The sequence below is a fragment of the Aquamicrobium segne genome, from assembly GCF_042656785.1.
Lineage (GTDB): Bacteria > Pseudomonadota > Alphaproteobacteria > Rhizobiales > Rhizobiaceae > Mesorhizobium > Mesorhizobium segne.
The window spans coordinates 1-112,128 of the sequence record NZ_JBHSLL010000056.1 but is presented as its reverse complement, the minus strand read 5'-3'; the positions used below and the strand labels follow the sequence as shown (position 1 = coordinate 112,128).

Annotated in this window: 113 protein-coding genes, 2 tRNA genes and 1 pseudogene (1 of these 116 only partly in view); 73 read left to right on the top strand and 43 right to left on the bottom strand. The window is 56.0% G+C overall.

From position 1 onward, the window contains the following. The 3 genes from ACFPLB_RS15175 to ACFPLB_RS15165 all read left to right on the top strand — a co-directional run. A protein-coding gene (locus ACFPLB_RS15175; protein WP_378231141.1) for an NAD-glutamate dehydrogenase crosses the window boundary here: on the top strand, positions 1-1,487 show its end. The gene continues 3,289 nt to the left of window position 1, outside the view; 1,487 of the gene's 4,776 nt are visible here — the last part of the coding sequence; its start codon lies beyond the left edge, outside the window; the stop codon is at positions 1,485-1,487. Between the two features lie 264 nt (positions 1,488-1,751). Beyond that, on the top strand, positions 1,752-2,402 hold the full coding sequence (locus ACFPLB_RS15170) for a TerC family protein (protein ID WP_378231139.1): 651 nt from the start codon (positions 1,752-1,754) through the stop codon (positions 2,400-2,402). Positions 2,403-2,514: 112 nt separating this feature from the next. Next, positions 2,515-3,891 carry an MFS transporter gene (locus ACFPLB_RS15165; RefSeq protein WP_378231137.1) on the top strand — a complete coding sequence of 459 codons (1,377 nt, stop codon included), beginning with the start codon at positions 2,515-2,517 and terminating at the stop codon, positions 3,889-3,891. 112 nt (positions 3,892-4,003) lie between these two features. Here ACFPLB_RS15165 and purH read toward each other — a convergent pair whose 3' ends face one another. The 4 genes from purH to htpX all read right to left on the bottom strand — a co-directional run bounded on the left by purH (position 4,004) and on the right by htpX (position 9,854). Continuing rightward, a complete protein-coding gene (gene purH, locus ACFPLB_RS15160; protein ID WP_378231135.1) occupies positions 4,004-5,620 on the bottom strand; it encodes a bifunctional phosphoribosylaminoimidazolecarboxamide formyltransferase/IMP cyclohydrolase in 1,617 nt (538 codons plus the stop codon). Positions 5,621-5,659: 39 nt separating this feature from the next. Further along, a complete protein-coding gene (locus ACFPLB_RS15155) occupies positions 5,660-7,384 on the bottom strand; it encodes a heparinase II/III family protein (protein ID WP_378231133.1) in 1,725 nt (574 codons plus the stop codon). A 137-nt stretch (positions 7,385-7,521) separates the two neighbouring features. After that, on the bottom strand, positions 7,522-8,910 hold the full coding sequence (locus ACFPLB_RS15150; RefSeq protein ID WP_378231130.1) for an RsmB/NOP family class I SAM-dependent RNA methyltransferase: 1,389 nt from the start codon (positions 8,908-8,910) through the stop codon (positions 7,522-7,524). Then, positions 8,907-9,854, bottom strand: a complete 948-nt coding sequence (gene htpX / locus ACFPLB_RS15145; RefSeq protein WP_378231128.1) for a zinc metalloprotease HtpX — start codon at positions 9,852-9,854, stop codon at positions 8,907-8,909. Before htpX ends, ACFPLB_RS15150 begins: the two co-directional genes overlap by 4 nt. Positions 9,855-9,974: 120 nt before the next feature. Between htpX and ACFPLB_RS15140 the strand changes: the two genes are divergently transcribed. After that, the gene (locus ACFPLB_RS15140; RefSeq protein ID WP_378231126.1) at positions 9,975-10,187 is read left to right on the top strand and encodes a DUF1674 domain-containing protein; all 213 of its coding nucleotides are present in this window, start codon (positions 9,975-9,977) and stop codon (positions 10,185-10,187) included. A 170-nt stretch (positions 10,188-10,357) separates the two neighbouring features. Here ACFPLB_RS15140 and acs read toward each other — a convergent pair whose 3' ends face one another. Continuing rightward, the gene (gene acs, locus ACFPLB_RS15135; protein ID WP_378231124.1) at positions 10,358-12,316 is read right to left on the bottom strand and encodes an acetate--CoA ligase; all 1,959 of its coding nucleotides are present in this window, start codon (positions 12,314-12,316) and stop codon (positions 10,358-10,360) included. Between the two features lie 305 nt (positions 12,317-12,621). On the opposite strand from acs, the gene ACFPLB_RS15130 reads away from it, so the two are divergent. Next, a complete protein-coding gene (locus ACFPLB_RS15130) occupies positions 12,622-13,728 on the top strand; it encodes a branched-chain amino acid ABC transporter substrate-binding protein (protein WP_378231122.1) in 1,107 nt (368 codons plus the stop codon). Positions 13,729-13,897: 169 nt separating this feature from the next. Here ACFPLB_RS15130 and ACFPLB_RS15125 read toward each other — a convergent pair whose 3' ends face one another. Continuing rightward, positions 13,898-14,560, bottom strand: a complete 663-nt coding sequence (locus ACFPLB_RS15125; protein ID WP_378231120.1) for a YggS family pyridoxal phosphate-dependent enzyme — start codon at positions 14,558-14,560, stop codon at positions 13,898-13,900. A 154-nt stretch (positions 14,561-14,714) separates the two neighbouring features. On the opposite strand from ACFPLB_RS15125, the gene leuS reads away from it, so the two are divergent. Beyond that, positions 14,715-17,342 (top strand): leucine--tRNA ligase, encoded by a 2,628-nt coding sequence (leuS, locus tag ACFPLB_RS15120; RefSeq protein ID WP_378231118.1) that lies wholly within the window; start codon positions 14,715-14,717, stop codon positions 17,340-17,342. Beyond that, complete coding sequence (locus ACFPLB_RS15115) at positions 17,329-17,925, top strand: LPS assembly lipoprotein LptE (protein WP_378231116.1); 597 nt, start codon at positions 17,329-17,331, stop codon at positions 17,923-17,925. Before leuS ends, ACFPLB_RS15115 begins: the two co-directional genes overlap by 14 nt. 68 nt (positions 17,926-17,993) lie before the next feature. Here the strand turns inward: ACFPLB_RS15115 and fsa are convergent, their stop codons facing one another. Then, entirely contained in the window at positions 17,994-18,647 is a 654-nt protein-coding gene (gene fsa / locus ACFPLB_RS15110; RefSeq protein WP_378231114.1) for a fructose-6-phosphate aldolase, read from the bottom strand. Between the two features lie 90 nt (positions 18,648-18,737). Between fsa and ACFPLB_RS15105 the strand changes: the two genes are divergently transcribed. The 7 genes from ACFPLB_RS15105 (at position 18,738) to ACFPLB_RS15075 (ending at position 26,826) form a co-directional block, all read left to right on the top strand. Beyond that, positions 18,738-20,921 (top strand): primosomal protein N', encoded by a 2,184-nt coding sequence (locus ACFPLB_RS15105; protein ID WP_378231112.1) that lies wholly within the window; start codon positions 18,738-18,740, stop codon positions 20,919-20,921. A gap of 31 nt (positions 20,922-20,952) precedes the next feature. Beyond that, positions 20,953-21,348: an AGROH133_08824 family phage infection protein gene (locus ACFPLB_RS15100; RefSeq protein ID WP_378231110.1), complete on the top strand. Its 396-nt coding sequence runs from the start codon at positions 20,953-20,955 to the stop codon at positions 21,346-21,348. 237 nt (positions 21,349-21,585) lie between these two features. Beyond that, positions 21,586-22,146: a F0F1 ATP synthase subunit delta gene (locus ACFPLB_RS15095; protein WP_378231108.1), complete on the top strand. Its 561-nt coding sequence runs from the start codon at positions 21,586-21,588 to the stop codon at positions 22,144-22,146. Next, on the top strand, positions 22,146-23,675 hold the full coding sequence (atpA, locus tag ACFPLB_RS15090) for a F0F1 ATP synthase subunit alpha (RefSeq protein WP_378231106.1): 1,530 nt from the start codon (positions 22,146-22,148) through the stop codon (positions 23,673-23,675). Before ACFPLB_RS15095 ends, atpA begins: the two co-directional genes overlap by 1 nt. A gap of 46 nt (positions 23,676-23,721) precedes the next feature. Beyond that, a complete protein-coding gene (locus tag ACFPLB_RS15085) occupies positions 23,722-24,600 on the top strand; it encodes a F0F1 ATP synthase subunit gamma (RefSeq protein ID WP_378231104.1) in 879 nt (292 codons plus the stop codon). A 75-nt stretch (positions 24,601-24,675) separates the two neighbouring features. Next, positions 24,676-26,229 carry a F0F1 ATP synthase subunit beta gene (gene atpD / locus ACFPLB_RS15080; RefSeq protein WP_378231102.1) on the top strand — a complete coding sequence of 518 codons (1,554 nt, stop codon included), beginning with the start codon at positions 24,676-24,678 and terminating at the stop codon, positions 26,227-26,229. A gap of 201 nt (positions 26,230-26,430) precedes the next feature. Further along, positions 26,431-26,826, top strand: a complete 396-nt coding sequence (locus tag ACFPLB_RS15075; RefSeq protein ID WP_378231100.1) for a F0F1 ATP synthase subunit epsilon — start codon at positions 26,431-26,433, stop codon at positions 26,824-26,826. 98 nt (positions 26,827-26,924) lie between these two features. On the opposite strand, the gene ACFPLB_RS15070 is transcribed toward ACFPLB_RS15075, so the two are convergent. Next, entirely contained in the window at positions 26,925-28,211 is a 1,287-nt protein-coding gene (locus ACFPLB_RS15070; protein ID WP_378231098.1) for an NAD(P)/FAD-dependent oxidoreductase, read from the bottom strand. A 26-nt stretch (positions 28,212-28,237) separates the two neighbouring features. After that, a complete protein-coding gene (locus ACFPLB_RS15065; protein WP_378231096.1) occupies positions 28,238-29,659 on the bottom strand; it encodes a glutamine synthetase family protein in 1,422 nt (473 codons plus the stop codon). A gap of 190 nt (positions 29,660-29,849) precedes the next feature. Here ACFPLB_RS15065 and ACFPLB_RS15060 point away from each other — a divergent pair, with 190 nt between their 5' ends. Then, positions 29,850-31,961 carry a hydantoinase/oxoprolinase N-terminal domain-containing protein gene (locus tag ACFPLB_RS15060; protein ID WP_378231094.1) on the top strand — a complete coding sequence of 704 codons (2,112 nt, stop codon included), beginning with the start codon at positions 29,850-29,852 and terminating at the stop codon, positions 31,959-31,961. Positions 31,962-32,069: 108 nt separating this feature from the next. On the opposite strand, the gene yacG is transcribed toward ACFPLB_RS15060, so the two are convergent. The 3 genes from yacG to infA are packed head-to-tail and all read right to left on the bottom strand — an operon-like array spanning position 32,070 to position 33,157. Further along, complete coding sequence (gene yacG / locus ACFPLB_RS15055) at positions 32,070-32,285, bottom strand: DNA gyrase inhibitor YacG (RefSeq protein ID WP_378231092.1); 216 nt, start codon at positions 32,283-32,285, stop codon at positions 32,070-32,072. Next, positions 32,282-32,917: a Maf-like protein gene (locus ACFPLB_RS15050; protein ID WP_378231090.1), complete on the bottom strand. Its 636-nt coding sequence runs from the start codon at positions 32,915-32,917 to the stop codon at positions 32,282-32,284. The genes yacG and ACFPLB_RS15050 overlap by 4 nt, the downstream gene beginning before the upstream one ends. Positions 32,918-32,938: 21 nt before the next feature. Continuing rightward, positions 32,939-33,157: a translation initiation factor IF-1 gene (infA, locus tag ACFPLB_RS15045; RefSeq protein ID WP_378231088.1), complete on the bottom strand. Its 219-nt coding sequence runs from the start codon at positions 33,155-33,157 to the stop codon at positions 32,939-32,941. A 553-nt stretch (positions 33,158-33,710) separates the two neighbouring features. On the opposite strand from infA, the gene ACFPLB_RS15040 reads away from it, so the two are divergent. After that, complete coding sequence (locus ACFPLB_RS15040) at positions 33,711-35,006, top strand: NCS2 family permease (RefSeq protein WP_378231085.1); 1,296 nt, start codon at positions 33,711-33,713, stop codon at positions 35,004-35,006. Positions 35,007-35,100: 94 nt separating this feature from the next. Here ACFPLB_RS15040 and ACFPLB_RS15035 read toward each other — a convergent pair whose 3' ends face one another. The 6 genes from ACFPLB_RS15035 to ACFPLB_RS15010 form a co-directional block, all read right to left on the bottom strand. Further along, on the bottom strand, positions 35,101-35,532 hold the full coding sequence (locus ACFPLB_RS15035; protein ID WP_378231417.1) for an arsenate-mycothiol transferase ArsC: 432 nt from the start codon (positions 35,530-35,532) through the stop codon (positions 35,101-35,103). A gap of 40 nt (positions 35,533-35,572) precedes the next feature. Continuing rightward, on the bottom strand, positions 35,573-36,058 hold the full coding sequence (locus ACFPLB_RS15030) for a UPF0262 family protein (RefSeq protein ID WP_378231083.1): 486 nt from the start codon (positions 36,056-36,058) through the stop codon (positions 35,573-35,575). Positions 36,059-36,062: 4 nt separating this feature from the next. Then, positions 36,063-37,355 carry a histidinol dehydrogenase gene (hisD, locus tag ACFPLB_RS15025; RefSeq protein ID WP_378231081.1) on the bottom strand — a complete coding sequence of 431 codons (1,293 nt, stop codon included), beginning with the start codon at positions 37,353-37,355 and terminating at the stop codon, positions 36,063-36,065. Positions 37,356-37,361: 6 nt separating this feature from the next. Then, positions 37,362-37,796, bottom strand: coding sequence for a DUF2948 family protein (locus ACFPLB_RS15020; RefSeq protein ID WP_378231079.1), 435 nt, complete (start codon positions 37,794-37,796; stop codon positions 37,362-37,364). A gap of 90 nt (positions 37,797-37,886) precedes the next feature. Beyond that, complete coding sequence (gene murA / locus ACFPLB_RS15015) at positions 37,887-39,176, bottom strand: UDP-N-acetylglucosamine 1-carboxyvinyltransferase (protein WP_378231077.1); 1,290 nt, start codon at positions 39,174-39,176, stop codon at positions 37,887-37,889. A gap of 151 nt (positions 39,177-39,327) precedes the next feature. Beyond that, positions 39,328-39,513: a hypothetical protein gene (locus ACFPLB_RS15010; RefSeq protein ID WP_378231075.1), complete on the bottom strand. Its 186-nt coding sequence runs from the start codon at positions 39,511-39,513 to the stop codon at positions 39,328-39,330. A gap of 131 nt (positions 39,514-39,644) precedes the next feature. Here ACFPLB_RS15010 and ACFPLB_RS15005 point away from each other — a divergent pair. The 13 genes and pseudogenes from ACFPLB_RS15005 to ACFPLB_RS14945 all read left to right on the top strand — a co-directional run bounded on the left by ACFPLB_RS15005 (position 39,645) and on the right by ACFPLB_RS14945 (position 51,349). Continuing rightward, positions 39,645-39,719, top strand: a tRNA-Thr gene (locus ACFPLB_RS15005). A 177-nt stretch (positions 39,720-39,896) separates the two neighbouring features. Beyond that, positions 39,897-40,808, top strand: coding sequence for a LysR family transcriptional regulator (locus ACFPLB_RS15000; protein ID WP_378231073.1), 912 nt, complete (start codon positions 39,897-39,899; stop codon positions 40,806-40,808). Between the two features lie 286 nt (positions 40,809-41,094). Continuing rightward, positions 41,095-41,535 (top strand): DoxX family protein, encoded by a 441-nt coding sequence (locus tag ACFPLB_RS14995; protein WP_378231070.1) that lies wholly within the window; start codon positions 41,095-41,097, stop codon positions 41,533-41,535. A gap of 170 nt (positions 41,536-41,705) precedes the next feature. Beyond that, positions 41,706-42,569 (top strand): VOC family protein, encoded by an 864-nt coding sequence (locus ACFPLB_RS14990; protein ID WP_378231068.1) that lies wholly within the window; start codon positions 41,706-41,708, stop codon positions 42,567-42,569. A gap of 171 nt (positions 42,570-42,740) precedes the next feature. Beyond that, positions 42,741-43,226: a hypothetical protein gene (locus tag ACFPLB_RS14985; protein ID WP_378231066.1), complete on the top strand. Its 486-nt coding sequence runs from the start codon at positions 42,741-42,743 to the stop codon at positions 43,224-43,226. Between the two features lie 224 nt (positions 43,227-43,450). Then, positions 43,451-43,693, top strand: coding sequence for a hypothetical protein (locus ACFPLB_RS14980; protein WP_378231064.1), 243 nt, complete (start codon positions 43,451-43,453; stop codon positions 43,691-43,693). Between the two features lie 143 nt (positions 43,694-43,836). Further along, a complete protein-coding gene (locus tag ACFPLB_RS14975; protein WP_378231061.1) occupies positions 43,837-44,874 on the top strand; it encodes a PstS family phosphate ABC transporter substrate-binding protein in 1,038 nt (345 codons plus the stop codon). Positions 44,875-45,088: 214 nt separating this feature from the next. Continuing rightward, positions 45,089-46,006: pseudogene (pstC, locus tag ACFPLB_RS14970) on the top strand (phosphate ABC transporter permease subunit PstC); the annotation flags it as partial. Further along, complete coding sequence (pstA, locus tag ACFPLB_RS14965) at positions 46,003-47,334, top strand: phosphate ABC transporter permease PstA (protein ID WP_378231059.1); 1,332 nt, start codon at positions 46,003-46,005, stop codon at positions 47,332-47,334. The pseudogene pstC and the gene pstA, both read left to right, overlap by 4 nt. Positions 47,335-47,349: 15 nt before the next feature. Continuing rightward, positions 47,350-48,174, top strand: a complete 825-nt coding sequence (gene pstB, locus ACFPLB_RS14960) for a phosphate ABC transporter ATP-binding protein PstB (RefSeq protein WP_378231057.1) — start codon at positions 47,350-47,352, stop codon at positions 48,172-48,174. 39 nt (positions 48,175-48,213) lie between these two features. After that, positions 48,214-48,921 carry a phosphate signaling complex protein PhoU gene (gene phoU / locus ACFPLB_RS14955; RefSeq protein WP_378231416.1) on the top strand — a complete coding sequence of 236 codons (708 nt, stop codon included), beginning with the start codon at positions 48,214-48,216 and terminating at the stop codon, positions 48,919-48,921. A gap of 23 nt (positions 48,922-48,944) precedes the next feature. After that, a complete protein-coding gene (phoB, locus tag ACFPLB_RS14950) occupies positions 48,945-49,631 on the top strand; it encodes a phosphate regulon transcriptional regulator PhoB (protein ID WP_378231414.1) in 687 nt (228 codons plus the stop codon). A gap of 107 nt (positions 49,632-49,738) precedes the next feature. Then, complete coding sequence (locus tag ACFPLB_RS14945; RefSeq protein ID WP_378231055.1) at positions 49,739-51,349, top strand: CHASE domain-containing protein; 1,611 nt, start codon at positions 49,739-49,741, stop codon at positions 51,347-51,349. Between the two features lie 90 nt (positions 51,350-51,439). Here ACFPLB_RS14945 and ACFPLB_RS14940 read toward each other — a convergent pair whose 3' ends face one another. From ACFPLB_RS14940 to ACFPLB_RS14925, 4 genes are all read right to left on the bottom strand, one after another. Further along, the gene (locus tag ACFPLB_RS14940) at positions 51,440-51,688 is read right to left on the bottom strand and encodes a hypothetical protein (RefSeq protein ID WP_378231053.1); all 249 of its coding nucleotides are present in this window, start codon (positions 51,686-51,688) and stop codon (positions 51,440-51,442) included. 179 nt (positions 51,689-51,867) lie between these two features. Next, the gene (locus ACFPLB_RS14935) at positions 51,868-52,923 is read right to left on the bottom strand and encodes a sensor histidine kinase (protein WP_378231051.1); all 1,056 of its coding nucleotides are present in this window, start codon (positions 52,921-52,923) and stop codon (positions 51,868-51,870) included. A gap of 139 nt (positions 52,924-53,062) precedes the next feature. Beyond that, positions 53,063-53,227 (bottom strand): DUF1328 domain-containing protein, encoded by a 165-nt coding sequence (locus tag ACFPLB_RS14930; protein ID WP_378231049.1) that lies wholly within the window; start codon positions 53,225-53,227, stop codon positions 53,063-53,065. A gap of 79 nt (positions 53,228-53,306) precedes the next feature. Next, on the bottom strand, positions 53,307-54,104 hold the full coding sequence (locus tag ACFPLB_RS14925) for a response regulator (protein WP_378231047.1): 798 nt from the start codon (positions 54,102-54,104) through the stop codon (positions 53,307-53,309). A 295-nt stretch (positions 54,105-54,399) separates the two neighbouring features. On the opposite strand from ACFPLB_RS14925, the gene ACFPLB_RS14920 reads away from it, so the two are divergent. From ACFPLB_RS14920 to ACFPLB_RS14895, 6 genes are all read left to right on the top strand, one after another. Continuing rightward, a complete protein-coding gene (locus tag ACFPLB_RS14920) occupies positions 54,400-54,615 on the top strand; it encodes a NepR family anti-sigma factor (protein ID WP_378231045.1) in 216 nt (71 codons plus the stop codon). Between the two features lie 3 nt (positions 54,616-54,618). Next, a complete protein-coding gene (locus tag ACFPLB_RS14915) occupies positions 54,619-55,167 on the top strand; it encodes a sigma-70 family RNA polymerase sigma factor (protein ID WP_378231042.1) in 549 nt (182 codons plus the stop codon). Between the two features lie 76 nt (positions 55,168-55,243). Next, positions 55,244-55,570, top strand: coding sequence for an ElaB/YgaM/YqjD family protein (locus ACFPLB_RS14910; RefSeq protein WP_378231413.1), 327 nt, complete (start codon positions 55,244-55,246; stop codon positions 55,568-55,570). Between the two features lie 33 nt (positions 55,571-55,603). Then, the gene (locus ACFPLB_RS14905) at positions 55,604-56,080 is read left to right on the top strand and encodes a hypothetical protein (protein ID WP_378231041.1); all 477 of its coding nucleotides are present in this window, start codon (positions 55,604-55,606) and stop codon (positions 56,078-56,080) included. Positions 56,081-56,091: 11 nt separating this feature from the next. After that, positions 56,092-56,391 (top strand): GNAT family N-acetyltransferase, encoded by a 300-nt coding sequence (locus ACFPLB_RS14900; RefSeq protein ID WP_378231039.1) that lies wholly within the window; start codon positions 56,092-56,094, stop codon positions 56,389-56,391. Between the two features lie 206 nt (positions 56,392-56,597). Then, the gene (locus ACFPLB_RS14895; RefSeq protein WP_378231037.1) at positions 56,598-57,884 is read left to right on the top strand and encodes a GNAT family N-acetyltransferase; all 1,287 of its coding nucleotides are present in this window, start codon (positions 56,598-56,600) and stop codon (positions 57,882-57,884) included. Between the two features lie 35 nt (positions 57,885-57,919). On the opposite strand, the gene ACFPLB_RS14890 is transcribed toward ACFPLB_RS14895, so the two are convergent. Further along, positions 57,920-58,002 (bottom strand) — tRNA-Leu (locus tag ACFPLB_RS14890). 160 nt (positions 58,003-58,162) lie between these two features. Here ACFPLB_RS14890 and ACFPLB_RS14885 point away from each other — a divergent pair. From ACFPLB_RS14885 to ACFPLB_RS14870, 4 genes are read left to right on the top strand one after another with little or no spacing between them, the layout of a single operon-like run. Further along, entirely contained in the window at positions 58,163-58,750 is a 588-nt protein-coding gene (locus tag ACFPLB_RS14885; RefSeq protein ID WP_378231035.1) for a YqaA family protein, read from the top strand. A gap of 19 nt (positions 58,751-58,769) precedes the next feature. Further along, complete coding sequence (locus tag ACFPLB_RS14880; RefSeq protein ID WP_378231033.1) at positions 58,770-59,285, top strand: disulfide bond formation protein B; 516 nt, start codon at positions 58,770-58,772, stop codon at positions 59,283-59,285. Between the two features lie 28 nt (positions 59,286-59,313). After that, positions 59,314-60,012, top strand: a complete 699-nt coding sequence (gene pyrF / locus ACFPLB_RS14875; protein WP_378231411.1) for an orotidine-5'-phosphate decarboxylase — start codon at positions 59,314-59,316, stop codon at positions 60,010-60,012. A gap of 31 nt (positions 60,013-60,043) precedes the next feature. Beyond that, complete coding sequence (locus ACFPLB_RS14870) at positions 60,044-60,331, top strand: DUF1330 domain-containing protein (protein WP_378231032.1); 288 nt, start codon at positions 60,044-60,046, stop codon at positions 60,329-60,331. A gap of 72 nt (positions 60,332-60,403) precedes the next feature. Here the strand turns inward: ACFPLB_RS14870 and hslU are convergent, their stop codons facing one another. The 3 genes from hslU to hslV all read right to left on the bottom strand — a co-directional run bounded on the left by hslU (position 60,404) and on the right by hslV (position 62,933). Then, positions 60,404-61,714 (bottom strand): ATP-dependent protease ATPase subunit HslU, encoded by a 1,311-nt coding sequence (hslU, locus tag ACFPLB_RS14865; protein ID WP_378231030.1) that lies wholly within the window; start codon positions 61,712-61,714, stop codon positions 60,404-60,406. 78 nt (positions 61,715-61,792) lie between these two features. After that, positions 61,793-62,380, bottom strand: a complete 588-nt coding sequence (locus ACFPLB_RS14860) for a DUF2585 domain-containing protein (protein ID WP_378231028.1) — start codon at positions 62,378-62,380, stop codon at positions 61,793-61,795. A 1-nt stretch (position 62,381) separates the two neighbouring features. Beyond that, on the bottom strand, positions 62,382-62,933 hold the full coding sequence (gene hslV / locus ACFPLB_RS14855; protein ID WP_378231026.1) for an ATP-dependent protease subunit HslV: 552 nt from the start codon (positions 62,931-62,933) through the stop codon (positions 62,382-62,384). A 185-nt stretch (positions 62,934-63,118) separates the two neighbouring features. Here hslV and hisB point away from each other — a divergent pair, with 185 nt between their 5' ends. The 7 genes from hisB to coaA are packed head-to-tail and all read left to right on the top strand — an operon-like array spanning position 63,119 to position 67,710. Next, positions 63,119-63,718, top strand: a complete 600-nt coding sequence (hisB, locus tag ACFPLB_RS14850) for an imidazoleglycerol-phosphate dehydratase HisB (protein WP_378231024.1) — start codon at positions 63,119-63,121, stop codon at positions 63,716-63,718. Between the two features lie 2 nt (positions 63,719-63,720). Beyond that, complete coding sequence (locus ACFPLB_RS14845) at positions 63,721-64,191, top strand: DUF2628 domain-containing protein (protein ID WP_378231022.1); 471 nt, start codon at positions 63,721-63,723, stop codon at positions 64,189-64,191. Position 64,192: 1 nt separating this feature from the next. Continuing rightward, positions 64,193-64,843 carry an imidazole glycerol phosphate synthase subunit HisH gene (gene hisH / locus ACFPLB_RS14840; RefSeq protein ID WP_378231019.1) on the top strand — a complete coding sequence of 217 codons (651 nt, stop codon included), beginning with the start codon at positions 64,193-64,195 and terminating at the stop codon, positions 64,841-64,843. Beyond that, positions 64,840-65,574 (top strand): 1-(5-phosphoribosyl)-5-[(5-phosphoribosylamino)methylideneamino]imidazole-4-carboxamide isomerase, encoded by a 735-nt coding sequence (hisA, locus tag ACFPLB_RS14835; protein WP_378231017.1) that lies wholly within the window; start codon positions 64,840-64,842, stop codon positions 65,572-65,574. The genes hisH and hisA overlap by 4 nt, the downstream gene beginning before the upstream one ends. Positions 65,575-65,603: 29 nt before the next feature. Further along, a complete protein-coding gene (gene hisF, locus ACFPLB_RS14830; protein WP_378231015.1) occupies positions 65,604-66,398 on the top strand; it encodes an imidazole glycerol phosphate synthase subunit HisF in 795 nt (264 codons plus the stop codon). Between the two features lie 8 nt (positions 66,399-66,406). Next, entirely contained in the window at positions 66,407-66,733 is a 327-nt protein-coding gene (locus ACFPLB_RS14825) for a phosphoribosyl-ATP diphosphatase (RefSeq protein WP_378231012.1), read from the top strand. Between the two features lie 17 nt (positions 66,734-66,750). Next, positions 66,751-67,710, top strand: a complete 960-nt coding sequence (gene coaA, locus ACFPLB_RS14820; protein WP_378231010.1) for a type I pantothenate kinase — start codon at positions 66,751-66,753, stop codon at positions 67,708-67,710. A 67-nt stretch (positions 67,711-67,777) separates the two neighbouring features. On the opposite strand, the gene lysM is transcribed toward coaA, so the two are convergent. The 3 genes from lysM to ACFPLB_RS14805 form a co-directional block, all read right to left on the bottom strand. After that, complete coding sequence (lysM, locus tag ACFPLB_RS14815; protein WP_378231008.1) at positions 67,778-68,227, bottom strand: peptidoglycan-binding protein LysM; 450 nt, start codon at positions 68,225-68,227, stop codon at positions 67,778-67,780. A gap of 72 nt (positions 68,228-68,299) precedes the next feature. Next, positions 68,300-68,737 carry an alternative ribosome rescue aminoacyl-tRNA hydrolase ArfB gene (arfB, locus tag ACFPLB_RS14810; RefSeq protein ID WP_378231006.1) on the bottom strand — a complete coding sequence of 146 codons (438 nt, stop codon included), beginning with the start codon at positions 68,735-68,737 and terminating at the stop codon, positions 68,300-68,302. Between the two features lie 68 nt (positions 68,738-68,805). Beyond that, positions 68,806-70,416, bottom strand: a complete 1,611-nt coding sequence (locus tag ACFPLB_RS14805) for a phosphoenolpyruvate carboxykinase (protein WP_378231004.1) — start codon at positions 70,414-70,416, stop codon at positions 68,806-68,808. A gap of 318 nt (positions 70,417-70,734) precedes the next feature. Here ACFPLB_RS14805 and ACFPLB_RS14800 point away from each other — a divergent pair, with 318 nt between their 5' ends. From ACFPLB_RS14800 to ACFPLB_RS14780, 5 genes are all read left to right on the top strand, one after another. Beyond that, positions 70,735-71,436 (top strand): response regulator transcription factor, encoded by a 702-nt coding sequence (locus ACFPLB_RS14800; RefSeq protein ID WP_378231408.1) that lies wholly within the window; start codon positions 70,735-70,737, stop codon positions 71,434-71,436. A gap of 225 nt (positions 71,437-71,661) precedes the next feature. Beyond that, complete coding sequence (locus ACFPLB_RS14795) at positions 71,662-73,440, top strand: stimulus-sensing domain-containing protein (RefSeq protein ID WP_378231002.1); 1,779 nt, start codon at positions 71,662-71,664, stop codon at positions 73,438-73,440. Then, entirely contained in the window at positions 73,437-73,901 is a 465-nt protein-coding gene (locus tag ACFPLB_RS14790; RefSeq protein ID WP_378230999.1) for an HPr kinase/phosphorylase, read from the top strand. The genes ACFPLB_RS14795 and ACFPLB_RS14790 overlap by 4 nt, the downstream gene beginning before the upstream one ends. Before the next feature lie 144 nt (positions 73,902-74,045). Continuing rightward, positions 74,046-74,447: a PTS sugar transporter subunit IIA gene (locus tag ACFPLB_RS14785; RefSeq protein WP_378230997.1), complete on the top strand. Its 402-nt coding sequence runs from the start codon at positions 74,046-74,048 to the stop codon at positions 74,445-74,447. Positions 74,448-74,464: 17 nt separating this feature from the next. Then, positions 74,465-74,740, top strand: a complete 276-nt coding sequence (locus ACFPLB_RS14780) for an HPr family phosphocarrier protein (RefSeq protein ID WP_378231406.1) — start codon at positions 74,465-74,467, stop codon at positions 74,738-74,740. Positions 74,741-74,760: 20 nt separating this feature from the next. Here ACFPLB_RS14780 and ACFPLB_RS14775 read toward each other — a convergent pair whose 3' ends face one another. The 7 genes from ACFPLB_RS14775 to ACFPLB_RS14745 all read right to left on the bottom strand — a co-directional run bounded on the left by ACFPLB_RS14775 (position 74,761) and on the right by ACFPLB_RS14745 (position 80,292). Next, positions 74,761-75,639 (bottom strand): 3-hydroxybutyryl-CoA dehydrogenase, encoded by an 879-nt coding sequence (locus tag ACFPLB_RS14775; RefSeq protein ID WP_378230995.1) that lies wholly within the window; start codon positions 75,637-75,639, stop codon positions 74,761-74,763. A gap of 99 nt (positions 75,640-75,738) precedes the next feature. Beyond that, positions 75,739-76,668, bottom strand: coding sequence for an electron transfer flavoprotein subunit alpha/FixB family protein (locus ACFPLB_RS14770; protein WP_378230994.1), 930 nt, complete (start codon positions 76,666-76,668; stop codon positions 75,739-75,741). Between the two features lie 168 nt (positions 76,669-76,836). Next, positions 76,837-77,586: an electron transfer flavoprotein subunit beta/FixA family protein gene (locus ACFPLB_RS14765; protein WP_378230992.1), complete on the bottom strand. Its 750-nt coding sequence runs from the start codon at positions 77,584-77,586 to the stop codon at positions 76,837-76,839. A 209-nt stretch (positions 77,587-77,795) separates the two neighbouring features. Beyond that, the gene (locus ACFPLB_RS14760) at positions 77,796-78,545 is read right to left on the bottom strand and encodes a rhomboid family intramembrane serine protease (RefSeq protein WP_378230990.1); all 750 of its coding nucleotides are present in this window, start codon (positions 78,543-78,545) and stop codon (positions 77,796-77,798) included. A 21-nt stretch (positions 78,546-78,566) separates the two neighbouring features. Next, on the bottom strand, positions 78,567-79,148 hold the full coding sequence (locus ACFPLB_RS14755) for a cob(I)yrinic acid a,c-diamide adenosyltransferase (protein ID WP_378230988.1): 582 nt from the start codon (positions 79,146-79,148) through the stop codon (positions 78,567-78,569). A 78-nt stretch (positions 79,149-79,226) separates the two neighbouring features. After that, the gene (locus ACFPLB_RS14750) at positions 79,227-79,418 is read right to left on the bottom strand and encodes a twin transmembrane helix small protein (RefSeq protein ID WP_378230986.1); all 192 of its coding nucleotides are present in this window, start codon (positions 79,416-79,418) and stop codon (positions 79,227-79,229) included. Positions 79,419-79,452: 34 nt separating this feature from the next. Then, positions 79,453-80,292, bottom strand: a complete 840-nt coding sequence (locus ACFPLB_RS14745; protein WP_378230984.1) for an SDR family oxidoreductase — start codon at positions 80,290-80,292, stop codon at positions 79,453-79,455. Between the two features lie 59 nt (positions 80,293-80,351). Between ACFPLB_RS14745 and ACFPLB_RS14740 the strand changes: the two genes are divergently transcribed. Next, entirely contained in the window at positions 80,352-81,221 is an 870-nt protein-coding gene (locus tag ACFPLB_RS14740) for a YihY/virulence factor BrkB family protein (protein ID WP_378230981.1), read from the top strand. On the opposite strand, the gene ACFPLB_RS14735 is transcribed toward ACFPLB_RS14740, so the two are convergent. Then, positions 81,181-82,083: a DMT family transporter gene (locus ACFPLB_RS14735; protein ID WP_378230979.1), complete on the bottom strand. Its 903-nt coding sequence runs from the start codon at positions 82,081-82,083 to the stop codon at positions 81,181-81,183. The two genes, ACFPLB_RS14740 and ACFPLB_RS14735, sit on opposite strands and share 41 nt — an antisense overlap. 119 nt (positions 82,084-82,202) lie before the next feature. Between ACFPLB_RS14735 and ACFPLB_RS14730 the strand changes: the two genes are divergently transcribed. Together ACFPLB_RS14730 and ACFPLB_RS14725 are read left to right on the top strand one after the other, a co-directional pair. Continuing rightward, complete coding sequence (locus ACFPLB_RS14730; protein WP_378230977.1) at positions 82,203-82,844, top strand: DNA-3-methyladenine glycosylase family protein; 642 nt, start codon at positions 82,203-82,205, stop codon at positions 82,842-82,844. 189 nt (positions 82,845-83,033) lie between these two features. After that, the gene (locus tag ACFPLB_RS14725) at positions 83,034-83,591 is read left to right on the top strand and encodes an HNH endonuclease (protein WP_378230974.1); all 558 of its coding nucleotides are present in this window, start codon (positions 83,034-83,036) and stop codon (positions 83,589-83,591) included. 158 nt (positions 83,592-83,749) lie between these two features. Here the strand turns inward: ACFPLB_RS14725 and secA are convergent, their stop codons facing one another. Next, a complete protein-coding gene (gene secA, locus ACFPLB_RS14720; protein WP_378230972.1) occupies positions 83,750-86,476 on the bottom strand; it encodes a preprotein translocase subunit SecA in 2,727 nt (908 codons plus the stop codon). Between the two features lie 105 nt (positions 86,477-86,581). After that, entirely contained in the window at positions 86,582-86,731 is a 150-nt protein-coding gene (locus ACFPLB_RS14715; protein WP_378230969.1) for a hypothetical protein, read from the bottom strand. Between ACFPLB_RS14715 and ACFPLB_RS14710 the strand changes: the two genes are divergently transcribed. The 6 genes from ACFPLB_RS14710 to ACFPLB_RS14685 all read left to right on the top strand — a co-directional run bounded on the left by ACFPLB_RS14710 (position 86,730) and on the right by ACFPLB_RS14685 (position 90,890). Then, on the top strand, positions 86,730-87,644 hold the full coding sequence (locus ACFPLB_RS14710; RefSeq protein ID WP_378230967.1) for a peptidylprolyl isomerase: 915 nt from the start codon (positions 86,730-86,732) through the stop codon (positions 87,642-87,644). The two genes, ACFPLB_RS14715 and ACFPLB_RS14710, sit on opposite strands and share 2 nt — an antisense overlap. 137 nt (positions 87,645-87,781) lie before the next feature. Continuing rightward, complete coding sequence (argJ, locus tag ACFPLB_RS14705; RefSeq protein WP_378230965.1) at positions 87,782-89,023, top strand: bifunctional glutamate N-acetyltransferase/amino-acid acetyltransferase ArgJ; 1,242 nt, start codon at positions 87,782-87,784, stop codon at positions 89,021-89,023. 2 nt (positions 89,024-89,025) lie between these two features. Continuing rightward, positions 89,026-89,805: a GNAT family N-acetyltransferase gene (locus tag ACFPLB_RS14700; protein ID WP_378230964.1), complete on the top strand. Its 780-nt coding sequence runs from the start codon at positions 89,026-89,028 to the stop codon at positions 89,803-89,805. Positions 89,806-89,808: 3 nt separating this feature from the next. After that, positions 89,809-90,216 (top strand): 8-oxo-dGTP diphosphatase MutT, encoded by a 408-nt coding sequence (gene mutT / locus ACFPLB_RS14695; protein ID WP_378230961.1) that lies wholly within the window; start codon positions 89,809-89,811, stop codon positions 90,214-90,216. Positions 90,217-90,316: 100 nt separating this feature from the next. Next, complete coding sequence (locus ACFPLB_RS14690) at positions 90,317-90,631, top strand: hypothetical protein (RefSeq protein ID WP_378230958.1); 315 nt, start codon at positions 90,317-90,319, stop codon at positions 90,629-90,631. Positions 90,632-90,713: 82 nt separating this feature from the next. After that, a complete protein-coding gene (locus ACFPLB_RS14685) occupies positions 90,714-90,890 on the top strand; it encodes a Flp family type IVb pilin (protein WP_378230955.1) in 177 nt (58 codons plus the stop codon). A 44-nt stretch (positions 90,891-90,934) separates the two neighbouring features. Here the strand turns inward: ACFPLB_RS14685 and yihA are convergent, their stop codons facing one another. Continuing rightward, positions 90,935-91,618 (bottom strand): ribosome biogenesis GTP-binding protein YihA/YsxC, encoded by a 684-nt coding sequence (gene yihA / locus ACFPLB_RS14680; protein ID WP_378230953.1) that lies wholly within the window; start codon positions 91,616-91,618, stop codon positions 90,935-90,937. A gap of 204 nt (positions 91,619-91,822) precedes the next feature. On the opposite strand from yihA, the gene ACFPLB_RS14675 reads away from it, so the two are divergent. Both ACFPLB_RS14675 and ACFPLB_RS14670 read left to right on the top strand, forming a co-directional pair. Then, the gene (locus tag ACFPLB_RS14675; protein ID WP_378230951.1) at positions 91,823-93,049 is read left to right on the top strand and encodes a polyhydroxyalkanoate depolymerase; all 1,227 of its coding nucleotides are present in this window, start codon (positions 91,823-91,825) and stop codon (positions 93,047-93,049) included. 226 nt (positions 93,050-93,275) lie between these two features. Beyond that, a complete protein-coding gene (locus ACFPLB_RS14670; protein WP_378230949.1) occupies positions 93,276-93,899 on the top strand; it encodes a transglutaminase-like cysteine peptidase in 624 nt (207 codons plus the stop codon). Positions 93,900-93,988: 89 nt separating this feature from the next. Here the strand turns inward: ACFPLB_RS14670 and ACFPLB_RS14665 are convergent, their stop codons facing one another. After that, complete coding sequence (locus tag ACFPLB_RS14665; RefSeq protein ID WP_378230948.1) at positions 93,989-94,873, bottom strand: class I SAM-dependent methyltransferase; 885 nt, start codon at positions 94,871-94,873, stop codon at positions 93,989-93,991. Positions 94,874-94,953: 80 nt separating this feature from the next. Here ACFPLB_RS14665 and ACFPLB_RS14660 point away from each other — a divergent pair, with 80 nt between their 5' ends. From ACFPLB_RS14660 to ACFPLB_RS14645, 4 genes are read left to right on the top strand one after another with little or no spacing between them, the layout of a single operon-like run. Beyond that, positions 94,954-95,709, top strand: a complete 756-nt coding sequence (locus ACFPLB_RS14660; RefSeq protein ID WP_378230945.1) for a double zinc ribbon domain-containing protein — start codon at positions 94,954-94,956, stop codon at positions 95,707-95,709. 30 nt (positions 95,710-95,739) lie between these two features. Further along, positions 95,740-96,003, top strand: a complete 264-nt coding sequence (grxC, locus tag ACFPLB_RS14655; protein WP_378230943.1) for a glutaredoxin 3 — start codon at positions 95,740-95,742, stop codon at positions 96,001-96,003. Positions 96,004-96,032: 29 nt separating this feature from the next. Further along, the gene (locus ACFPLB_RS14650) at positions 96,033-96,890 is read left to right on the top strand and encodes a carbon-nitrogen hydrolase family protein (RefSeq protein WP_378231404.1); all 858 of its coding nucleotides are present in this window, start codon (positions 96,033-96,035) and stop codon (positions 96,888-96,890) included. Beyond that, positions 96,887-97,312 (top strand): DUF1178 family protein, encoded by a 426-nt coding sequence (locus ACFPLB_RS14645; protein ID WP_378230941.1) that lies wholly within the window; start codon positions 96,887-96,889, stop codon positions 97,310-97,312. The genes ACFPLB_RS14650 and ACFPLB_RS14645 overlap by 4 nt, the downstream gene beginning before the upstream one ends. Positions 97,313-97,321: 9 nt before the next feature. Here ACFPLB_RS14645 and ubiG read toward each other — a convergent pair whose 3' ends face one another. Continuing rightward, the gene (ubiG, locus tag ACFPLB_RS14640) at positions 97,322-98,074 is read right to left on the bottom strand and encodes a bifunctional 2-polyprenyl-6-hydroxyphenol methylase/3-demethylubiquinol 3-O-methyltransferase UbiG (protein WP_378230939.1); all 753 of its coding nucleotides are present in this window, start codon (positions 98,072-98,074) and stop codon (positions 97,322-97,324) included. A gap of 202 nt (positions 98,075-98,276) precedes the next feature. Between ubiG and ACFPLB_RS14635 the strand changes: the two genes are divergently transcribed. From ACFPLB_RS14635 to ACFPLB_RS14605, 7 genes are all read left to right on the top strand, one after another. After that, on the top strand, positions 98,277-99,530 hold the full coding sequence (locus tag ACFPLB_RS14635; RefSeq protein WP_378230937.1) for an aspartate kinase: 1,254 nt from the start codon (positions 98,277-98,279) through the stop codon (positions 99,528-99,530). A gap of 75 nt (positions 99,531-99,605) precedes the next feature. Beyond that, entirely contained in the window at positions 99,606-101,876 is a 2,271-nt protein-coding gene (ptsP, locus tag ACFPLB_RS14630) for a phosphoenolpyruvate--protein phosphotransferase (RefSeq protein WP_378230935.1), read from the top strand. 15 nt (positions 101,877-101,891) lie between these two features. Then, a complete protein-coding gene (gene prfA, locus ACFPLB_RS14625) occupies positions 101,892-102,968 on the top strand; it encodes a peptide chain release factor 1 (protein ID WP_378230933.1) in 1,077 nt (358 codons plus the stop codon). Between the two features lie 8 nt (positions 102,969-102,976). Next, positions 102,977-103,852 (top strand): peptide chain release factor N(5)-glutamine methyltransferase, encoded by an 876-nt coding sequence (gene prmC, locus ACFPLB_RS14620; RefSeq protein ID WP_378230931.1) that lies wholly within the window; start codon positions 102,977-102,979, stop codon positions 103,850-103,852. 383 nt (positions 103,853-104,235) lie between these two features. Next, positions 104,236-105,072, top strand: coding sequence for a DUF4167 domain-containing protein (locus ACFPLB_RS14615; protein WP_378230929.1), 837 nt, complete (start codon positions 104,236-104,238; stop codon positions 105,070-105,072). Between the two features lie 177 nt (positions 105,073-105,249). Continuing rightward, a complete protein-coding gene (gene clpB, locus ACFPLB_RS14610) occupies positions 105,250-107,859 on the top strand; it encodes an ATP-dependent chaperone ClpB (RefSeq protein ID WP_378230927.1) in 2,610 nt (869 codons plus the stop codon). A gap of 162 nt (positions 107,860-108,021) precedes the next feature. Further along, positions 108,022-109,467: a L,D-transpeptidase family protein gene (locus ACFPLB_RS14605; protein ID WP_378230925.1), complete on the top strand. Its 1,446-nt coding sequence runs from the start codon at positions 108,022-108,024 to the stop codon at positions 109,465-109,467. Between the two features lie 44 nt (positions 109,468-109,511). On the opposite strand, the gene ACFPLB_RS14600 is transcribed toward ACFPLB_RS14605, so the two are convergent. Continuing rightward, positions 109,512-111,476 (bottom strand): M23 family metallopeptidase, encoded by a 1,965-nt coding sequence (locus ACFPLB_RS14600; RefSeq protein ID WP_378230923.1) that lies wholly within the window; start codon positions 111,474-111,476, stop codon positions 109,512-109,514. Positions 111,477-112,128: the final 652 nt, after the last annotated feature.

The window sequence follows — 112,128 nt, the reverse complement described above, 5'->3', positions numbered from 1 at the left end:
ATGATGCGATCCGCATCAATGGCGGTGAGGTGCGCGCCACGGTGATCGGCGAAGGCGCCAATCTTGGCATGACCCAGCGTGGCCGTATCGAATATGGCTTGCGTGGCGGGCGCAGCAATTCTGACGCCATTGACAATTCGGGCGGCGTCAATTGCTCTGACCTTGAGGTCAATATCAAGATTGCACTGGCTGACGCCATGCGCAAAGGCGTGCTGAAACGCCCGGATCGCAACATATTGCTGGCTGGTATGACCGATGATGTGGCAGCCTTGGTGCTTGCCAATAATTATCAGCAAACACTTGCCCTGTCGCTTGGCTATCGGGGAGGGCTGGCCCGGATGACACATCAGGCCCGATTCATGGCCGGGCTGGAAAGCCGGGGCCTGCTCGATCGGGCTGTTGAAAATCTGCCTTCGGCCACTGTTCTGGCGGAACGGAAAGCGCGTGGTGAGCCGCTGACACGGCCGGAGCTTGCTGTGTTGATGGCTTATGCCAAGATTGTCCTGTTTACGGATGTGATTGCCACTGATGCGCCTGATCATCCGCATTTTGAGCAGGATTTGATGAGCTATTTCCCCAAGGCGATGGTGGAAAAATTTGGCGAGGAAATTCGGAGCCATCGTTTGCGGCGCGAAATCATCACCCGGGTTCTGGTCAATGATCTGGTCAACCGTGGCGGCCCGACCTTTGCCAGCCAGTTGATGGAAAATACAGGCTGCAATGCAGGCGATATTTTCCTCACCTTTGCGCTCATTCGGGAAGGCTTTGAATTGCCAGTGCTTTATGCGGAAATCGATGCGCTCGACAACCGTATTTCTGGCGAGGTTCAGCTTGGCCTTTATCAGGCGCTCAGCGCGCTTATTCATGCCAATAGCGCCTGGTATCTGAAAGAGGCTGCCAATGGGGATTTGAGTGGTGATCTAGATGAACGGATCGCAAGCCTGAAACTGGCCAGAACAGAGCTTGAGCCACGATTGCCGGAATTGCTGCCAGCGGTGATGCGTGAGCGGGTTGCTCTGGTGCAGAAGAACTGGATTGCGCAAGGCGTGCCTGAAAAGCTGGCAAGCCGACTGGCGCTGGCGCAGTTTGCTGATCTGGTGCCGGAAATTGCGCTGACAGCGCGTTTGACGGGGGCTGATATGGTTTCAGCCGCCAGAGCATTCTTTGCGGCCAGCGAAATGTTGCGCATTGCGCGTATCGAAGAGGCCGCTTCCGCAATTGCGCCATCTGATTATTATGACCAGCTTGCCCTGTCGCGGGCAATCGCTGCCATTGATGGCGCCTTGCAAGGGGTGACGGTGGCTGCCCTGACCGAACACGCTTCGGAAAAAGAGCCGGTTTTAGCCTGGCTGGAAGCAGGTGGGGCGCGTGTTGCAGCAATCAGGGAGCGTCTTCAGCAATTGACAGAAGGCGATGATATTTCTGTTTCGCGCCTGTCGGTTGCGGCGGGCCTGATGAGTGATCTGTCGGAATCGCGCCCCGGTTGACATGAAAAAAATGGAAAAAGCCGCCAGCCTGTCAGCGCTGGCGGCTTTTTCTCTTGTTTTTTGAGACAGGCTGTCCTAGCTACACTCCACCAGGCCGGGCCCCTCTGGCAGTCTTGATGGCTGTGATGTCGGACTGGAATTTAAATCCGGTGGCCTGGCAAATGAACTCCATCTAAAATTGCAATTAATGCTGTGTTTTGGGCCATGTGCCTGACAGCAAAGTTTTGCGCGCCATGCTACCCCGACTGAAAACAAGGGTGCATCATGTTTGAATTCTTTACCCCCGAGGCGATGACGGCGTTTTTGCAGGTCATCATGATTGATCTGGTGCTGGCCGGTGACAATGCCATCGTCATTGGTCTGGTGGCGGCTGGTCTGCCCAAGGAGCAACGCGCCAAGGCGATCCTCATCGGGATTATTGCTGCAACTGTAATGCGGATCGGCTTTGCTGTTGCAACCACCCAACTGCTTCAGATTGTTGGCCTGTTGCTTGCGGGCGGTCTGCTGCTTTTGTGGGTGTGCTGGAAAATGTGGCAGGAATTGCGCCAGATGTCGGCCGGCCAGGCACAGGACGCGCACGCTTCTGCTGACACAGACAAGGATGGCGCAACCGAGGGTGCAGCACCGCGCAAGAGCCTTGCACGGGCGGCGTGGCAGATCATCATTGCCGATGTTTCCATGTCGCTTGATAATGTGCTGGCCGTGGCCGGTGCGGCGCGCGACCATCCGGGCGTTCTGGTCTTTGGTCTGGTGCTGTCCATTGTATTGATGGGGCTCGCGGCATCCTTCATTGCCCGTCTGCTGCAAAAACATCTCTGGATTGCCTATCTGGGCCTGCTGGTCATTCTCTATGTGGCCGGTGAGATGATCTATCGCGGCGGGCTAGAAATCCTGCCCTATATAATGGGCGCCTGATCTTGCGGGGCCGGGCGCAATCCCGGCCCTGTTTTCTCCTTGCCCGACCTGATATTTTGCACTGCGCCTCAAAACATGCAGACATGGGCATTTTGCAGCAAATGGAGACGGCATGAGCACAACCGGCTTTGAAACGCGCAAGGTATCGCGCGCCGGTATCTGGGGCTGGATGCTGTTTGACTGGGCAGCACAGCCCTTTTTTACTGTCGTCACCACCTTTATTTTTGGCCCTTATTTTGTGTCGCGTCTGGCCAGTGATCCGGCCTCCGGGCAGGCCGCGTGGGGCTATGGTGTGGCGGCCGCCGGCTTTGCCATTGCTGTGTTATCGCCGGTTCTGGGGGCCGTTGCCGACCAGACAGGTCCGCGTAAACCCTGGATCGGTTTTTTTGCAGTCATTAAAATTATCTGCCTGTGTCTGTTGTGGCTGGCGCTGCCTGGTTCTCAGCTATTTTGGGTGGTGGCAGTGTTCTCGCTGGCCTCGGTGGCTGCAGAATTTTCGACCGTCTTCAATGATTCCATGATGCCGCGCCTTATCCCCAGGGAGCAGATCGGCCATGTCTCCAATATGGCCTGGGGCCTTGGCTATCTGGGTGGCATGGTGGTGCTGGTCTTTGTCGTCGCCTGTCTTGCCGCTGTGCCTGAAACGGGGCTGACGATTATCGGTGTCAAGCCGTTGTTGGGGCTGGATTTTACATTGGGTGAGGATGCGCGCGCCACCGGGCCGATTGCGGCGCTATGGTATTTTGTCTTTATCCTGCCGATGTTTTTCTTCACCCCTGATGCGGTGAAAGGCATTGCGATGGGCCCTGCCATCAAGCAAGGGCTGGCGGAGCTGAAATCGACACTTGGCATGGTGCGTCAGCGCCCCGGAATTTTCCGCTTTCTGGTGGCGCGCATGATCTATCAGGATGGCATCAATGCGCTGATCGTGCTGGGTGGGGCTTTTGCAGCAGCCATGTTTGGCTGGTCAATCACCGAGATCGGTATTTTTGGTATTTTGCTGAATGTGGTCGCCATATTCGGGTGCTGGGTGGCAGCGCGGCTTGATAGCGCATTTGGTTCCAAAACTGTGGTGATGGCGGCGCTGGTCATGCTGTGCGTGGCAACCATCGGCATTGTTTCCACCGGGCCGGGCTATACGCTGTTTGGAGTTTTGCAATTGCCGCTTCATGATACAGACGGGCTGTTTGGGACAGCGGCAGAAAAAGCCTATATTTTATATGGATTGCTGATTGGTGCAGCCTTTGGACCGGCGCAGGCTTCATCGCGCTCTTATATGGCGCGCAGTGTTTCCGCCAAAGAGGCTGGCCGCTATTTTGGCATCTATGCGCTGGCTGGCCGGGTGACGAGTTTTGCAGCCCCCTTTACCGTCGCCACGATCACAGTGATGAGTGGTTCAGCCCGCCTTGGCATGGCGACGATTATCTTGTTCCTTGTTGCCGGGATGGTGTTGCTGGCCACAACGCCCTATCCGGCAGATCGCCGGTAGGCATATTGTTTTAGAGCGCCGTGCGTCCTGTCGGACGCACAAAGGACGCTCTAACTCTTTGAATGAGCATCGGAATTATCCAAAAACCGATTCCACTTTTTGGTCCGATGCTCTAATGCCGAAAATGGCGGGTGCCGGTAAACACCATGGCAAGGCCATGCGCATCAGCAGTCGCAATCACCTCATCATCGCGCATCGAGCCGCCGGGCTGGATCACAGCGGTTGCACCTGCTTCCACCGCCGCCAGCAACCCGTCGGCAAAGGGGAAGAACGCATCGGAGGCGACGACCGAGCCTTTGGTCAGGGGGTCTGCCCGGTTGGCGGCTTCTGCTGCATCCTGCGCTTTACGCGCCGCAATGCGCGAGGAATCGACACGGCTCATCTGACCAGCGCCGATGCCGACCGTGGCGCAGTCTTTTGCATAGATGATGGCGTTTGATTTCACATGTTTGGCAACACGAAAGGCAAAGCGCAGATCGGCCATTTCAGCTTCGCTCGGTGCACGCTTTGTTACCACCTTGAGGACAAGATCATCGACCACGGCAGTGTCACGACCTTGTACCAGAAGCCCGCCTGCAACGGATTTGACCATCATGCCGGTGGCACGTGGATCGGGCAGGCCGCCAGTCACCAGCAGGCGCAAATTCTTCTTTGCCGCAATAATGGCCTGGGCTTCCTCACTGGCTTGCGGTGCAATGATCACCTCGGTGAAGGTTTTCACGATTTCTTCTGCAGCTTGTGCATCAAGCAGGCCGTTGAGCGCCACAATACCGCCAAAGGCGGAAACCGGATCGCAGGCCAGCGCCTTCAGATACGCATCTTTCAAACTTGCCCCTTCCGCAACACCGCAAGGATTGGCATGTTTGATGATGGCGACGGCTGCCGTGCGGGCCGGGTCAAATTCGCCGACCAGTTCAAAAGCTGCATCCGTATCATTGATGTTGTTGTAGGAAAGCTGCTTGCCTTGCAATTGGTGTGCCGTTGCCACGCCGGGGCGCTTTTTGCCGGTGACGTAAAAACCCGCCTGCTGATGCGGATTTTCGCCATAGCGCATGACGTTTTCCAGCCTGCCGCCAAAAGCGCGCCATGTGGGATGCTCGATCTCCAGCGTCTGGGCAAACCAGCCTGAAATGGCTGCATCATAGCTGGCGGTGCGGGCAAAGGCCTTTGCCGCCAGATGCTGACGAAAATTTAAGGACAGCGCGCCATTGTTCATCTCCAGGGTGGTGAGCACGGACGCATAATCGTCCGGGTCGGTCACAATGGCGACATAGGCATGGTTCTTGGCGGAAGCCCGCACCATGGCCGGGCCGCCAATATCGATATTTTCAACAATGGAAGCATAGTCTGCGCCGGAGGCGCGCACATCCTCGAATGGATAAAGATTGACCACGACCAGATCGATCGGTTCGATGTCGTGGGTTTTCATGGCCTCGACATGTTCAGGGTCATCGCGAATGGCAAGCAGCGCGCCATGAATGGCAGGGTGCAGCGTCTTGACCCTGCCATCCATGATCTCGGGAAAGCTGGTAATTTCGGAAACATCGCGCACGGCAATGCCTGCTTGTGCAATGGCTTTTGCCGTGCCCCCGGTGGAAATCAGCTCGACACCGGCATGGGCCAGTGCGCGGGCGAAATCGACAAGGCCGGTCTTGTCTGAAACCGACAGCAGGGCACGGCGCACCGGCACCAGATCAGGAGCCGGAATTTTTTTGGAAGTGATAGCCATGCAAGCGGCCTTTCATAGGATCAGAAAATATGGGTTATTTTAGCCATGTATTGTGGCGCCTGCCAGTCGCACCCGCTTGAATTTCCAATGCACTTCAGAAAGAGCACCGGCATCAAAGGAGAGCACAAACTGGCGGCTGAGGCGCGGCCCGGCAATACCGGAAAAATAGATGGATTCCTCCACTTGCGGCGCAAGATCGGAACAGGAAAACATCCAGGCATCACCATTGTCGGCGCTCAGCACCAGATGGCCGCCGGAATCGGTAAACAGGCCGATATCCGGATGCAGATGAAAGCGGATGGTGACGTGGTTTTGTCGATCATTTGAGGCGGGACTGCCATTTTCATGTAAAAAACTGTCACGGCCAGCCAGTGTCTGGCCGCGATCCAGCAGGATCATCTCGCGTTCATGCAGCAGGCCGAAACGGGGAAGATAGCCATCATGGCGGGCCACAAAACCGTGACGGTCGGGGCCATCGCGGCGCTCGCAATAAACGTGGCGCGGGCCGCCGATCAGCGGTGTGCCGATGAGGTCCGACAGGCGTGTTGAATGGCTGAACCGGGCCGATGAAGTATCGTTGATGGTGGCGGTTGAATGGGCAGCGGTGGCGCGCGCCAATGGGCGCAATTCAGGATCGCCATAAGTATCAACACCGGCATTGACAATGAAATGACGGCGGCCGGACGATAGCTCAAAAGACAGGCACCCTGCATGAGCGCTGTTTGACAGGCCAAGTGGCGGGGCTGCGCCCGTATCGGCAATGACGGTGACATCGCCGATTGCAAGACGCTCATAGCCGGAGTGCGAGGCGTGCAGCAAGGGTGCGCCAGCCGTGTCGTCATGGCGCAAAATTGCGGCAATGCGGTCCGGTACCGTTGCCCCCATGCCGTTGAAGCAGGCAAGGCTGCCTTCCTGATGGCGAAAGAAACGCAAGGCCGGCAACATGCGTTCAACTGCACCCACCAGGGCTGCCGGGGGTTGCTCGGCCTGATTGGCATAGGTCTGGCGCAAGGGCAGAAGATCGGCCAGAAATTCCAGCACCATCAACGGATTGCGCGAAATATGCCCGCCATCGGGCAGGATCTGGCGGTCGAGTTCTGCGGCCAGATTATGGCTGGCACTGCGCAGGGCTGAAGGCGGAACCGGCAGGGAAAGCGCGGCAAAGGCAAGGGCGATGCGGGCGCGCAGCAGATTTTTGCCGCAGGGCATTTCGCGCGCTACCGAACGCAGATAGCGGATCTGTACGGCCAGCGATTTGAGAAAGGCGCGGTAGAAGAAAAAATCTGCATCCTTCAAGACCACTGAGGAATGCTGAAGCCAGGCAATGATGCGTTTGGCGGTAACACCCGGTTCCCATGCAACGCCTGCAATGTGGTTGCCATGATGGGTCAGCCAGTCTTTTACCAGCGCACGGGCATTGGCGCAGGCAAGGTCGGTTTCGGCAGCGCGCATATGGCGCAACCAGCGAAACCCGTGCAAGGAGCGCTGCCAGCCCTGATGTTGCACCTTGATCTTGAAAGGCGAGACGCCGCCCGTTTCAACCAGACGGCCAGAAAGCGGGAAGCGGCCATAATAGATTTCCATGGCGATCTGCGGGTCGGCCAGCCGCAAATCCGGCGGGGCGATGAGAACGCGCTCAGGCGTACGCCCGCAATAGCGCCAGCGATAGGCTGGTCCGGCACGCAGGCGCCGGCGTGTATCGCGCCAGAACTCCCTTGCGACCAGTGCCCAAAGGCGGGTCGTATCTGCGACTGTGGTCGCCAACGTTCTTTAAAACCTCGATTGCGCTACAGCTTATGTGATTGAATAGGTCATATGGAGATGAAATTAAACTGTCCTGTTAAGAACTGGCCGGGGATGTCCACATGCTTTCGTAAGTATGGAGTTACCTCGTGCAGGCGTCAGCCGCGTTTTCTGATCCGTGCAGCATAAAACCCGTCAAGGCCGGAAAGTGTGGGCGAACCCATATCAAGACCGGCAGGTGTGGTGCGAAGCGTGCCTTGCGGGGTGATGAAAGGCGCAATGCCGGGCGCTTCCTGTGGCTGGATCGGGTCGAGTTCGGCGTCGGGCGTTTCGTCAAGGAAGGCGGTGAGCAGGTCCTCGCCTTCCAATGGGTCGAGCGAACAATTGGAAAACAGCACAATTCCGCCGGGGCGGATCAGGGTAAAGGCCTTGTCGAGCAAACGACGCTGAAGGGAGGCGAGTTTGGCAATGTCATCGGGCGTTTTTGTCCAGGCCACATCGGGATGACGGCGTATTGTGCCGGTGGAAGAGCAGGGCGCATCAAGCAATACGGCATCAAACAGGTCTGGTGGTGTAAAATCCAGCAGGTCGCTGTGGATGATGTCGGCTTGAAAGTGCAGACGTTCCAGATTGCGGGCAAGGCGTTTTAACCGGCTTTGGGAGGCGTCAAGGGCGGTAACCTGTGCGCCGGCCAGAACAAGCTGGGCTGTCTTGCCGCCGGGGGCTGCGCATAAATCGGCAACCCTGCTTCCTGAAAAAGTGCCCATCAGACGGGCGGGCAGAGCAGCGGCGGCATCTTGCACCCACCATTCTCCCTCCTCAAAGCCTGGCAGTTCAGGCACCGCCTGCGTCAGCTTTTCCAGACGCACCGACCCTGTTGGCAAGACAATGCCGCCAAGTCGTTCAGCCCAGCCTTGCGGGTCGGATTTTACCGTCAGGTCAATGGGGGGCTCAAAGCGATGGGCTGCCAGAATGGCGCGGGCCTGTTCCTTACCATAGGCTTGGTTTAACCGGGTTAAAAACCATTGCGGGGCGTCATCGGTGGCTGCAAGGGCAGGCTCAAGCTCGGTTTCCCTCATGCGGACAAGGGCGCGTAAAACCGCATTGACCAACTTGTCAAAACGCCTGGTGCGTGGGTCGGATTTGGCATGGGTTACCGCCAGATCAACGGCTGCACTGTCAGGCACATCCAGAAACAGGATTTGTGCCGCCGCAATATGAAGAATGTGGGAAAGGGTGGTCGCGTTAGCTGGCAGCGGTTTTTCCAGCCGCTTTGCCAGTAGGGCGGCAATGGTCATGCGGTGGCGAAGGGCTGCTCCCAGCATGGCGCGCACCAGCGCACGGTCGCGCATATCAAGCGCCATATAGTTTGGATGGCCATGCTCATTGTCCGTCATCCCGTCCAGCGCAGTGCGGGTATCGATTACGGCCCCCAGCAGCCGTGCGGCGGTTTTGCGGGCGGCAAGGCCGGGTATGGAAGGAGAGGCATCACGGAATTTGTCTTTGCCGGAATGGTGCTTTTTGCGGGCCGGTTGTGCAGGCTTCATCCCCATGGCCCTTTTTGCGAGGTGGGCTTTTTGCCCGGTTTTTTGCCCCAGGGGCCGGTATCTTGTGGTGCGGGCTGGAATGTGTCGCCAGGTGAGGCGCTCCATTCGCTATTCATCGCCTGCAAGGCGGCGATACGGTTGCCCGTGTCGGGATGGGTGGAAAACAGATTGTCCATGCGCTCGCCGGAAAGCGGGTTGATGATGAAAAGATGCGCGGTTGCCGGATTGCGCTCGGCATCCGCATTGGGAATGCGTTCGGCGCTGCGGGCGATCTTGTCAAGGGCAGAAGCCAGCCAGAGCGGTCTGCCGCAGATTTCGGCGCCGCGCCGGTCGGCAGCATATTCGCGGGTTCGGCTCACCGCCATTTGTATGATCATGGCGGCAAAAGGCGCAACAATCATGGCCACCAGAACACCGATGAACCCAAGCGGATTGTTGTTATTGCGGTTTCCGCCAAAGAACAGGGCAAAATTGCCGAGCATGGAAATGGCGCCTGCCAGCGTGGCGACAATGGTCATGGTCAGCGTGTCGCGGTTTTGCACATGGGCAAGCTCATGCGCCATCACACCGGCCACTTCTTCAGGTGAAAGGCGCTGCAACAGGCCGGTGGTGGCAGCCACTGCCGCATTTTGCGGGTTGCGGCCCGTGGCAAAGGCATTGGGCTGTGCATTGTCAATCAGATAAACGCGCGGCATTGGCAGTTGTGCGCGGGCTGCCAGTTCGCGCACAATGGCATAATATTCGGGCGCATTCGTTTCATCGACCTCGACGGCGTGGTGCATGGATAGCACCATCTTGTCGGCGTTCCAGTAGCTGAACAGATTGGTGGCGGCAGCAATGACAAAGGCGATCATCATGCCACCGGTGCCGCCAATCATGAAGCCGACGCCCATGAATAGCGCGGTCATGACGGCCAGCAATGTAGCGGTACGCAATATGTTCATTGTTTCTTCCCTGTTGCTGTCAGGCCAAGGTTGCCCGGACTGTTTTATCCAGCCGCAAACTGTTCTAACTATAGAGTGGGAAGGCAAAAGCCAGCTTTCAATCCATTTGGCAGGATGAAAATGACAGATCGCAACAGTGATAAACCCATAATGCAGGTTGAGCCAAAAGTGTTGAGCCCTGCAGCAAAACGGGCATTGGCGGAAGCCGCCGAGCGGCGCAAGGTCTATGAGGCAGCCGAAGCCGCTCTTCCCATTGAGCGCGGCGGGCGTGGCGGCAAGGAACCGGGCCGCTATGGCGACTGGGAAGTAAAAGGCCTGACCAGCGATTTTTGATCTTTTTTATTTAGAGCGCCGTGCGTCCAATCGGACGCACAAAGGACGCTCTAACTCTTTGAATGGGCATCGGAATTATCCAAAAACCGATTCCACTTTTTGGTCCGATGCTCTAACAGGTCCTGATCCTACGGCATCGCAACGAGCGATGCCGTAGTCGTTTTGCGGCCTTACTGATCGTGTCTGTTTTGCCGGTTGGCAATCAGATCATCGACAACCGAAGGATCAGCAAGCGTTGACGTATCGCCAAGGGATGAAAAATCATCTTCGGCAATTTTGCGCAGGATACGGCGCATGATCTTGGCCGAGCGTGTCTTGGGCAGGGCGGGTGCAAACTGGATCTTGTCGGGAGCCGCAATCGGCCCGATCTCCTTGCGCACATGGGCAACCAGTTCCTTGCGCAACGCATCATCGCCGGTTTCGCCTTCATTGAGCGTCACATAGCAATAGATGCCCTGACCCTTGACGTCATGCGGATAGCCGACCACGGCGGCTTCCGAGACTTTTTCATGCGCCACAAGTGCGGATTCAATCTCGGCTGTGCCCATGCGGTGGCCCGAGACGTTGAGAACGTCATCGACCCGGCCGGTGATCCAGTAATAGCCGTCCGCATCGCGGCGGCAGCCGTCACCGGTGAAATAATTGCCCGGATATTGCGAGAAATAAGTCTCGATGAAGCGTGCATGGTCGCCATGGACGGTGCGCATCATGCCGGGCCAGGGTTGAGCAATACACAGATTGCCCGAGCCTTCGCCTTCAATGACATTGCCGTCATTATCGATGAGTTTGGGCACCACGCCAAAGAAGGGGCGGGTTGCCGAACCGGGTTTTAAATCGGTTGCGCCGGGCATGGGGGCAATCAAAATGCCGCCATTTTCGGTCTGCCACCATGTATCGATCACCGGGCAGCGGCCTTCGCCTACCACATTGTAATACCATTCCCAGGCTTCCGGGTTGATCGGCTCGCCGACGGAACCCAGAATGCGCAGGCTGGTGCGCTTGCTCTTCTTCACCCATTCGTCGCCAGCGCCCATCAAGGCGCGGATGGCGGTCGGGGCGGTGTAGAAAATATTGACCTTGTGCTTGTCCACCACCTGCCAGAAGCGCGAATTGTCCGGATAGTTGGGCACACCTTCAAACATCAGCGTTGTCGCGCCATTGGCCAGCGGCCCGTAAAGAATATAGCTGTGGCCCGTCACCCAGCCCACATCAGCCGTGCACCAGTAGATGTCGCCATCATGATAGTCGAAAATATGCTGGTGGCTTAAGGAGACATGCACCAGATAGCCGCCGGTGGTGTGCAAAACGCCTTTGGGCTTGCCGGTGGAGCCGGAGGTGTAGAGGATGAACAGCGGGTCTTCCGCATTCATCGGCTCGGCCGGGCAGTCGGGAGAGGCTGCCTTGGCTTCATCATTGAGCCACAGATCACGGCCGGGCACCCAGTCTACCGCGCCGCCGGTGTGGCGCACGACCAGAACCTTGCGCACACTCATGGACTGGCGTGCGGCAATGTCGATGGCCTTGTCGGTGTTGACCTTAAGCGGGACCTTGCGCCCGCCACGCAAGCCCTCATCGGCGGTGATGATAATTTCCGACTGGCAGTCAACGATGCGCCCGGCCAGAGCATCGGGCGAAAAGCCGCCAAATACTACCGAATGCACCGCACCAATGCGTGTGCAGGCCAGCATCGCATAGGCTGTTTCGACAATCATCGGCATATAGATGGTGATACGGTCGCCTTTTTTGGCGCCTTGCGCTTTCAGCACATTGGCATAGCGCGAGACCTGCTCATGCAGTTCACGATAGGTGATCTTGCGGTGGCTGGAAGGATCATCTCCTTCCCAGATGATGGCCACCTGATTGCCGCGCTTTTCAAGATGGCGGTCGATGCAATTATACGAGACGTTGAGTTCGCCATCCTCAAACCATTTGATCGATACATCACCCTCGAAAGAGGCGTTCTTGACCTTTGTGTAGGGCTTGAACCAGTCGAGCCGTTTTCCATGCTCGCCCCAGAAGCCATCAGGGTCCGAAATGCTGCGCTCATACCATGAGAGATAGGTCTCATTATCAATCGAGGCCTCACGCTTCCAGTCTGGCTGGACGCGGTAGATGTGAGTGTCGGACATGTTCAGGCTTCCTCCGCAAAATAAATATTCGTGCCCGGGTGCGATATGCGGGCGTTGGCCCGTAAAAATCCCTGTAAAAAATCCCTGTAAAAATTAAAGGGTATTATTAACATTGCAGCGATGAGGGCAATGTCAGAGACGCGCCTGACACTATTTAGCGTTGCCATGAATAGTGCACAGACAGGGTGATTGCCAAGTCGCAGCACAGTCGCTATGCCTGAATTCTGAATTTTTTCGGGCCGGATTGTGGGGGTGCAGGTCACCAAGCCGGGTTCGGGTGATTTGAGTCAACAGGGAGTACAGATATGAAAAACAAACTTTTGGCCGGTGTCGCATTGTTTGCCTCGCTGGCTTTTGCATCTGCTGCACAGGCCGATATCGTGATTGGCGTGGTTGCGCCGCTGACAGGCCCGGTCGCTGCCTATGGCGAGCAGGTCAAGAATGGCGCGGAAGCTGCGGCTGAAAAGATCAACAAGGAAGGCGGCATTTTAGGCGAGCAGATCGTCATCAGGCTGGCTGATGATGCGGGTGACCCCAAGCAGGGTGTTTCGGCTGCCAATCTTCTGGTTGGTGAAGGCGTGCATTATGTGGTCGGTCCGGTCACCTCGGGCGTTGCCATGGCTGCTTCCGATGTGTTTGCTGAAAACGGCATCTTGATGGTGACACCGACGGCGACCGCGCCGGACCTGACGGCACGTGGCCTTCACAATGTGCTGCGCACCTGCGGTCGTGACGACCAGCAGGCTGAAGTTGCCGCTTCCTATGTGGTGCAGCACCTCAAGGACAAGAAGGTCGCCATTGTCGATGACAAGGGCACATACGGCAAGGGTCTGGCCGATTCCTTCAAGGCTGGCATCAATGCCGGTGGCGTCACCGAAGTCAGCCAGACCTCGCTGAACCCGGGCGAGAAGGATCTTTCGGCGCTGGTGACACGTTTGAAGTCGGATGGCGCTGAAGTCATCTATTTTGGTGGCTATCACCCTGAAGGTGGTCTGCTTGCCCGCCAATTGGCTGATGCCGGTGTTGAAGCAACGATCATTGGCGGTGAAGGCCTGTCGAACACTGAATATTGGGCCATCGGCAATGAAGCTGCTGCCGGTACGCTGTTTACCAATGCGGCGGATGCGCTCAAGAACCCGGCCTCGGCTGCGGCTGTTGAAGTGTTGAAGGAAAAGGGCATTCCGCCGGAGGCCTTTACGCTGAACGCCTATGCTGCGGTTGAAGTGCTCAAGGCCGGTATTGAAAAGGCAGGCAGCGCAGATGACGCCATGGCTGTGGGCGCTGGTCTGAAGGATGGTTCCGAAATTGCCACCGCGATCGGTAATCTGACCTATGGTGACAATGGCGACCTGACCTCGCCAAGCTTCTCGCTGTTCAAGTGGGAAGACGGCAAGATCGTCGCCGCTGAATAGACCGTTTTTATAAACGCATGAAACAAGGGCCGGAGCGACAGTTTTCGGCCCTTTTTCATGGGATTAAAGCGCGTCGCGATCTTTTAGATTCACGCGACCCGCTTTAAATCTTTGTTTTTAGGCATGTCTTTATCTCGAAACTGGTTCCAGTTCGAGAGACAGGCTTTACTTATCGGGAGCCAAAAATGGCGGAGCCGACACGCACGGATGTTGCGCCAAAGGCAACGGCCAGTTCATAATCGCCTGACATGCCCATGGACAATTTTTCAACGCCAGCCTGACGGGCAAGCTTTTCCAGCAGGGCAAAATGCGGCCCCGGATTTTCATCGGCTGGCGGAATGCACATCAATCCTTCTATGGCAAGGCCGTGAACTTCGCGGCAGCGATTGACAAAGGCAATGGCCTCCTTTGGCTCGATGCCTGCTTTTTGCGGTTCCGAGCCGGTATTGACCTGAACATAAAGGCGCGGTGTGCGGCCCTGTTTGTTGATCTCTTTTGCCAGTTCGGAGGCAATTTTTTCGCGGTCAACGGTTTCGATAACGTCAAAAAGCGCGACCGCTTCCCTGGCCTTGTTGGATTGCAGCGGGCCGATCAGATGCAGTTCAATATCAGGAAATTTTGCCTTTAGTTCAGGCCATTTGCCTTGCGCTTCCTGCACCCGGTTTTCTCCAAAAATACGCTGACCGGCTGCGATGACCGGTAAAACAGCCTCATTGTCAAAGGTCTTGGAGACAGCCACCAGCGTGGCGGACCCTGCCGCCCGGTGGGCCTTGTGCTCGGCTGTGGTGATTTTGTCCTTCACCTGTGCAAGCTTTTCCACCGCATCACTCATGTTTTAACCCTGTCTGTTTTGAGAGTTGGTTTTTTCCGGTCTGCTGCGCCTTATGGTTGACGGGTTGCGCAAACCATGGTGAAGACCGCACTATGTTTTTGCTGTTGCCTGGCGGCAGCAGTTTCCTTGTATGCTTTTAGAAGAAAAACCGGCCATGGCAACCGAACGATATAATCCGCGCATCTCTGAACCCAGGTGGCAGAAGGCGTGGGATGCCAATAAACTGTTTGAGACGCCAAACGACGACCCGCGCCCCAAATATTATGTGCTGGAGATGTTTCCCTATCCGTCGGGGCGCATCCATATGGGCCATGTGCGCAATTATACAATGGGCGATGTGGTGGCCCGTTACAAGCGCGCCAAGGGGTTCAACGTTTTGCATCCGATGGGCTGGGATGCTTTTGGCCTGCCGGCCGAAAATGCGGCGCGCGACAACAAGGTCAGTCCGCGCAACTGGACCTATGCCAATATTGAAACCATGAAAGGCCAGCTCAAGACCATGGGCCTGTCGCTTGACTGGTCACGCGAACTGGCGACCTGCGATCCTTCCTATTATCGCCACCAGCAAAAAATGTTCCTCGATTTCTGGAAGTCGGGACTGGCCGAGCGCCGGGCGGCCAAGGTCAATTGGGACCCGGTTGACATGACGGTGCTGGCCAATGAACAGGTGATTGATGGCAGAGGCTGGCGTTCAGGGGCGCTTGTTGAACAGCGTGATCTGACCCAGTGGTTTTTCAAGATTACCTCCATGAATCAGGAATTGCTGGACGGGCTGGACACACTTGAGCGCTGGCCCGAAAAAGTCCGCATCATGCAGCAGAACTGGATTGGCCGCTCTGAAGGGCTGTTGCTGCGCTGGAAGCTCGATGAGGCCACCGCGCCTGCCGGTGAGAGCGAGCTGGAAGTCTATACCACCCGCCCCGACACGATTTTTGGCGCTTCCTTCATGGCTGTGTCTGCCGATCATCCGCTGGCGAAGAAAGCGGCTGAAAACAATTCGCAGATTGCCGCTTTCATCGAGGAGGTGCACCATATGGGCACCTCTGTTGCGGCGCTGGAAACAGCCGAGAAAAAGGGTTTTGATACCGGCATTCGGGTGGTCCATCCCTTTGATCCCGACTGGATGCTGCCGGTTTATGTGGCCAATTTCGTGCTGATGGATTACGGCACCGGTGCCGTGTTCGGCTGTCCGGCCCATGACCAGCGTGACCTTGATTTTGCCAATGCCTATGGCCTGCCGGTTACGCCGGTGGTGAAGCCGGAAACTGTGGATGGGGCGAGTTTCCAGATCAGGCAAGAAGCCTATACCGATGATGGCGTCATGATCAATTCGCGCTTTCTGGATGGCATGAGCCCGGAAGACGCCTTTGAAGAGGTCGCCAGGCGGCTGGAAGATACGCAACTGGATGACAGACCACAGGCAAGGCGCAAGGTGCAGTTTCGCCTGCGGGACTGGCTGATTTCTCGCCAGCGTTATTGGGGCTGCCCCATTCCGGTTGTTCATTGCGAGGCTTGCGGCGCAGTGCCGGTGCCGGAAGATCAGCTTCCGGTGGAATTGCCGCTTGATGTCAGCTTTGACAGGCCGGGCAATCCGCTTGACCATCACCCGACATGGAAACATACGGCCTGCCCGAAATGCGGCGGGAACGCGCGGCGCGATACCGACACGATGGACACATTTGTTGATTCATCGTGGTATTTTGCACGCTTTACGGACCCGAAGAACGAAAAGTCGCCAACCGATCTGGCCTATGTTGATGGTGCAAATGGCTGGCTTCCGGTGCATCAATATATTGGCGGCATTGAACATGCGATCCTGCATCTGCTTTATTCGCGTTTCTTCACCCGCGCCATGAAGGCGACCGGTCATGTCAATGTGGTGGAAGAGCCGTTTGAGGGGCTGTTTACACAAGGCATGGTGGTTCACGAAACCTATAAGGGGGCGCAGGGCTGGGTCTCACCGGCGGAACTGCGCATCGAGGAGATCGACGGCAAGCGCCGCGCAACCCTGCTTTCCGACGGCTCTCCCGTGACCATCGGCTCGATTGAGAAAATGTCGAAGTCGAAGAAGAATGTGGTCGATCCCGACGACATTATCGCCAGCTATGGTGCGGATACGGCGCGCTGGTTCATGCTTTCGGATTCACCGCCCGAGCGCGATGTGATCTGGACCGAGGCTGGTGTTGATGGCGCACATCGTTTTGTGCAGCGCATCTGGCGTCTGGTATCGGAAGCTGTCCCTGTGCTGGCAGATGTTGAACCAAAGGCTGGCTCTGAGGGTGAGGCGCTTTCCATATCGCGCGGGGTTCACAAAATCCTCAAGGCTGTCGGCGAAGATATTGAACGGCTGCATTTCAACCGCGCCGTGGCGCGTCTTTATGAACTGACCAATCTCTTGTCGCCACAGGTGGCGGCCATTGGCCGGGGCCAAAGCGAAATTGCGCCTGCCGTGCGTGAAGGGCTGGAGTTTCTGATTGCCATGCTGGCGCCGATGATGCCGCATCTGGCCGAGGAATGCTGGGCCTCGATTGGCGGAACAGATCTTGTCGCCGCCCGCCCATGGCCGCAATTTGACACAGATCTGCTGGTGGATAATGAGGTGACCCTGCCGGTTCAGATAAATGGAAAAAGGCGCGGGGATTTGACAATTGCCCGCGACGCAGATCAAGCTGCGATTGAACAGGCGGTCATGGCCCTCGACTTTGTGCAAAAAGCGCTGGAGGGCAAGACGCCGCGCAAGATCATTATTGTACCGCAAAGGATCGTCAATGTCGTTGCCTGACAGAACCAAGCGGACAATGAGTGGTCCTGAAAGCAGGGCGGGCTGGCGCACTGGCAGGATTGCGGCAGGGGTGGTTTTGCTGCTTTCAACAGGCTTTCTGGCAGCCTGCAGCGTGCAGCCGCTTTATTCCAATCAGCCAACCTCAATTGCCGGGCAAAAAGTCAGTGCGGAAGAACTGGCTTCGATCTCGATCAAGCCGGTCGAGACGCGCCCTGCCCAGCAGGTCCGCAACAATCTGATTTTCGGCCTGACCCGTGGCAAGGGCCAGCCTGCTGAGCCTGCCTATTTGCTGGAACTGAACGTGACGGAACAGGTCACCTCGGTGGCGTCCATTCAGGTGACGAAAGATCAGGATGAGCCCAGTGCCGGTGCCGTGACGCTGACGGCTAACTATCGCCTGACAGAAGTTTCAACCGGCAAGCTGGCCGGAACGGGCAGACGTTCGATTACTGCGTCCTTTGACCGGCCTAAACAGGAATTTGCGACCTATCGGGCGCAGATTGATGCACAAAATCGTGCAGCGCGTGAATTGGCTGGCGTGTTGCAACTGGCGCTGGCGCTGGATCTGTCCAAACAGAAATAAAGTACTTCCACGCCGCCGGAATTGATCCGGCGACGTGGAAAATGGAATGATAAATATAGATAAATATATCAGGCGATTTTCTGGCCGGTCTTGGCCCAGTCAGCAAGGAAGGCTTCCAGCCCCTTGTCGGTCAGCGGATGTTTGACCAGGGCGCGTAAAATAGCTGGCGGGACGGTGGCGACGTCTGCGCCAATCAGGGCTGCATCCTTGACATGGTTGACGCTGCGCACGGACGCGACAAGAATTTCAGTTTGAAAATCGTAATTGTCGTAGATCTGGCGGATTTCTGAAATCAGGTCCATGCCCTCGATGCCGATATCATCCAGACGGCCAACGAAAGGCGAAATGAAAGAGGCTCCGGCCTTGGCGGCAAGCAGCGCCTGATTGGCAGAAAAGCAGAGCGTGACATTGACCATGCGGCCCTCGGAACGGATTGCCTTGCAGGCTTTCAGCCCGTCGAGGGTCAAAGGCACCTTGATGGCGACATTGTCGGCAATTTTTGCCAAAACTTTAGCCTCGGCCATCATGCCTTTATAATCGGTGGCTGTGACTTCAGCCGAGACGGGGCCAGAAACGATGTCGCAGATTTCGCGTGTGACCTCGTCTATCTTGCCGCCTGATTTGAGAATCAGCGAGGGGTTGGTGGTGACGCCATCAACCAGCCCCATTTCGTTCAGTTCACGGATTTCCTTGATGTCGGCAGTATCGATGAAAAATTTCATGGCCATCTCCTTGAGGATTCCGGCGCACAAGAAGGGTGCACGCGCTATTGGCCTTTGCTCTAGACTAAAGAGGGGGCAAGGTCACGTGTGATGAGCAAGGATTCGCCTTTTTTAACGGCAGCACCCGTTCTGGTGCCGATGCCGGCAGAGCGTGCCTACACCTATGCTGTTCCACAAGGAATGTGTGTGGCGCCGGGGTCTGTCGTGCGTGTGCCGCTGGGGCCAAGGCTGGTGGCGGGTATCGTCTGGGATGGAGAGGCGGGATCGGTCGATGCGCGCAAGCTGCGGCCCATAGAGCAGGTGTTTGACTGTCCGCCGATCAATCACGACATGCGCCGCTTCATTGACTGGGTATCACAATATACGCTGTCACCCCCGGGTATGGTGGCGCGCATGGTGTTGCGTGCACCCGAAGCCTTCGATCCCGAACCATGGACGCCGGGTCTGCGGCTAAGTGGCGGGCAGCCCGACCGGATGACGGGGGCACGCGAACGGGTGCTGGCAATCGCTGCCGGGGGGCTGTCATGGACCCGCTCCGGCCTTGCCCATGCCGCCGGTGTATCCTCTTCGGTGATTGACGGGCTCAAGGCGCAAGGTGTTTTTGAGACGGTGATGATGCCGCCGCTTCCCGTGGTTGCGGCACCTGACACGACTTATGCTGTGGCTGAACTGACACCTGACCAGAGATTGGCGGCAGATGAATTGTGCGCCTGCGTCCGGGCAGGGGGTTTCAAGGTCAGCCTGCTCGATGGTGTGACCGGCTCGGGCAAGACGGAAGTCTATTTTGAGGCGGTGGCGGCAGCCCTTGAACAGGGGCGGCAGGTGTTGATCCTGCTACCGGAAATTGCGCTTACCCACGCTTTTCTTGAACGCTTTCAGAACCGGTTCGGGGTAAAGCCTGCCGAATGGCATTCCGACCTGCCGCCGCGCATGCGCGAGAGGGTGTGGCGACAGGTGGCGCAAGGTACGCTCAAGGTGGTGGCGGGAGCGCGCTCGGCCCTGTTTTTGCCGTTTGACAATCTGGGCCTGATTGTCGTCGATGAGGAGCATGATCCTGCCTATAAGCAGGAGGATCGCGTCTTTTACAACGCCCGGGACATGGCTGTGGTGCGCGCGCATATTGGCGGGTTCCCCGTGGTGCTGGCTTCAGCCACACCGTCCGTGGAAAGTCAGGTCAATGCGCAGCAGGGGCGCTATGGGCGAGTGGTTTTGTCGGCGCGTTTTGCCGATGCCGCCTTGCCAAATTTACGCACCATCGACATGCGTCGTGCCCCACCGGCAAAAGGCAGCTTTTTGTCGCCGCTTTTATTGCAGGAAATGGGGCGGGTGCTGGAAAGGGGCGAGCAATCGCTGCTGTTTCTCAACCGGCGTGGCTATGCGCCGCTGACGCTGTGCCGTTCCTGTGGTCATCGCTTCGGCTGCCCTGTCTGTTCGTCCTGGCTGGTTGAACACCGTTTTCGCGGTCAGCTTGTCTGTCACCATTGCGGCCATACAGAAAAAAAACCGGAAGCCTGCCCCGATTGCGGCACGCTTGATCATCTGGTTGCCTGCGGACCGGGGGTGGAGCGGATTGCCGAAGATGTGAAGGAGCATTTTCCAGATGCGCGCACCATTGTCCTGTCTTCGGATATTGCGGGCGGCGTACGGCGACTGCGTCTGGAACTGGAAGCCATTGCCAAGGGGGATGCCGACATCGTGATCGGCACGCAATTGGTGGCCAAAGGGCATAATTTCCCGAATATGACGCTGGTTGGTGTGGTGGATGCCGATCTTGGTCTTGCCAATGGCGACCCGCGCGCTGCCGAGCGCACTTTTCAGCTTCTCAGCCAGGTGACGGGGCGCGCTGGCCGCACTGGCAAGAAAAGCCTTGGGCTTTTGCAGACCTATCAGCCGGAGCATCCGGTGATGCAGGCCATTATCTCCGGCGATTCGGAGCTGTTTTATGCGCGCGAGATTGCCGAGCGCGAGCGCACGGGATTGCCGCCTTTCGGGCGGCTTGCAGGCATTATTGTCAGCGCGCCAATGCGAGCGGAAGCACAAGGCCATGCGCGCGCCTTGCGGCTGAATGCGCCCGAGGCTTCGGACATTTTTGTGCTGGGACCGGCAGAAGCGCCGCTTTCATTGCTCAATGGACGCCACCGTTTTCGCCTGCTGGTCCATGGCGAGCGTCGCTCTGATCTGCAAGGTTTTATCAAGGCCATGCTGGCGGCAGGGCCGAAGGTTCGCGGTCAGATCAGGGTGCAGGTTGATATTGATCCGCAAAGTTTTCTGTAACAAGAACGATTGAGACATTTGAGGAGCCGTGATGGATTTTTCGATTCCGTGGCCGATAAGTCAGGGCGAATGGCTGGCATGGACAAGCGCGGTCATAACCACAGCGCTGGGCTTGCTCCTGTTTCTGGCGCCAAGGATGGGTCTGAAATGGCTGCGCCTGCAGCCGCATCCTGAAAAGCCGGAAGCAATTGTCGAAGCGCGCAGCCGCCTTGCTGGATTTTATCTGGGACTTGGCCTGTGTGCGCTGCTTTTGGCGCAGCCATTTCTTTACATGGCGCTTGGGTTTTCATGGCTATTCACAGCTTTTGGGCGCGTGCTTGGCATTATGAGTGATGGCGCCAATACGCCTTACAATTGGGCGGTTCTTGGTTTAGAACTCCTGCTGACTGCCCTTCCGCTGGCTTTTGCCTTCGGTATCTGCCCTTGAGAGCACAGGATTGCATCTGTATTTTCTGTGTGGATGCGACAAAGTGCCGGGTAAGGCCTGCCTCCATGGATTGCGGTCTTGGGAGGCCTGTGCTAGAGGGCAACCGACTTTCAGCTAGGGGACGCGAAAGCCAATCCCTTGGTTTTGAGGAAATCTAAGCAAGGTCAAGGATTTAGCCGGATTTTTCTGCTGGCGCCAATAGATTCTTAACCTGTCAGACATGAGAAAAGACGGTCCGTGGCCCAAACGTCCTCGCCAATTTCTGTTGTTGCAGAGCGCTATGCCAGTTCGCTGTTTGAACTGGCGCTCGAAGCCAATTCTGTTGCCGCTGTCGAGGCTGACCTTGGCAGTTTTGGGCAGATGATGGAGGCAAGTGCTGATCTGCGTCGTCTGATTGACAGCCCGGTTTTTGCCGCTGACGAGCAGGAGCGCGCTGTTTCAGCCATTCTAGCCAAGGCCAAGATCGGTGGTCTTGCTGGCAATTTCTTGCGTGTTGTTGCCCGTAACCGTCGTCTGTTTGCCGTTCCCGGCATGATCGAGGCGTTTGCCCGGATCGCTGCCGAGCATCGCGGTGAAGTGTCTGCCCAAGTGACCGCAGCGCATGTGCTGACGGCTGCCCAGCAGAACGAACTCAAGGCGGCGCTGAAAAGCGTTGCCGGTAAGGATGTGATCATCAATGTGACTGTCGACCCGAGTCTGCTCGGTGGTCTGGTGGTCAAGATGGGGTCACGTCAGATCGATACGTCGCTTAAAACCAAACTCAATTCGCTCAAGCTTGCACTTAAAGAGGTCGGCTGATGGACATCCGCGCCGCGGAAATCTCCGCAATTTTAAAAGACCAGATCAAGAATTTCGGCAAGGAAGCCGAGGTTTCCGAAGTTGGCCAGGTTTTGTCAGTCGGTGACGGCATTGCCCGCGTCTTCGGCCTCGACAATGTTCAGGCCGGTGAGATGGTCGAGTTCCCCGGCGGCATTCGCGGCATGGCGCTCAACCTTGAGGCTGACAATGTCGGCGTCGTGATCTTCGGGTCGGACCGCGACATCAAGGAAGGCGATACGGTCAAGCGTACCGGCGCCATCGTTGACGTTCCGGTTGGTCCTGAACTGCTTGGCCGCGTGGTCGATGCGCTGGGCAATCCGATTGACGGCAAGGGTCCGATCAAGAGCAAGGAGCGTCGCCGCGTTGACGTCAAGGCTCCCGGTATCATTCCGCGCAAGTCGGTGCATGAGCCGATGTCGACCGGCCTGAAAGCAATTGACGCCCTGATCCCGGTTGGTCGTGGCCAGCGCGAACTGGTCATTGGCGACCGTCAGACCGGCAAGACCGCCATCATTCTTGACACTATTCTCAATCAGAAGGCCATTCATGATAGTGGTCCTGAGAAGGAAAAGCTCTATTGCGTTTATGTGGCTGTCGGCCAGAAGCGTTCGACCGTTGCGCAATTCGTGAAAGTTCTGGAAGAGCGTGGCGCGCTGGAATATTCCATCATCATTGCCGCGACTGCATCCGATCCGGCTCCGCTTCAGTATCTGGCGCCGTTTACCGGCTGCACCATGGGTGAATATTTCCGCGACAATGGCCAGCATGCGCTGATTGGCTATGACGATCTGTCCAAGCAGGCTGTCGCCTATCGCCAGATGTCGCTGCTGCTGCGTCGTCCGCCGGGACGTGAGGCCTATCCGGGCGATGTGTTCTATCTGCATTCACGTCTGCTGGAACGTGCCGCCAAGCTCAATGACGACAATGGCAATGGCTCGCTGACGGCTCTGCCGGTTATCGAGACGCAGGCGAACGACGTGTCGGCCTATATTCCCACCAACGTGATTTCGATCACCGACGGTCAGATCTTCCTTGAGACGGATCTGTTCTTCCAGGGTATCCGCCCGGCTGTGAACGTTGGTCTGTCGGTGTCGCGTGTTGGCTCTGCCGCACAGGACAAGGCGATGAAGCAGGTTGCCGGTTCGATCAAGGGCGAGCTTGCCCAGTATCGTGAAATGGCGGCCTTTGCCCAGTTCGGCTCGGACCTCGATGCCTCGACCCAGCGTTTGCTCAACCGTGGTGCGCGTCTGACAGAACTGCTCAAGCAGCCGCAATTCTCGCCGCTCAAGATGGAAGAGCAGGTTGCGGTGATCTTTGCCGGTGTTAATGGCTATCTCGACACTCTTGCCGTCACCAGTGTTGGCCGGTTTGAGCAGGGCCTGCTGTCGCATCTGCGTACAGTTGGCAAGGAAGTCCTTGAAGCCATCCGTCAGGAAAAGGCGCTGTCGGACGATCTGCGCACGAAGCTGAAGGCTGAAGTCGACGCATTTGCCAAGACTTTCGCCTGATTGACGAGCCGTTGAACCAGAGTTTGTTTGAAGCCCAGAGTTTGAAATGGCGTCACTGAAAGACCTTCGTAATCGCATCGCCTCGGTCAAGGCGACGCAGAAAATCACCCGGGCGATGCAGATGGTCGCTGCGGCGAAGCTGCGTCGTGCCCAGGAAGCAGCGGAGGCCGCACGCCCCTATTCTGAACGTATGGGAGCTGTTCTGGCCAATATCACGCAGGCTATCGGCGCGGGCGGTGAAGCACCTGCGCTGATGAGCGGTACGGGCAAGGATGAGGTGCATATGCTCGTCATCTGCACGGCCGAGCGTGGTCTGTGCGGTGGTTTCAACTCGCAGATTGCGCGCTTTGCCCGCGATCACATCCGCAAGCTGTTGTCGGATGGCAAGACGGTCAAGATTATCTGTGTTGGCAAGAAGGGCTATGATATTCTGCGCCGTGATTATGAGGGGCTGATTATCGACCGGGTTGACCTGCGTGAAGTCAAGACGATCGGTTTTGCCAATGCCGATGCGATCGCAAAGCAGGTGATCCAGCGCTTTGAAAAGGGCGAATTTGACGTTTGCACCTTGTTCTATTCCAATTTCAAATCGGTCATCAGCCAGGTTCCGACCGCGCAGCAGATCATTCCGGCTGCTGCTTCTGCCGGGGCTGAAGCTGTTGAGGAAAGCGCGATTTATGAATATGAGCCGGAGCCGGGCGAGATCCTTTCCGATCTGATCCCGCGCAATATCTCGGTTCAGATTTTTCGCGCGCTTCTGGAAAATGCCGCCGGTGAAATGGGCGCCAAGATGAGCGCCATGGACAATGCAACACGCAATGCCGGGGATATGATCAACAAGCTGTCGATCACCTATAACCGTCAGCGTCAGGCGCAGATCACCAAGGAACTTATCGAAATTATTTCGGGCGCTGAGGCGCTCTAGCATGCGGCGTTGAAGGTTTTAAGTACCTTCAACGCGGGCATGTAACAACAAACGGACGAAAAAGGGCTACAGACGATGGCGAAAGCAGCGACCCCGAAAACGGCGACCGCTAAGACTGCAGAAACGGCCGCTCCGGCTAAAAAGCCGGCTGCCACTGCAAAACCGGCTGCGACTGCAAAGGCGGCAGCTCCTGCAAAGACGGCGAAAGCGGCTGGCGCTGCTGGCAAGATCAAGCAGGTCATTGGTGCTGTTGTTGACGTTCAGTTTGAAGGCGCGCTGCCCGCCATTTTGAACGCGCTTGAGACCGATAATGTGGGTCAGCGTCTGGTGCTTGAAGTTGCCCAGCATCTGGGTGAAAACACGGTGCGCTGCATCGCCATGGACTCCACCGAGGGCTTGGTGCGTGGTCAGGCCGTGTCCGATACCGGCAGCCCGATCCTGGTTCCGGTCGGTCCGGGCATGCTTGGCCGTATCATCAATGTTATCGGCGAGCCGGTTGATGAGGCTGGTCCGATCGTTGCGACCGAGCATCGCGGCATTCACCAGCCTGCGCCTGAATATGTTGAGCAGTCAACGGAAGCCCAGATTCTGGTTACCGGCATCAAGGTGCTTGACCTTCTGGCTCCTTACGCACGTGGCGGCAAGATCGGCCTGTTCGGCGGCGCCGGTGTTGGCAAGACGGTTCTCATTCAGGAACTGATCAACAACGTGGCCAAGGCCCATGGTGGTTTTTCGGTGTTTGCCGGTGTGGGTGAGCGTACCCGCGAAGGTAACGACCTTTATCATGAGTTCATCGAATCGGGCGTCAACCAGCAGGGTGGGGGCGAAGGCTCCAAGGCCGCGCTTGTCTATGGCCAGATGAACGAACCGCCGGGAGCGCGCGCTCGTGTTGCCCTGACCGGTTTGACGGTTGCCGAGTATTTCCGCGATCAGGGACAGGACGTGCTGTTCTTCGTCGACAACATCTTCCGCTTTACCCAGGCTGGCTCGGAAGTGTCGGCGCTGCTTGGCCGTATTCCTTCGGCTGTGGGGTATCAGCCGACGCTGGCCACCGACATGGGCGCCCTGCAGGAACGCATCACCACCACCACGAAGGGGTCGATCACCTCGGTGCAGGCCATTTACGTGCCGGCTGACGATCTAACCGACCCGGCTCCGGCCACCTCCTTTGCTCACCTTGATGCAACCACGGTTCTGAACCGCGCCATTGCTGAAAAGGGTATTTATCCGGCTGTTGACCCGCTGGATTCCACCTCGCGCATGCTGGACCCGATGATTGTCGGTGAGGAACATTACGAGGTTGCTCGTCAGGTTCAGCAGACCTTGCAGCGCTACAAGTCCCTGCAGGACATTATTGCCATTCTGGGCATGGATGAATTGTCGGAAGAAGACAAGCTGACCGTGGCGCGCGCCCGCAAGATCGAGCGCTTCCTGTCACAGCCTTTCTTTGTGGCCGAAGTGTTTACCGGCGCACCGGGCAAGCTGGTGCCTCTGGAAGACACGATCAAGGGCTTCAAGGGTCTGTGCAACGGCGACTATGACCATCTTCCTGAAGCTGCCTTCTACATGGTTGGCGGCATCGAGGAAGCGATCGAAAAGGCGCAGAAGCTGGCCGCAGAAGCAGCCTAAAGCATTTTGTGAGTGCGGATGGAATCATCTGACGCGAGCACAAATGCGGCAAAAACAAAAACCTGGAGCATGGCCGGAGAAAGTCGTCCTGCTCCAGGAACGGTAAACGGCAACAGGGAGCAGGCAAGCGGCTGAAAACAGTATTGATGGGGGATCATCTGGTGATTTTCCGACTGACTATTTCCGGTTGCCTGAACGAAGATGGCGCAATCCTTCAAATTTGAACTGGTGTCTCCTGAACGTCTGCTCGTTTCCGAGGAGATTGAATCGGTGGTCATTCCGGCAACCGAAGGTGAAATGACGGTGATGGCCAATCATTCACCGGTCATGACGACGATCAAGCCGGGTGTGGTGACCATCACATCTGCTGGCGGACAGGAACGTTATGTGGTGTTTGGCGGCTTTGCTGACATTTTGCCCAGCGGTTGCACGCTGCTGGCTGAATCAGCGGTTGCGGTCAAAGACCTCGACCGTGAGGACATTGCCCAGCGCGTTCAAAACGCCAGGGAAGATGTTGCAGATGCCAGCGATGATGCCACGCGCAGCCGCGCCGAAGAGTATCTGGCGCAGCTTACCACGTTGCAGGGCGCGCTTTAAACCGCTTGATTGGTCTCAATACTATTTGAAAAAAGCCGGGGTTTTTGCCCCGGCTTTTTTGTTTTAGTCATGATCTTATACTGATGTGTAAAACTTTATCAGATCCGGTCGCGCAGCGCATACCAGTTGAGCGCCAGAAACAGCAGTGGAGCACGTAATTTGCGGCCACCCGGAAAGGCCGGTATTTTTAACTCTTCAAACAATTTGAGCTTGTTGCGATTGCCAAGAACCGTGTCGGCATAGAGCTTGCCGACGAAATTGGACAACATCACCCCATGGCCGGAATAGCCACCGGCAGAAATGACATTTGGCATGACTTCACGGACGAAAGGCTTACGCGGCAGCGTGATGCCGACATAGCCACCCCAGCCATGGGTGATTTCGACATTTTTCAATTCGGGATAGATTTCGACAATCTGTTTACGAATATGGACATGGATGTCGCCGGGATTGGTTGCAGCATAAATTTCACGCCCGCCAAACAGCAACCGCCCATCGGCTGATTTGCGGAAATAGCGCACGACAAAGCGCGAATCATCGACCGATTCCTTGCCGGGAAGCACCGGGCTGTCATCGCCTAAAGGTATGGTTGCGCCGATGAAGGAGCCGATGGGCATGATATGGGCAGCGCTGACCGGTTCCAGATTGCCGCCATAGGCATTGGTGGCGAGCAGGCATTTTTGGGCGCTGATCACTCCATAAGGCGTTGTTGCCTGCACCTTGCCGCCATTCGAGGCAATATGGGTTGCAGGTGTCTTTTCATAAAGATGGGCGCCTGATTCTGCCGCCACACGCGCTGTGCCGATGGTCAGCCGCAGCGGGTGAATATGGCCGGTTCCACTGTCGCGTACGCCGCCGAAAAAGCGTTGCGAGCCGATATGTTGCGCCGTGTCCTCTTTATCCAGAAATGAGATATGTGGATAATTGTAGCGGCTGGCCATGATTTCAGCATGGGCCTTGTAATGGTCAACATAGCGCTTTTTGTGCGCCACAGAAAGGTGGCCTGCCTGATACTGAATGTCGATATTATGGGCTTTGGTAAAATCAAACAGATGCGCCTTGGCGTCTTCGGCCAGATCAAACAGCGCCTTGGCTCGCGTCAGGCCATATTCAGCTTCCATTTCTTCGGGCCATGCACGCTGTCCGGTGTTGAGCTGCCCGCCATTGCGTCCTGAAGCGCCGTCACCAAAGCGATGGGCTTCAATCAGTGCGACATCGACCCCGGCCTTGGCCAGATGGGCTGCGGCTGACAGGCCGGTATAGCCGCCGCCTATGATGAGCACATCGCAGGATCGTTCTCCATCAAGATGCGGATATTGCGGACGCTCTCCGGCGCTGTCTTCATACCAGGAGTGGCCGGGAGATATGGGGGATTGATAGGCCATGATTGCTTCGCGTGAAGTTGAGTTTGTCAGACGTTCAAAAGCAGATATTCCCGTTCCCACGGGCTGATGACTTCCATGAAAGTTTCAAACTCGGTGCGCTTGATGGCGGCAAAGGTGGAGGTGAAAGCCTTGCCCAGAATGGTGGCCAGTTCCTCATCCTGTTCAAACAGGTCAACGGCTTCCAGCAGCCCGCGTGGCAGGTCGATCTCGGCCTGATTGGCAGCGGTGACGACAGGCGGCGTGGCTTCCAGTTTCCGGGTCAGTCCCAAAAGACCGCAGGCCAGCGAGGCGGCAAGCGCCAGATAGGGATTGGCGTCCGAGGAAGGAATCCGGTTTTCAACGCGCCGTGCAGCAGGGTCGGAGCGTGGAACACGAAAAGCCGTGGTGCGGTTGTCATAGCCCCATTTGTTGTTGACCGGGGCAGAAACGCCGGGGGTAAGGCGGCGGTAGGAATTCACATAAGGAGCCAGCATTGCCAGTGCGTTGGGCACATGCTGCTGCATGCCGCCGATAAAGTGGAAAAAGGCTTCGGTTTCCGAGCCATCCTCGGCTGTAAAGATGTTGTCGCCGGTTTTCTTGTCGATGATCGACTGATGAATATGCATGGCCGAGCCGGGCTGGCCTTGAATGGGCTTGGCCATGAAGGTGGCATAGATGTCGTGCTTGAGTGCAGCCTCACGGATTGTTCGCTTGAACATGAACACCTGGTCAGCCAGTTCGATCGGATCGCCATGGCGCAGGTTGATTTCAAGCTGGCCAGCCCCTTCCTCATGAATGAGGGTGTCGATTTCCAGTCCCTGACTTTCCGAGAAATGATAGATGTCGTCGATCAGCTCGTCGAATTCATTGACCCCGGCAATCGAATATCCGGCCCCGCCGCCAATGGCGCGGCCCGAACGGCCGACCGGCGGGGTCAGCGGATAATCAGGATCGGGGTTCTTGTGAACGAGATAGAACTCGATTTCAGGGGCGACAACCGGTTTCAGGCCAAGTTTGTCATAGGCGGCCACGACATTTTTGAGCACATTGCGCGGCGTGAATTCAACCGTGCGGCCATCCTGATGGACAAGGTCACAGATGACGGCGGCGGTCGGGTCATCTTCCCAGGGCACCACGGTCAGAGTTGAGAGGTCGGGCACCATTTTCAAATCGCCATCATCTTCGGGATAGACGAAGCCATTGCCATCTTCCGGGTATCTGCCGGAAATGGTGGTCATGAAAACAGCAGAAGGCAGCGCCAGCGAGGTGTTGGAGGTAAACTTGCTCGATGGCATCATCTTGCCACGTGCAACACCGGCCTGATCGGGCGTGATACACTCAATATCTTCGATGCCGCGCCACTCAAGCCAGGCGCTGACTTCTTTCCAGTTTTTTACGCCGCGCAGATTGTTGACGAAGGCTGGAGCGCGAACACGCTTTGAGCGAACGTCCTTTTTGACAGGAGGCATCAATCACCAAATAAAAGATTTCTGGATCAGTATGCCGTCCTGGTGCAAGGAATGGAAGGGGGGGTATTGTGCATTATTACCGGGGCCATACAGTGTTTTGCGACGGTCGTGTCGCGAACTGGAAGCCGGTTGTTGTGCATTTCATCCTATTTTCTATTCCGTTTAATGATATGTCAGTTGGGAGAACAGAATGAGCGCTTCGGATGATGATGTGCTTAGTCTGGGGATTGATACGGGCGGCACCTATACCGATGCTGTGCTGTGGTCACAAAAGCGCGGTATTGTCGCCAAGGCCAAGTCTTTAACCACACGTCATGATCTGGCTGAAGGCATTGCAGGCGCTGCCGATGCCGTGTTGCAGGAAGCGCAGGTTGAGCCTGCTTCCATCAAGCTTGTTTCCATGTCGACCACGCTTGCCACCAATGCGCTGGTGGAAGGCCAGGGCGGCCGTGTGGCGCTGGTGATGATCGGTTTTGAGAGGCCAGATCTTGCCCGCGACGGGCTGGCGGCAGCTTTGGGAACTGACCCGGTCGTTTTTTGTCCCGGTGGGCATGATGTTCATGGCAATGAAATGGAATTGGCGCTGGAGGGGCTGGAAACGGCCTTGCCGGAACTGGAAAAGACGGTCACAGGCGTGGCGGTGGCTGCCTATTTTGCCGTGCGCAATCCCGCCCATGAAATTGCCGCCCGTGATCTGATCCGCTCCCGTACGAGGCTGCCGGTTACCTGCTCCCATGAGTTGACATCAAAACTCGGTGGCCCGCGCCGGGCGCTGACCACATTGCTCAATGCCCGTCTTATTTCGATGATCGAGCGGCTGATTGATGCTACGCAAGGCTTTCTTGTGCGTCGCAAAATTGAAGCGCCGCTCATGGTGGTGCGTGGTGACGGGGCGCTGGTGACAGCCGAATTTGCCCGGATGCGACCGATTGAAACCATTTTGTCGGGTCCTGCCGCCAGTCTTGTCGGGGCACGTCATCTCACCGGTCTGGACAATGCCGTGGTTTCAGACATTGGCGGCACGACCACCGATATTGCCGTCCTTGATCAGGGCAGATTGCGGCTTGATCCCGAGGGCGCAATGGTGGGAGGGATGCGCACCATGGTCGAGGCGGTCGCCATGCGCACGTTCGGCCTTGGTGGCGATTCGGAAGTTGTGTTGCGCGATCATGTGCTGGAAACCCGCATCGAGCTTGGGCCGCGTCGTCTGGCGCCGCTTTCCATGGTTGGGGTGCACTATAAAGACATGATGGAAAAAGTGCTGTCTCGGCAGTTGACCAACCCCACATCCAGCCGTCTGGATGGTCGGTTTGTAATGCGCACCGGCATTCCTGAAAGTGCAGCTTATGGCCTTTCGCGTACCGAAACGCGGCTTTATGCTGAAATCGATGAGAGTCCGGCAGCCTTGGACCGCTTGCTGGTGTCGACATCCCAGATTGCCACGCTCAACCGCCTGGTTGCCCGCGGGCTGGTGCATATTGTCGGCTTTACCCCATCAGATGCCGCCCATGTGCTTGGAAAACAGGATAACTGGCATGCGCCAACGGCACGATTGGGGGCGCAGCTTATGGCGCGGCGGCGTAATGCAATGGGGGAGATGGCAGCCCCGACGGCTGAGGCTTTTAGTGAACTGGTGCTCTGTGCGGTTACACGCCGCTCAGCCGAGATGGTGTTTGACACTGCTTTTGCCGCTGACGGGCTGGATGAAGGTGTGGTCATGCATCCGCTGGTGCAAAAGGCTTTAGAGCGCCGTGCGTCCAATCGGACGCACAAAGGACGCTCTAACACTTTGAATGAGCATCGGAATAATCCGAAAACCGATTCCACTTTTCGGTCCGATGCTCTAGGCGGCAAGACCGGCATGGCGCAGCTTTCAATGTCGCTTGATCGGTCGGTTATCGGACTGGGGGCTTCCGCCCATCTTCATTATGCGAACCTGCCCGCCCTGATCGGCAATGCGTGCCTGATTGCGCCCGATGCCGATGTCGCCAATGCGCTGGGGGCTGTTGTGGGGCAGGTGAGCATGTCGGCGCAAGCGCGGGTCAGCCAGCCGGAAGTTGGCATTTATCGCCTTAATATCGCAGAGCGGCTGGAAGATTTTGAAACAGAAGAAGAGGCTATGGCGGTTGCTGAACAGGCGGCCCGGGCAATGGCTGCTGAACTGGCCGAACGCGCTGGTGCTGATCAGGCGCGCATTGAGGTGCATTTTGATATTCGCGATGCGGAGATCAGCGACGAGCGCACTCTGGTTGAGGCTTTTATCACGGCCACTGCAACGGGGCGCCCCCGTGTGGCCAGCTAGAGCGTGTCGCAATCTTTCAGATTCACGCGACCCGCTTTAAGACTTTGTTTCTACACATGTCTTTATCTCGAAACTGGTTCTCAAGTCTCGAGAGACAGGCTTTAAAAATCAGTCTTGTGGAAAATTGTCTGGAAGGCTTTCAGCCTCTTCCTCATCGTCACGCACCGGAATGGCATAAGCGCCCTTCAGCCAGCGGTTGAGGTCAATATCCTTGCAGCGTTTGGAGCAGAAAGGGTATGTCTCACGCAAGGCGGGTTTGCCGCATTCCGGGCAGGGCCGTTTGGGACGCAGTGGCACTATCTGAGCTTTATTGTCATTGCTCATGGCACACCTTGAGCCGACCATCCGGCCGTCGTGTCAAAACCCTCACCGGCAAGCAGGGCGACGGTTTCATAAAGCGGCAAGCCAACCACGCTGGTGTAGGAACCTGCTATCTTGACCACGAAAGCGCCCGCCAGCCCTTGTACGGCATAAGCGCCTGCCTTGCCGCGCCATTCGCCCGAAGCAATATAGCGATCAATGTCCTGCCGCGAGAGACGGCGAAAGCGCAGTCTTGTCTCAACCAGACGCTGACGAAGCTTGCCGGATGGTGTTACCAGACAGATGCCGGAATAGACACGGTGTGCGCGTCCTGACAGCAATTGCAGGCAATAGACCGCATCATCAATGGTTTCAGCCTTGGGCAGAATACGACGGCCAACGGCTACCACCGTGTCAGCAGCCAGCACGAAAGCAGGCTGTGCCTTTGCTTCCGATTTGAGTGTGACCAGCGCTTTTTCAGCCTTTTCCTTTGCCAGACGTTTGGCCAGGGAGCGTGGATGCTCGGCGCGCAGTGGCGTCTCGTCAATATCGGCGGGCAAAATGCGGGCAGGCTCAATGCCTGCCTGTTGCAAAAGCTGTATCCTGCGTGGTGAAGCCGAGGCCAGCACCAGCATTTGCGGTTTGCTTCCAGCCATGCCTGCCTGCCCGAATGACGCTTACTTGAAACGGTAGGTGATACGGCCCTTGGTCAGGTCGTAAGGGGTCATTTCGACCAGAACCTTGTCGCCAGTCAGCACGCGGATGCGGTTTTTGCGCATACGGCCAGCCGTATGAGCAATGATTTCATGATCATTTTCGAGTTTGATACGAAACATGGCGTTCGGAAGCAATTCCGATACCACGCCTGGAAACTCGAGGACTTCTTCCTTCGGCATAAGTTACCTTTATCTCGGGTGATAATCCGGAAAAATCCCGGATTTTGCGCGGAACCTATATGATAAAACCAATTTTGTGAACATGCTAATCATTTTCAAGGCTTTTCGACGCTGTTGCCGACCAAATGACCTCACACCATTCTGATTAAATGAACAGGTCCTGACCCTGATCCGCGCAGGCTGTAATTGCAAAATTATGGTGCGTTTGGTGCTTTATCCGGGCAGCAGATATTTGCATTAGAGCATTTCTTGTTTTCACGAAAACGGATGAAATGCTCTAAACTTTTGTTTTAGCCGCATTTGTGTGACGTCAGATGATCCCATCTGTACTCACAAAATGCTCTATAAAACGATTAACATCTTCCACTGCTATTGTTGTTATCACCTCTTGAACGAATGAGCCAACAGGTTGAAAGTGCGCGCTCTGGCAAGAGCTGTCAGCTTGTCGTAACCATGGATGAATAACGGGCAGGAGGGGTCCAGCCTGAACATTTGTGGTGAGGCGGCAAATCCGAATTTTGCCTTCATGACCATCAGGAGAGGGAGGGCCTCAGTGCTCGAATCATTTTTCAGGATCAAGGAAGAAGGGTCTTCGGTGCGCACGGAAGTGATCGCCGGTATCACCACCTTCCTGACCATGTCTTACATCATTTTCGTCAACCCGGATATTTTGTCGACAACCGGCATGGACCGCAACGCCGTGTTCGTGGCCACCTGTCTGGCGGCGGCGCTGGGTTCGGCCATCATGGCGCTGTTGCCGCGCTGGCCCATCGGCATGGCGCCGGGCATGGGGCTGAACGCCTTCTTCGCCTTCACCGTGGTTGGCGCCATGGGCTTTACCTGGCAGCAGGCGCTGGGTGCAGTCTTTATTTCAGGTGTTATCTTTTTGGTCCTGACACTGACGGGGGCGCGGGCCTGGATCATCTCAGGCATTCCAAAATCAATGCGCAGCGCCATTGCTGCCGGTATCGGTCTGTTTCTGGCCATTATCGCGCTTTCCAGTTCCCAGATCGTTGTCGCCAATCCGGCCACGCTGGTCAGCCTTGGCGATCTGACGCAGACCGGCCCGCTGCTGGCGATTGCCGGTTTCTTCATCATTGCTGCGCTGGATGCGCTAAAAGTTCGCGGGTCGATCCTTCTGGGTATCCTCATCATTACCGTGGTGTCGATGCTCCTTGGGGTCAGCCAGTTTAATGGCGTCGTATCGATGCCGCCTTCCATCGCCCCGACCTTCCTGCAACTCGACATTATGGGCGCGCTGCATTCAGGGCTGCTTTATGTCATCCTCGTGCTGGTTCTGGTTGAGGTGTTTGACGCAACCGGTACGCTGATCGGTGTGGCCAAACGCGCCGGGCTGATGCCTGACGATAAGCCGAACCGTCTTGGCAAGGCGCTGCTTGCCGACAGCACGGCCATTGTTGCCGGTTCGGTGCTGGGCACCTCCAGCACCACAGCCTATGTGGAAAGCGCGTCTGGCGTGCAGGCAGGCGGGCGCACCGGCTTGACGGCGCTGGTGGTGGCCTTGCTGTTTCTGGCAGCCCTGTTCTTTGCTCCGCTGGCTGGTTCCGTGCCGGTTTATGCAACGGCGCCGGCGCTGCTTTATGTTGCCTGCCTGATGATGCGGGAACTGCTGGATGTCGAATGGGAGGAAATCACCGAGGCAGCGCCTGCAGCGCTGACCGCGCTGATGATGCCATTTACCTATTCGATCGCCAATGGTCTGGCTTTTGGCTTCATCTCATATGCGCTGCTGAAAACGCTGACTGGCCGCTACCGGGATGTTCATCCGGCCACATGGCTGGTTGCCGGTCTGTTCATCATCCGTTTTGTGATGGTGGGCAGCGAGTAGGGGGGGATTACCAGAGCATTTCATCTGTTTTTCGTGAAAACAAAAAGTGCTCTAAAGATCAAAAGGCCCGGATTTCCGGGCCTTTTTTGATCTTTCAGGAATGGTTTTGTTCTTCTCTAGTACCTTGATCTGCATGGAGGAATCTTTTGAGGATGCGATTTTTGAGATGATCGCGCATTTCACGATAGGCGATCAGCCGTTGCTCACGGGTGCCGGTGACCAGGGTCGGATCAAAAGTCGGCCAGTATTCCACCTCCACCGCCATGGTGCGGGTAAACTCCATCGCCAGATGATGGGCACGCGGCGAAAGCGTGATGATAAGATCGAAATAGGCATCTTCAATATCGTCGACCGATCTTGGTTGACGCTCACCCAGTGACAGGCCCTCTTCCGCCAGAACAAAATCAACAAACGGGTTGCGTTCGCCTGCATGAACGCCTGCCGAGCCGATAAAAATATCATCGGGCAATATAGTGCGCGCCAGTTTCTCGGCGATTGGCGAGCGAACGGTGTTCATGTCGCACATGAACAGGATTGAGCGCGGATGGGTGGATTTTTTTTCCAGGTCAGCCTCGCCAGTGCAAAACACAAACAAGGGTAAAGAGGCGGCGCGCTGTTGCAAAATCAAGGTTGATCTTGTCTGCAAGGCGGTCTTTCAGGGTTTGCGACCCCTCATTGTGCAGGCCGCGTCTTCCCATGTCGATGGCCTCGATATGGGAGGGCGAAGCAGAGCGGATTGCCTCATAATAGCTTTCGCACACCATGTAATAATCCTTGACGATGCGCCGCAGCGGCGTCAGCGACAGGATATGGGTGGCGACCTGTGACCCGTCTTCGCGGGAAATGGCCAGAACCAGCCGGGCCTCTATGAGCGACAGCTTGAGCCTGTAGGGGCCCTTGCCCTCATCATTGACCGGCCGGAAACAGTTTTCTTCAATAAGATCAAAGATTGCAACGGCGCGTTCATGCTCGATGTCGGGTGTTGAGCGCCCGATGGTCTTGTCAAGTTCGACATCGATCAGCCGGTCATGTTGGGGATCGAGGTCGGCCATGGCGTTATATATTCAGCCGGATTGCGATGGAGCGGGCATGGGCGTCCAGCCCTTCAGCTTTTGCCAGGGCGATGGCGGCTGGCCCCAGTATGCGCAGCTGCTCCGTACCAAGTTTAAGGAGTGAGGTTCGCTTGACGAAATCAAGCACTGACAGGCCCGATGAGAAGCGGGCCGAGCGTGCCGTGGGCAGCACGTGGTTGCAGCCGCCAATATAGTCACCGATCACTTCAGGCGTGTGGCGGCCAATAAAAATGGACCCGGCATTGCGGATGCGCTCCGCCATGGCATCGGCATTATCGACTGCCAGTTCCAGATGTTCTGCGGCAATACGATCGATCAGCGGAATGGCTGCCTCAAAACTCTCGACAAGAATGACGGCGCCAAAATCACGCCAGCTTTGGGCGGCCGTGTCAGCGCGTGGCAAATGGCTTAGCTGGCGCTCTACCGCATCCTCCACCGCCTTGCCGAAATGCGCATCATCGGTCATCAGGATCGACTGGGCGGAAGCATCATGCTCGGCCTGCGCCAAAAGGTCGGCTGCTACCCATTCAGGATCATTGGAGCCGTCAGCGACAACCAGAACCTCGGAGGGCCCGGCGATCATGTCGATACCGACTGTCCCGAACACCTGTCGTTTGGCCGCCGCCACATAGGCATTGCCGGGGCCGACAATCTTGACGACCGGGCGGATGGTTTGTGTGCCATAGGCAAGGGCTGCAATGGCTTGTGCGCCACCAATGCGGTAGATTTCAGAAACACCGGCAAGATCTGCGGCCACCAGAACCAGTGGATTGATGATCCCGCCAGAGGCTGGAACAACCATGACGATGCGCTCCACACCGGCAACAGCGGCAGGCAGAGCGTTCATCAGCACCGAGCTTGGATAGCTGGCGGTGCCGCCAGGCACATAAAGGCCAACCGATTCCACCGCCGTCCAGCGTGAACCCAGTTCCACGCCAATGGCATCGCTATAGCGGTCATCTTGCGGCACCTGACGCTGGTGATGGGCGCGGATACGGTCGCGCGCCAGCTTCAGTGCCGCAATCGTGTCCGGGTCGGCCTGTTCATAGGCTGCGTCAATATCACTGCGGGAAACGGCAATGCCAAGCTCTTCCAGATCACAGCGGTCAAAGCGCCTGGTGTAGTCGATCAGGGCTGCGTCGCCCGCTTCACGGATACGGGCGATAATGGCGTGGACGACGGCATCGACATCGGCAGAAATTTCGCGCTTGGTGGACAAGAAGGCGCAAAAACGCTGTTCAAAATCCGCGTCAGACTGTCTGAGCGTTATGGCCATGTGCTGTTAAACCTTGTGTATGGGGCGAGATGAGGCCTGCCATGTGCTGCCCGTATCGGCAAGCCTTGCTTCAAGGCACTCGACTTCAAGTATGATGATTGCACCGCCGGAAAAGACCAGCTCAACAATACCGGCGGGTGCGTCGGTCGCCACATAGTTGACGGCCAGAAGGGATAGCACTTCATCGGGCTTGTCGCGCGGCACGCCAGTGGCGCGGGCTGCCAGAACCCGGTCGAAATGCAGCACGCTTTGCCGACGTTCATTGTTTTTGCGCAGAAAGCCGGGCTTGTTTTCCCAGGCAAATCTGTTCATGACCAGCGCAAAGCGCTGTGTGCCCGGCAGATATTGCAGGTCGCGCACCTTCATGAGTGCGTCCTGCACATGCGCGGAAATTACATTGAGATCCTGCTCGTCGAGCGCGAGGAGCCTGAGTTGGTCCATGCTGTTTCGCACCTGCGAAGAATTGCCGTAAACCCATTTGTTAGGCTGTCCGGGCTGTCTGTGCAACCGCGATGCGAGCCTGTGCGCGCTTTACTCTGAAATACGTTCGATGACGGCGCCGCAATTGGAAAGTTTTTCCTCCAGCCGTTCAAAGCCGCGATCAAGGTGATAAACACGGTTGACGATGGTTTCGCCCTCGGCTGCCAACCCGGCAATGACCAGTGAAACGGAAGCACGCAAATCGGTTGCCATGACGGGCGCGCCTTTCAGCTTTGTCACCCCTTCGACAATGGCGGTCTGGCCTGAAAGGCTGATATGCGCGCCAAGACGCGCCAGTTCCTGCACATGCATGAAACGGTTTTCAAAAATCGTCTCGGTAATATGGGAACGGCCTTTCGCCATGGTCATCAGGCCCATGAACTGAGCCTGAAGATCGGTTGGAAATCCCGGGTAAGGCCCGGTGGTGACATCCACCGGCTCAATGCCTGCACCATTGCGATAAACGCGAATGCCCTCATTGGTAACCGTGATTTCAGCCCCTGTCCGGGCGATTGTGTCGAGAGCATTTTCAAGAAGATCAGCGCGTGCGCCTTCCAAAAGCACGTCGCCACCGGTCATGGCAACCGCCATGGCATAGGTGCCGGTCTCGATACGGTCGGGGATGACGCGCACCTTGGCGCCATGCAGTTCATCAACGCCTTCAATGGTGATGGTTGGTGTGCCGGCACCGGAAATCTTTGCGCCCATGGCATTGAGGCATTCGGCAAGATTGACGATTTCCGGCTCGCAGGCGGCATTTTCAAGTACGGTTTCGCCACGGGCAAGAGTGGCCGCCATCATCAGCACATGTGTTGCGCCCACTGAGATTTTTGGAAAGCGATAGCGATTGCCGCGCAGGCCCTTGGTTGATTTGGCCAGCACATAACCCGCCTCGACATTGATATCGGCTCCCAGTGCCTGCAAGCCTTCAATAAACAGGTCAACAGGGCGTGTGCCGATGGCGCAGCCGCCGGGCAATGAGACTTTTGCCTCGCCCATGCGGGCCAGCAAGGGGCCGATAACCCAAAAAGAGGCCCGCATTTTTGAGACCAGATCATAAGGGGCGGTCGTGTCGACAATATTGGTGGCTGTAAAATTGACAGTGCGCGAATAGCTCTTGCCCTGGCTTGGGCGGCGGCCATTGACCGAATAATCGACGCCATGATTGCCCAGAATACGAATCAACTGCTCCACATCAGCCAGATGCGGCACATTTTCTAAAGACAATGTTTCGCGCGTCAGCAGCGAAGCGATCATCAAGGGCAGTGCGGCGTTCTTGGCACCGGAAATTGGAATAGTGCCCGAGAGCCTGTTGCCCCCGACGATCCTGATGCGATCCATGAAGATGCCTCTCCCCGGCATTTGCCGGTCTGGGATATGCCACGCCTTATCCAGTCAATCTTGTGGCGTGCTTCAAATCGGTTGAAACGGTCCCTCTAAACCATAGGTGGGGATTATTCAAGGAAATGCGCGGATGACGATCCGGCAAGATTTATAGGGAATCATCGTCGGGCGCAGGGCCTGCTGCGCTGATCCCTTGTGGACGCTGATCGGCCTTGCCGCCGCGTTTTGCATAGGTCTGGCCTTTGCGTTTCATGAGATTGGTTCGCAAGGCTTCGGCCAGACGTGCCTTGCGCCGGTCCTCATTTGTCATTGCGGCTTTTTCCTGGTCCTTCATGGCTGTTTTCCCGATCCCTGAATGCAGCCTTATGATTATGGCAAGGGTGAGTTTGAAACAACGTCTTTGACAGGGTGTTTATGGTCTTGCGCTTGTTCAAACGATGTGGCAGAAGTCCGCCGCATCCGGTTGCTGCCGTAGCTCAGTGGTAGAGCACTCCCTTGGTAAGGGAGAGGTCCAGAGTTCAAGTCTCTGCGGCAGCACCAGTAAAATCAAACACTTAGATACTCATATGATCCGTGGCTGATGTGCGATTAAGCGGCATCTGCACGGAACATAACGCAAATTGCGCGCTTGTTCCGTGCAGCCATGCTCTGCATATTCGATTCTGCTTTGATCATGATAGAAGCGTAAGGGTGATATTTCTGTCGGGAGAGACTTAAGTGGACAGGCTGGAATCTGACAGGATGTTTGCGGCCGTGATGGAAACGGGCAGTTTTACGGCTGCTGCCGAGCGGCTGGGCACCAGTTCGGGGCAGGCTTCCAAGCTGGTTTCACGGCTTGAAGGTGAATTGGGTGTGCGCCTTCTGGCGCGCACCACACGTGCTGTTTCTCCCACGGAAGCCGGGCAGGCCTATTTCGACCGGCTGCGCCCTTTGCTGGATGAGTATGACAATCTTGACGCGGCCGTGCGTGATGCCTCGCAGACACCGCGTGGCCGGTTGCGGGTGACCGCACCAATGAGTTTCGGCACAATGGAAATTGCACCGGCATTGAATGCCTTTGCTGTGCTCTTTCCTGAAATCGAGCTTGATGTCAGCTTTTCAGATCGTGTGGTCAACCTTGTTGATGAAGGCTATGACATGGGAATCCGTGTCGGCAGGCCCGATGATTCCAGCATGATTGCACGTAAACTTTGCGATGTTCGCATCGTGGTGATCGGCTCGCCGGACTATCTGGAGCGGCAGGGAGAGCCCAAAACCCCTGACGATCTGACACGCTGCGATTGCATCATTGACAGCAATTTCCGCGATCCGGGCCGCTGGCGGTTTCAAAATGCGGATGGCAGGGAGATTGTGGTGCCTGTGCGTGGCCGTATTCGCTATTCCAATGCCGAAGCCTGTCTCAAGGCTGCCGAACTGGGGCTGGGCTTTGCCTGCGTGCCAAGCTTCATTGCCGGTGATGCGATTCGCGCGGGCAGGATGCGGCAGGTCTTGCGTGAATTTGAAGCGCCGCCTTACACCATTCATGCGCTTTACCCGCATAGCCGCCATCTTGCGGCAAAGGTTCGTGCGCTGGTGGATTTTCTTGGGGCGCGCTATCGCGGCACACCTGTCTGGGAAGAAGGCTGGTAGATTGCTTCCGTATTGGAAGTAATCATCTTCTGATTAGCTGGATTATCATTTTTATCTGAAAAAGCCATCTTGTGTCTCGGAACATGACGCCATGAGCTTCAGCCGGGACGCCAAAAGGGGTGCTCCTTTGCAAGAGACATGGCGGCAGACATTGCCTGAATTTTAAGGCGCATAGCGATCTTTCCGATTGCTCCTTGCACCTTAAATGATTGTTTTAGCTGCATTTTTGCAACGCCCGATGGAGGCATCCGGCAGCAAAATGCTTCGATCTGAAAAGGACATGACCATGACTTCTGCATCTTTCTCCAATCCGGCTCACGCTTCTTCCGCTGCGGTTACGAATGCTGACCTTGCCGCCACCCTGTTGCGTGTCACCTCAGGTGTTTTCTTCCTTGCCCATGCCTGGCTCAAGCTGGTGATCTTTACCCCGGCAGGAACCGCAGGCTTTTTTGAAAGTCTCGGTTTTCCCGGCTTTCTTGCCTATCTTGTGATTGCCGCCGAACTGTTTGGTGGTCTGGCGCTGATTGCCGGTCTGTGGAGCCGCTGGGTTTCAATTGCCCTGATCCCCGTCTTGCTTGGTTCGATCTATGCGCCGCATGGGGCTGCCGGTTTCTTCTTCTCCAATGAAGGTGGCGGCTGGGAGTTTCCTGCAATGTGGATCGTGCTTCTCATTGCACAGGCGCTGCTGGGCGATGGCGCCTATGCCATCAAGCGCAACCGCGCCTGATTTTAGAGCATTTTGCAGTCAGATGGAATCATCTGACGTCGCACAAATGCGGCTAAAACAAGAGTTTAGAGCATTTCATCCGTTTTCGTGAAAACAAGAAATGCTCTAAACACATGGCCGCGGACTTTATTTGTAACCGCGGCCATAACTGGACTTCAGGAGAAAACACCATGACCAGTGCAGTCAATTTCTTTGATATGAATGCGGCCCCGATGCGGATTGGGACAGTCCGGTTGAAGGTGCGCGATCTTGAAACCGTTTCCGGTTTTTACCAGAAAACCCTGGGTCTAAGCGAAATCAGCAACAGCCCGCAGGAGGCTGTGCTTGGCGTGGGCGCCACACCGCTGCTCATTCTGGCGGCAGATCCTGCCCTGGCTCCCCGTGATCGGCGTCAGGCAGGGCTTTTCCATACAGCCTTTTTGATGCCGACGCGCGCTGATCTGGGCCGCTGGGTTGGTTATATTGCTGAAATGCGCCTGCGTATAGATGGCGCTTCGGATCATATTGTCAGTGAAGCGCTTTATCTGACCGATCCTGAAGGCAATGGTATTGAGGTCTATGCCGACCGCCCGGTTGCAGACTGGCTGGACAAGGCTGGCCGGGTGCAGATGAGCACCGATCCACTTGATCTGCGCGATTTGGCTATGGCGGCCGAAGGTCGTGTCTGGGCAGGTTTTCCTGACGGCGGCAGCATTGGCCATGTGCATTTGCAGGTGGGAGATACTGTGCTTGCCGATCGTTTTTACAATGATGTGCTGGGTTTTGATAAGGTGGTCGATTATCCCGGTGCAAGCTTTTATGGCAGTGGCGGCTATCACCATCAACTGGCCGGCAATATCTGGAACAGCCGCGGGGCTTCACGTCGACCTGAAAACATGGCCGGTCTTAATCAGGTTGAAATCATCATGCGTGATGCGGATGATCTTGCCACTATCATTGCCCGGGCTGAGGATGCGGGCATTGAAATTGCCCGTCATGATCAGGGCGCAACATTGCATGATCCATGGGGTACGGCCATTACGCTTAAATTTTAAAGCGTGTCGCAATCTTTCAGATTCACCAAGCCCGCTTTAAGTCTTTGTTTTTACACATGTCTTTATCCTGAAACTGGTTCCCAGTTCGGGAGACAGGCTTTAGGATCCTGCTGGCGTCTTTATCCCTGCTGCGTTACCAAACCGGCAGGGATTCGTTTGCATGGAGCCATTATGAGCAAGGCTATTACGTCTTTTCTGCTGGTTGCACTGTTGAGCGCCATGTTGATGGCGTTGTCTCTGGCTGTGGCGCGCTATGGCTATCCATTCGGCATGGTGGGGGTGCGGCGGCTGGAAAGCATCGTGTCGGCACAAAATTTCCTGCCCCTTGCCGGGCTGTATTTTTTCAGCGCCGCGTTGATGATGATCCTGCCCCTGAAGGCGGCAAGTTTTGTGTTGCTCAATGCGGCCGATGCGCTGATGTGGACAGTTTTGGCGCTGCTGGCGGCCCTTGTCGGCTGTGTGGCAGCACGCTGGGCCTTTGGTCAGACAAGTGCCCCTCGCAGCCTGCTGGACTGGCGCTTGTTGCTGCCGCTGGCGGTTGTCGGCTGCCATATCGGGCTGGATGTCTTGCGCCGGAATGTGCTTTTGCGCAGTCTGGCCTTTGCCGGATTTTTTCTCCTGACCCTTGCCTGCCTGTTCTGGAATTTCCGAATTTAGAGCATAAACCCAAAAGAAGTTGCGGGTTCTTTGGATAAGATCATGCGCATGGGTAAAGGTGCCGGCTTATCTATTCACATATCATTCTGACACGACCACCGGCATCGGTTGCGGGGCCGCAAGCAACGGTTTCAGAGGACCGGGCGGGTTGTGGTGAAACTGTGGGGCGTCGGGCTGTTGCGGTTCGGCTGGTCTGTCGTGTTTGCGATGAGACAATCGGAAAGATGTTTGAGCCGCTTTCCACTGGCGGGGTCTGTGTGCCGGAGGGCCCCCTGTCCCAGATGCGCCGTGCATCCACCTGTTTGGGAATGACGACGGTGCCGTCATCGGTGCGTGCACAACTGGCAGCGCCCAACAAAATGGTGCAAAATAAAACAGATTTGAAACGCATGAGCTTGACCATATCGCAAAAGAAATATCGTGCAGCGCTTGCGTTGACAATGTGCCTGCACAAACTTGCCGGATAAAAGCCTTTCGCGGCAAGCTTAACCGGAGTGACATCAAACTGTCATGTAACTGTAACAAACGGGGCCTATTGGCACGGCGAGCGTCATTCAAGGCGCTGTCAGAACACCTTATGAACAGGAACAGGAACAGGAACAGACTTTCCATGAAGAAATATGTCCTCACCGCATCGGTTGCCGCACTTGCCCTGACCGCAACAGTTGGCTTTGCAGCCGCTCGTGATCAGGTTCAGATTGCCGGTTCATCCACGGTTCTTCCCTATGCCCGCATCGTTGCTGAAAATTTTGCTGAAGTTTATCCCGACTTCAAAACCCCGGTAGTGGAATCGGGTGGCTCGTCGGGCGGCCTCAAGGAATTCTGCAAGGGCGTTGGTGAAAACACCATCGACATTGCCAACTCGTCACGTCCGATCAAGGAATCGGAAGTCAAGGCCTGCGCCGATGCTGGCGTAACTGCCATTCAGGAAGTGCGCATCGGTTATGACGGTATCGTCTTTGCAACTGACATTAACGGTCCCGACTGGGCCCTGACGGCGCAGGATGTCTATAAGGCGCTTGCTGCTCAGGTTGTTGTCGATGGCGCGCTGGTCGATAATCCGGTTACGAAGTGGAATGAAGTCAATTCCGCCCTGCCGGATTGGGATATTGCTGCCTATATTCCGGGCGAAAAGCACGGCACCCGCGAAGTTTTTGAAGAAAAGCTGATGACCGAGGGCTGCAAGGCCACAGGCGCACTGGAGGCCATCAAGGCCACGGGCGTTGATGACAAGGCTGCTTCTGCCGCCTGCGTCATGGTGCGCAAGGACGGCAAGGCTGTTGATATTGACGGAGATTACACTGAAACGCTGGCTCGTATCGACTCCAACAAGACCGGCGTTGGTGTGTTCGGCCTGGCTTTCTATGAAAACAATGCCGACAAGCTCAAGGTTGCCACTGTTGAAGGTATTGCTCCTTCGGTAGAGACCATTGCTGCGGGTGAATATCCGGTATCGCGTCCGCTGTTCTTCTATGTCAAGAACGCGCATCTGGATCTTGTTCCCGGTCTGAAGGACTATGTGACCTTCTTCCTTTCCGATGAAATGGTCGGCCCTGACAGCCCGCTTGCTGATTATGGTCTGGTTGCTGCTCCTGATGCAGAGCGCGATGAACAGCGCGCCGCATTTGAAGCTGGCAAGACCATGTAAGATTGAATACTCATGGTCCGGGGAGCATCTGCTTCCCGGACCATTTTATTGCCTGAAGCCATTCAGGTTGATTTTCAAGAAAACCAAGCCGAGCACTTCAGCCGAGCACTTCATGAGCGTTTCCTGGGTTTTTGCAGTCATCCTTGCCGTTGTTGTGGCAGCCTTCATGCTGGCGCGGCTTGTTCTGTCGGGCGCGATACGGCATCGCGGCATGCGCAATTTTGTTGAGCGAGCCATGCTGTGGACGCTGATTGCTGCTTCTGCCGTCGCCATACTGACGACGGTTGGCATTGTTTTGTCGATGCTGTTTCAGACCCTGAGTTTCTTCAAGTCCGTGCCTTTGTCCAATTTCTTTTTCGGTACTGTATGGGATCCGCGTTTTGCGGCTGCCGGTTCTGAAGACGCAACGGGCCAGTTTGGCCTGATCCCGCTTCTGGCCGGCACCTTGTATATTGCGCTGGTGGCCATGGTGTTTGCCGTGCCTGTGGGCCTTTATGCGGCAATTTACATGTCGGAATATGCCTCGCGAAAATTGCGCTCGGTGGTCAAGCCGGTGCTGGAGCTGCTGGCTGGTATTCCCACAATCGTCTATGGTATTTTTGCGCTGGTGACCGTCGGGCCGCTGCTGCGCGATCTTTCTGCCGCCCTTGCAGGCGGCCAGCCCTTCATCATGGCGCAAAGCGTGCTGACGGCCGGTCTGGTCATGGGCATCATGCTCATTCCCTTTGTCTCATCGCTTTCTGATGACATTATCAGCGCTGTGCCGCGGGCCTTGCATGATGGTTCGCTGGGACTGGGGGCGACACGTTCTGAAACAGTGCGCAATGTCATTCTTCCGGCAGCCCTGCCCGGCATTGTCGGCGCCTTGTTGCTGACGGCCTCACGCGCCATTGGTGAAACCATGATTGTTGTGCTGGCCGCCGGCGTTGCGGCCAGGTTGACCATCAATCCGGGTGAGACAATGACCACCATCACGGTCAAGATCGTCAATCAGTTGACCGGCGATCTTGAATTTACCTCGCCGCAAACGCTGGTTGCCTTTGCATTGGGTATTACCCTGTTTGTCATTACGCTCGCCATGAATGTGCTGGCGCTCTACATTGTGCGCAAATATCGGGAGCAGTATGAATGACCGACCTTTCGTTCGATCAGGCTCGCACTGCACCTGCCAGTCAGCCGCCACGCCGTGATATTGGCATCAAGCGCCGCTATCATGCCGAGCGCCGGTTCCGGCTTTACGGTCTTGTCGCCATCGCCATTGGCCTGTTTTTTCTGGGCGCATTGCTGTTTACGGTCATCCGCGGCGGCTACACCGCCTTCTGGCAGACCTCGATCAGCCTTGCCGTTGATTTTGATCCTCAAATCATTGACCCCAAGGGGCAGCGCGATAGCGATCCGGGCGTTCTGGTTCGGGCAAATTATCCGCTTCTGGTGCGAAATGCGCTTGCTGCAAAGCTTGGCATTGATGTTGACGATACAAAAAACAAAGCTGATTTGCGCCAGCTTTCCAACATGATCTCGCAAGGGGCGCGTGTGCAACTGCGCAGCATGGTGATGGAAAACCCTGCCATTTTGGGCACCACGCAAAATATCCGGGTGCTGGCCAGCGGCGATATCGATTCAGCCAATAAGGGCCAGATTGACCTGTCGGTTCCTGAAGCACGGCGCAAGGTCAAGGACCGTCAGCTTGAATGGATGAAGGTGCTGGACGAGCAAGGCGCCATGACCCAGAATTTTAACACCGGACTGTTCACCTTCGGCGCGTCCAGCCGTCCGGAAATGGCGGGCATGGGTGTGGCGCTGATCGGTTCGCTTTACATGATGCTGATCGTGCTGGTGCTGGCGCTGCCGATCGGGGTTGCCGCCTCCATTTATCTGGAAGAGTTTGCGCCCAAAAACCGCTGGACCGACCTGATCGAGGTCAATATCAACAATCTGGCGGCCGTGCCTTCCATCGTGTTCGGTCTGCTGGGGCTGGCGGTCTTTATCGGCTTTGCCGGTCTGCCGCGTTCAGCCTCGCTGGTTGGTGGTCTGGTGCTGACATTGATGACATTGCCCACCATCATCATCGCCACCCGTGCGGCGCTCAAGGCGGTGCCGCCGTCAATCCGCGCCGGTGCGCTGGGCATTGGCGCCTCTCCCATGCAAACCGTGTTTCATCATGTGCTGCCCCTGGCGGCTCCCGGTATCCTGACCGGCACCATTATCGGTCTGGCGCAGGCGCTGGGTGAGACTGCGCCGCTATTGCTGATTGGCATGGTTGCCTTTGTGGCCGACTATCCGACAACGCCGCTTGATCCGGCCACTGCCTTGCCGGTGCAGATCTATATGTGGGCCAATGAGGCCGAGCGCGCTTTTGTGGAGCGCACCTCAGGCGCCATCATCATTCTGTTGCTGTTTTTGGCGGCGATGAATTTGATAGCCATTTTGCTGCGTCGGCGTTTTGAGCGGCGCTGGTAGATCAAGGAAAAAACCATGAATATCATGGATGAAGCCATTCTGGAGAAGGCCATGAGCGCAGATGTGGCGCCCGCCACCAATGAGAACATCAAGATGCGCGGCGAGAAGGTGTGTGTCTTTTATGGCGACAAGCAGGCCCTGTTCGGGGTGGATCTTTTAATCCGTCAAAATCAGGTCACAGCCCTGATTGGCCCGTCCGGCTGCGGAAAATCGACCTTTTTGCGCTGTCTCAACCGGATGAATGACACGATTGATTCAGCCCGTGTCGAAGGAAAGATCACGCTGGATGGCGAAGATATTTATGATCGCAATATCGACGTGGTCGAGTTGCGCTCACGTGTCGGTATGGTGTTCCAGAAGCCGAACCCGTTTCCAAAATCGATCTATGAGAATGTGGCCTATGGCCCACGCATTCACGGTCTGGCGCGCAACAAGGCCGATATGGACGCCATTGTGGAAACCAGCCTGAAGCGGGCGGGCCTGTTCAATGAGGTGAAGGATCGCCTTAATGATCCGGGCACCGGCCTTTCAGGTGGCCAGCAGCAGCGCTTGTGTATTGCACGCGCCATTGCCGTTTCGCCTGAAGTCATCCTGATGGATGAGCCATGCTCGGCGCTCGATCCGATTGCCACCGCGCGTGTGGAGGAACTGATCGACGAGTTGCGGGAAAATTACACCATCGTCATCGTCACCCACTCCATGCAGCAGGCCGCGCGCGTTTCGCAGCGCACCGCCATGTTCCATCTTGGCAATCTGGCTGAGGAAGGGCCGACGGAGAAGATGTTCACCAATCCTGATGACAAGCGCACGCAAGATTACATCACCGGCCGCTTCGGTTGAGGATTTGCCGCTGTCATGGCAACAGATGAGGGACGCATGATGAGCACTCATACGGTAACCGCCTTTGATGAAGATCTCAAAGAGATCCAGCAATTGGTGCGCGATATGGTGAACCTGGCCAGCACGATGATTGATGAGGCCACGAAAAGCCTGATTTCTACTGACAGCGCATTGGCAAAGCGGGTTGTTTCAGAAGATCTCATCATGGATGATTATCAGCGGCGGCTGGATGATCGCGCCATTGTGCTGATTGGCAAGCGTCAGCCGATGGCGCAGGATCTGCGCGCCGTTGTGGGAGCGCTACGCATGGCCGGTGATCTGGAACGGATCGGCGATCTGGCCAAAAACATCGCCAAGCGTGTCGATGCGGTTGGCAAATCCTCCATGCCGCGCGAACTGGCCCGTTCGATTGAGGATATGACCGGGCTGGTTTTGGAACAGGTGCACGGCGTTATTGAAGAATATGAGGCGCGCAACCCGGAAGGACTGGTGCGGTTGCGTGACGAAGATGAACTGATCGACGTGCGCTATACCGCCGTTTTCCGTGAATTGCTGACCTATATGATGGAAGATGCACGCAATATCACGGCTTGTACGCATTTGCTGTTTTGCGCCAAGAATCTGGAGCGGATTGGTGACCACGTCACCAATATTGCAGAAAATGCCTATTATGTGCTGACTGGTGCGCAATTGCCTGTCGAGCGTCCCAAGCAGGACGAGACCGGCATGCCTGCGCCCGTAGCCTGAGCCGGTTTCAGGAGCAGGAAATGATTGCGCCACGTATCATGGTGGTTGAGGATGAGGAGCCACTGGGCATTCTCTTGCGCTACAATCTGGAAGCGGAAGGCTATCAGGTCGAGATCATCACCCGTGGTGATGAAGCAGAATTGCGCTTGCAGGAAAATGTGCCTGATCTTTTGATCCTCGACTGGATGGTGCCGGTCATTTCGGGCATTGAATTGTGCCGGCGGCTGCGGATGCGCGAGCAAAGTGCGCGCTTGCCGGTCATCATGCTGACGGCGCGTGGTGAAGAAAGCGACCGGGTGCGCGGCCTTTCCACCGGGGCTGATGATTATCTGGTCAAGCCTTTTTCCATGCCGGAACTGGTGGCGCGGGTCAAAGCCCTGCTGCGGCGCACCAAGCCCGAGGTTTTGTCGTCCGTGCTTACGGTTGGCGATATTGTGCTCGATCGCGAGCAGCACCGTGTCTATCGTCAGGAGCTTGAGATCAGGCTTGGTCCGACCGAGTTTCGGTTGCTGGAATTTTTCATGCAAAATCCTGGCCGGGTTTTTTCGCGCGGGCAATTGCTGGACAATGTGTGGGGCGAGACAATCTATATTGATGAGCGCACGGTCGATGTGCATGTGGGCCGATTGCGCAAGGCGCTCAATCATGGGGCTATGCCCGATATTATCCGCACGGTGCGTGGTTCAGGCTATGCGATCAGGCCGGAATAAGGGCATCTCTGTACTCACAAAAATGCTCTGGTGGTTGTCACCTCACGCTTGTCAAGATACACGGACTTGCTACTAATGCCTTATATATTGAGGGATTACGCAGCCTGTTGAAAAGACTCTTTCCGCTTCTTACCTTTTTGGCCATTGCCCTGATCAGTCTGGCAATGGCGGGATTTGCCTATTTTGGCAGTCAGGAAGCGGCACGTATCAAGTTTGAGGCCATTGTTGATGATGCGATCTCGCGGATTGAAACGCGGCTGGATCTGCATCTGACCCTGTTGAAAACCACACAGGCTTTTCTCGATACACATGAAAATCGGGTCAGTCAGCCGCAATTCCAGGCTTTTATTGCGGCGCTGGACATGAAGGTGAATTTCCCGGGCCTGCGTGGTCTGGGCACTTTGCGGCTGGCGCGCACAGGCGATGAGGAGCAGATCAGGAGCCTCATCCATCAGGAACAGGGGCTGGAGCGCGAAATCTATCCTGAAACGGATCAGCAATGGCGCGCACCTGTTGTGATTTTTGAGCCGCGCAAACCGTCCAGCGACATGTTGATTGGCTATGACATGTTTTCAGACCCGATCCGTCGTCAGGCGATGGAAATGGCGATGAGCGATGACGCTCTACATGCCACAGCACCGCTCATGCTGGGTGAAAATGCCGGAGTTGACCCATTTGCGGGCTTTGTTGTTTTTGTGCGGTTGAAGAATGCCCGGCCTTTTGCCGCAACTCAAACGCCGCCTCCGCTTACCGACGGCTTTCTTTATGCCGGGTTTCGTTCTGATGAGTTGTTCAATTCGGCGCTGCTGCGTATGCCCCTGCTTCCTGTCCATGTCACCATTTATGACAGCCAGACAGGAGAAGAAAAACCGATGTTCAATTCCGCAACGCCCGCCATCACGATGGGGAACCTTGTGGATACGCGCTATATGAATGTGGCTGACCGCCAGTGGGCTTTGAAATTTGAGCCAACGGTTGCGTTTTCGCCACCATCCTCGCCTGTGATCCCTGTCATGCTTGGCCTGTTTGGGTTGTTGTCGGCTGTCGCTATTGCGCTGGTGTCCCGCTACAGGGAACGCGCCTATGATGCTGCTGAAAAACTGCATGAAACAGCCGAAAAGAGCCTTTTGGAAAAGGATTTGATGCTTCAGGAGATGAAGCACCGGATCAAGAATCTCATTTCCCGCATATTGGCGATTTCCAGACAGACGGCCTCACGGGCCGCCGATGTGAATGAGTTTTCTGAATCCTTTACCGCCCGCTTGCAGGCGATGGCCGCTTCACAGGATATGCTGACGCGCTCGCGCTGGCAAAAGGTGGATCTTATGGAGTTGCTGCGCATTGAACTGGAGCAGGTGTTTGGCAACGATCTTCAGCCGGGGCTGTTGAATGGCCCGCAGGTTTTACTCGATGAGGCTGCCACACAGGCGCTGGGCCTGACTTTTCATGAACTGGCGACCAATGCCTTGAAATATGGAAAAGCAAGCAATTCGATTGATGCGCTCAAGGTTGACTGGCGGGTGGAAGGGCAGCACCGCAAGCGGATGTTGATCTTGAACTGGCGTGAATCGGAACAGGAAAATCTTCAGAAGCCTGAAAGCATCGGCTTTGGCACCAAACTGATTGATGTCAATATCACCCGTGAACTTGGCGGGTCTATCAGCCGACGTTTTTTGCCGAGCGGCCTTCAGGTGAAAATCCGCATTCCGCTGAAATAAGCAGGCTGGCCGCTGAAACAAGAAGGCCGGCAGAGCCGACCTTCTTCTTCCGCATGATCTTATCTTAAAAAGTCTGCAACTTTTCTAAGATCAGTTGCAGCGGGCGGTGTAGATGCGGCGGGTATCGGGATCGCGATATTCGCAATAGCCATTGCGCAAATTGCGGACCAGAAGGCCCGAGCCGGCACCGACTGCCGTGCCGATAAGCGCACCCTTGGTGCCGCCGGCAATGCCGCCAATAACCGCACCGGCAGCCGCGCCAACGCCAACATCGCGTTCAGTGGTGGTGCAGCCGCTCATGGCAGCAATTGCTGCCAGCACTATGATGGTTTTATACATGGAATAGTTCCTCTCGCTTTAAAACCCTCGCCTTGTGGTGATTCACTTGCCCAATAAAATGAAACCGTCAAGGTTCTGGTGGATTGCCTTACAGGGAAAATATATTTTAGAGCCTTTTGCAGTCGGATGGAATCATGTGACAGCAAAAGGCTTTAAACGTGGTGCAAGGTGATTTTGGCTCAGGTCTCATTTTCTCCTCCTGTTGATGTTTCAAAATTGCTGGCTGGAATGACCAGCCTGTATTCCAGTTCCCCATTGTTAAGTGTTAAGAAAGCCTGACCGTTCAGGGCGGTTGGAACCACACGTTCCAGTGTGACACGCCTGAAATCTTGCGGAGATGGCAATGTGCTGCGGCATTCAAGCTGCTCATTCCACTGCAAGGTGAGGGAGATTGCCTCTGTTTTATCTTCCAGTCTGTCGATATGGGCGCGCACATGAATATGATTGCCCGATTGTGACAAGGCCCCGCGTGAAAGCGAGTTGACAACCAGTTCATGCACGGCAAGTCCGATATGAAGGGCTGCGTTGGGGCTTAGATAAGGATTGGCCCCCTCAAAATGAAATATATCGTCATTATTGGTGGGGGTATAGCCAAGCTGGCCTTTGATGAGTTCTTTCAGGCCCGCACCGCGCCAGTTTGAGGATGTGACAATATCCTGTGAGGCGGAAAGCGATTGCAGCCGCCCCTGAAAACTGGTCAGAAACCCCGATATGGTGCTGGCATGGCGTCCGGTCTGGCTGGCGATGCTTTGAATGATGGCCAGAAGATTTTTGGACCGGTGGCTGACTTCGCGCAGCAGGGCGCGCAGGCTTTGCTCACGGCGTTTGCGCTCTGTTATTTCAATCTTGGTGGTGATCACCCCCCGCACAGTGCCATTTTCATGGCGGTCCGGGTCGATCCAGATTTCAAACCAGCGCAATTCATCCTGGTCGGGCGCATTGATCTCAAAGCGATGGTGGCTGCCATTGGCGATGGCGTCTTCGCGGGCTGCGATGATGCGCGACGTCTGTGAGGGGGGCAGGATGGTGTTGTCGGCATGGCCCTGCATCCAGGGGGCGGCCATGTTGCGGGCCCATACTGTTCGCAGGTTTTTATCCTGATACAGAACCGACACACCTGCATTGCGCAGAGCATGCAGCAAGGCTTTGCCAAGTTGCGAATCGTCATGCAAGGAGGGATCGATGATTTCCTCGTCGGGGTCAGGAGGTTTTATGGGGCCGTTTATTGAACCCATTGCTTGCTCTCTTGAGACTGGTTCCGATCAGTTTGTCCACATGCTGTCCGTCGGCTGATGTCTTTTAAAAGACATCAGCCGACGGGAACTGGAAATCGGTTGAGGGGAACGGTTTCCAGTTTGGCGCAAACCGGCATGTTTAAACGCGACGAAAAAGACCGACCACCAGTGAGATGATCAGGAAGGCCAGAAAGATGAAGAACAAAATCTTGGCTATTCCTGCCGAAGCGCCGGCAATTCCTCCAAAACCGAGTGCGCCAGCGATAATCGCCACCACAAGAAACACCAGCGTCCAGTAAAGCATTGACCGATCTCCTCATTTTATCTGCTACTGCCTTCTGAACGTCCTATGGGCGATGATGGTTCCCGTATCTTTTTAAAAATCAGGCTGTGATCTTGGCCTGATGGTTGAAAAACAAAGCCTGACTGATGAGTGCTTTGACCATGTCCGGATTAAAAGGCTTGGTGACAAGGAAGGCTGGCTCGGGGCGTTCGCCCGTCAAAAGGCGCTCCGGAAAGGCTGTGATGAAGATGACCGGCACCGGTGTGAGGGATAAGATCTCATTGACGGCATCAATACCGGAACTGTTATCGGCAAGCTGAATATCGGCCAGCACCATATGCGGTTGTGTTTTGGCAAATAATGCCACGGCCTCATCATGCGTGCGGGCAATGCCGACCGCCCGGTGGCCCAGACTTTCCACCATTTCCTCTATATCCATGGCAATCAGCGGCTCATCTTCGATAATGAGAATGTCAGTTGCAACCTGACGCGAAATTTCACGGCTGGCTTCAGAAAGCAGGCGGGTAAATTCTGTTTCATCCACATCGAGAATTTCAGCCGCCTGCTTTTCATCAAAGCCTTCAACGGCAACCAGTAAAAATGCCTGTCGCGGGCGTGGCGCCAATGTGTTGAGATTGGCGGCAGCATGTTTTTCCCAATCTGGCGCTGCCGTTTCCTCTTGCGGAATACGGATGGCTACAGAGGTGAACATGCGCGTAAAAATCTTGTAGAGCGCAATGCGATCACTGGAGGCTTTTGGAAAAATACTGGTATCGGCAATAATTGCTTCCAGCATTGCAGCAACCAGTGCATCACCACTTTCTTGCGAGCCGGAAACAGCGCGTGAGAAGCGACGAAGAAAAGGCAGGTGGGGGGCAATTGTCGTGGATAGACTCACAGTTTACGTCTCCCTCATCATGACGTGATGTATGAAAAGCCAAGGCAGGATTTTTCCAGATTTTGTCTTTATTTCCAGATTTTGTCGGGGCTTCAGGTCCAGAATGCACCAGAAAGTAAAAAGTTCCGGGCAAGGTGGAACAAAATTGATCGGGAAACGTTGGCGGCCAGATCAATCGAATATTAGGGGAGCGCTCACTTTAGTTTCACCCATAAAAGGCGGGCTGTTTTTACCCGTAGTGGAAAAGACGGGCGATAATGGAAAAGACGGGTGAGCAGGCAGGGTCAGGCAAAGAATGAACAGATCGAGTAGTAAGGATACAGGAACCGGAACCTTGGAAGATGTAAACGGCAGTTCTGGTCGAAATGCGGACCCTTTAGGGCCTAATTCCGAAATTGGCCGCAAACTGCGGCAATATTACGAGGATCTGGTGCAAGAGGATGTGCCCGATCGGTTTACACAATTGCTAAGCCAGCTTTCAAATGTTGAAGCCAAGCAGGATAAGGACTGATGAATGGCCGTATCTGAGAGCTTCAAGAGCGATCTTTTAAAGACAATTCCCAGCTTGCGGGCTTTTGCCGTTTCCTTGTCGCAAAATGTCGACAGAGCCGATGATCTGGTTCAGGAAACGCTGGTCAAGGCATGGGACAAGCATGAAAGCTTTCAACCGGGCACCAATCTCAAGGCCTGGTTGTTCACTATCTTGCGTAATGAATTTTACTCCCAGTTGCGCAAGCGCAGCCGCGAAGTTCAAGATAGCGAGGGGGTGATGACGGCGCGCCTGGCGGTGCACCCGGCCCAGCATGACCAGCTTGATTTCAAGGATTTTCGCAAGGCGCTGGAGCAATTGCCCGAAGATCAGCGTGAGGCGATCGTGCTGATTGGCGCGTCCGGTTTTTCCTATGAGGAAGCGGCCGAAATCTGCGGCTGCGCTGTCGGTACCATCAAGAGCCGGGTCAGCCGGGCCCGCACACGGCTTTTGTCGCTGTTGCAGATTTCAGGTGAGGAAGATTTCGGTCCCGACGCAATTTCAACGCAGATCATGACAGCAAGTGTTGATTGAAACAGGTGCGATAATTGGAACCTTGCCGCTCAAACAGCGTTATCATGTCATTGAAATAAAATGAAACAAGGAGCCGATCATGGCTGCAACTCCCAAATCCACGACTGAGCCCAAGAGCACTGCCGATCTTGAAGCTGACATTGCACAGTTGAAGGCTGATATTGAAAATCTGTCAAAGCAGCTTTCTGAAGCTGGCCAGAAAAGTTATGATTCTGCCAGCAAGGTTGCAGCAAAAGGCGTCGAGCATTTGCGTGCACAAGGTGAAGCGGCCATGGAAAGCATAAAGGGCAATGCGCAGGATTTTGAGGAGCAGATGCTGGTCACTATTCGTGAAAAGCCGGTGACTTCACTTGCCGTGGCGGCAGGGCTGGGCTTTCTCATCGGCCTTGTGTCGCGTCGCTGATTGCGCACTGCCATGCAGGCTTTGATATCCTTGATGGCCGGAATTGTTTCGGGTGAAACAACAGCGGCAATGCGCCGGGCAAAATGCGCAGCCATTGCCTATGTCATGGCCGGGCTTGTCGCTTTATGCGGCCTCGGATTTTTGATTGCCGCACTTTATATCTGGACAGCCTCACACTATGGCGCGCTGAAAACGACGATCGGCTTCGGGGTCGGCTCTCTTGTTCTGGCGGGGCTGATCCTTCTTGTGTTTCGCATTCTGATCAATGTGCGGACCCGTCAGCGGCGGGAACGACAGCGCAAGGCTGATATGGCTGCATTCGGGGCTTCTGCAGCACTTGCTGCCTTGCCGCTGCTTCCGGCTTTGCTGCGCAGCCGTGGCGGGGCAGGCTTGCTGGCCGGCCCGGCGCTGGCCTTGCTGGCCTATGCCATTTATCGTGAAAACAAGACGCCGCAGGGTTCTGATCCCCGTGGTTCTGGCCCCCATGATTTTGATTCTGGGCCGCAATGAGGATGATTGACGTGAGCGCAGAGCTTTCAGACATTGAATTTGAAGATCATGGCTCCAAGGGGCGCTATGTGTTGCGCGGACCGGATGGGGCAGAGGCTGAACTGACCTTTACCAGTGCCGGAGACAACCAGATCATCATTGACCATACCGGCGTGCCGGATGCTTTTCGCGGGCAGGGGGCGGGATTGCGGCTGCTCACCCGTGCGGTGGAGGATGCGCGGGCGGCAGGACGAAAGATCATTCCCTTGTGTCCGTTTGCGGCGGCGCAATTTCGTCGCCATCCTGAATGGGCGGATATCTTGAAGTCGTAAGAGAAAAGTCGCTGTAAATTTCGCACGGTTTCTTAAATGTTGGGAGGTAGGTTTCTGCTCTGAGTGACAGGGTGGTCAAGAAACATGGAGTGTGAACGGGTGCGTTTTTTCTGCGCCATGATGGTTGACCGGCACAGCAAGGCCGGTATGCGCGCAACACCTTGCAAAGGATCTGTTTGCGCTGACCCTGCAGGGAATAGCCCGTAATGGCTGCCATTCCGCTGATAGAAGAAACCAGTGGCGGGCCCGCTGGCGCGCTGGTCTCCAGCCTGGCCGGGCTGGCCAGAGAGGGGGCGGATCCCGCCCAGCTTGAACTTCTGGCCGGTACACGGCCACAGCGGACCCTTGCCATTTATCCGGCCATGGCAGGTTTTGAACTTGTCGAGGAGCTCGATTATCTGGGAGCGCGGGCAATCGAGCCGAATGTGTTTTTCAACCCACGGTTTCTGGCGCCTGCCATGGCGCGTCTGGATGAGCGTGAGGTGCGGCTGGCCGTAATCCGCGACGGTGATGATTATCGCTCACGCCTGCGCCTTTCCATGCCGTTTTCCATTGCAAGGCCCAGCATTCCGCTCGGCGTTCCTGTCATCCGCACCTGGTCGAACCCGTTTGGGCCCGTGGGCACGCCGCTGGTCGATCATGATGATCCGCTGGGCGTTTTAGAAGATTTGTTTGCGATTCTGGCGCGCCCGCATCTGCGCTTGCCGAAGGTTTTGGTGGTGCCCGATATGCGCCTGAACGGGCCAATGGCCAAAGCCCTGCAATCGACTGCGGAAGCGCTGCAACTGACATTGCTGATGACAGATCAGGTTGAACGCCCGGTTTTGAACAGTGAACTGGATGGTGAATCCTATCTGAAATCCTCCCTTAGCTCGCATCATGTTCGTGAGTTTCGCCGCCTGCGTCGTCGGCTGGAAGAGCAGGGAACTGTATTGCATGATGTGGCGCGCACCCCCGATGAGGTGCGCCCTGCCATGGAAGGCTTTCTTGTGCTTGAGGCAGCGGGCTGGAAGGGGCGCAAGGGCACGGCCATGATGGTCGACCGCTATCAGGCCGCTTTTGCACGTGAGGCCGTTCACAAGCTTGCTGAGCGGGATATGTGCCGGGTGCACACGCTCAAGCTCGATGGGCGCACTATTGCCAGTCTTGTCGTCTTTGTGGAGCAGGGCGTCGCCTATACGTGGAAGACGGCTTATGATGAGAGGCTGGCGGCTTTTTCGCCCGGGACATTGTTGATGCTGGAGGTGACGCGCCAGCATCTGGACGATCCAAACATTGAATTTACCGATTCTTGCGCTGTCCCTGACCATCCGGTGATGAGCCGCCTGTGGACGGAACGGCGGCGCATGGGCACCCTTATCATCGGCCTGACGCCTTCGGCGGATCGGGCCGCGCGGCAGGCGGCAGCACAGATGCATCTTTACCGCGAAGCGCGCAATGTCATGCGGGGCTTGCGCAACAGGGCGCGTCGATGGATACGCATTTCCGGGTGAGGGCCCGGATCATCTTTTGTCCGAGACAGGCTAGATGGTACCTCCTCCCGGACTCGAACCGGGACGCTTTCGCAAAGCATTTTGAGTGCTTCGTGTCTACCAATTCCACCAAGGAGGCATCAGCATGGACCCTTTACAGACCTTGACGGGGTTTCGTCAATGGAAACCTTTGCTCAAAGCTGGTTACTTTCAGCCGCCATTATGATAGCTGCTCTGGAGCGTCGTGTATCTGATTGGACGCATTGTTCTAAACCTCACACAATCTGAGGACAGCCTTCATGCTTCGTGGACTTTACGACTGGACCTTGTCGCTTGCGGCACGGAAATCAGCCGAATGGTGGCTGGTTTTTATTGCCTTTGTGGAAAGTTCGGTTTTTCTGGTTCCTGCCGATGTGCTGTATCTGCCGATGGCGCTTTCCCGGCCCGATCGCGCCTATCGCTATGCGCTGGTGGCAACAATTGCCTCGGTTCTGGGCGGTATCGCTGGCTGGTTTTTAGGCCATTATGCTTATGAGGCGCTGGCCAGGCCGGTGCTGGAATTTTACGGCAAATATGACCAGTTTGAAGAACTGCGCCTGTCTTCGGGCATTGGCTTTATCGTTTTGATGCTGATCACATCCGGCCTTGCGCATCTGCCGCCAATCAAGGTGGTGACAATCCTGTCAGGCGTTATCGGGGTCAATCTTTTCCTGTTTATCGTGCTTGCTGTCGTGGCGCGCGGCGCCCGCTTTTTCTTTCTGGCATGGCTGTTGCGTCGCTATGGCGAACCGATCCGTGAATTTATCGAAAAGCGCCTTGGCATGATTGCGGCAGCAGGTGCATGTGCGCTGATATTGCTTTATGTTCTGATCCGATATTTTCACTGAATCGACGGAAAACGGCCTGATGATCAACGCACAATTGGCGAACCGCCGTCTTTTCTACACGGCTCTTTTTCTTGCGCTGGCCATGGCCGCAACCGTTGGAACTGCACTCGGCTTTCAGCATATTGGCGGCTATATTCCCTGCAAGCTGTGCTATGAGCAGCGCACCCCTTATTATATCGGCGCGCCTTTGATGCTGCTGGCGGCTTTGAGCGCATGGCTGCAATTGCCCACATGGATTACACGTCTGCTTCTGGTCGCTGGTGGGGCGTTGATGGTCTATGGGCTTTATCTTGGCGCCTATCATGCAGGCGTTGAATGGAGCTGGTGGCAGGGGCCAGCCGATTGCGGCAATGTCGGTGTGGTGGTTGATACAGGGGGCCGAGGGGTTCTGGACGCGCTGGACCAGTTTGTGCCGCCTGCCTGCGACAAGGCCGCCCTGCGCATTCTGGGCCTGTCGATGGCCGGTTGGAATGCAATTGCCAGCCTGATACTTGCCGGTGTGGCGTTCCGGGGCGCTTTTGCGCGCAGCATGTGATGGGACTGGTTTTGAGGATGACACAATGATGGAAGCCCGCGAAATGAAAGACCGGCTGATTGTCGGCCTTGATGTGCCAACGGTGGCGCAGGCTGAACAGGTCGTGCGCGAGCTTGACGGCGTGGTTTCCTTCTACAAGATCGGTTATCAGCTTGCCTTTGCTGGCGGGCTGGATTTTGCGCGTGAGCTTGCCGCTTCCGGGACCAATGTGTTTCTCGACATGAAGCTGCTCGATATCGACAACACCATTTCAGGTGCGGTGGAAAACATTGTGCGCATGGGCGTTTCGATGCTCACGCTGCACGCTTACCCCAAGGCGATGCGGGCAGCCGTTGAGGCCGCACGTGGCAGTGATTTGTGTCTGCTGGGGGTAACTGTTTTGACCTCCATGGATGAGCACGATCTAGGCGAGGCCGGCTATGAGCTTAATCCGCATGAACTGGTGGTGCGCCGTGCTGAACAGGCGCTTCAGGCGGGCATGGGCGGCATTGTCTGTTCGGCGCAGGAAACCGAGGCTGTGCGGCGCATTGTCGGCCCCCATATGGCGATTGTGACGCCCGGTATCCGGCTGGCAGGTGCAGAGCGTGGCGACCAGAAGCGGGTTGTGACCCCGCGTGACGCCATCCGCAACGGTTCCAGCCATCTGGTTGTGGCGCGTCCCATTATAGGTGCCGCTGACAGGCGCACAGCCGCTCAAGCCATTCTTGAAGATATGCGCTCGGCCTGAGGCTGAGGGATCAACGGAAGGAAAGACGATCATGGCCAAGGGATACTGGATTGCGCGCGTCGATATTCGTGATCCTGAAAATTACAAGGATTATGTGGCGGCCGCTAAAATTGCATTTGAACGCTATGGCGCAAAATTTCTTGCTCGTGGCGGCGATCATGAGGTGGCGGAAGGCCCGGGCCGGGCGCGCAATGTCATCATAGAGTTTGAATCGCTGGCTGTTGCAAAAGAATGCTATCATTCGCCCGAATATCAGATTGCTGCCGCGATTCGCCAAAAGGTGGCTGATGGCGAGATCGTGCTGGTCGAGGGCGCCTGATTCTTTTAACGCTATAAAAAACGCCGCAATCCGGTTTGGATTGCGGCGTTTTTGTTTCAGACTCTGTTGCGTTTACAAAATAAAGCGCGACAGGTCGGTGTTGCGCGACAGATCGCCAACATGCTTTTGCACATAGGCCGCATCGATGGTGATGGAACTGCCATCACGGTCGGGCGCATCGAAGGAAATTTCGTCAAGTACCCGCTCCATCACTGTTTGCAGGCGGCGCGCGCCAATATTTTCAACGCTGGCATTGAGGTCCACGGCAATGCCGGCCAATGCGTCAATGGCGTCATCGGTAAATTCAAGTGTCACGCCTTCCGTGCCCATCAGCGCCACATATTGCTTGATGAGGCTGGCTTCGGTTTCGGTCAGAATGCGAACGAAATCCTCTTTTTCCAGCGCCCGCAATTCCACGCGGATCGGCAGGCGGCCCTGCAATTCAGGTAACAGGTCCGAGGGCTTGGCGACATGGAACGCGCCGGAGGCGATGAAAAGAATATGGTCGGTCTTGACCGGCCCGTATTTGGTCGCCACGGTTGTGCCCTCCACCAGCGGCAGCAGGTCACGCTGCACACCTTCGCGCGAGGGGCCGCCGGATATGTCGGAGCGAGCAGCGATCTTGTCGATCTCATCGAGAAAGACAATGCCGTCATTTGCAGCCGATTCCAGCGCACGGCGCACCACCTCATCCTGATCGAGCAATTTGTCGGATTCATCGGCGATGAGCAGGGCGTAGGATTCTTTTACCGTTGTCTTGCGCGTTTTGGTGCGCTGGCCACCCATGGCTTTTGAGAACATGTCATTGAGGTTGAGCACACCGATATTGGCCCCCGGCATCCCCGGAATTTCAAATCCCGGCATGCCACCGGCCCCGCTGTCAGCCACTTCGATCTCGATTTCCTTGTCGTCGAGTTCGCCCTCGCGCAGCTTCTTGCGGAAGCTGTCACGGGTGGCGGGTGAGGCGGTTTTGCCAACCAGCGCTTCCAGAACGCGCTCTTCGGCATTGAGATGGGCGCGCGCCTTCACATCCTCGCGCATTTTTTCGCGGATCAGCACAATGGCGGCCTCAACCAGATCGCGCACAATCTGCTCCACATCGCGGCCGACATAGCCGACCTCGGTGAATTTGGTGGCTTCGACCTTGACGAAGGGGGCTTGCGCCAGCCGGGCCAGACGGCGTGAAATCTCGGTCTTGCCAACGCCGGTGGGGCCGATCATCAAAATGTTCTTAGGGGTCACTTCTTCGCGCATCTGGCCGTCAAGCTGCTGGCGGCGCCAGCGGTTGCGCAGCGCAATGGCGACAGCGCGCTTGGCTTCTTTCTGGCCGATGATGAAACGATCAAGTTCGGAGACGATCTCGCGAGGGGAAAAATTGCTCATGGGATTATACTCGTGAAACGGCGGGTGTGGCTTATGTATGGGCTGGCAGCCCGCATACAAGGGCGGCGGATCGATGGCTCACAGGCCAGCCTGCCAGTCTTTGACCCAATCGAGCGGTGAGATCAGCATCAGCACGTTCAGGCTCAGATTATCGCGGATGAGATAGCCCACCCCCAATTCAAAAAGGATCGCCAGCGCAATTGTCAGCCGCACAGGCAGGCGGGCAGCCAGAAAAAAGCCGAACGCCATGAACAGCGTGTCGAAGGTGGAATTGAGGATGCTGTCGCCGAAATAATCCAGCGAGATCGTGGCCTCGCGATAGCGGTTGATGATGACCGGGCTGTTTTCCAGAATCTCCCATGCAGCTTCCAGTGCAATGGCGAAGGAAAGCCGCGTCCATAGGGTTGAATTGCGCAGCAGCGCCCAAAACAGCAGGTAAAATAAAAAGCCGTGAATGATGTGTGAAAACGTGTACCAGTCACTGATATGCTGGGAATTTTCCGAGCTTATCACCACGTCATGCCACAACTTGATGGCGCCGCATTTGCAGATCCAGATATGGCCCATAAGGCGCAGGATCAGGGCCTGCAGGCTGACCAGAAGGGCGGCTGCCAGCACGCCCGTTTTCCAGTTCAGGCCCCAGGCCGGGCGGGTATGGGCTGCCATTTCAGGCTGCATCAAGGGTTTCGATCACAAAATTATGGTTGGTATAGACGCAGATGTCAGCGGCGATCTCCATGGCCTTGCGGGCAATGTCTTCGGCGCTTTTATCCGTGTCGATCAGGGCGCGCGCTGCCGCCAGCGCATAATTGCCGCCTGAGCCGATTGCCATCACGCCCTGTTCAGGCTCCAGCACATCGCCGGTGCCGGTCAGCGCCAGTGAAGTGCTCTTGTCGGCAACCAGCATCATGGCTTCGAGCCGCCGCAAATAACGGTCGGTGCGCCAGTCCTTGGCCAGTTCCACACAGGCGCGTGTCAATTGTTCAGGATATTGTTCCAGCTTGGCTTCCAGCCGTTCCATGAGGGTAAAGGCATCGGCGGTGGCCCCGGCAAAACCGGCAATGACATTGCCGTCCTTGCCGATACGGCGCACTTTTTTGGCATTGCCCTTCATGATGGTCTGGCCCAGGCTGACCTGTCCGTCTCCGGCAATGACCACCTTGCCGCCTTTGCGCACAGTGATGATGGTCGTGGCGTGCATGGTCAGTTGATTTGACATAGGATGCTCCGATATTGCGCCGGACTTTACAGAAAGCGGGCGGCGCATGACGAGATGTGTTTTTGCATATTTATGTCGTCATGGTTCGATTGCAAACACTGCTTTGCCAACTGGCAATCTCAGCATCATGCTGCTAGAAGACAAGCGTTTTTAAAGATTGCCTTTTGAGTATGGGAAAAGGTTTCATGGTCGAACGCTCCGCCGAAGTCAGCCGCATGACAAAAGAGACCGAAATTACGGTCTCTCTTCATATTGATGGCACCGGTAAATCCGACATTGCCACAGGCGTTGGCTTTTTTGACCATATGCTCGATCAATTGTCGCGCCATTCGCTGATTGACATGAATGTGCGGGCCAAGGGCGATCTGCATTTTGACGATCACCACACGGTGGAAGATACCGGCATTGTCATCGGTCAGGCGCTGGCAAAAGCGCTGGGCGAACGCCGTGGCATCATGCGCTATGCCTCGCTTGATCTGGCCATGGATGAGGCGCTGACCAGTGTGGCGCTTGATGTTTCAGGACGGCCGTTTCTTGTCTGGAATGTCGAGTTTTCCGCCCCGAAAATCGGCACATTCGATACCGAGCTTGTGCGTGAGTTCTTTCAGGCGCTGGCGCAACATGCGGGCATTACCTTGCATGTCACCAACCGTTATGGTGCCAATAACCATCACATTGCCGAAACCTGTTTCAAGGCGGTGGCGCGGGCCTTGCGGGCGGCAACCGAGCCTGATCCGCGCCAGCCTGACGCCATTCCCTCCACCAAGGGGTCACTGAAAGGGTGAGCATGGCAAGCCATGTCGTGATGCTGCCGCCACTGGCAAACCCGACGGACAGGGCCGAACGGGCCGTGCTGGTGCGCGATGGTTTTGCATGGGTAGCGTTTTTTCTGCCCTTGCTGTGGTTGCTGTGGCACCGGCTATGGGGAGAGGCTTTTGTTGCCGTGCTGCTTTTTTGTGGCTTTCTTCTTCTGGGGCCGGTCGGGTCATTGCTTGCCTTTCTTGTCGGGCTTTATGTCGGGCTGGAAGGGCAGGCGATGCGCATTGCCGCCTTGCGCCGTCGTGGCTACCGGCAATGGGGCGTGGTTGAAGGTGCAAACCTTGATGACGCCCATATGCGTTATGCCTATGCGGCATTTGATGAGTGGTTGGAACCGGAACCGGAGCCGGTGATTGGCATGGCCCCTGTAGAAACGGCCAGGCAGCATGTGATGGAGCCCGCGCCTTCGCTCGGTCTTGTCTCCTACGGCAGAAGCTGACATGCGTGTTGCCATTATCGACTATGGATCAGGCAATCTGCGCTCGGTGAGCAAGGCTTTTGAGCGGGCAGCGCGTGAAAGTGGCATTGATGCCGATATTGAACTGACTGCGGATGCACAGCGTGTGCGCAGGGCCGATCGGATCGTGCTGCCGGGTGTCGGAGCTTATGCCGACTGCGTTGCCAGCTTGCGTGCTGTCGAGGGCATGTGGGAGACCTTGAATGAGGTTGTGATTTCGCGTGGGCTGCCCTTTCTCGGCATTTGTGTGGGCATGCAACTCATGTCGGAACGCGGGCTGGAAAAGTCGGTCACGCAAGGTCTGGGCTGGATTTCGGGTGTGGTGGAAGAAATGTCACCTGCCGATCCTGCCTTGAAAATTCCGCAGATCGGCTGGAACACGATTGAGCTGAAACGCAACCATTCGCTATTTTCCGGCATTGCCACCGGGCAGCAGGGCCTTCATGCCTATTTTGTCCATTCCTATCATCTTCACGTTGAAAAACCTGAACAGCTCCTTGCGGTGACGGATTATGGCGGGCCGGTAACAGCAGCGGTTGCGCGCGATAATCTTGTCGGAACCCAGTTTCATCCCGAAAAAAGCCAGCGGCTGGGCCTTGCCCTTATTGCCAATTTCTTGAAGTGGAAGCCATGATCCTTTTTCCTGCTATCGACCTCAAGGATGGCCAGTGTGTTCGTTTGAAACTGGGTGATATGGCGCAGGCAACCGTCTATAGCGACGATCCTGCCGCGCAGGCTCGTGCTTTCGAAGAGCAGGGGTTTGAATGGCTGCATGTGGTTGATCTCAATGGCGCTTTTGAGGGGCAAAGCGTCAATGGTGTGGCGGTTGAGGCGATTTTGAAAGCCACCCGAAATCCGGTGCAGCTTGGCGGCGGTATTCGCTCGCTTGCCCATATTGAAGCCTGGCTGGAAAAGGGGCTGGCCCGCGTCATCTTAGGGACGGTGGCGGTGCGCGAGCCGGAACTGGTCAAGCAGGCCTGCAAGGCGTTTCCAGGCCAAGTGGCGGTCGGCATCGATGCGCGTGGCGGCAAGGTGGCGGTTGAAGGCTGGGCGCAAGCCTCGGAACTGGGTGTCATCGAGCTTGCCAAAGAATTTGAGGGCGTGGGCGTTGCAGCCATTATCTATACAGATATCGACCGCGATGGCATTCTGGCCGGGATCAACTGGGCATCGACCATTGAACTTGCCGATGCGGTTTCCATTCCGGTGATTGCATCGGGGGGGCTTGCCTCGATGGCCGATATTGAACGGTTGACCATGCCTGATGCGGCAAGACTGGAAGGGGCTATTTCGGGGCGTGCGCTTTATGACGGGCGCATTGATGCGGCAGAGGCGCTGGCAATTTTACGCAAAGCTCATGGCTGATTGGCACAATTGAAACAGGAAGTCATTTTATGACCCTCAAAGCCCGTATTATTCCCTGTCTGGATGTTAAAAATGGCCGCGTGGTCAAGGGCGTCAATTTTGTTGATCTGGTCGATGCTGGTGATCCGGTCGAGGCAGCACGCGCCTATGACGCTGCCGGCGCCGACGAAATCTGCTTTCTCGACATCACCGCTTCTTCTGAAAATCGAGATACGATTTTTGATGTGGTGGCGCGGGCTGCCGAGCATTGTTTCGTGCCGCTGACAGTGGGTGGCGGCGTGCGGCAAGTGGCTGATATTCGCAAATTATTGCTGGCAGGCGCCGATAAGGTGTCGATCAATACGGCAGCGGTCAAAAACCCGGATTTTGTGGCGCAAGCGGCAGACAAGTTTGGCAATCAGTGCATTGTCGTGGCCATTGACGCCAAGAAGGTCAGCAGCGAAAATGAGGTGGATCGCTGGGAAATCTTTACCCATGGCGGGCGCGAAAGAACCGGCATTGATGCCATTGAATTTGCCCGCAAGGTGGTTGATCTGGGGGCGGGTGAAATCCTGCTCACCTCCATGGATCGCGACGGCACCAAGGCTGGCTATGATGTGGCGCTGACGCGGGCCGTGGCTGACGCGGTGCGGGCGCCGGTCATTGCCTCGGGCGGTGTGGGCACGCTTGATCATCTGGTGGAAGGCATTCGCGATGGCCATGCGGCAGCGGTTCTTGCCGCGTCGATTTTCCATTTTGGCACCTATACGATTGCAGAGGCCAAGGCCTGTCTGGCGGCAGCGGGTATTCCGGTTCGTCTGGACTCTGATCCAGATCAGACTTAAATCGCGCCATGACCCATTTTACGCTTTCTGATCTTGAAAACATAATTGGCGAACGGGCGCGCTCTGGCGATCCGTCCTCCTGGACAGCCCAATTGTTTGCCAAAGGCATGGACAAGGCCGCCCAGAAATTGGGGGAAGAAGCGGTTGAAACGATGATTGCCGCAGTCAAAGGCGACACTCAGGGCATTGTTTCTGAAAGCGCGGATCTTCTCTATCATTGGCTTGTTGTGCTCAATCTTGGCGGTGTCTCGCTCAATGAGGTTCTGGCGGAGCTTGAGCGGCGTACAGGCCAGTCTGGTGTTGCTGAAAAAGCATCCCGCAGCCAGCCAGGCTGACGCGAGGGTAAAATATAATGGATCAGCTTGCCCCGAGCGCACAATATTCACCCTATCTGTTCTTTTCGGCGCAGGAGTGGTCAAAATTCCGCGCTGATACACCGCTGACCCTGACCAGCACCGAAGTCGATCATCTGCGCTCGCTTAATGACCCGGTTGATCTGGATGAGGTGCGCCGCATTTACCTGTCGATGTCACGACTGCTGTCTGCCCATGTCGAGGCCAGCCAGCTTCTGTCGGCACAAAGGCGGATTTTCTTCAATGGCAAGTCGGCGACGAAAACGCCTTTCATCATCGGTCTGGCCGGTTCGGTTGCGGTGGGAAAATCAACGACGGCACGCGTTTTGAAGGATCTTCTGGCCCGCTGGCCGTCCAGCCCCAAGGTTGATCTCATCACGACGGATGGCTTTTTGCTGCCCAATGAGGTGCTGCATCGTGAAAATCTGATGGAGCGCAAGGGCTTTCCTGAAAGCTATGATGTGGGGGCGCTGTTGCGCTTTTTGTCGGCGATCAAATCAGGTGAAAAGAATGTTCAGGCCCCGGTCTATTCACATCTGACCTATGATGTGGTTCCCGATTCCTTCATCACCATTGACCGGCCGGATATTCTGATTTTTGAAGGCTTGAATGTGTTGCAAACACGCAGCCTGCCGCCGGATGGCAAATTCGTGCCCTTCCTGTCTGATTTTTTTGATTTTTCGATCTATATCGATGCGGATGAAAGGCTGGTTCACGACTGGTATGTCGCCCGTTTCATGCGGTTGCGTGAAACGGCTTTTCGCAATCCGCAATCCTTCTTCCATCGTTACTCGCAGCTTACTAAAGGAGAAGCGCAAGCGATTGCCGAAGGCTTGTGGGCAAACATCAATCTGAAGAATCTGCGTGAAAATATCCTGCCGACACGGCCACGTGCCGATCTGATCTTGCGCAAAGGGGCCGACCATATGGTCGAGGAAGTGGCGCTCCGCAAGCTTTGAAAAGAGAAGTGCGGTCCTGGGGTCGTTGCATTTTGCCGTCAGACGATTGCGTCTGACGGCAAGAAAATCAAGATTCGAGATCGGGAATGCGCAATACCTGACCGGGATAGATCTTGTCCGGATGGGTCAGCATCGGCTTGTTGGCCTCGAAAATGACGGTGTATTTTGAAGCCTTGCCGTAATGTGCCGCAGCAATCTTTGAAAGATTGTCACCCTTCTTGACGGTGTAGAAAACGGCTTCCTTGGCGGCAGCGTCAGAGGTGGCTTTCAATTCGTCGGCCTGCACCTTGGAGACGCCAAGTGTATTGCCGACCGCAATGATGGCCTTTTCAAGTGCCGACTGATCTGCGACCTCACCCTTGAGCACGGCAGTGTCGCCATCAATCTCGACCACAACCTTGTCGGTGCCCAGCTTGTGGGAATCGAGCTCTTTTTTCAGGGCGTCTGCATCCGGGGTCTCATCATCGCCAAAGCCAAGCTTTGCACCCACATTCTTTACGAAGTCAAAAATGCCCATAAAACTCTCCTTGTTGTTCGGCAATGATACGCTTCAACTTAGATGAAGAAAATGGAAGGGGACAGGGTTTTGTCAATCATTGTCGATGCGCCCCCGTAATTTCTTGATGGCAGAGCGCCCGGCCTTGGCTTTCAGCCGCCGTTCGATCGAGCCTTTGGTGGGTCTGGTCTTTTTGCGCGGTGCGGGCGGTGGTTCTGCAGCTTTGGCAACAAGCTCTGTCAGCCGCTGGCGGGCGTCAGCGCGATTTTGTTCCTGAGTGCGAAAGCGCGCCGCTTCAATGAGGATGACGCCTTCCTTGCTGGCGCGCTGGCCGGCCAGTTTGATGGCGCGCTCCTTCACATATTGGGAAAGGCCGCGGGCATTGGCAGCATCGAAGCGCAACTGGACGGCGGTGGCCACCTTGTTGACATTCTGGCCGCCCGGACCGGAAGCGCGGATAAAAGCTTCTTCAAGCTCATCGGAATAGATGGTGGTTTGCCTGTCGATGATGATGTTGTCTTCTGTGCTCATCAGCCAGTCATGCCGTCTGACGCACAAAAAGAAAAGGCCCGGCTGAGCCGGGCCTTTGAAAGGGCGCTCTATTGTGCAGTCTGTTGCAGATGTGGAGCGGCATCTTTGACTGCGGCATCGACATGGGCTTCAAATATGCTGAAATTCTTGATGAACATGCCAACCAGCCTGGCCGCCTGTCGATCATAGGCTTGCTTGTCGGCCCAGGTTGAGCGCGGGTCGAGGATGGATTGCTCGACACCGGGCACCGACATGGGCACTTCAAAGCCAAAATTCGGATCAGTACGGAACTTGGCCTGTTTGAGCGAGCCATCGAGGGCCGCACTTAAAAGAGCGCGGGTGGCCTTGATTGGCATGCGGCTGCCAATACCATAAGCGCCACCGGTCCAGCCGGTATTGACCAGCCAGCAATCAACCTTGTGTTCGGCAATCAGTTTGCGCAGCAGATTGCCATATTCGGATGGGTGGCGTGGCATGAAGGGCGCACCAAAACAGTTGGAGAAGGTTGCTTCCGGCTCGGTCACGCCGCGCTCGGTGCCAGCCACCTTGGCCGTATATCCTGAAAGAAAATGGTACATGGCCTGTGCCGGGGTTAGCTTTGCAATTGGTGGCATGACGCCAAAGGCATCGGCGGTGAGCATGATGATGTTTTTGGGATGGCTGGCGCAGCCGGTTGCGCTGGCGTTGGGAATGAAGTCGAGCGGATAGGCGCAACGTGTGTTTTCAGTGCGTGAGCCATCGTCAAAATCAGGCACACGCTTGTCATCGAGCACGACATTTTCCAGCACCGTTCCAAAACGGCGGGTGGTGGCAAAGATTTCCGGCTCAGCCTCAGCCGAAAGGCGGATGGTTTTGGCGTAGCAGCCACCCTCGAAGTTGAAAATGCCTTCCGGCCCCCAGCCATGCTCATCATCACCGATAAGGGTGCGCTTTGGATCGGCTGAAAGCGTGGTCTTGCCGGTTCCTGAAAGACCGAAAAAGACTGCTGACTCCCCATTGGGGCCTTCATTGGCCGAGCAGTGCATGGGCATGACGCCCTTGGCGGGCAGAATGTAATTAAGCGCGGTAAACACCGACTTCTTTATCTCGCCCGCATATTGCGTGCCGCCAATCAGTACGATCTTGCGGGTCAGATCAACCGCAATCAGCGTTTCGCTGCGCCCGCCATGGCGCGCATTGTCCGCGCGGAAGGAAGGCAGGTCGATAATCGTCATATCGGCTGTGAAACCGGCAATTTCCTCATCGGAAAGACGGATCAGCAGATTGCGGATGAACAGTGAATGCCAGGCAAATTCGGTAATGACGCGGGTCGGCAGGCACAAAGAGCGATCAGCGCCGCCAATCATATCCTGAACAAACAGGTCTCTGCTTGCCGCATGGGCAATAAAATCCGCATAAAGCTGGTCAAACTGGGCAGGTGTCATGGCGTGGTTATTGTCCCACCATACCTGTGCTTCGGTGTTTGCATCGCGAACGACGAATTTGTCCCTGGGCGAGCGGCCGGTATACTGGCCGGTATCGGCCACCAGCGCGCCATGGGCGGTCAGGCGGGCCTCGCCGCGACGGATGGCCTCTTCGCTTAGCTCGGCAGGTCCGAGATTGTAATGCACCCTCCCGGAACTCTGAAGGCCGAGCACATCAAGCCCGTATGCGGGATTGCGTTTGCCGATTTCCGACATGAAGATCCTTTCGCGGTCCACAAAGACGATGGACGAGCAACTCTGTGGCTCGTCCACTTTGGGTCAGAACCAGAAAAAATAAATAATATCAAATGTTTAATCGATTTAAAAAATTTGAAAGTTGTTTAAATCGTTTAGATGTGTGTAAAACTGTCAGACAAACCCAAAGCAGGCTTTACCAGACCCGCTTTTACCGGTTGCAAGTTTTATGGCATATGTGGCGCCAGATGAGTGACACGTCACATTTTGTACCTAATTTGTCCTGCACAAGCCCTTCTGTTTTGAGAAGGGATGCCGACCATGAGGGAGCCACTTGAAATGGCAACGATTGCGCTGGTCGATGACGACCGCAATATTTTAACTTCGGTTTCCATTGCACTGGAATCCGAGGGCTATCGGGTCGAGACGTACACAGATGGCGCCTCGGCGCTGGAGGGGCTGGCTGCACGTCCGCCCAATCTGGCCATACTGGACATCAAGATGCCGCGTATGGATGGCATGGAACTGCTGCGCCGCCTGCGCCAGAAGACCGATCTGCCGGTCATCTTCCTGACCTCCAAGGATGACGAGATCGATGAGCTTTTCGGTCTCAAGATGGGGGCCGATGATTTTATCCGCAAGCCGTTTTCACAGCGTTTGCTGGTGGAGCGGGTCAAGGCCGTGCTGCGCCGCGCCAGTGCGCGTGAAACCACGGCCAAGACGGCAAACCAGCAAAGCCGCTCTCTGGAGCGCGGCCAGCTTGTCATGGATCAGGAGCGCCATACCTGCACCTGGAAGGGGCAGCCGGTGACATTGACGGTCACCGAATTCCTCATCCTGCATTCGCTGGCCCAGCGGCCGGGCGTCGTCAAGAGCCGCGATGCGCTGATGGATTCGGCCTATGACGAGCAGGTCTATGTCGATGATCGCACCATTGACAGCCACATCAAGCGGTTGCGCAAGAAGTTCAAGGTGGTCGATGATGATTTCGAGATGATCGAGACACTTTATGGTGTCGGCTACCGCTTCCGGGAAGCGTAAAGTCTGATCGTGAAAAGTTGCAGATTTTTCAGATAAAAATCATGGGTTGAGGACAAGAGGCCGGAGCATGAGGATTTGAGATGAAATCACCATGCGCTAGAGCATCGGACCGAAAAGTGGAATCGGTTTTCGGATTATTCCGATGCTCATTCAAAGTGTTAGAGCGTCCTTTGTGCGTCCGATTGGACGCACGGCGCTCTAGCCGATAGCGGGGCCACAGGGGCCATGGCCACCAATCTGCAATCAAGGAAAACGGCAGGTGTCGGCAGGCGCCCGGTTCGCCGCCTTGCGGTTTTGTCAAAGGTGACGGTGCCGCTTCGCCGCTTCCTTGGCCATCATTTCTTTTCCAGCCTCACAAGACGCATCCTGTTTGTCAATCTGGCCGGTCTGGCCGTGATGGTGACGGGTATTTTATACCTGAACACCTTCCGGGACGGGCTGATTGATGCCCGTGTCGAAAGCCTGATGACGCAAGGTGAGATCATTGCAGGCGCCATTGCGTCTTCGGCGACGATTGAAACGGATTCAATCAGTATCGACCCGGAAAAACTGCTGGAATTGCAGGCAGGCGAAAGCCTTGCCCCCGGCTCCGACCAGTTGGATGATCTTGATTTTCCTATCAATCCTGAGCGTGTCGCTCCGTTGTTGCGCCGTCTGATTTCACCCACCAAGGTTCGCGCCCGTGTCTATGACCGGGATGCCATGTTGTTGCTGGATTCACGCAGGCTTTATTCGCGTGGCCAGATTCTGCGCTATGATTTGCCGCCGGTGGATGAGGACGCGCCGAATATTTTAGAGCGGGTTGAGCATTTTGTCTTCAATCTGTTTCGCAATAACGACCTGCCGGTCTATCATGAGCAGCCGGGCGGCAATGGTGCGGCCTATCCTGAAGTGATGAAGGCCCTGACCGGCAGCCCTTCAACCATTGTGCGCCTTTCTGAAAAGGGCGAGCAGGTGGTTTCGGTTGCTGTGCCGATCCAGCGGTTTCGTGCTGTGCTGGGGGTTTTGATGCTGTCCTCGGAAGGGGATATTGACAAGATCGTTGCAGCCGAGCGTAAGGCGATCTTGCGCGTTTTTGTCATTGCGGCTCTGGTGACAGGGCTGATGTCGCTGCTTTTGGCCTCCACCATCGCCAATCCGCTGCGGCGTCTGGCGGCAGCAGCTATTCGGGTGCGCCGGGGGGTGAAGGGGCGTGAGGAAATTCCTGATTTTTCCAACCGGCAAGATGAGATTGGCAATCTTTCCGTGGCGGTGCGCGACATGACCAATGCGCTTTATGCGCGTATTGATGCGATTGAAAGTTTTGCTGCCGATGTCAGCCATGAGCTGAAAAATCCGCTCACTTCGCTGCGCAGTGCGGTGGAAACGCTGCCGCTGGCCAGGAGCGATGTTTCGCGTGAGCGGCTGCTGGAAGTGATCCAGCATGATGTGCGCCGCCTCGACCGGCTGATCAGCGATATTTCCGATGCCTCACGCCTTGATGCCGAACTGGCGCGCGAGGATGCCGACAGTGTCGATCTGAAAAAATTCCTGACCGATCTTGTTTCGGTGTCGCGTGAGGCTTCCCGGCACAAGAAGCCGGTCGATATTCAGCTTCTTGTTGCAAGCCTGCCGCCGGGTGCAAAAGACTACCGCGTCAGCGGCCATGATCTGCGTCTTGGGCAGGTCATCACCAATCTGATCGAGAATGCGCGCTCTTTTGTTCCCGATGAGCAGGGTGTGATTGCTATTGCGCTCAAACGGGCTGGAAATTCCAATATCATCACCATTGATGACAATGGACCTGGTATCCGCACCGATGCGCTTGAACGCATTTTTGAGCGTTTCTATACGGACCGCCCTTCCAGCGAAGCGTTTGGGCAGAATTCAGGTCTTGGTCTGTCGATCAGCCGCCAGATCATTGAGGCGCATGGTGGAACATTGATGGCTGAAAACATCCCCGGTGCGCGGCCCGGTGACATCAAGGGTGCACGTTTTACCATTAGCTTGCCGGTTGAAGCATGAGTGTTGCGGACATACCGGTCAATGTTCATGGTACGGCCCTTGTGCTGGGCGAGTGCGGTATCCTTGTCATGGGACCATCCGGTTCAGGCAAAACCACATTGGCGCTGGAACTGATCGAGCGTTTCAGAAGCCAGGGCCGGTTTGCGCGGCTGATTGGGGATGATCAGCTTTTTGTGGAAAACCAGACAGGGCGGCTGGTGTGTTATGCGCCTCCCGCCATTTGCGGGCTGGTTGAGGTTCATGGCCTTGGTGTGCGCCATTTGCCTGCTGAGCCGGCTGCCGTGATCGACCTTGTTGTCTGTCTTGTTCCGGAAAAAGATATGGTGCGGTTTCCAGAGGCGGTGACAAAACAGCTTGTCGGCTGTCAGGTGCCGCGAATCGATGTGCCTGCCCAAAATGTGATATATGGGCTGCGTATTGTGAAATCCTGGCTGGAAATGCCGCCCTTAACCGTAATTTGACCGGTTTGTGTGATAAAAACAGTCCACCCGGCACAGTTTGGGGCTTGCCAATATATCTGGTCTCGACAAGATGGCTTTCCCGTGCCACGAGATGATAACGATAAGAAGCGCTTGTGAAGGGGCCATGACTGGAGCCATCCAACAATGATCGGACTCGTGCTCGTCACGCATGGCCGTCTGGCCGAGGAATTCCGCTACGCATTGGAACATGTGGTCGGTCCACAGGACCAGTTGGCCACCGTGTCGATCGGTGCGGAGGATGATATGGAACAGCGCCGCCGTGATATTATTCAGGCGGTGAAGGATGTGAACACCGGAACCGGTGTCATTGTGCTGACCGATATGTTTGGCGGCACACCTTCCAATCTGGCGATTTCAGTTCTGGAAGCCGGGCGCACGGAAGTGATTGCCGGGGTCAATCTGCCGATGCTGATCAAGCTTTCGGGTATTCGCAAAACCGACGATATAGAGGTTGCCGTCGAGCAGGCGCAAATTGCCGGGCGCAAATATATCAATGTTGCAAGTCAGCTTCTGGCAGGCAAATGAGCACTGCTGCACAGGGCATGAAAGAGTTCGTTCGCGAGATCAGAATCGTCAATCAGCGCGGCCTGCATGCGCGCGCTTCGGCCAAATTTGTACAACTGGTCAGCGGCTTTGATGCCGAGATTGCGGTTGAAAAAGATGGCATGCGTGTTGGCGGAACCTCAATCATGGGCCTGATGATGCTGGCGGCAAGCCCCGGCTGTTTTGTGCGGGTGATTGCCAGCGGGCCTCAGGCCAGGGCCGCGCTTGATGCGCTGACCGAACTGATCTCAAACCGTTTTGGCGAAGAAATTTAAAGCGTGCCGCAATCTGTTGCTTATCGCGTCGGCACGGGCTGTTCGCCGCGATAATCATAAAAGCCGCGTCCGGTTTTGCGACCAAGCCAGCCAGCCTCGACATATTTGACCAATAATGGGCAGGGACGGTATTTGGAGTCCGACAGGCCGTCATGGAGCACCTGCATGATTGACAGGCAGGTATCCAGACCGATGAAATCGGCAAGCTGGAGCGGCCCCATCGGATGGTTGGCGCCAAGGCGCATGGCCGTGTCGATGGCCTCGACCGAGCCTACCCCTTCATAAAGCGTGTAAATGGCCTCATTGATCATCGGCAGTAAAATGCGGTTGACGATGAAGGCTGGAAAATCCTCGGATACGGTGATCGCCTTGTCGAGTTGCTTGACATAGGATTTTGCCGTTTGAAAGGTTTGATCATCGGTGGCGATGCCGCGCACCAGTTCCACCAGCTTCATGACCGGAACCGGGTTCATGAAATGAATGCCGATGAAGCGTTCAGGACGATCCGTCTGGGCGGCCAGACGGGTGATGGAGATGGACGAGGTGTTGGTTGCCAAAATTGCGCCTGGATTGAGCAGCGGGCAAAGGTCGGCAAAAATCTTGCGCTTGACGGCCTCATTTTCGGTTGCGGCTTCAATAACCATATCAGCGGCTGCCAGATCAGCCATGGAGTGAGCCGCAGTAATGCGGGCAAGCGCATCTTTGCGGGCCTGTTCATCCAGTTTGCCCGAGGCAACCTGCCGGGCCATATTGCCACTGATTGTGGCCAGCCCCTTTTCGATGCGGTCAGATGAAATATCGTAGACTAAAACATCATAACCAGCCAGAGCCGAGACATGGGCAATGCCGCCTCCCATCTGTCCTGCTCCGACGATGCCGACCGTTGCGATCCTGTCCATTTTGTTTTCGCCTGCTTGAAATTGTGTGTCACACACCAAAAGGACGGGGCCATTTATTGACCCCGTCCTTGTCAGTTTAATCTGTTTGCACCGTTATGGTCAAAGCGCCTTGTCAAGTTCTGGCAGAACAGTGAAAAGATCGCCGACAATGCCATAATCAGCCACCTGGAAGATAGGGGCCTCTTCGTCCTTGTTGATAGCCACAATGACCTTGGAATCCTTCATGCCGGCCAGATGCTGGATGGCGCCGGAAATACCGCAGGCAATGTAAAGATCAGGGGCGACCACCTTGCCGGTCTGGCCTACCTGCCAGTCATTGGGGGCATAGCCTGCATCAACGGCAGCGCGTGAAGCACCGATCGCCGCTCCCAGCTTGTCAGCCAGCGGCAGGATGACTTCTTCAAACTTTTCTGCCGAACCGAGTGCGCGCCCGCCGGAGATGATGATGCGTGCCGAGGTCAGTTCCGGGCGGTCGCTTTCAGACAGCTTGTTTTCCACAAAGCTCGACAGGCCCGGATCAGCGGCAGCCGACACTGTTTCCACCGGGGCCGAACCGCCTTCAGCGGCTGCCTGAAAAGAGGCGGTGCGCACGGTGATGACTTTTTTTGCCTCGGTTGACTGTACCGTCTGGATGGCGTTGCCGGCATAGATCGGGCGCTTGAACGTATCAGGGGCTAGCACCTCGGTGATTTCCGAAATCTGGGTCACATCAAGCAGGGCGGCAACGCGCGGTGCGACATTCTTGCCGGCGCTGGTCGCTGGGGCGATGATGGTGTCGTAATTGGCAGCCTGGGCCACGATCAGTGCAGCAAAAGGTTCGGCCAGACGCTCAGCTAGTTCATCGGCTTCCGCCAGCAGCACCTTGCGCACGCCGGTCAATTTTGCAGCCGCATCGGCAGCCGCCTGAGCATTTTGACCGGCTACCAGCACATCCACATCGGCGCCGATCTGGAGGGCAGCGCTCAGCGTCTTGGCGGTCTGGTCTGACAGCGTGGCGTTGTCATGTTCGGCGATCAGAAGGATTGCCATTTTTTATCTCCTATTCCCGCCTGAAAGCGTATCGTGAATTTTTTTTAAGTTCACTTTCCTGCCTCAGGCCCTTGTTTGACGCATATCTTTGATTTCAAAGCCGTTTTCAAGTTTTGAGCTTAAAAGGCTTTGCAGCATTTCATTGTTTTGGTGGAAACAGGAAATGATTTAAAGTACGCCTGCTTCGTTCTTGAGCTTGTCAACCAGTTCGGCCACCGAAGCGAGCTTGACGCCAGCCTTGCGGCCTTGCGGCTCTTCGGTCTTGATGATTTTCAGACGCGGTGAAACATCTGCGCCATAATCGGCCGGGCTTTTTTCCTCAAGCGGCTTCTTCTTGGCTTTCATGATATTGGGCAAGGAAGCATAGCGCGGCTCGTTAAGGCGCAGGTCCGCCGTCACAATGGCTGGAAGTTTCAGCTCTACCGCTTGCAGGCCGCTATCAACCTCGCGGGTGATTTTTGCCTTGTCACCCTCAAGCTCAACCTTCGAGGCAAAGGTGCCTTGTGCCCAGCCTAAAAGTGCAGCCAGCATCTGGCCGGTCTGGTTGCTGTCATCGTCGATGGCCTGTTTGCCGAGGAGGACAAGACCGGGTTGTTCAGCCTCGACCACGCCTTTGAGCACTTTGGCAACGCCGAGCGGCTCGGTCGCTTCGTCGGTTTTAACCAGAATGGCGCGGTCTGCACCCATGGCAAGAGCGGTGCGCAGTGTTTCTTGTGCCTGCTGGGGGCCGATGGACACCACGATGATCTCATCTGCCTTGCCCGCTTCTTTTAAGCGGATGGCTTCTTCCACCGCGATTTCATCAAACGGGTTCATCGCCATTTTCACATTGGCAAGTTCGACGCCTGATCCGTCGCTTTTCACGCGAACCTTTACGTTGGCATCGACAACCCGTTTGACGGGGATGAGAATTTTCATGCTGTATGCGCCTCTCAATCTGTCACAGGCAACGCAAATTGCAGCGTTTCCTTGTCAAAACTATTCAACCGGCATCCCAGCGCCAATCGTGGCGGGAGGTTTTTTGCAGTCGGCCGGCAGCCTAGTTTGGGCCCCCGGACCCGTCAATATGAATCGGGGCGTATCGGGCAAACAAAATCGGTTGAAATGTCGCAGCCTGTTTTGCGCTTTTACGGCACAGGGTTTTCTTCATGCCGTGTTTCAATTGCTGTGGCGGGCAGATCGGCAGGCAGGGTTTGGGGAGAAGAAAACAGCGCCACGTCACGACGTTTGAACACAGTCACCATCGCGCCACCGGCAAGAATGCCGCCAATATGACAGGCCCAAGAAATCTGATCACCGGACATGCCAAAAAACATGATGAATTGCAGGCTGATCCAGGCAGTCAGCACCCACCAGGCGAGCAGGCGCAAGGGAATGCGGGCAAAGGCAAGGATCCAGACTTTGTGGCGCGGATAAAGCAGCAGATAGGCGGCGATAACACCGGCCACCGCACCTGAAGCGCCGATCAGCGGAGCCTGGGATTCGGGGGCGACCAGCCCATGGACAAAGGCGCCGGCCACCGCACATAAAAGATAGAAGGTAAAAAACCGCCAATGCCCCATGGCATCTTCAACATTGTCACCAAACACCCATAAAAACAGCATGTTGGCGCCAAGATGGAAAATGTCGAGATGCAGGAAGGAATAGGTAAGATAACTCCAGCCTTCCGGTATCATGATGAATTGCGGTGCAAGTTCTGCGTGCTGGTAGATGATGGACGGGATGAAGCCCAATCCGAGCATGGCGGCGTTGGAAAAATCTTCGCCGCCAAGTGTCGTTGTGAAATAGGTGAGGATATTGAGCGCGATCAGCCCGATCGTGACCCAGGGAAACCGGATATATTGCAGTTGGTTTGTGTCATGAAGCGGAATGAACATCAGATGTCCACAAATGCAGGTTCAACGGTTCTTGCCAGGCACCCATAGCACATCGGCATTTCCATTATCATTGACCGCTCGCGCTGCCACAAACAAAAGATCCGACACACGGTTGATGTAGCGGATGCCTTCGGCATTGACATGTTCGCCCGCAATCTGGGCCAGCGCCACCATATCGCGCTCGGCACGGCGGGCGACCGTGCGGGCCAGATGCAGTGCTGCTGCCGCCGGTGTTCCGCCATTGAGCACAAAAGAGCGCAACGGCTGAAGCTCCTTGTTCAACAGATCAATATCCTGTTCCACGCGCTCAACCTGTGAGGCAATGATACGCAGCGGCTCATAGTCGAGCTTTTTGCCCGTATCGGGCGTGGACAGATCGGCGCCAAGATCAAACAGGTCATTCTGGATACGGCTGAGCATGGCATCGATGTCGGGATGTGTTGTTGCCGTATGCACGCGGGCCATGCCGATGCAGGCATTGGCTTCATCCACCGCACCATAGGCTTTTACCCTTGTGTCGCATTTCAGCCGCCGCTCACCGCTGCCAAGACCTGTGGTGCCGGCATCGCCGGTGCGGGTGTAAATCTTGTTCAGCCTGACCATATTTTCCTCCACACGAACACGCCCAAAACAGGAAATGCTCTAAGTTTTGTTTATATGCATCTGTGCTCACAAAACGCTTTAGCGGCTGGAAAGATACAAAGCCAGCAGCAGAAAAACCAGCGCGACAAACTGAAAGGCGATGCGTGCCTGCATCAACTTGTTGGATTTGCTGCCTGACCCGCTTTGCATCATGTTGATGAGGCCGCGGATCAGCACCACAACCACGGCAATCATGAAGAGGATGGCGATGATGTTGAAGACGGTTGCCATGATAAAATATCCGGTTTGTGTCGGGTCGGTGCGGTCAGGCCGCTTTTGAAAGAATTCGATAAAGCAGGCGCGCTGGCAGCAGGCGTTTTAACACGATGCCAGCGCGTGCAGGTGTGGTGACCACATAATGGGCCCGGGGCCGGGGTGATACAAGCGCATGATGAAGCGCCTTGTAGACGACCTGCGGGCTGGCGCGGGTTTTTCTTTCACTCTTGCGAGCCTGCTCAAGCTGGGCGCGGTAATCCTTGCGATAGCGGGAGTTTGCGTAATCGATATATTTTAAAAACCAGGTCATGCCATTTTTGTGAATGTTGGATTCCACTGGCCCTGGCTCGATCAGCGCAACATGGATGCCGCTATCCTCCAGTTCCTGGCGCAACACCAGCATCAGCCCTTCCACCGCATATTTGGAGGCGCAATAAGCCCCGCGCAGACGTGCGGGCATCAGGCCCAGAATGGAAGAGCAATGCACCAGCCGGCCATGGCCTTGTGCGCGCATGGCTGGCAGAACACGGCGGGTCAGGTCATGCCAGCCAAAGACATTGGCCTCAAACTGTTCGCGCAGCGCCTCGACCGGCAGATCTTCGACGGCGCCTGCCTGTGCATGGGCGCCATTGTTGTAAAGTGCGTCAAGGCGTCCGCCTGTGCGCTCCAGAACAGCCGATACCAGCGCCTCGATCGAATCCGGCTCGCGATAATCGAGATAAAAGGCTTCAAAACCGTCACGTTGCAGGGCTTCAATATCCTGCTGCTTGCGCGCCGTGGCGAATACACGCCAGCCATCGGCCTTCAGGGCGCGGGCGCAATAGGCGCCAATGCCTGAAGACGCACCGGTGATGATGATGGTGGGTAATTCTGCTATGGGGCTGGCCATGCTTTTACAGGGGCTTGTCATTCAGGGGCGACTCTTCCCATATTCGCGGCTCTGATTCAATGCGAGACATGCCATTGCTACGCAAGATTGCAGCCATCAGGCGTGTTCTTTACGACGCGCTGGGCCATTTCAATAATGATGATGGGTGGGCGATGGCCTCGCATCTGGCCATTTCGGCGCTGATGGCGCTGTTTCCTTTCCTGATTTTTGCAACGACGCTGGCCTCGTTTCTAGGGGCGCAGGCTTTTGCCGATACGGCTGTACATCTGGTTTTTGATACATGGCCGGAGCAGATTGCTCAACCAATAGCGCGTGAAGTGCGTGATGTGCTTACCGTTCAGCGCGCCGACCTTTTGACCTATGGTGTGCTGCTGGCCGCGTTTTTTGCTTCCAATGGCATTGAGGCGCTGCGCACCTCGCTCAACCGGGCCTATCGGGTTGTAGAAAATCGGGGAATTATCTACCGCCGTGTGCAAAGTCTTGTTTTTGTGCTGATTGGCTCTGCGGTTTTCTTCGCTATCAGTGTGTTTTTGGTGTTTGCACCACTGATGGCGCGTCTTGCGGAAGCCAGATTTGAGTGGATCGGCCCCTATATGGGCACCATTACCTTCTGGCGTTATTTTGTTGCTGCGGGGGTCATTATCGGGGCCTTGTTTGCTGTTCATATGTGGTTGCCCGCCGGACGCCGCAGTTTTTTGTCGATTTTGCCGGGTATTGCCTTCACACTGCTTGCCTGGGTTTTCGGTTCAACCGTGTTTGGCGTCTATATTGACAATTTTTCGGCCTATGCCTCGACCTATGCCGGTCTTGCCTCGATCATGATTGCAGTGGTTTTTTTATATATCGTGTCGGCAATTTTTATCCTTGGCGGTGAATTGAACGCGGCCATCAGCCGTTACCTGGAAGCAAGGGCGCGGGTTCGCGCCTGAAGCTCGGCGCACGTATGGTCGCAAGTCCGACGCCCGCGGTGGTGATGGCCATTCCTGCCATCTGCATCAGGGTCAGGTTTTCACGAAACAACGCCCATGCCATCAGCGCAGTTGCTGCCGGGACCAGATAAAACAAAGATCCTACCTTTGACATTTCGCCATCACGGATGAGGATCATCAGCAGGAAAACTGCTCCCACCGACAAGACGAGCACCAGCCAGACAAGGGCAAAGACAAGCTCGCCGTTGATTATGATCGTGCGTGTTTCAAAAAGCAGTGCACAAGGGACAGTCACAGCGGCTGCGCCGATATATTGCCAGAAGGTTCCGGTCAGCAGATTGCCGCTTACGCCATGGCGCTTTTGCCAGATGGTGCCAATGCTCATGGCAAACACAGCGCATATGGCCGCACCCAATGTGGCCATATTGATACCGCTGCCACTTATGCCAAGGGTGGGCCACAGCACGATGGTGACACCGGTCAAACCGATGGCAAGGCCCAGCCAATGACGGCGCAGGATTTTTTCACCAAGCAATTGTCCGGCCATGACAGCAATGATGAGCGGTTGCAGCCCGGCAAGCAGTGCGGTCAGGCCAGCGGGCATGCCCTGATGGATTGCCCAGAACATGCCGCCGAGATAGACGCCATGTATCAGTGCACCGACGATGATTGCATGAATGGCCATGCTGGCCGGAATTTTTGGAGCGCCCAGAATAACAATCAGCAGAGCGAAAATGGCTGCTGCGATGATGAGGCGTGCACTGAGAAAGGTGAAAGGCTCTGTCCATGGCATGGCATAGCGGGCGCCGATGAAACCAGAGGCCCACAATATGATGAACAAGGGTGGAATGAGTCGTTTCATCAAAATTCTTTCTGGCAGGCTTTAAGCAAAAAACCATCTGGTTGCTCAACTCTTGTGAATTGCTACTCTTGGGGATCAGGCTGCACAAGTAGCCTTACCGGATAAGTCGCTGACATCATATGCAACGGATTGAAACAGAAGATCACATTGCTCTGGGCCTGGCAGAATTGTGCTGCCTCGATCCCCGGCTTTTGGCGGTCAGGCAAAAGGCAGGCGAGGTTCGGCTGCGTTTATCGGAACCCGGCTTTGCCAGTCTTGCGTCCATTCTGGTGTCGCAGCAGGTGTCACGCGCCAGTGCCGATGCCATATTCGCCCGGCTGACCGCATTGTTAAATCCGCTTACCCCGCAAGCTGTTTTAAACGCTGACGAGACCGTGTTTCGTCAGGCTGGCCTGTCGCGCCCCAAGCAGCGCAGCCTGCTGGCGACGGCGCAGGCGGTGATGGATGGGCTTGATCTTGATGGGTTATGCGTGCCTGATGCGGCATTCGCGCACCGGCAACTAACAGAAATTTCCGGTATCGGCACATGGACGGCGGATTGTTACCTGCTGTTTTGTGCGGGCCACCCCGACATTTTTCCGGCGCGTGATGTCGCCTTGCAAAGTGCTGTCGGGCACGCTTTTTCCATTGAGCCACGCCCTGATGAAAAAGCGCTTTTGAAAATAGCCGAAGCATGGCGTCCATGGCGGGGTGTCGCTGCCCGGCTGTTCTGGGCCTATTATCGTGAGTGGAAGGGGCGCGAAGCGGCTCCGCCAGCGTGAAACTATAAAAATACGCTTCACATGCCTGTCATGAGGCATACATTATTGTCCTTAGAGCATCGGACCGAAAAGTGGAATCGGTTTTCGGATTATTCCGATGCTCATTCAAAGTGTTAGAGCGTCCTTTGTGCGTCCGATTGGACGCACGGCGCTCTAATCTGACGCAAACAGGCAAGGAGGTTGGGTCACGTGACGGTTGCCGTATCTGTGGGTGGGCTTCCTGCACTGGTGCTGAATGCGGATTATCGTCCGCTCAGCTATTATCCGCTTTCGCTATGGTCGTGGCAGGATACGGTCAAGGCGGTGTTCCTTGAGCGTGTAAACATTGTCGCCGAATATGATCAGCTTATTTCGTCGCCCGGCTTTTCGATGAAGCTGCCAAGTGTGATCAGTCTCAAAACCTATGTGAAACCGTCGCGCTATCCGGTTTTTACGCGCTTTAACGTGTTTTTGCGTGACCGTTTTTGCTGTCAGTATTGCAATGCGACAGAAGACCTGACTTTCGATCATCTGATTCCACGGTGTCGCGGTGGCATGACAACCTGGGAAAATATCGTGGCTGCCTGTTCGTCCTGCAATTTGCGCAAAGGCGGCATGTTGCCGTCACAGGCCAAAATGTGGCCCCGGCAAAAGCCGCGACGTCCGAGCGTTCAGGAACTGCACAATAATGGCAGGCGTTTTCCGCCAAACCATTTGCATGAAAGCTGGATGGATTTTCTCTATTGGGATGTCGAACTGGAACCATGATCTTAGAGCATTTCTTGTTTTCACAAAAAACGGATGAAATGCTCTAAGCTCTTGTTTTAGAGCGCCGTGCGTCCTGTCGGACGCACAAAGGACGCTCTAACTCTTTGAATGAGCATCGGAATCATCCAAAAACTGATTTCACTTTTTGGTCCGATGCTCTAAGCAAATGAACCGTGGCAATGCTTGTATTTCTTGCCTGAACCGCAAGGACAGGCCTCGTTGCGGCTGATCTTGCCCCATGTGGACGGGTCAGCGGGATTGCGGTTTTCCGGCGCGACGATGGTGCTGGTTTCAGCATGCACGAGCATGGCTGCATCACCAGAATTATCTTCGCCGGTGGCCGCATCAATATGCTGGCCATGGGATTCGGGAGCCTGTGGCGGCGGGGCGTCTGCGGCCTGGCGAACCAGTTCCACGCGCATCAACTGTGCGGTAACCGCCTGCCGGAGATTGCCGAGCATGGCCTGGAACAGCTCAAAAGCCTCGCCCTTATATTCCTGCAACGGATCGCGCTGGGCATAGCCACGGAAACCGACGACCGAGCGCAAATGATCCAGATTGACGATGTGCTCACGCCACAGATGGTCGAGCGTCTGCAAGACAACAGAACGCTCGACATAATTCATCACCTCAGGGCCGAAGCGCTCGGCGCGATCGCTGGCGGCGGCATTGGCGGCATCGGTAAGACGCTGGCGAATGTCTTCCTCGGCAATGCCTTCTTCGGCTGCCCATGCCTCGACGGGCAGGTCGAGATTGAGATGTTGCGCAATTTCAGCCTTGAGACCGGGCAGATCCCACTGTTCGGGATAGGCGTTTTCGGGAATTGCCTTGTTGACGATTTCCTCAATCACGCCCTCGCGCATTTCAGCAATGGTTTCACCCAGACCCTCGCCATCCATGAGTTCGAGGCGCTGTTCAAACACCACCTTGCGCTGATCGTTGGAAACGTCGTCATATTTCAGCAGGTTCTTGCGGATGTCGTAGTTGCGGGCTTCCACCTTGGTCTGGGCTTTTTCCAGAGCCTTGTTGATCCAGGGATGGATGATCGCCTCGCCTTCCTTCAGGCCGAGTTTCTGGAGCATGCTGTCCATGCGCTCGGAGCCGAAGATGCGCATCAGATCATCTTGAAGCGACAGGTAGAATTTGGAGCGGCCGGGGTCGCCCTGACGGCCGGAACGACCGCGCAACTGATTGTCGATGCGCCGTGATTCGTGGCGTTCGGTGGCCAGCACATAAAGACCGCCAGCCGCCAGCGCCTGTTCCTTGAGCTTGGCGACATCCTCGCGGATGGCTTTTTCAAGCGCCTCGCGCTCAGGCCCGGCAGGCATGTCGCCCAGCTCTTCTTCAATACGCATATCGGCATTGCCGCCAAGCTGAATGTCGGTGCCGCGGCCCGCCATATTGGTGGCGATGGTGACGGCGCCGGGCTTGCCGGCCTGAGCAACGATAGAGGCTTCGCGCTCATGGTGGCGGGCGTTAAGGATCTCGAAGTCTTTCAGGCCTTCCTTTTGAAGGCGCTTTGCCAGATCTTCGGATTTTTCAATGGAGGTTGTGCCAACCAGAATGGGCTGATTCTTGGCGCGCGCCTGCTTGATTTCCGCAACGATCGCCTGGAATTTCTCTTCGACGGTGCGGTAAACCTCATCATCCTCGTCGATGCGCTGCACCGGCAGATTGGTCGGGATTTCAGTCACTTCCAGCCCGTAAATGCTGCCAAATTCTTCGGCTTCAGTCAGTGCCGTTCCGGTCATGCCTGACAGTTTTTCATACATGCGGAAGTAATTCTGGAAGGTGACGGAGGCCAGTGTCTGGTTTTCCGGCTGGATCTGGACATGTTCCTTGGCTTCCAGCGCCTGATGCAGACCTTCCGAAAAACGGCGACCGGGCATCATGCGGCCGGTAAATTCGTCAATGATGACGATTTCGCCATCACGCACAATATAGTCCTTGTCGCGCTGGAACAGGCGGTGGGCTTTGAGCGCATTGTTGACGTGATGGACCATGGCGACGTTTTCAACGTCATAAAGCCCGTCGCCTTTCAGCAGATCGGCAGCCCGCAGCAGATTTTCCAGCTTTTCGGTGCCGTCTTCGGTGAAAATGGCGGTCTTCTGCTTCTCGTCAACCTCATAATCCTCCGGCTTGAGCTGGATGATGAAAGTATCGACGGTGTTGTACATCTCCGAACGGTCTTCAAGTGGACCGGAGATGATGAGGGGGGTGCGCGCCTCATCGATGAGGATGGAATCCACCTCGTCGACGATGGCGTAATTGTGGCCCCGCTGCACCATCTGGGCGCGTTCATATTTCATGTTGTCGCGCAGATAGTCGAAGCCGAGTTCATTATTGGTGGCGTAGGTGATGTCGCAGGCATAGGCTGCGCGCCGTTCCTCATCGGAAAGGCCGTGGACAATAATGCCGACGCTCAGGCCAAGAAAGCGATGCAGCCTGCCCATCCAGTTGGCGTCGCGCGAGGCCAGATAATCATTGACGGTGACGACATGCACGCCCTTGCCGGAAAGTGCATTGAGATAGGTTGGCAAGGTGGCGACCAGTGTCTTGCCTTCGCCGGTGCGCATTTCGGCGATGCCGCCATTGTTGAGCACCATGCCGCCAATCATCTGCACGTCGAAGGGGCGCATGCCAAGCACGCGCCGCGATGCTTCGCGCACCGTGGCGAAAGCAGGCACCAGAAGGTCATCGAGGGTGGCGCCTTCGGCAAGTTGCTTGCGGAACTGGTCCGTGCGCGCCTTCAACTGCTCGTCGGAGAGGGCCTTGAGTTCCTCCTCCAGCGCAGCTATTGCGGCTGTTCTGGTTCTGAACGATTTAATGCGCCGGTCGTTTGACGACCCAAAAATCTTACGGGCGAGACCGCCGAGACTGACCATGAAATGGCCCTTTCGATTGCAATCTTAAGTCGTGCGGCACAAGCCGGATTGCCCGTCTTAGCCGCCTTTGCGCACGGGGAATACCATAAATCGTCATGAAAACGGTTATGGACGCAAACTCGTGGGACAGATAAGAGTCACCATCAACGATGTCAACGGCGCGATCTTTTTCATGATGACGCGGAATTCCGCCACATTCACAAGTTCCTGAAAGCGCTTGAGCCGTTTTTCAATCTCCACCGGAGTTTTTTTCATGCCTTTTTCTTATCGCCGTATCACACTTGCCAGCCTGGGGCTTGCCGTCAGCCTTTCTGCCCTGGCAGTGGCGCCACTTGTTGCCCAGGCACAGGAAGCGGCTGCACAGACAGCAACCGAGGCGCCCGCACCGGTCGATCCGCAGGCTGTGGTGGCAACAGTTGACGGCCAGCCGATCACCGAAGCCGATCTGGAATTGACGCAAAACGAACTGGCTCAGCAATTTGCGCAATTACCACAAGAGCAGCGCCGTGCGGCTGCCCTTTCGGCAGCGATTGAAGTCAAGGTCTTGTCGGGCAAGGCCATTGCAGACGGCCTCGACAAGGACGAGGATTTCCAGCGCCGTGCAGCGTTTTTGCAGCAGCGTGCCTTGCATGGCGAGCTTGTTGAAAAGGAAGTGGTGGGCAAGATCACCGATGATGAAATCCGCGCCCGCTATGATGCAGAAATTGCTTCTGCGCCGCCGGTTAACGAAGTTCATGCCCGCCACATTCTGGTGAAAACCAAAGAAGAGGCTGACAAGATCGTGCAGGACCTCGACAAGGGCGGCGATTTTGAAAAGCTGGCCAATGAAAACACCACCGATCCGAGCGGCAAGACCAGCGGCGGTGATCTTGGCTATTTCGGTCCCGGCCAGATGGTGCCGGAATTTGAGAAAGCCGCCTTTGAGATTGATGTTGGCAGTTATGGCAAGGAGCCGGTGCAGAGCCAGTTTGGCTGGCACATCATCAAGGTTGAGGACAAGCGCGTCAGGCAGCCGCCAGCATTTGATCTGGTCAAGGAGCAGATCAGGCCGCTTGTGATCCGGGACAAGTATTTTGCGCTGGTCAAACAGGCCCGTGCCGACGCCAAGGTGGAAATTCCCGACGCTGAGCTGAAAAAGGCCGTGGAAAGCGCTGACGGTAGCCAATAAGCATTTTTTGCTGTCGAGAGTGAAAAAGGCCGGCGTTCGCGTCGGCCTTTGTTTTATGGACGCCCTCAAATATCTTGCGTGATGACGCGCTATGAGGCAAATCCTGTCATATCCATTCTCCTGAGTGTCGAGGCTCCATGTCCACCGCCATTTCCCCGCTTGCGCCCAAGACCTACCCCAAAATGCCAGCCATTGAGGGGGTGCGTATGGCAACCGCTGAGGCGGGCATCAAATATAAGGGCCGGACGGATCTTCTGGTCATGGTTTTTGACCCCGATACTTCTGTGGCCGGGGTGTTTACCCGCTCCTTATGTCCATCAGCGCCGGTTGATTTCTGCCGCCAGAACCTGCCTGCCGGCAAGGCGCGGGTGCTGGTGGTCAATTCAGGCAATGCCAATGCCTTTACCGGCCAGAAGGGGCGCGCGGCAACTTCTGCTACCGGAAAGGCAGCGGCAAAGGCAGCCGCCTGCAGTGAGGGGGACGTGTTTCTGGCGTCCACCGGGGTGATTGGCGAGCCGCTGGATGCGGGCATATTCAGTCACCTTCTGGAGGGGCTGGTGAAAGAGGCGCAGCCCGACAAGTGGGCAGAGGCCGCCTGCGCCATCATGACCACCGACACCTACCACAAGATAGCCACCGTAACGGCGAAGCTGGGTGATGTGGATGTGACCATCAACGGCATTGCCAAGGGGGCGGGGATGATCGCACCCGATATGGCGACCATGCTGTCCTTCATCGCCACCGATGCGCCGATTGCCGCTCCTGTTTTACAGGCATTGCTTGCCAAAGGGACGGGCAAAACCTTCAATGCGGTGACGGTTGATTCCGATACGTCAACCAGTGACACATTGCTTTTATTTGCAACCGGTGCTGCGGCAAAGCGCGGTGCGCCTGTTATCAGCGATGTGAAAGACCCGCGCCTTTCATCCTTCAAACGGGCACTGGACAAAATCCTGAAATCACTGGCCTTGCAGGTGGTGCGCGATGGAGAAGGCGCGCGCAAGCAGATTGAAATCAGGGTGGAAGGCGCAAAATCATCGCGCTCAGCCAAACGTGTTGCGCTTTCCATCGCCAATTCGCCGCTGGTCAAGACAGCTGTGGCCGGTGAGGATGCCAATTGGGGCCGTGTTGTCATGGCGGTTGGCAAGGCGGGTGAACCGGCTGATCGTGATCGCCTGTCGATCTGGTTTGGCGATCATCGTCTGGCGCATGAGGGCGAGCGTGATCCATCTTATTCGGAAGAGGCAATTTCTGCCTATATGACGCGTGACGAGATCGTCATCCGTGCCGATCTTGGCATCGGACGCGGCAAGGCAACTGTCTGGACCTGCGATCTGACCAAGGAATATGTCGCTATCAACGGAGATTACCGGAGCTGAGTGTGTTGTCCTTTCCAGGTGAGCAACTGGCTGCAGTGCGCCGCTATGAGGCTGCGGGTTTTCGTGCATGGCCAGCAGCAGCGGTTCATTATGACGGAACATGGGCGATCCGGCTGACCGCTGGCCATCCGGCCAAGCGGCTCAACTCGGTCAATCCGCTGGACCGGGGCGATGTGGCTAATATTGCCGAGCGGGTGGAGCGCGCCGCCCGGCGGTTTTATTCCTATGGGCGGCCATTGACGTTTCGGGTCTCGCCGCTGGCTGGCCCGGAATTGTCAAGCTGGTTTGATCAGCAGGGCTGGACCCGTTTCGATGAATCGCTGGTCATGCACCTGCCCCTGGCGCAGGCGCAGATTGAAGGTGCGATTGACCAGATACCGCTTAAGGATATTGGCCGGTTTGTATCTGCTTCCCTGAAGGTTCAGGGGGCGGATGCTTCATTGCGTGCGGGGCTTTCTGAGCTGATTGGGGCGATTGAACCGCCAACCGGGCTGTTTGCCATGGAACGTGCGGGCGAGCCGCTGGCAACCATGATCTGTGTGCATGACAGCGATCTGGTCGGGCTTTTTGAAGTTATCACCCATGCGGCAGAACGTCGGCAGGGCCATGGCCGCAAGCTGCTTTTATCGGCATTGAAATGGGCGCGCCTGCGCGGAGCAGGGCAGGCCTGGTTGCAGGTGGAGGCCGCCAATGAGCCCGCGCTGGCTTTGTATCGCTCATTGGGTTTTACCGAAGTCTATCGCTATCATTATCGGCGTCCACCACCATTGTCAGGAGCTTGACGGGTGACGAACAAGCGTCTTTTGCTGGTCAGCGCCTGTGCGCTTGTTGATGCGGATGGGAGGGTTCTGCTTGCCCAGCGCCCACAGGGCAAACAGCTTGCCGGTCTGTGGGAATTTCCTGGCGGAAAGGTGGAGCCGGGTGAAACACCGGAAGAATGTCTGGTGCGTGAACTGCGCGAGGAACTGGGCATTGAAACACAGATACCTTGTCTTGCGCCGCTGACTTTTGCCAGCCACAGCTATGAAGATTTTCACCTTTTGATGATGCTTTATGTCTGCCGCCGCTTTACCGGCACGCCGCGCCCGCAAGAGGCGCAGGCCCTGAAATGGGTGCGGCCACGCCAGATGCGCGATTATCCCATGCCGCCTGCGGACGCGCCGCTGATCCCCTTTCTGATCGATCTTTTATAGCGATTGGTTTTATTAGCCTCACATTAACCATAGCGTGAAAAACTCATGTCAGCCTTGGATCTTTTCCGATCTGACGAGGCGCGTGATTTCGGGGGCGAAATTGAAACCTGACGGTGATTGGCGTTTTGGTGGCCGCCGCGGCGGCGGCACGGCCATGCGGCCCGGCATGGGGATGTTGAAGATAACGCTTGCACTTGGCGTGACGGTGATCGTGCTTTGCTTGTTTGCAGTCTCCCTTCTGGAGCAATACGGCTCACAGCAATGGTCTGATGCTGCGCCCGCCGGGATTGATTTCATGAGTACCGGATCTGTAGCGCGTGGTGATACTTATACGCTACGGCGCAGTGTCTTGCAGCCAACACCGGCTTCTGCCTGCCTTATTCGTGCAAACGGGGCAAGAAGCGGTGCGTGCTGAACTTACCAATTGTTAAGCCTGTTGCGTTGACCTTCCTTAATTCTCCTCCATTAGCATCTCTTGTTCAAAGGGAGATTTGCTGGTGGTGGGACAGGTCCGGCTTTTCTGCGATAATCAAAAGGGCAGTGCCGCCATTGAATATGGCCTTATCGCCGCGCTGATTGCGCTTGCCATTTTGGTGGCGCTTGGCGGGCTGGCCGATGAGGTCATAGCCATGTGGAATTCCAACAGCAGCAAGATGGCTGAGGCGGTTCATTAAAGCGGGTCGCATGAATCTGAAAGATTGCGACACGCTTTACGGGCTTATTTTCCTTGTGTGGCGAGGATAATGGCGGCGCGCAACTCATCCAGCCCTTCGCTTTTTTCGGAAGATGTCGCCAGAACGAACGGAAAGGCGGCAGGGCGGCGCCGGATTTTTGCAAGCGTTTCTTCAATCAGCCGCTCGACACCGGCAGCTTTGATCTTGTCCGTTTTGGTCAGCACGATCTGATAGGAGACGGCTGCCTTGTCGAGCAGGGACAAGACATTTTCATCATTGGTCTTGATGCCGTGGCGGGCGTCGATCAGCACATAGACGCGCTTTAAGGTCACGCGCCCTTTCAGATAGTCAAAGACAAGTTTTGTCCATTGATCGACCTGTGTTTTGGGTGCCTGTGCATAGCCGTAGCCGGGCATGTCAACCAGCGCCATCGGCGGCAGATCACCTTGTGCGCCTGAAAACCCGTCCGGGACAAAATAATTGAGTTCCTGAGTGCGACCTGGCGTGTTGGAGGTGCGCGCCAGCCCTTTTTTGTTCACCAATGCGTTGATGAGAGAAGATTTTCCGACATTGGAACGCCCGGCAAAAGCAATTTCGGGCGGGCCTTCCGGCGGCAGGAATTTCATGGCGGGAACGCCGCGGATGAACACCCATGGCCGTGCAAACAAGGTTATGTCGAGACCGTCAGACGGCGCTCTGGCTGGGATGATGTGATCCGGGCCGGTCATGGGCTGCCTTTCACGGCTTTTGAGAATGAGTGGTGCTTATAGGGGGCAATGTGCAAAGCGTCCAGAACGCCGGATGATGGGTGAAATTGCCCCGGATGTACAGAAAATCAGGATAATATGTTGCGCTGCCGCAATTTATTGCTAACTTTGCCCTTTCACAGGTTAGCGGTCCGGCGCTGCCGTTTTTACAGGTCCTGACCCTAAATGTATTATCAGTTTTATGAATTGAACCATGCCGCCTTGCAGCCTGCACGGGCTTTTGCAACGGCAATGCGGTCTTTCTACTCAAATCCTTGCAATCCGCTTTCAACAACCTTGTTTGGTCGTTCGCTGGCGGCAACGAGTGAATTGTTTGAACGCACCACCCGCCATTATGGCAGGCCGGAATTTTCAATTCATGAAACTACGATAGATCAGAACCGTGTTGACGTGACAGAAAATGTGGTCTGGTCGCGCCCCTTTTGCAATCTGCTGCATTTCAAGCGCAACCTGCCGGTCCAGCACGGTTCTGATCCCAAAATCCTGATGGTTGCACCCATGTCGGGCCACTATGCCACGCTGCTGCGTGGTACGGTGGAAACCATGCTGCCGCATGCAGATGTCTATATTACAGACTGGATTGATGCACGCATGGTGCCGGTCAGTGAAGGGGGCTTCGATCTCGATGATTATATTACCTATGTCATCGAGATGCTGCATTTTCTGGGGCCTGACACCCATGTGATGGCCGTTTGTCAGCCTTCGGTGCCGGTTCTGGCGGCTGTGGCGGTGATGGAGCAGCAAGATGACCAGCTGGCGCCTGCCTCCATGACGCTGATGGGCGGGCCGATCGATACCCGCCGCAGCCCGACGGCTGTCAATGTTTTGGCGGAAGAAAAAGGGCTGGACTGGTTTAAAGACACGGTCTTGATGGATGTGCCCTGGCCTGCTCCCGGTTTCGGGCGCAAGGTCTATCCGGGCTTTTTGCAATTGTCGGGCTTCATGACCATGAATCTTGACCGCCACCTTATTGCTCACAAGAATTTTTTTGAGCAACTCGTCAAAGGAGACGGGGACAGTGCCGAAAAACATCGGGCGTTTTACGATGAATATCTGGCCGTGATGGATCTGGCCGCCGAATTTTATCTCCAGACGGTGGAAGAGGTGTTTATCAACCATGCCTTGCCCAAGGGCAAATTGCGCTATCAGGGCGCGCTTGTTGACCCCGGCGCCATTCGCCATGTGGCGTTGATGACTGTCGAGGGGGAAAACGACGATATTTCCGGGCTTGGCCAGACACAGGCGGCGCATGATCTGTGCGTCAATCTGGGGCAGGAAAAGCGCGCCCATCACATGCAGCCGCGTGTTGGCCATTATGGCATGTTCAACGGTTCGCGCTTTCGCGCTGAGATTGCACCGCGCATCATTGAATTTATTGCAAAAAATCGTTAGAGCATCGGACCAAGAAGTGGAATCGGTTTTTGGATAATTCCGATTCTCATTCAAAGAGTTAGAGCGTCCTTTGTGCGTCCGACAGGACGCACGGCGCTCTAGAAACCGACCTCTGTTGCAGATTAACCGCGCTCGGTAACCATAATTGGAAACACCCTTCTCCCTTGATTGACACGAAGTGTAAATCATCGTTAACATTTCGTTAACAAACAGGGATGACGGGGATATGCTCTCCATTTCGATGCGGTTGCGCCTGATCTGGGTCAGGACAAGCAGGGCTATAGTGGCATTGATCGCGATGATGGCGAGCTCCGCCGCCTTTGCCGGGCCGATGATGACGGGAGGTGTTACCTCGCAGCCGATTGGGCATTATGAATTTTGTCAGGGAAATCGTGCAGAATGTTCTGTGCGCTCAGCCAGACGCGCTCCGGTCAGCATGACGGCTGAATTGTGGGAGGCGCTGATAAAAATCTCGGCCAGCGTCAACGCCGCTGTTACCCCGATGAGCGATCTTGAAATTTACGGCAAGGAAGAGGTCTGGGCCTATCCGGTCAATGGCGTCGGTGATTGCGAGGATTATGTGCTGGAAAAGCGTCGGCAATTGCATGCCATGGGCGTTCCCTTGTCGGACTTGCTCATTACTGTGGTGCGCAAGCCTGACGGCGAGGGCCATGCCGTGCTGACGGTGCGCACCAGTGCCGGTGATTTTGTACTCGACAATTTGCGTGACGATGTGCGTTCCTGGGAAAAAACCGGCTATCATTTTCTCAAGCGGCAGGCATCGAACCACACAGGGCGCTGGGTTTCAATCCAGCATGATCAGCAGGTTCTGGTCGGTTCGGTTCAGTAAGGTGCCAAAAAGGCTTTAATTTCTTTTTCTGGCCGCATGATCTTATCCGAAAAGCCTGCAGTTTTTCTAAGATCATGCGGCCAAAAAGATCATTGATTGCCTGAATGTTTGAGCGCTTCAGCCAGAGACATTTTTGCACTGCCGGGCCTCAAAGGCTTTTGCTGTGAAGGGTCAGGGGCCCAGCCGGACAGCCACACAATCTGGAAACTTGCCCGGATGCGCCCGTCCGGGTCTGAAAAACGCTCGGCATAGATTTCGGCAGCGCGGCTGAAAAAGGCGCGGCTGACGGGCTTGCGCGAGCGCGAAGCCAATATGTTGGTTTCTCCCATAGCGCGCAGGTCGGCCATCAGCGCAAAAAGATGATCATAGCGCACACTCATGGTCTCGACATCGGCCACAGGCAATGCAAGCCCGGCGCGCTGCAGCAGGGCGCCAGCGTCGCGCACATCGACAAAGGGGCTGACACGCGGGCTGATGCCGCCATAAAGCTCGGTCTCGGCAGCCATCAGGCTTTCGCGCAATTCGGCAAGCGTTCCCGCCCCTGCCATAGCCGCCAGAAACAGGCCGTCCGGGCGCAGTGCCCGCCTTGTCTGGGCCAGCAGGCCCGGAATGTCGTTCATAGCCTGCATCGACAGCAAGGATACAACAAGATCAAGGCTTTGAGGCTCGAAAGGTAGGGTTTCAAAAGGTGTCAGCAGGGTTTTTTCATTTGTGAAAAACGCAGCATCACATTCTACTTGCAAAATCTGCCCGGCCTTGCCGGTTTGCGCGATGGTCTCTGCTGCTGCTGGTGTCTGACAAAACAGCGTGGCTGCCTTGTTAAAACTGCGCCCGACAGAAGAAAGCCGCTCGTTGAGATCGCTGGCGACCCGCTGCATCAGGAAATCACCGCCTGCGGCCTTTCTGGTCAGAGCGCGATATTTATGGGCCAGCCACAGGTTTGTGTCGAACAGCTTGTGCACGGCGTGTTCCATTTCCGGTTTTCTTGCTACATTTGCCAATTGCTCAACAGGTGGCTGATCGGGAGGGGGAGATCAAGGGGTTTGAGAAGATCATGCTTGAATGGTCGGCACAGATCCTGTTTCCGCCGGTCTGTGCAGGGTGCCGTCGCCATGTCAGCCAGCCCGGAGTGCTTTGTGCGCAATGCTGGCCCAGACTGCGCTTTCTGGAACGGCCCTGGTGCCCGGTCATGGGCACCCCTTTTGCGCATGAGATGGGGGAGGAGTTTTTATGTGGAGAAGCCCTTGCCGATCCGCCCCCTTTCGAGCGCTGCCGGTCTGCCGTTTCCTATCATGGCGTGGCCTGTGACATGGTGCGCGGCCTGAAATATCATGACCGCACCGATCTTGCCCCATGGATGGCTGTCTGGATGGCGCGTGCGGGGCGTGAATTGCTGGCTGAGGCTGACATGATTGTGCCTGTGCCGCTTTATTGGCAGCGCTTTTTCAAGCGTCGGTTCAACCAGTCCGCCGAACTGGCGCGGGCGCTGGCAAAACTGGCGGAGCGGCCGTTTGAACCCTCCATCGTGCGCCGTCAGCGCCAGACCCGGCCACAAGTGGGGTTGAAACTGCGCGAACGGCAGGACAATTTGCGCGGTGCTTTTCAGGTTGGCAAGCCGGAAAGGCTGAGGATTGGCGGGCGGCGCGTCTTGCTGGTTGATGATGTCTACACCACAGGCGCAACGGTCAGGGCGGTTGCTTTGACCTTGAAGAGGGCAGGCGCTGGCGCGGTTGATGTGTTGACCTTTGCCCGCGTGCTTGCCGATGCCGACGCAGGGGACTTTCAGCCTGAGACAACTGACCTTATATAGGCTGATGAACAGACAGGATTTGAATGACCCATGGTTGATGTAACCATCTATACGCGGGCTATGTGCAGCTATTGCACCGCTGCCAAGCGGCTGCTGGACAGCAAGGATGTGGCCTATACGGAGCATGATGCTTCATTTTCGCCGGAACTGCGCCAGGAAATGATGACACGCGCCAATGGGCGCACAACATTTCCGCAAATATTCATTGGCGACACACATATTGGCGGCTGTGACGATCTTTATGCGCTGGAGGCGGCAGGCAGGCTCGATGCGCTTTTAGGCCAGATCGCCTGATATGATTTGACAGGACAAGGGTGATGCAGATGGGTGTGTTCAAGGTTGCAGCCGTGCAGATGCGCTCGGGGGAAAGCCCGGAGCGTAATGCAGCCGATATGGAGATTTTGGTGCGTGAGGCTGCCGCCAAGGGCGCAACCTATGTGCAGACACCTGAAATGACCGGGGCCATGGTCCGCGAAAAACAAACACGCGATGCTTTGTTTGTTTCTGAAGATCGTGATGTGATTGTAAAGGCTGCGCGTCGGCTGGCGGCAGAGCTTGGTATTTTCTTGCATATCGGCTCGACAGCCATCCGCCGCCCGGATGGCAAAGTCGCGAACAGGGCTCTTGTATTTTCTCCAAAGGGAGAAATTCTGGCAATTTATGACAAGATCCACATGTTTGATGTCGATCTGGATCATGGCGAAAGCTGGCGCGAATCTGACGGTTATGAGCCGGGATCGCAGGCCGTTATTGCCGAAATCGATGGTGTGAAATTCGGCATGGCGATCTGTTATGATCTGCGCTTTCCGCAGCTTTTTCGGGCTGAATCGCTGGCAGGCGCGCAGGTGCTGACCGTTCCGGCTGCTTTTACGCGCCAGACCGGCGAGGCGCATTGGCATGTTTTGTTGCGGGCGCGCGCTATTGAGAACGGGGCCTTTGTCATTGCGGCCGCGCAAGGGGGGCTGCATGAAGACGGGCGTGAAACCTATGGCCATTCGCTGATTGTTGATCCATGGGGCCGTATTCTGGCGCAAGCCGATCATGATCAGCCGGGGGTGATCGTGGCGGAAATCGATCCGGCTCAATCGGCGCTGGCGCGTGGAAAAATCCCCAATCTGAAGAATTCACGGGAATTTACGCTGGTTAAAGCCAGTGAAAAAGCCGAAAGGGTGGAGCCTTGATTCGCTTTTCTCTTGTCTGTGAGCAACACCATGAATTTGAGGCGTGGTTTCGCAGCAGTGAAGATTTTGAAGCGCAACAAAAACGCGGCTTCATTGAATGTCCGTCCTGCGGCTCGTCAAAAGTTGACAAGGGGCTGATGGCGCCGGCGATCTCCACCTTGCAGAAAAAGGAAAAAATAGCACTTGCCAGAGATGAGGCCCAAAAGCAGGCGCTGGAGGCCATGAAGGCGATGGCTGCAAAAGTGCGCGAGAATGCCGATTATGTGGGCGATAAATTCGCCGAAGAAGCTCGAAAAATTCATTTTGGTGAAGCTGACCAGCGCGGCATTTATGGCGAGGCCACACTGGAAGAGGCTCGGAATCTGGCTGATGACGGCATCGACTTCATGCCGCTGCCGACATTCCCCGAAGATCAGAACTGATTTATTTGTTCAATTCCGGTCTGGCTTTTCAGCAAGCAGCATATAGTTGACATCCATATCATGTGAGAGCTGCCAGCGATCGGCCAGCGGATGATAGACGACGCCGGTGCGATCAATGATATTCAGGCCCGCATGGGTGAGCGCGTTTTCCAGCTCTTGTGGCCGCACCAGTTTTTCAAACTGGTGGGTGCCGCGCGGCAGCCAGCGCAAAATATATTCAGCACCGATTATTGCCAGCCCCAACGCCTTGAGCGTGCGGTTGATGGTGGCGACAAACATGATGCCGCCTGGCCGGACCATTTCGCTGCATTTGTCGATGAACAGGCCAATATCGGCAACATGCTCCACCACTTCCATGTTGAGCACGATGTCGAATGTTTCACCAGCCTCGGCCAGCGCCTCGGCGGTGGTGGCGCGATAGTCGATGGAAAGACCCTGCTCGGCCGCATGAAGTTTTGCCACCTCGATATTGGTGGCGGAGGCGTCAGCCCCGACAATTTCGGCCCCCAGTCGTGCCATCGGTTCGCATAAAAGCCCACCGCCGCAGCCAATGTCGAGGATGCGCAGGCCCTCAAAAGGCCGGGCCTCATGCGCATTGCGTCCGAAGCGGGCTGTGATCTGGTCGCGGAGATAGGCAAGGCGCACCGGGTTGAATTTATGCAGCGGGCGGAATTTTCCGTTTGGATCCCACCATTGTGCAGCCATGGCGGAAAAACGTTCCACCTCTTTGGTGTCGATGGTCGAGCGGCGGGTGTCAGACATGATGCGGTCTCCCTGATGCTTATGCCAAGTCGGGTTTGGTGGCATGAAAGTCAAGTTGCATTTGGCTGTTTATGCGGCAATCGCTTGCGCCCAAAGCATGTTTTGGCTAATGAGACCGCGCATTGGCGCCCGCACCTTGTTTGGGCGCTTTCAGATTTCCATTCCGGGTCGCTCCCGCCATTTTTAAGGGCATTTCGCTTCCATGGCGCGTATTGTGATGAAATTCGGCGGAACTTCCGTTGCCGACATCGCCCGCATTCGCAATGTGGCGCGCCATGTCAAACGCGAGGTTGATTGCGGCCACGAGGTGGCGGTGGTGGTTTCGGCGATGGCGGGCAAGACCAATGAACTGGTCGGCTGGACGCGCGAAGCCTCGCCCATGCATGATGCGCGTGAATATGATGCCGTGGTTGCTTCAGGCGAGCAGGTGACAGCAGGCCTGTTGGCCATTACCTTGCAGAATATGGGGGTAAACGCCCGCTCATGGCTGGGATGGCAGATCCCCATTCGCACCGATAATTCACATGGTGCCGCCCGTATCAGGGAGGTGGATGGCTCTTTCCTGATCAAGCGCTTTGGTGAGGGTCAGGTGGCCGTGATTGCCGGGTTCCAGGGGGTGGGGCCGGATAATCGCATCACCACATTGGGACGCGGCGGTTCTGACACCAGCGCTGTGGCTATTGCCGCTGCCGTCAAGGCGGATCGGTGTGATATTTATACGGATGTGGATGGTGTCTATACCACAGATCCGAGGATGGAGCCGAAGGCGCGCCGCCTTGATCGCATCACTTTTGAAGAGATGCTGGAAATGGCTTCGCTCGGCTCCAAGGTGTTGCAGGTCCGCTCGGTTGAACTGGCCATGGTCCACAAGGTGCGCACCTTTGTACGCTCGTCCTTTGTGGAGCCGGATGCTCCGGGCATGGACGATCTTTTCAACCCGCCTGGAACGCTTATTTGCGACGAGGAAGAAATCGTGGAACAGCAGGTCGTTACCGGTATTGCCTATGCCAAGGATGAGGCGCAGATTTCATTGCGCCGTGTCGCTGACCGCCCCGGTGTCGCCGCCGGAATTTTTGGCCCGCTGGCGCAAGCCGGCATCAATGTCGACATGATCGTCCAGAATATTTCTGAGGACGGAAAATCCACCGACATGACCTTTACCGTGCCTTCAGGCGATATCGCCAAGGCGCTGTCGGTGCTGGAAAAGGTGCGAGAGACCGTTGGCTATGATGTCATCCAGCATGATGAGGGCATGGCCAAAGTCTCGGTGATCGGTATCGGTATGCGCAGCCATGCCGGTGTTGCGGCCTCTGCGTTTGAGGCGCTGTCCCAGAAGGGGATCAATATCCGGGCGATCACCACCTCGGAAATCAAGATTTCCATCCTGATTGACGGACCTTACACGGAACTTGCAGTGCGTACGCTCCATTCCGTATATGGTCTGGACAAGATTTAAAGGCCGCGGGTCTGTAAACCGGCAGGTGACGGGTACGGAAACAGGACGGCGCGGCTATTGGAGAAAGACGCCGCTATGCGAGAAACGGCGGTCGGCCCACGGGTTCTGCTGAAACGATTGCGCGAGCTGATGCAAGAGCCGCTGGAGCCGCAGGAGCGGCTCGACCGGATCGTGCGTGATATTGCGTCCAATATGGTGGCCGAGGTCTGCTCGCTTTATGTGCTGCGCGCCGATTCGGTTCTGGAGCTTTATGCCACCGAAGGTTTGAACCCGTCCTCTGTTCATCTGGTGCAATTGCGCCTTGGGCAGGGCCTTGTCGGCACCATTGCCGCCAGCGCCCGTTCGCTCAATCTGTCGAACGCACAAGAACATCCCGCTTTTGCCTATCTGCCGGAGACGGGCGAAGAGATTTATCGCTCTTTTCTGGGCGTACCCTTGCTTCGCGCCGGGCGCACGCTGGGTGTGCTTGTCGTGCAAAACAAGACCATGCGCAGCTATCGCGATGATGAGGTTGAGGCGCTGGAAACCACGGCGATGGTGATTGCCGAAATGATCGCCACCGGCGATCTGGCGCGCCTGTCGCGCCCCGGCCTTGAACTTGATCTGCGGCGTCCGGTGTCTTTTGACGGCGCTTCCTTCAATGACGGGATCGGGCTTGGTCATGTGGTGCTGCATGAGCCACGTGTCGTGGTCACCAATTTGTTCAATGAAGATAGTGAGGATGAAATCCGGCGGCTGGAAACGGCGCTGGGATCGCTCAGGCTTTCCATCGACGACATGCTGGAGCGCCGCGATGTTGCCTTTGAGGGCGAGCATCGCGAAGTTCTGGAAGCCTATCGCATGTTTGCCTATGATCGGGGCTGGGTGCGGCGTCTGGAAGAAGCCATCGGCAACGGGCTGACGGCGGAAGCCGCCGTTGAAAAGGTTCAAAGCGACATGCGTGCGCGCATGATCCATATGACCGACCCTTATCTGCGCGAGCGGATGAGCGATTTTGACGATCTTGCCAACCGCCTGTTGCGCCAGCTTATGGGAACCGGGCCTGAGGATATGGCGGCCGCATTGCCCAAGGATGCAATCATCGTTGCCCGCTCGATGGGCGCTGCCGAATTGCTCGATTATCCGCGTGACAAGCTGCGTGGCCTTGTTCTGGAAGAAGGGGCGGCCACCAGCCATGTGGTGATTGTGGCGCGCGCCACCGGCATTCCGGTGGTCGGGCAGGTCAAGGGCGCAGTGTCCATGGCCGAAAATAGCGATGCTATTATTGTGGATGGTGACGAAGGCTCGGTGCATTTGCGTCCGCAATCCGATCTTGAGACGGCCTATGCTGAAAAAGTGCGGTTTCGCGCCCGCCGCCAGAGGCTTTATCGCGAGTTGCGCGACAAGCCCTCTGTTTCGCGCGATGGTGTGCCGGTTGATCTGTTGATGAATGCCGGTCTTGTGGTTGATCTGCCGCAACTGGCCGAATCAGGAGCGGCGGGGATTGGCCTGTTCCGCACCGAGTTGCAATTCATGGTGGCCTCGACATTCCCCCGCGCCGAAAGCCAGGAGCAGCTTTACCGCGAGGTGCTGGATGCGGCGCGCGGCAAGCCGGTGACTTTTCGCACCATTGATATAGGCGGCGACAAGGTGCTGCCTTATTTCAAGCACAGCACACAGGAAGAAAATCCGGCCCTGGGCTGGCGCGCCATTCGCCTGACACTTGACCGGCCGGGCCTGTTGCGCACCCAGATCCGCGCCTTGCTGAAAGCTGCCGGTGGGCGTGAATTGAAGCTGATGCTGCCCATGGTCACGGAACTGGGTGAAATTGCGCAGGCGCGTGAGATCATTGACCGCGAAGTGCGCCATCTGTCGCGTTTTGCGCATCTTTTGCCCAACAGTCTGAAACTGGGGGCAATGATTGAGGTGCCTTCTTTGCTGTTTCAGCTCGATGAGTTGATGCAGGCGGTGGATTTTGTTTCGGTCGGTTCCAACGACCTGTTCCAGTTTGTGATGGCGGTTGATCGCGGCAATACACTCATGGCGGACCGTTTCGATCCGCTTTCGATTCCGTTTTTGCGGGTGTTGAAAAGCATTGCCGATGCGGGCCGTCGCCATCAGACCCCGGTAACGCTTTGTGGCGAACTGGCGGGCAAGCCGATCTCGGCCATGGTTCTGATCGGGCTTGGCTTCCGGTCCATTTCCATGTCGGCGGCATCAATCGGTCCGGTCAAGACGATGCTGGCCGAATTGCCGGTGGCGGAACTGGAAGCCTTGTTTGAGGATAATCTTTCTGCTGGCGCCAATGATATTTCAATGCGGGCGCTGTTGCAGGCTTTCGCCGACGATCATTCCATTCCTCTTTGAAGAAGCCCAGCGCGCATGACCCTTCTGCCCCGTGACCGCATGGACCAGGTTGTCAAACGTTTCGAGATGCTCGAAGCATTGATGGCTGCCGGGCCGGAGCCGGATGCTTATGTCAAAATGGCTTCGGAATATTCTGAAATTCAGGAGATTGTCGGCAAAGTTCGCGCTTTGCGTGCCGTTGAACATGAGCAGGCCGATCTTGAAGCTCTTTTGAGCGACAAGGCCATCGATGCGGATATGCGTGATCTGGCCGAGGCTGAATTGCCGGAGCTGAAAGAGCGTCTTTTGACGCTGGAGCATGAAATCCAGATCCTGCTTCTGCCAAAAGATGCTGCGGATGAGAAAAACGCCATTCTGGAAATTCGTGCTGGTACCGGCGGCGATGAGGCTGCCCTTTTTGCCGGCGATCTGTTTCGCATGTATGAGCGCTATGCCAGCAATCGGGGCTGGCGTTTCGAGGTGATTTCAGCCCATGAGGGTGATGCTGGCGGCTATAAGGAAATTATTGCCAGTGTCTCCGGCAAGGGCGTGTTTGCCCATCTGAAATTCGAATCAGGTGTGCACAGGGTGCAGCGTGTGCCCGAAACGGAGGGGCAGGGGCGCATTCACACTTCAGCCGCTACCGTGGCAGTGCTTCCTGAAGCCGAAGATGTCGATATTGATATTCGCGCTGAAGATATTCGCATTGATACGATGCGGGCATCAGGTGCGGGCGGCCAGCACGTCAATACAACCGATTCGGCTGTGCGGATTACCCATTTGCCAACCGGCATCATGGTTGTTTCGGCAGAAAAGTCGCAACACCAGAACCGGGCGCGGGCCATGCAGATCTTGCGCGCGCGCCTGTTTGATCTGGAGCGTGGCCGCGCCGAAGAAGAGCGTTCCGAAGCGCGCAAATCGCAGGTGGGTTCAGGGGATCGATCGGAGCGAATCCGCACCTATAATTTTCCGCAAGGGCGCGTGAGTGATCATCGCATCAATTTGACCCTGTATAAGCTCGACCGGGTGATGCTGGGCGAACTGGATGAACTCATCGATGCGCTGATTGCAGATCATCAGTCAAAACTGCTTGCTGATATGGGTGAAGGCTAAGCCTTGTGATGACGGTTTCCAGCACTTGCTTGACCCTTGCCGCATTGCTGCAATCTGCAAGGCAGAAGCTGACCGAATCAGCCATTGAGGATCCTGCCTTTGATTCGCGGCTGCTGGTTGAGCATTTTACCGGCACAAGCCGCAGTGACGCCATTGCGCGGCCCGACATGCCGGTCAAGGCAAGCATTGTTGCGCAGGTTGAAGCAGCATTGGAGCGCCGTAGCCGGGGCGAGCCGGTTCACCGCATTCTCGGGTTTCGTGAGTTTTATGGCCTGTCCTTGTCGCTGTCTTCGCAGACGCTGGAGCCGCGGCCTGATACGGAAACCCTGATCGACGGGCTGTTGCCGTTTCTGCGCCAGAGCGTGACACGCAACGGAAAATGTCGTGTGCTTGATCTTGGCACGGGGACGGGGGCCATTGCGCTTGCCCTGCTTGCTCAGGTGCCGGAAGCAGAGGCTGTCGGCGTTGATATTTCAGGTGATGCGCTGGCAACTGCGGCGCGCAACGCGACCAGCCTTGGACTTTCCACACGCTTTACAGCCCTGAAATCCGACTGGTTTGAAAAAATTTCAGGTCGCTATCATGTGATTGCCTCAAATCCTCCCTATATATGCTCACAAGAGATTGCGAGCCTGCAAAGGGAAGTACAATTGTTTGATCCACTTCGCGCCCTTGATGGCGGTAAAGACGGGCTTGACGCTTATCGGATCATCGCAAGAAATGCCGCTTCTCATCTTGAGACGGATGGTGTGATTGCTGTTGAAATTGGCAGCAGCCAGCGGCTGGCGGTTACCGCAATCTTTGCAAATGCAGGTTTTTGCTTGATGCGTGCAATGACTGATCTGGCTGGAAATGACCGGGTTTTATTGTTCGCAACTGCGTAAAGAACTTGCTGCGCGACGAAATAACGCTTGGCAAGGTTTGCAAACATGGCTAGGGTCACTACCAGCCGAACGGGTGAGGCGGGCGGATTTCTTTAAGAGATTCAATCTAAGAGATTTCAGATTTCTTGAGCATGGCTGCCACTCGCGCAAACAAGCGCTGAATGCTTCGCTGGAAAATATTTGGCAAGTGTTATGTGACCGGAGCAAGGTGACACGTGACGCCAACGCAGACAATGCGGGCGAGCACAAGAGACCGGATACACAAGGGACCGGATACAGGGCGGCGCAAGGCAGGCAAACACCGGCGGGGCAGCAGGCAGGCTGACCATGTAACCACTGCCATCACAACAGGTTTTTCTTGATTTACAACTGAAGAGACTCGGATGAGGCCACAACAGCAAAACAGGCGTATGCGCGGCCGCAATAATAGCGGCGGCAACACTAATAATCGTAAAGGGCCAAATCCTCTTAGCCGTAACTATGAGAGCAATGGGCCGGACGTGAAAATTCGTGGCTCTGCGCAACAGATTGCCGAAAAATATGCGGCACTGGCGCGTGATGCGATGAGTTCAGGCGACCGTGTGATTGCGGAAAATTATCTTCAGCACGCTGAACATTATAACCGGATCATTGCAGCCGCTCAGGCACAGATGCCGGTTCAGGCCGCGCATCCGGTTCGCGATGATTTTGACAATGACGGGGATGAGGACCACGAGGTCGAGACGGCTGCCCGGGGTCATGAGAATGACGCCCATGCAGGGCAAGGCCATGGTGCAGCCGGGTCGGGTCCGCAGCCCGAGATTGAAGGCGTTCCAGCCGAAGTGGCGCTGAATGCTGAAACATCGGCTGAAAACACGAAAAACCGTGACTCTTCTGGCCGTGAAGCCTCTGGTCGTGAATCTGGAGGTCGGGGTGTTCGCCGCCTGCGCGAGCCGCGCCAGAGAGCCAGGCGGGTTGATGCTGACGCCGATGCGGCAAAAGCGGATGCGACAGCCAGCGATGAAAAGAGTGCCGATGAAAATCTGGAGCCTGCCAAGGCAACGCCTTCGCCTGTTCCGGCAGATTTGAACCCTGCATCCCTTGCTGCCGCCGCAGAGGTCAAGGAGACTGAAACGGAAGCGGTGGCCAAGCCGCGCCGCCCGCGTCGGCCCCGCATTACGGCCGCTGCCAAGGAAGCTGCAGAGGCAGCGCCGGCCGAGGTGGCTGCATCGGACGCCTGACAGGCCTGATTTATCTTTCTGTTTGCCTGATTGCAAAATGCTTGTCGGGGCTCCTTGAGAGAAGCAGGCCCGCGCCCCATATCTGTTGTGAGTGGACCTGGCCCGGATCGGGCAGGTTCGTCACCATAATCTGATCCGGTGCTGCAAAGCAGGCCGGTGATGGCAGGAGACAGATATATGAACCTTGAAAAATATTCCGAACGTGTGCGCGGTTTTATCCAGTCTGCACAGCAATATGCGCTCAATCGCAATCATCAGCAGTTCACCCCTGAACATATTTTGAAGGCGCTGGTCGATGATGAGGAAGGATTTGCCTCATCGCTAATCGAGCGTGCCGGTGGGCGTTCACAAGATGTGGAACTGGGTGTGGATGGGGCGCTTGAAGCCTTGCCGCAGGTGGAAGGCGGCAATGGGCAGCTTTATCTGGCCCAGCCGCTGGCCAAAGTGTTTTCCACCGCTGAAGAACTGGCAAAAAAAGCGGGCGACAGTTTTGTCACGGTTGAGCGTCTGTTGCAGGCGCTGGCTATGGAAACCTCTGCCAAAACGGCTGATATTTTGAAAAAAGCAGGCTTGAGCCCCAAAGCGCTCAATGAGGCCATCAATGATCTTCGCAAAGGGCGCACTGCCGATTCAGCCAGTGCCGAACAGGCTTATGATGCGCTGAAAAAATATGCGCGTGATCTGACTGCCGATGCGCGGCTGGGAAAACTTGATCCGGTGATTGGCCGTGATGAGGAGATCAGGCGCACCATTCAGGTCTTGTCGCGGCGCACCAAGAACAATCCGGTGCTGATTGGTGAGCCGGGCGTTGGCAAGACGGCGATTGCCGAGGGGCTGGCCTTGCGCATCGTCAATGGTGATGTGCCCGAATCGTTGAAGGACAAGCAATTGATGGCGCTTGATATGGGCGCATTGATTGCGGGTGCAAAATATCGCGGTGAGTTTGAGGAGCGCCTCAAGGCTGTGCTCAATGAGGTCACGGCAGCGGCTGGCGGCATTATTCTGTTTATCGACGAAATGCACACGCTGGTTGGCGCTGGCAAGGCCGATGGGGCAATGGATGCCTCCAACCTCTTGAAGCCGGCTTTGGCGCGTGGTGAACTACATTGTGTGGGCGCCACCACACTTGATGAATATCGCAAATATATTGAAAAGGATGCGGCGCTGGCGCGGCGTTTCCAGCCGGTGTTTGTTGATGAGCCGACGATTGAGGACACGATCTCGATTCTGCGCGGTCTGAAGGAAAAATATGAGCAGCACCATAAGGTGCGCATTTCCGATTCGGCGCTGGTTTCGGCCACAAGCCTGTCGAGCCGTTATATTTCCGATCGCTTTCTTCCCGACAAGGCCATTGATCTGGTCGATGAAGCAGCCTCGCGATTGCGCATGCAGGTCGATTCCAAGCCTGAAATGCTCGATGAGATCGACCGCCGTATCATGCAGCTCAAGATCGAGCGTGAGGCATTGAAGGTCGAAAAGGACGAGGCCTCGAAAGACCGTCTGGCAAGGCTTGAAAAGGAACTGACCGATCTGGAAGAAGAGTCATCTGCACTGACGGCCAAATGGCAGTCGGAAAAGCAGAAACTTGGTCTTGCCGCCGATCTGAAGAAAGATCTGGATGCGGCGCGCAATGAACTGGCCATTGCCCAGCGCAAGGGTGAATTCCAGCGGGCCGGTGAACTGGCCTATGGCCGCATTCCAGAACTGGAAAAGCAGCTTTCCGAGGCTGAAGCCCATGATGAGGCGTCGGGCAATATGGTTGAAGAGGTGGTCACGCCCGATCATGTTGCCCATATCGTGTCGCGCTGGACCGGCATTCCGGTTGACAAGATGCTGGAAGGCGAGCGCGACAAGCTGTTGCGCATGGAAGATGAGATCGGCAAACGCGTTGTCGGTCAGGGTGAGGCGGTTCAGGCCGTATCAAAGGCCGTGCGTCGGGCGCGCGCCGGTTTGCAGGACCCGAATCGGCCGATCGGTTCTTTCATGTTCCTTGGGCCCACGGGTGTTGGCAAGACCGAGCTGACCAAGGCGCTGGCCGCATTCCTGTTTGACGATGAAAACGCCATGGTGCGCATCGACATGTCGGAATTCATGGAAAAGCATTCTGTGGCCCGGCTGATTGGCGCGCCTCCGGGCTATGTCGGCTATGAGGAAGGTGGTTCGCTGACCGAAGCGGTGCGGCGCAGGCCCTATCAGGTGGTGTTGTTTGACGAGATCGAAAAAGCCCATCCGGATGTGTTCAACGTTTTGTTGCAGGTGCTCGATGATGGCCGCCTGACTGACGGGCAGGGGCGCACGGTTGATTTTCGCAATACGCTGATTGTCATGACCTCCAATCTTGGCGCGCAATATCTTGTCGAGTTGCGCGATGATCAGGATGTCGATGCGGTGCGTGATGAGGTGATGGGGGTTGTCAAAGCCTCGTTCCGGCCGGAATTTCTCAACCGTGTGGATGAAGTGATTCTGTTTCACCGTCTGCGCCGTCAGGATATGGGCCGAATCGTTGAAATCCAGCTTGAGCGGCTGGGCAGGCTGCTGGCCGATCGCAAGATCCGCATTGAGCTTGAAGATGACGCCATCGAATGGCTGGCAGACAAGGGCTATGATCCAGCCTATGGGGCACGCCCCTTGAAGCGGGTCATTCAAAAAGAGTTGCAGGACCCGCTGGCCGAGCAGCTTCTGGGAGGAAAAATCCTTGATGGGTCAATCGTCAAGGTCACCTCTGGCTCTGATCGCCTGAATTTTCGCAGTGCGGCAAGTGCTGATGAAACAATCCGGGCAGCGTAAATCTGCACGATATGCCTGAAAAAGATGGCCGCAGCATTGCGGCCATCTTCATGCCCGGTTCATGCTGGAAATCTATTGTGATTATCCGGTTCGGGGCGTGATGATGCCTTGCAATGATTGATTCGCTTGGAAGCAAGCGGCTGCATGGAGAGTTTTGTTTTCATGTCGCATGTTTTTTTGCCCGCTTCAGTGCTTGCGGCGGTGCTGTTTTCGGCCAATGCGATGGCCGCCTATGGAACGGGTGCCGGTGACGCGGTTTCGCCGCCTGCCCGTGGCTCTGATTTGCTTATGCTGGCGCAATATGGCGATCTGGAAGTCTATTATGATGGTCTGGGCAACAGGGTGATCGTCGATTCCTATACGGGTGAGGTGATTGCGGTTGAACCACCCGATTCGCGCCCTGTTTTACGCAGAGACAGACGTGCCTTGCGCCGCCAGTCGCAGCAGGAGCGTTATTATAATGACGATCCAGATGACATGGAGCAGTTTTTGCAAAGACAGCGCGAGGAAGAAGCGCGTGTCTATGATCCTTATTCGGGCGACGGATATGAGATTTTTCCTGAACCGCCCATGAGGGATTTGCGTGAGCCGCCGGAAAATTTCAGGCAAGGGGGTGAGTCGCCAGCAATTGAACGCCGTCCGCTTGATGAGGCTTCGCTTGAACCGCCTTCGCCACCGCCTGAGGCCAGTGCTCCGCAATTATCAAATCCGGCATCAAATCCGGTGACGCCATCGACGCGGGTTGATTCGTCTCTTGCACTGGGCAGTCGTGAAGAAATCGCCAATTTGCAGGTGCTGCTGGATCGTGTGGGCGCATCGCCCGGCGTGATTGACGGGCGCTTCGGCTCGAATGTGGAAAAGGCGCTTGCCGTTTATCGGGAAATTACCGGCCAGACTTTGCGCTCTACGGATGCGATTGCGATTACCGAAGCGCTGGCCAATACGGGCGGTGACGCATTTGCACATTATGAGATCACCAATGAGGATGCTGCCGGACCCTATATTGCATCCGTGCCCGCAGATTACGGCGACAAGGCGCAACTGGAGCATCTGTCTTATACGTCGGTGACCGAGGCTTTGGCCGAGCGCTTTCATATGGATGAGGCGTTTTTGAAGGCTTTGAACCCACAAGCCAATTTCAACAGGCCCGGAACCATTATCAAGGTTGCCAATTTTGGCCGACAGGTTGCCACACCCGTTGCGCGCATTGTTGCCGACAAGGGCAGCAGGCAGGTTCGGGCCTATGATCAAACGGGCCGACTGGTGGCTGCCTATCCGGCGACCATCGGCTCTGAAGCGACACCTTCGCCGTCGGGTGTCCATGCGGTGACCCGAATCGCGGTCAATCCCAATTACACCTACAATCCGAAGATCAATTTCAAGCAGGGTGACAATGACAAGGTGCTGACCATTCCACCGGGGCCGAATGGCCCGGTCGGCTCCATCTGGATTGCGCTCGACAAGCCGACCTATGGCATCCATGGCACGCCGGAGCCTTCGCAAATCGGCAAGACCTCCAGCCATGGCTGTGTGCGGCTGACCAATTGGGACGCATCCGAACTTGCCAGGCTGGTAAAGCCGGGTGTTACCGTTGAGTTTGTGGATTAAAGCATTTTGCAGTCAGATGATTCCATCTATACTCACAAAATGCTTTAGCCTTCGCTCTTGCCGGTGCTTGCGACCTTGAGGAGATTGCGGTCCTGCTGATGCAGCAATTCGTCAATGCGTTTGCTTTCACGCTTGAAGGCGGCAAGTTCCTCGCCTTTCAAAACCTTGCCGACCGGCAGACGGACGCGCATGGGGTCGACCTTGGTGCCATTGACGATCAATTCATAATGGAGATGCGGGCCGGTCGACAGGCCGGTTGAGCCGACATAGCCAATCACCTGCCCCTGCCTGACGCGCACGCCCGGAGCGATATTCTTGGCAAAGCCGCTTTGGTGATTATAGGAACTGACATAGCCATTGGCATGGCGGATCAGGATTTGCCGGCCATAGCCGCCAGCCCATCCGGCCTTTTCCACAACGCCATTACCGGCGGCGATGATTGGTGTGCCGCGCGGAGCCGCCCAGTCGGTGCCGGTATGCATACGCGTATAGCCCAATATGGGGTGTCTGCGTGCGCCAAAACCGGAGCGGAATTTTCCGGTTGGCACCGGATTTCGCAGCAGAAACTGCTGGGCGCTGGAGCCGTTTTCATCAAAATAATCGAAGGAGCCGTCTTCAGTGCGAAAACGGTAAAAATTGCGGGATTGGCCGCCAATATTGGCCGAGACATAAAGCAGTTCAGAGTTTTCAGAAGCTGCATCGCTCTCATCCGGCTGTGAAAACAGCACTTCCAGACGATCTGAAGCCGTGGTTCGTGACTGGAAATCAACATTGGAGGCCAGCAGTCGGACCAGCCGCTGGGTCATTTCTTTTGACATGCCATAAGAATAGGCGGCACGATAAATGCCATCATAAACGGTCGGCAGATTGCTGCGCGTCTGCACCGGTGGCGATACATCGAAAGCTGTCAGCAGTTCGGGATTGGGCTCCGGCTCGTGAGCGGGGACATATTGTCCGTCATCGCCGCGGGCGATGGTGACGATATGCCGGGTTTTATCATAGACACCGGCGCGCACGATGCGGGCAACATCATCCTGTATTTCCAGGCCGACCCGCAACACTGTGCCAGCTTTCAATGCCGGGGCATTGAGCAGCTTGGTGATGGCGCTGCTCATGCCCTTGGCATCGTCACCTTCATAGCCTGACTCGGCGAAAGCTTCGATAATCTTGCGATCCTGCCGGAAGGGGATGATTTCCTCGGCAAAGACCGGCGCAACACCTTCTTCTCCGTCTGGCCGGGGGGCCAGTGAGACATTTTCCTGTACAATGCGAATGGCATAAGAGCCGGCCAGGCTCTGGGTAAGCTGATCGCCGAAGCGCTGTGGATCAACATAATGAAGAGAGGCGACCTGAATGGAGCCTTCCGAAAGATTGTCGGCTGCTTCACGCACCAGTTTTTCAACCTCCTCGGCTGAAAGCCCGGCCTTTTCGTCAAAGGAGGCCGTGGAAATCGGAAAATCTATGGTTTTAAGGCTGATCTCACTCTCAACCCTTGCTCCATAGAGCAGTCCGGCCAGTGCTGTCGTGGGGGGAGTTGTGGTTTTGCTGTCATCACTGAAAACACGCAGCGGATCAAAGGCTGGATAAGAAGCTGTAGTTGTATAGGCGGCAGCCAGCGCCATATTGACCTGCACCAGCGGGATGGAGTGGATCACTTCACGGTCACCAACCTTGGTTACCATGGAAACATCCATGCGGCGGCGGTCTTTGGCGCGGGAAATCTGGCGGGTCGGGCTGACCCTGGGTTTTTTGGCCTTTTGCCCGGAAGCATCGCTGGGGGCGGGGCTGGCCATTTCAGCGATCTCGGGAGGGGTGGCCAGTTGCTGGCGCCCATCCAGAGCTGCAAACAAGGCAACGCCCATCAAGACGCTGGATGTAACTCCGGTCAAAAAGGTTCCCGAAAGCCAGCGTGCAGAAACCTCCCGCCGATCGGGAAGGGTGGTGCGGCCACCTGCTGCAAGGGGTGGCTCATTGCCTAGTTTGGCTATGACCTCGTCGGTGTCCGGCATCCGGAATGGCTGCTTCTTTCCCGGTAGGGGTTGCGATACGGTTCATCTGTGTTGCTGACATTTGCCCGCCTTGCGCAGGCAAGTCAATGAAAGCGTCACCTGATGCTGCTGCTCTTTAGCACGCATCACCATATAAGAGTGTGCCAGCAGATTAAGTGCAGCCAGACGGGTGTGGGTTTTTAATGCGGCGGCAATAGGGCCTGGGCCGGTCTTTTGCAGATCGAAAACACGGACTGAAAAAAAGGATAAAAATACAGCAAAGACGGGACAAAAACTTTTGTCACAAAAAATTCAAAATACTTGAAAATGGCTGTTGACTCTTCGGGCAGGTCCACCCTATATACGCCTCATCAACGACGGCGGTGCCGCTGGCGGCGGAAGAGTTCGCTCTAAACAAAGCCAGTGAGTTTAACCGATGCGGAGTTGACAGCAGCTAGAGATAAGCAGTAGCAAGTCTTCGGCGGCCCGATTAAAAGGGCAACCAGTTTATTGACATATTTATATGTCTGTTCTTTGACAATTTCATATTGAAGAAAGAGAAGCGTGGGCGGCATGGTTTTGCTTGTCCTTGGAGTAAGACTTCGGTTTTGCGTTGATGAGGATTTACGAGACTTTGGCGGACACGTTTCGAGTAGAGATGTTACGCTTTGAT

Excerpts from the sequence above, each read along its gene's own strand:
- ACFPLB_RS15170 (WP_378231139.1), top strand. The coding sequence starts at position 1,752 with ATGTTTGAATTCTTTACCCCCGAGGCGATGACGGCGTTTTTGCAGGTC.
- ACFPLB_RS15165 (WP_378231137.1), top strand. The coding sequence starts at position 2,515 with ATGAGCACAACCGGCTTTGAAACGCGCAAGGTATCGCGCGCCGGTATC.
- purH (WP_378231135.1), bottom strand. The coding sequence starts at position 5,620 with ATGGCTATCACTTCCAAAAAAATTCCGGCTCCTGATCTGGTGCCGGTG.
- ACFPLB_RS15150 (WP_378231130.1), bottom strand. The coding sequence starts at position 8,910 with ATGAAGCCTGCACAACCGGCCCGCAAAAAGCACCATTCCGGCAAAGAC.
- htpX (WP_378231128.1), bottom strand. The coding sequence starts at position 9,854 with ATGAACATATTGCGTACCGCTACATTGCTGGCCGTCATGACCGCGCTA.
- ACFPLB_RS15140 (WP_378231126.1), top strand. The coding sequence starts at position 9,975 with ATGACAGATCGCAACAGTGATAAACCCATAATGCAGGTTGAGCCAAAA.
- acs (WP_378231124.1), bottom strand. The coding sequence starts at position 12,316 with ATGTCCGACACTCACATCTACCGCGTCCAGCCAGACTGGAAGCGTGAG.
- ACFPLB_RS15130 (WP_378231122.1), top strand. The coding sequence starts at position 12,622 with ATGAAAAACAAACTTTTGGCCGGTGTCGCATTGTTTGCCTCGCTGGCT.
- ACFPLB_RS15125 (WP_378231120.1), bottom strand. The coding sequence starts at position 14,560 with ATGAGTGATGCGGTGGAAAAGCTTGCACAGGTGAAGGACAAAATCACC.
- leuS (WP_378231118.1), top strand. The coding sequence starts at position 14,715 with ATGGCAACCGAACGATATAATCCGCGCATCTCTGAACCCAGGTGGCAG.
- ACFPLB_RS15115 (WP_378231116.1), top strand. The coding sequence starts at position 17,329 with ATGTCGTTGCCTGACAGAACCAAGCGGACAATGAGTGGTCCTGAAAGC.
- fsa (WP_378231114.1), bottom strand. The coding sequence starts at position 18,647 with ATGAAATTTTTCATCGATACTGCCGACATCAAGGAAATCCGTGAACTG.
- ACFPLB_RS15105 (WP_378231112.1), top strand. The coding sequence starts at position 18,738 with ATGAGCAAGGATTCGCCTTTTTTAACGGCAGCACCCGTTCTGGTGCCG.
- ACFPLB_RS15100 (WP_378231110.1), top strand. The coding sequence starts at position 20,953 with ATGGATTTTTCGATTCCGTGGCCGATAAGTCAGGGCGAATGGCTGGCA.
- atpA (WP_378231106.1), top strand. The coding sequence starts at position 22,146 with ATGGACATCCGCGCCGCGGAAATCTCCGCAATTTTAAAAGACCAGATC.
- ACFPLB_RS15085 (WP_378231104.1), top strand. The coding sequence starts at position 23,722 with ATGGCGTCACTGAAAGACCTTCGTAATCGCATCGCCTCGGTCAAGGCG.
- atpD (WP_378231102.1), top strand. The coding sequence starts at position 24,676 with ATGGCGAAAGCAGCGACCCCGAAAACGGCGACCGCTAAGACTGCAGAA.
- ACFPLB_RS15075 (WP_378231100.1), top strand. The coding sequence starts at position 26,431 with ATGGCGCAATCCTTCAAATTTGAACTGGTGTCTCCTGAACGTCTGCTC.
- ACFPLB_RS15070 (WP_378231098.1), bottom strand. The coding sequence starts at position 28,211 with ATGGCCTATCAATCCCCCATATCTCCCGGCCACTCCTGGTATGAAGAC.
- ACFPLB_RS15065 (WP_378231096.1), bottom strand. The coding sequence starts at position 29,659 with ATGCCTCCTGTCAAAAAGGACGTTCGCTCAAAGCGTGTTCGCGCTCCA.
- ACFPLB_RS15060 (WP_378231094.1), top strand. The coding sequence starts at position 29,850 with ATGAGCGCTTCGGATGATGATGTGCTTAGTCTGGGGATTGATACGGGC.
- yacG (WP_378231092.1), bottom strand. The coding sequence starts at position 32,285 with ATGAGCAATGACAATAAAGCTCAGATAGTGCCACTGCGTCCCAAACGG.
- ACFPLB_RS15050 (WP_378231090.1), bottom strand. The coding sequence starts at position 32,917 with ATGGCTGGAAGCAAACCGCAAATGCTGGTGCTGGCCTCGGCTTCACCA.
- infA (WP_378231088.1), bottom strand. The coding sequence starts at position 33,157 with ATGCCGAAGGAAGAAGTCCTCGAGTTTCCAGGCGTGGTATCGGAATTG.
- ACFPLB_RS15035 (WP_378231417.1), bottom strand. The coding sequence starts at position 35,532 with ATGTGCGACATGAACACCGTTCGCTCGCCAATCGCCGAGAAACTGGCG.
- ACFPLB_RS15030 (WP_378231083.1), bottom strand. The coding sequence starts at position 36,058 with ATGGCCGACCTCGATCCCCAACATGACCGGCTGATCGATGTCGAACTT.
- hisD (WP_378231081.1), bottom strand. The coding sequence starts at position 37,355 with ATGGCCATAACGCTCAGACAGTCTGACGCGGATTTTGAACAGCGTTTT.
- ACFPLB_RS15020 (WP_378231079.1), bottom strand. The coding sequence starts at position 37,796 with ATGGACCAACTCAGGCTCCTCGCGCTCGACGAGCAGGATCTCAATGTA.
- murA (WP_378231077.1), bottom strand. The coding sequence starts at position 39,176 with ATGGATCGCATCAGGATCGTCGGGGGCAACAGGCTCTCGGGCACTATT.
- ACFPLB_RS15010 (WP_378231075.1), bottom strand. The coding sequence starts at position 39,513 with ATGAAGGACCAGGAAAAAGCCGCAATGACAAATGAGGACCGGCGCAAG.
- ACFPLB_RS14995 (WP_378231070.1), top strand. The coding sequence starts at position 41,095 with ATGACTTCTGCATCTTTCTCCAATCCGGCTCACGCTTCTTCCGCTGCG.
- ACFPLB_RS14990 (WP_378231068.1), top strand. The coding sequence starts at position 41,706 with ATGACCAGTGCAGTCAATTTCTTTGATATGAATGCGGCCCCGATGCGG.
- ACFPLB_RS14985 (WP_378231066.1), top strand. The coding sequence starts at position 42,741 with ATGAGCAAGGCTATTACGTCTTTTCTGCTGGTTGCACTGTTGAGCGCC.
- ACFPLB_RS14980 (WP_378231064.1), top strand. The coding sequence starts at position 43,451 with ATGTTTGAGCCGCTTTCCACTGGCGGGGTCTGTGTGCCGGAGGGCCCC.
- ACFPLB_RS14975 (WP_378231061.1), top strand. The coding sequence starts at position 43,837 with ATGAAGAAATATGTCCTCACCGCATCGGTTGCCGCACTTGCCCTGACC.
- pstA (WP_378231059.1), top strand. The coding sequence starts at position 46,003 with ATGACCGACCTTTCGTTCGATCAGGCTCGCACTGCACCTGCCAGTCAG.
- pstB (WP_378231057.1), top strand. The coding sequence starts at position 47,350 with ATGAATATCATGGATGAAGCCATTCTGGAGAAGGCCATGAGCGCAGAT.
- phoU (WP_378231416.1), top strand. The coding sequence starts at position 48,214 with ATGAGCACTCATACGGTAACCGCCTTTGATGAAGATCTCAAAGAGATC.
- ACFPLB_RS14940 (WP_378231053.1), bottom strand. The coding sequence starts at position 51,688 with ATGTATAAAACCATCATAGTGCTGGCAGCAATTGCTGCCATGAGCGGC.
- ACFPLB_RS14935 (WP_378231051.1), bottom strand. The coding sequence starts at position 52,923 with ATGGGTTCAATAAACGGCCCCATAAAACCTCCTGACCCCGACGAGGAA.
- ACFPLB_RS14930 (WP_378231049.1), bottom strand. The coding sequence starts at position 53,227 with ATGCTTTACTGGACGCTGGTGTTTCTTGTGGTGGCGATTATCGCTGGC.
- ACFPLB_RS14920 (WP_378231045.1), top strand. The coding sequence starts at position 54,400 with ATGAACAGATCGAGTAGTAAGGATACAGGAACCGGAACCTTGGAAGAT.
- ACFPLB_RS14915 (WP_378231042.1), top strand. The coding sequence starts at position 54,619 with ATGGCCGTATCTGAGAGCTTCAAGAGCGATCTTTTAAAGACAATTCCC.
- ACFPLB_RS14905 (WP_378231041.1), top strand. The coding sequence starts at position 55,604 with ATGGCCGGAATTGTTTCGGGTGAAACAACAGCGGCAATGCGCCGGGCA.
- ACFPLB_RS14895 (WP_378231037.1), top strand. The coding sequence starts at position 56,598 with ATGGCTGCCATTCCGCTGATAGAAGAAACCAGTGGCGGGCCCGCTGGC.
- ACFPLB_RS14885 (WP_378231035.1), top strand. The coding sequence starts at position 58,163 with ATGCTTCGTGGACTTTACGACTGGACCTTGTCGCTTGCGGCACGGAAA.
- ACFPLB_RS14880 (WP_378231033.1), top strand. The coding sequence starts at position 58,770 with ATGATCAACGCACAATTGGCGAACCGCCGTCTTTTCTACACGGCTCTT.
- pyrF (WP_378231411.1), top strand. The coding sequence starts at position 59,314 with ATGGAAGCCCGCGAAATGAAAGACCGGCTGATTGTCGGCCTTGATGTG.
- ACFPLB_RS14870 (WP_378231032.1), top strand. The coding sequence starts at position 60,044 with ATGGCCAAGGGATACTGGATTGCGCGCGTCGATATTCGTGATCCTGAA.
- hslU (WP_378231030.1), bottom strand. The coding sequence starts at position 61,714 with ATGAGCAATTTTTCCCCTCGCGAGATCGTCTCCGAACTTGATCGTTTC.
- ACFPLB_RS14860 (WP_378231028.1), bottom strand. The coding sequence starts at position 62,380 with ATGGCAGCCCATACCCGCCCGGCCTGGGGCCTGAACTGGAAAACGGGC.
- hslV (WP_378231026.1), bottom strand. The coding sequence starts at position 62,933 with ATGTCAAATCAACTGACCATGCACGCCACGACCATCATCACTGTGCGC.
- hisB (WP_378231024.1), top strand. The coding sequence starts at position 63,119 with ATGGTCGAACGCTCCGCCGAAGTCAGCCGCATGACAAAAGAGACCGAA.
- ACFPLB_RS14845 (WP_378231022.1), top strand. The coding sequence starts at position 63,721 with ATGGCAAGCCATGTCGTGATGCTGCCGCCACTGGCAAACCCGACGGAC.
- hisH (WP_378231019.1), top strand. The coding sequence starts at position 64,193 with ATGCGTGTTGCCATTATCGACTATGGATCAGGCAATCTGCGCTCGGTG.
- hisA (WP_378231017.1), top strand. The coding sequence starts at position 64,840 with ATGATCCTTTTTCCTGCTATCGACCTCAAGGATGGCCAGTGTGTTCGT.
- hisF (WP_378231015.1), top strand. The coding sequence starts at position 65,604 with ATGACCCTCAAAGCCCGTATTATTCCCTGTCTGGATGTTAAAAATGGC.
- ACFPLB_RS14825 (WP_378231012.1), top strand. The coding sequence starts at position 66,407 with ATGACCCATTTTACGCTTTCTGATCTTGAAAACATAATTGGCGAACGG.
- coaA (WP_378231010.1), top strand. The coding sequence starts at position 66,751 with ATGGATCAGCTTGCCCCGAGCGCACAATATTCACCCTATCTGTTCTTT.
- lysM (WP_378231008.1), bottom strand. The coding sequence starts at position 68,227 with ATGGGCATTTTTGACTTCGTAAAGAATGTGGGTGCAAAGCTTGGCTTT.
- arfB (WP_378231006.1), bottom strand. The coding sequence starts at position 68,737 with ATGAGCACAGAAGACAACATCATCATCGACAGGCAAACCACCATCTAT.
- ACFPLB_RS14805 (WP_378231004.1), bottom strand. The coding sequence starts at position 70,416 with ATGTCGGAAATCGGCAAACGCAATCCCGCATACGGGCTTGATGTGCTC.
- ACFPLB_RS14800 (WP_378231408.1), top strand. The coding sequence starts at position 70,735 with ATGGCAACGATTGCGCTGGTCGATGACGACCGCAATATTTTAACTTCG.
- ACFPLB_RS14795 (WP_378231002.1), top strand. The coding sequence starts at position 71,662 with ATGGCCACCAATCTGCAATCAAGGAAAACGGCAGGTGTCGGCAGGCGC.
- ACFPLB_RS14790 (WP_378230999.1), top strand. The coding sequence starts at position 73,437 with ATGAGTGTTGCGGACATACCGGTCAATGTTCATGGTACGGCCCTTGTG.
- ACFPLB_RS14785 (WP_378230997.1), top strand. The coding sequence starts at position 74,046 with ATGATCGGACTCGTGCTCGTCACGCATGGCCGTCTGGCCGAGGAATTC.
- ACFPLB_RS14780 (WP_378231406.1), top strand. The coding sequence starts at position 74,465 with ATGAAAGAGTTCGTTCGCGAGATCAGAATCGTCAATCAGCGCGGCCTG.
- ACFPLB_RS14775 (WP_378230995.1), bottom strand. The coding sequence starts at position 75,639 with ATGGACAGGATCGCAACGGTCGGCATCGTCGGAGCAGGACAGATGGGA.
- ACFPLB_RS14770 (WP_378230994.1), bottom strand. The coding sequence starts at position 76,668 with ATGGCAATCCTTCTGATCGCCGAACATGACAACGCCACGCTGTCAGAC.
- ACFPLB_RS14765 (WP_378230992.1), bottom strand. The coding sequence starts at position 77,586 with ATGAAAATTCTCATCCCCGTCAAACGGGTTGTCGATGCCAACGTAAAG.
- ACFPLB_RS14760 (WP_378230990.1), bottom strand. The coding sequence starts at position 78,545 with ATGTTCATTCCGCTTCATGACACAAACCAACTGCAATATATCCGGTTT.
- ACFPLB_RS14755 (WP_378230988.1), bottom strand. The coding sequence starts at position 79,148 with ATGGTCAGGCTGAACAAGATTTACACCCGCACCGGCGATGCCGGCACC.
- ACFPLB_RS14750 (WP_378230986.1), bottom strand. The coding sequence starts at position 79,418 with ATGGCAACCGTCTTCAACATCATCGCCATCCTCTTCATGATTGCCGTG.
- ACFPLB_RS14745 (WP_378230984.1), bottom strand. The coding sequence starts at position 80,292 with ATGGCCAGCCCCATAGCAGAATTACCCACCATCATCATCACCGGTGCG.
- ACFPLB_RS14740 (WP_378230981.1), top strand. The coding sequence starts at position 80,352 with ATGCGAGACATGCCATTGCTACGCAAGATTGCAGCCATCAGGCGTGTT.
- ACFPLB_RS14735 (WP_378230979.1), bottom strand. The coding sequence starts at position 82,083 with ATGAAACGACTCATTCCACCCTTGTTCATCATATTGTGGGCCTCTGGT.
- ACFPLB_RS14730 (WP_378230977.1), top strand. The coding sequence starts at position 82,203 with ATGCAACGGATTGAAACAGAAGATCACATTGCTCTGGGCCTGGCAGAA.
- secA (WP_378230972.1), bottom strand. The coding sequence starts at position 86,476 with ATGGTCAGTCTCGGCGGTCTCGCCCGTAAGATTTTTGGGTCGTCAAAC.
- ACFPLB_RS14710 (WP_378230967.1), top strand. The coding sequence starts at position 86,730 with ATGCCTTTTTCTTATCGCCGTATCACACTTGCCAGCCTGGGGCTTGCC.
- ACFPLB_RS14715 (WP_378230969.1), bottom strand. The coding sequence starts at position 86,731 with ATGAAAAAAACTCCGGTGGAGATTGAAAAACGGCTCAAGCGCTTTCAG.
- argJ (WP_378230965.1), top strand. The coding sequence starts at position 87,782 with ATGTCCACCGCCATTTCCCCGCTTGCGCCCAAGACCTACCCCAAAATG.
- yihA (WP_378230953.1), bottom strand. The coding sequence starts at position 91,618 with ATGACCGGCCCGGATCACATCATCCCAGCCAGAGCGCCGTCTGACGGT.
- ACFPLB_RS14675 (WP_378230951.1), top strand. The coding sequence starts at position 91,823 with ATGTATTATCAGTTTTATGAATTGAACCATGCCGCCTTGCAGCCTGCA.
- ACFPLB_RS14670 (WP_378230949.1), top strand. The coding sequence starts at position 93,276 with ATGCTCTCCATTTCGATGCGGTTGCGCCTGATCTGGGTCAGGACAAGC.
- ACFPLB_RS14665 (WP_378230948.1), bottom strand. The coding sequence starts at position 94,873 with ATGGAACACGCCGTGCACAAGCTGTTCGACACAAACCTGTGGCTGGCC.
- ACFPLB_RS14660 (WP_378230945.1), top strand. The coding sequence starts at position 94,954 with ATGCTTGAATGGTCGGCACAGATCCTGTTTCCGCCGGTCTGTGCAGGG.
- grxC (WP_378230943.1), top strand. The coding sequence starts at position 95,740 with ATGGTTGATGTAACCATCTATACGCGGGCTATGTGCAGCTATTGCACC.
- ACFPLB_RS14650 (WP_378231404.1), top strand. The coding sequence starts at position 96,033 with ATGGGTGTGTTCAAGGTTGCAGCCGTGCAGATGCGCTCGGGGGAAAGC.
- ubiG (WP_378230939.1), bottom strand. The coding sequence starts at position 98,074 with ATGTCTGACACCCGCCGCTCGACCATCGACACCAAAGAGGTGGAACGT.
- ACFPLB_RS14635 (WP_378230937.1), top strand. The coding sequence starts at position 98,277 with ATGGCGCGTATTGTGATGAAATTCGGCGGAACTTCCGTTGCCGACATC.
- ptsP (WP_378230935.1), top strand. The coding sequence starts at position 99,606 with ATGCGAGAAACGGCGGTCGGCCCACGGGTTCTGCTGAAACGATTGCGC.
- prfA (WP_378230933.1), top strand. The coding sequence starts at position 101,892 with ATGACCCTTCTGCCCCGTGACCGCATGGACCAGGTTGTCAAACGTTTC.
- prmC (WP_378230931.1), top strand. The coding sequence starts at position 102,977 with ATGACGGTTTCCAGCACTTGCTTGACCCTTGCCGCATTGCTGCAATCT.
- ACFPLB_RS14615 (WP_378230929.1), top strand. The coding sequence starts at position 104,236 with ATGAGGCCACAACAGCAAAACAGGCGTATGCGCGGCCGCAATAATAGC.
- clpB (WP_378230927.1), top strand. The coding sequence starts at position 105,250 with ATGAACCTTGAAAAATATTCCGAACGTGTGCGCGGTTTTATCCAGTCT.
- ACFPLB_RS14605 (WP_378230925.1), top strand. The coding sequence starts at position 108,022 with ATGTCGCATGTTTTTTTGCCCGCTTCAGTGCTTGCGGCGGTGCTGTTT.
- ACFPLB_RS14600 (WP_378230923.1), bottom strand. The coding sequence starts at position 111,476 with ATGCCGGACACCGACGAGGTCATAGCCAAACTAGGCAATGAGCCACCC.